The organism is Photorhabdus akhurstii (genome assembly GCF_018448925.1).
In the GTDB taxonomy this organism is placed as follows: domain Bacteria; phylum Pseudomonadota; class Gammaproteobacteria; order Enterobacterales; family Enterobacteriaceae; genus Photorhabdus; species Photorhabdus akhurstii.
Window position 1 is genome coordinate 1 of record NZ_RCWE01000005.1, and the last position, 115,343, is coordinate 115,343.

The window sequence follows — 115,343 nt, forward strand, 5'->3', positions numbered from 1 at the left end:
ATTTAAAGATGTGCAGATAGCCCCGGGCCTTGCTGCCGCGAGCGGTAAGCGGGTCTTCTTCCTTAATGTATATCCAGCCGGGACGCAGAAGGCGGGCGGCATAGCCTTTGGTTTGTTGGAGTGATGAGGAGAACATCAGGGTGTGGATGTCCGGGGGCGCTTCTGGTTTTTCCAATTCTTTGCCGAAAAAGTTCACATAAGCATAGCGAACCGGGTAGATCGGTTTAATGTCGCAGTCACAGGGCTGAATATAGCTGTCTACCTCAAGATTTTGCGGGAACAGTTCGTAAGCTTTTTCTATTAATTTGTCAAATTGTTCCTGAAAGTCAGTGGTCATAACATTTCCTTGGTTGTCAGTTTGTTGCATTGTGCAAGAAGTGAATTTGCCCGTATTGCCTGTGTTTCTGTTTGTGAGCAGGCTGATTCCCAAAGCTGTTGCCAGTGAATTTCATCGTTTGGCATTAAACATTTGGCGGCAACGTAATAGAGTATGGCTCGCTGTTGCGTCAGCCCTTGTAAATAGGCCAGATTAGTCTGCTGCAAAACAAAAGCAGGCAGGGTGTTTTTATTCACCTGACAGCGTTCAGCTAGGTTTTCCTGAATAAAATCAATTGTCTTAAGTACGTAGCGTTGTTGCGCTTGTTGATCAAACAGTTCGCACAAGCGGCGATTGAGTGTGACAGGCGTGGGTTTTGCCTGCCGGACGTTTTCGGTGATGGTGATAATGTGGCGGGTATCGGGTTTATCACCATAGAACCACATTGCGTTGATCCCTTGCATAAAATGGGCTAATGGCCCGTCGGACAGGGTATTAAGCAGTGTTGTCAGTGTGTTGGGATGATAGAAACGGAAAAATGCCCACGTCTGAGTCAGCTCATTTTTTAAATAGGTGAACTTACGCAGATGATTCAGCAGCGTTTCAAAAGGTTGTTCGCTGTGGATAAACAAGCTCAACTCTGCCCGGTTATCGGCATTCATAATGTATCGCTGTAGCTCTGGCTGATTGCTACTGTCTTTATGCAGTTCAACCAGATAAGGGGCGCTATCTTCCAGTGAAACTTGAGTTTCTCCCTGAAATAATCCTTGCCAGCGTAAGGAGGAAGCGAGCAGATCAGGAATGATAAATCGTCCTGCCTGTTGGTATATTGCCGCATCAATGACCGCGTAGAGATGTTCATTATCTCCATAAACAGGTATATCAGTGGCTTGTGTCAAGATTAGATCACCACGAGCGGCAGGCAGTGGAGAGTCAACATTTTCCTGTTCTACCAATATTACGGGGTGTTGATCGCTTATCTGTTGGATATGGCGTATTAACCGTAATTCGGGCAGCGTGCTTTCCATCAAATAGGTTTGTAAGGCAATAATGTCTTGGTATTGACCGTTTGCTATTCCGAAACCGATAACGTAATTGCACAGCTTTGTTAGTGCCTCGTATTCAGTCGGCGCATAGATTAATGCTTTGGCTGAATATTGTCCGGCAGGATGTTTTTCATTACCTATCGCTTGGTAGGTGCAATTGGCAACCCAGTAATAGGCTGAATCAAACAAAGATGGCGTTTTCACTCTGATGTTTCCTTCTGTGCATCGGCTTTTCCTTTGCAATCCTGAGCGATGGGCTGTCCTTCATTGGCTGCACCGGTCAATGTTGGCACGGTGCCTGCGCTTCCTCCTTGCACTACCACCGGGCCTTTCAGAAAGATGTTGCCGTTTAGTGTGATGCCTTGAGCATCCAGAGTGATGCTTCCTGCCTTACCTCTGAGGATCAATGTATCGCTGGCTTGCAGGGTATGTATTTTGGTGTGTGAGTGAATGCCTTTAATGACATTTAATTGGTAATTGCCTTTGATATCACTCTGTTTGTTTTCACCAATTTGTTGGAAATGGGAGGCGTAGATCTCTTCCTTCCAGCTATTGTTGATCCGGGTAATTTTGTCTTTCTCAATGGTTTCGAACTGATTTTTATCCACCTGAATATGTTGTTCATTCATGACACGGATAAATTCATCATGGCCGATTTTATGCCGACGATCATTCATGACCGTGTGGCTTTCGTCGTGCTCTATTTTTTGTGTCTTATCGTGGTTAATTTGGATCAGTTGGTCACGTTGAGCGTGGATATAAATCTCTTCCCGTCCTTTTTCATCCTCAAAACGTAATTCGTTAAAGCCGTTACCTTTATGTGTTTTGGTTCTGAACGTGGTGCGCGTCTTTTCCGCGGGTAAATTCAGCGGCGGGCGGTTAAGGCCGTTGTAAGTGCATCCGGTAATAATAGGCCGGTCAATATCGCCGTTGAGATAGGAGATAATCACTTCCTGACCGACTCGCGGTGTTGCCAGAAAACCAAATCCGTTGCCATTCCAGCCTTGTGCAACCCGCACCCAGCAAGAAGCCTGGTCGTCAGGCGCATCATAACGGTTCCAGTGAAAGTGAACGCGGACCGCGCCATCTTTATTGACGTAAATTTCTTCAGTCCCAGGCCCGACAACGGTTGCAACTTCGTCGCCATCGGCCAATGGCTTATAGCGGTATGGCGGACGCCAATCGTTGCGGCCTGGAATGAACCGGGTGTGTGAATTCAGGGTAGTGCCGGTTCCGTTATCGCCTAAAACGGCGGGGACATGCCCGGTATGTTGGGAAGAGACGACTTGCCAGCGATCATTCATGGCGTCAATCGGGTGGTTGGTTAGTGTAAAAATTCTGCCCGGCATTAATCGAATACAATTACTGTCCGCTTGCCCTGATTTGCTGTCAACCCGTAAAGCTTCCAGCCGGTATTGGGTAAACGGCATGCCCTCTTTGTCTTTCTGAAAACGGCCGTAGCTTTCAAAAATATGAAATGGCGTGCCGTTCTCCGCTTCAAAATCCGTGGCGTTATGCTGTAAAGCGTAATTGGGGTTGTGATAATTTCTGTCTTTTTGGTCGGTAGATTCCGGGCGCATGTAGGAGCCAAGAGACCATTTGTAGATAACATTTTCTTCTACTGCGTTGGCAATGTCCGGGTTGTAAATCAGCGTATCCGGCGCTCTCATGTTCAGGTAGCTATCACTCAGATAGAGCCCGTCATCGGCGAACCAGAAGAAAATTCCCTCCTCAGCCGCCAGGCGGGTAAAGAAATCATAGGATGATTCCCTTTTCATGGTGACGTATTCCCGTATTGAATGCGGGTTATTCAAATGGATATTGGCCCGGAGTTTCTTCTGTTTCAGTATGCTTTGTAAAATATCGGGGACACTGAGCTGGTGATAGATACGGCTGTCCTGATCGAGTGTCAGCAGCCACATTTCTGGTCTGACTGTCAGGTGATACTGAGTTTGATGTCGGTTTGTGGCGCCAACAACCGCGCTTGCAACCAATCCTTTCACTTCACGTTGCAGAATATCGTCACGGGTGACAGTGAACCGCACGGTTTGGAGCAGGAGGGTGTCCGTGTCTATATTTGAACGGCTTGCCGCTAATGTGAGAGACAGGGTAAATAACGATGAAAGCGCTTCATCTAATGTAAAATTCACTACCGCAAAAGTCATGGGCGGCAGATTGCCGATGGTGCAGGAAAAGCGGAGTCCGGTTTTCATAATGTTTCCTTCAATTACATGATCTTCTGATGCCCAGGTATATTGTAAAATTCCCAGTATTCATTGGTGTCGTTATTGATAACGGTTAATCTGTGAAAGCTGGTTTCAACAAAACAGAGGGAGAAAGCGGTGTGTAGTGTTTTGGCAAAAGCATACATTTCTCCTTCATGCTCATAATTTTCTGGTGTCATGCGCAGTGTGATGGCTTGGCCTCTCACAGGAATGCCCTTGTCAAAATGGTAGTATGGCTCAAGGTAGATAGCGCTGAGACCATCGGCCATGCGCTGAATATGCCGGCTACGCGGGGCGTCCAGATGCGCGAAGGTATCAAGTTGTTTGACCAGAGATCTGACTGATTCAATGTGACTGAGAAAAAATGGCCCAATCGACAACAAAGATAGTATCGGCCAGTGCTGATGACTGTTTACGACGGCAGGAAGATCTTTTGACGCCGACACGATATTCCTGGCCTGAATATGGCTGGGTATCTGCTCGCTGGGTATACAGATTTGCCCGATATTCAATGTTCGTGCTTGCGTATGATATCTGTGATATTGGCAGTAAAATTCGCGATAGTGGTGTTTTGTTACGGGTTTTGCCTGATGATCATAAAACGTGAGGTTAATTTGATTGCCGCCAAATGGCGATTCTTCCCGTATATGGTTAAAAAGTAATATGTTGTCACCGGGTTCGGCAAAATGGCAGGCGGCCAGTTGCTCGCTATTGATAAGAGGAACGCTGTGAGCAGATCCTTCAGATGTTCCATCAGGATCGGATTGGAGTTTAATGTTATCAATACTAAAGATTTCATTCGCTGCTAATACATAACGCGATTTGCCCTTTTCAAATGTTATCGGTTTTGTTCTTGCCGGAGCCAGGTTAATAACGGGTACGCAATGGGGAATAAATGCGGGTGTAATGTCCTCGATGGGAATGTTACAGTCAAATTCTAGAATAATGGTAAATTGCTTATCTTCTCCCAAAGGGAGCTCAGCGATTTCTTCCGATAAATCAAATGACATAAAGTCATTAACATGTGGCAGATAGAGGTATTCGTATAACACCTGCAACGGCCAGAAATAGTCATGTGGTCTCGGCAGGACCAAATTTTCTTTCAGGCGTGGAGCGATCTCAATAGCCAGCCACATCTCCGTCTCTTTTAGGGATGTTTTCAGATAAGTGTTGTTCAGCGATTGATCTACGTATTTGGTCAGTAAAGACGCCAGTTTTTGATCTTCTCCGAGAAAAAGCGTGACTTGCCCTGTCTTCCAGTGGGTAGTTGGGCCATGATATTGAAAGGTCAGTGATATCAGGCTCTTGTCTCCTCTGTGTGTCAGCGTTTTATGGACCAAAGTGATGGGCTCAATATTGATATCTTGAGTGGTTCTGAATGTAATGGATTGATTCTGCTGTATGGCGGAAATTTCACTGCCTTTGGCAATGCTTGTGGTTTCAGTCATGCTGCCCGGTTGAATATCTAGCTGGACAATGCTGGTTGAAGGGATCGGATGTAAAGGTATCGGCCATACTTTTCGTAGAAGCGGGTTGACGACTTCCGGGAAACCATCATCAATTTTTTGTTGAAGACCGGCAGTGATAAGCGCAAAACCTTCCAGTACGCGGAGAATATCTGGGTCGCCGGATTCGGAGGTAAATGGATCAAGGTGTGGATGCTCTTGCGCTGCGTTACTCAGATCATGCTTTATTTGTGAAAGTGCTTCCCTATAGAAATCTTCAAAATTTTTCATATCTACCTTTGTGTTCTTTGTAATCAAATATTAATGTAAATTTATATTTTGATCTTATGGATATCAAGGTTGATAATTTAATTATGTGTAATTTTTTGTTTAAAACAGTTAATAACGTAAATTTTATAGGTGTTCAACTAACATGATCATGTAATTTATTTCAATGATTTTTGTTTATATAAATTTTTCTTAATCACGTTGTGGCGCCATGATAGCCAGATGTTGGAATTTGAAATTAATATTTAATCATTAGTTAATGGAGGGAAAGATGTCACGTTCTATTATTTTGGTCGGTGATTCGACTTCGCATGGCGGCAAGGTGTTAGCCGGTGATGGAAGCTTTGGTGTGTTAGGGAAGAAAGCGGCTCGGGTCGGGGATGCGGTATCCTGTCCAAAATGTGGCGGCAATCAAACCATTGTGGAAGGGACGCCTAAAATAGTCAGCTCTAATGGGCAAATGTACGCACTGGAGGGAATGAAAACCTCTTGTGGCGCGACATTAATAGCTTCGCAAAGCCTGTTTCAAGCATAGGATGGCGGTGAGTTGATTCATAAAGGCATTCATTTTATTTTTGCCACTGATCGTCATCATGTAGACGTTGTGCAAATCCGAGGTGTTCTTGGTATTGATGCCTATATGATCACTTCCAATGGCGCACGGGTACGCAATGCTGTGGGTGAACTGGTTTTCAGTCACAATGTTGATCCTGAAATTGTGCATGATTTGTGCCTGATGGAGTTTGATAACGCTGATATTCTGACGAATTATTATTGCCATGATCACTGGTATATGAATCGTGAAAGAATAACTGCTGACGTTAGGAATAAAACCACGCCCGATAAGCTGATTGTTCTCGTCCAGGCCGTAGACTTTGAGACACAGAATATTGGTTTTTTCCATCCACAATAGGAAACCCGCCTTTGCACTTAGGGCGGTTTATTTAATCACCTTTAGCAGCGATAGACACGTCTTGATAAACCCAATCATCAATGGCGGTAGTAACTTTACCACCATGATCGGTTAGGTCGTTTTAATCGGATGACTGCTTTGCTTGCTATATTTATATCTCTGTTATCGGAGGTAATATTTGTAGATCTCGCAAGCAGATTTCAATATCATTGGCTTTATTAATATGCTTCTGGTTGTCTATGTCAAAGATATCTTTTGTAGTGATAATCAATGAGCCTTTTTTGTCATTTTTATCAGAAACAGGCATTATCTCTTCTGCCATTGGAGCTAAAGTTGGGTCTATTTCTATTGGCAAATAGAGCATCCAACCAGCACTTAAACGATCTGGGAAAACGTGTTTTCTTTTTATTCTATATGTATTGTTTTCTATCATAATATAAGGTGCACTATGAGTAGAAATCAAAAAATTAATAAAGCTGATTAATCGTGATAGCCGAAATTCATTTTCTTCAATAGATATATGAAAATCTATCTGGGTTTGCCCTAACCGATCTCGACGATAATTCATATAACAAATTGAACATGAATGGTCATCATCTTCGCCATCCCAAATCCCTTTAATAATTATAGGATTTTCTTCTGTATAATCTTCTTCAAACTCTTTTATTGCTTCTTTTGTTGCTCCTTGCTGATCAAAAGCAATATGTTGTAAAGATTCTTGACGAGTATCTCCTGGTAAATACCAAGTTTTATGGCGTCCAAAAAATATATCTATTTGTTGTGTAATTTTATATAAATCGGTAAGAACTATTGTTGGAGTTAATGGTTCTTTCCAGTCTGTATATAATTTCATATTTAATGATAACGTAGACATTTATTTTTACCCTTGCTTAAATGTTAGTTAGGTCGTTTAATCGGATCACAGCTCTGTCTGTCATACTTATATCTCTGATATTAATGGTAGTATTTGTAAATCCCGCAAGCAGATTTCAATATCATTGGCTTTATTAATATGCTCCTGGTTTTCAATATCAAAGATATCTTTTGTAGTGATAATTAATGAGCCTTTTTTGTCATTTTTATCAGAAATAGATATTATTTCTTCTGCCATTGGGACTAAAGTCGGATCTATTTCAATTGGTAAGTAGAGCATCCAACCGGCATAAACCCTATCTGGAAAAACTTGTTTTTGTTTTAGAGAATATCCTCTGGAATCCATCATGATTATTGGAGAGTAATGGTTGCTAACTAAAGAAGCTACGAAATCAATCCACTTAGAATGATTAAATTTTTCTTTTTCAAAAATAAGATCAATGCTTACATCAGTTTTTCCTAGCCTATTACTATAGTCACGGCTTGAATACATGATTCTATTTTTTAACTTTATATCACCTGGAACATCAAATAATGTTTTTATGATAGATTTAAAACTCTCATCATAACTTTCTTTGAATTGATTTTTGGCATATTCAGTAATGCCACTTTCATTAAAAACATTATTTTCTTTTATTTCGTTTAGATCATATCCAGGTAGATGCCATCTACTTGAACTATTAGATACCTTATTTATTTGTTGTATGATGCAGTATGTGTCATCCAATGCTAATTCCGGTGTTATCTTTTCTTTTAAATCATAAAACATTTCTATTCTAGCGTGTATTATGTTCATCTTTTTAATCCTAATTTTAAAATAAATATCTACATTTAGGGTGTATTAAATGTTTTAATGTTAATAAATTTAGCAAAAGCCTTGGCTAAATATCCGTTAGCAGCAATAGGCACGCCTTGATACACGTAATTATCAATGGCGGTAATGACTTGACCACCATGATCGGTTATGTCGTTTAATCGGATAACAGCTCTGTCTGTCATACTTATATCTATGATATTAATGGTAATATTTGTAAATCCCGCAAGCAGATTTCAATATCATTGGCTTTATTAATATGCTTCTGGTTTTCTATGTCAAAGATATCTTTTGTTGTGATAATCAATGAGCTTTTTTGTCATTTTTATCAGAAATAGATATTATTTCTTCCGCCATTGGTACTAAAGTCGGATCTATTTCAATTGGTAAATAGAGCATCCAACCGGCATAAACCCTATCTGGAAAAACTTGTTTTTGTTTTAACGAGTAACCTCTTATATCTACTAAAACAAATGGAGATTTACAATTAGATATTAAATTTTTAATGAATACTATGAATTTCTCAAAACTAACATCTTCTTTCTTAAGACTAATGTTAATTGATATATTGGTTTTCCCGAACCGGATAGGATTATTATAAATTTCATCTTCGCTTGTATATAAAATACTATTATTGTCTTCATCATTTCCATCTGATAAAGATTTAACAATAAGTTTATACTTTTCATCAAAAGTTGCTTCAAAATGTTTTAATGCGTACTCAGTAGGTCCATTTTCATCAAATGCTCGGTACAACAATCTCTCTTCTAAAGAATTCTCAGGTAAATGCCAACCACTTTGCTTATTTGATAATTTATTTACTTGTTGCACCACCGGATATAAATCATTCAATGCCACTTTAGGTGTTATGCTCTCGTTTAGATCGTGAAATAGTTCTATTCTTGGGTATATTGTTGTCATATTTTTACCTTTTTACGCAAAATTAATATAATTAAACAACTATCAAATCACAGTGTTAAATACTTTAATGTTATTAAATTTAGTAAATGCTCTAAAGAAATACGCATAAATTAGGTCGTTTAATCGGATTACGGCTCTGTTTGTCATATTTATAACTCTGTCATCAATGGTAGTATTTGTAAATCCCGTAAACATATTTCAATATCATTGGCTTTATTGATATGCTCCTGGTTTTCAATATCAAAGATATTTTTTGTCGTAATAATCAATGAGCCTTTTTTGTTATTTTTATCAGAAATAGATATTATTTCTTCTGCCATTGGAATTAAAATCGGGTCTATTTCTATTGGTAAGTAGAGCATCCAACCTGCACTTATTCGGTCTGGGAATACTTGCTTTTTTTTCAATCTATATCCTCGTGTTTCAGTCATAACGATTGGAGAATTACGAGTAGATGCTAAAGCTTTAACAAACTCTATAATAGTTTGAATATTTAATTTTTCTTTCACTAAGTTAAGTTCAATAGATATATTGGTTTTTCCTAGTCTATTATTGTAAATTACATCACTGCTTTGATAAAAAATTCTATTTTCACTTTCAATGTCACCAGGGATATCAAATAAAGTAGCTATAAGATATTTTGCATCTTTATCATAATTTTCTGTAAGCTGGCTTATAGCATATTCAGTAAAACCAGTATCAGTAAATACATTATTCTCCTCTATTTCCTCTAAACTATATCCTGGTAAATGCCAATAACTTGGGTTACTACTAATATTATTTATTTTCTGCATTATCTGATATACATCCCTTAACGCTAATTCAGGTGTTATTGGTTCATTAAGGTCATGAAACAATTTTATTCTTGGATGTATTAAACTCATAATCATTAATCCTGTTTGAAATTTTCAACAATAGTTATAGGCTTTTGCTCAACTTATTGGCATATGAAATGTTTTAATGTTAGTAAAAGAAACAAACATTTCAGAAAAATATTCATAAGATATAGGCTGCAAAAAATGCCAATGAGACTTTGGAATATTATTCAATCCTATGCATACCCTATTTTGTCTTTCTGCTTGCCAAATCATTGTAACGTTGCCAATTGCCGGACATTTCTCACATTCGGTACGGGACGAAGTAATTGTTTGTGTATCCGCTTTTACCTTGTCTTGTTCACCTTCTTTATCTTTGGTGCTTTCCATCACACCAACGGTGGTTAATCCTGTTGCACAAGCAGCCAGTGTCCATTCCGCAGCAGCTAAAAGAGCAGGAGCCGCTGGCGCAAGAAGTGGTAATGGCATATTAATTTCTCCTTTTCAATAAATTATCCATGACACGTAAATAATCACGGTATTTTTCTCGGCTCTCTGTTTTACCGGATTAATGTATTAGCCCGGTAAAACGGAGAAGACAAGCGTAGCGCGTCAGTGTTGCCTTAAATAGGCCAAAATGATTGTCGTCTCATTAAGCGAGAAAATCTTTCTGACTGGCAATCAGTTTTGCGCCACAGGCTGTTTGCATACCTTCCAATGCAATAGGTTTTCCCTGATGCTTTAAGTCATTGCTACCTTCTACAATAGGGAAAACCCCTTTGCACTTAGGGCAGTTTACTAAATCACCTTTAGCAGCAACAGGCACGCCTTGATACACGTAATTATCAATGGCGGTAATGACTTTACCACCATGATCGGTTATGTCGTTTAAACGGATCACAGCTTTGTCTGTCATACTTATATCTCTGATATTAATGGTAGTATTTGTAAATCCCGTAAACATATTTCAATATCATTGGCTTTATTGATATGTTCTTGGTTTTCGATGTCAAAAATATCTTTTGTCGTAATAATCAATGAGCCTTTTTTGTGATTTTTATCAGAAATAGATATTATTTCTTCTGCCATTGGAACTAAAGTCGGATCTATTTCAATTGGTAAGTAGAGCATCCAACCGGCATAAACCCTATCTGGAAAAACTTGTTTTTGTTTTAACGAGTAACCTCTTGTATCGACTAAAATAAATGGAGAGTTTCGAATCGATATTGAATTTTTTAAAAGCTCAATAATATCTTGAAAATTAAATTTATCTTTATCTAAATTGATGCTTATAGATATATTAGTTTTACCTAATCTAACAGGATTAACATGGATTTTATCTTCACCCATATATAGAATACTGTTGTTGTTCTCATCTACTCCATCAGATAATGATTTCACAATAAATCCAGAGTTTTCATCATAAGTTTCTTTAAAATCTTCTATAGCATATTTAGTAGGTCCATTTTCATCAAATGCATTATTTTTTAATCTCTCTTCTTGAGTATAACCAGGCAAATACCAACCACTTTTTCTAGTTGTTAACTTATTTATCTTGCATGTAATTTGATATAAATCAAGTAATGCATTTTCAGGAGTTAAAGCCTCATTTGAGTCATGAAATAATTTTATTCTTGAAAAAATCATTGACATTTTTAATTCTCCTTTTGTGAGAATGATTAAAGTTTAGTGTTAAATACCGTAATGTTAGGAAACATAGAAAATGCCGTAAGAAAGTATTCATAAGATATTGGCTCTAGAAAGTGCCAATGGGATTTTGGAATATTATCTAATGTCTCGCACACTAAATTCTGCCTCCTAGCCTGATTAATCATACTGTCATATCCAGACATTTTTCCCTTTAACTTTATATTCTTATAAAAGTCATTAGGTTCTCCGTCTTTGAAAAATTGATCATATTTAGCTTTAGCTTCAAGAAATAAGCATTGTGCAGGTTTCCAGCCATCAAAATTTGTATCCATGCATAACCAAGTTTCAATTAGGTTTAATTCAGGGTTGTATATCGTCCCGGCAATTTTTGTTTGGTAGGCAATGGTTATTTCTGAATACGATGTGGTTTTTTCCCAAACCATTGTAACGTTGCCAATTGCCGGACATTTCTCACATTCGGTACGGGACGAAGCAATTGTTTGTGTATCCGCTTTTGCTTTGTCTTGTTTACCTTCTTTATCTTTGGTGCTTTCCATCACACCAACGGCGGCTAATCCCGCTGCACAAGCAGCCAATGTCCATTCAGCCGCAGCTAAAAGAGCGGGAGCCGCTGGCGCAAGAAGTGGTAATGGCATATCAATTTCTCCTTTTTAATAAATTATCCATAACCCGTAAATAATCACGGTATTGTTGTTCCGGGCTATCTCCGGCGTTCAACATATTTTGGATTGTTGGCGAGCCGTGAAAATCACGGTTAAACGCAACGAAATATAAGTAAGAGCGGATCAATGCTTCATCCTTGAACCTCATCTCAACTAAATCCAGATAAGCTTTCTTTAATCGTTCGTGTAGGCTGTGTTCGCTTTCATTTTCGACTAATCCACTGTGCTCAGCCAGAATACGTTGTCGGATCTGGGTCACATAAGCCTCATCTTCCGCATCAATAAATTTAGCGACCTGTTCCTTGCTGAGTTTTATCATCGTTAGGCCCCTTTTACGAAATGATCATTATTATCAAAAGAATACACCCACTCATGAATACCGTCAGTGAATGCTGACAATTGCTCTGGGCTGAAAATATCCCGGATTTGATGCAAAATGCGGGGATCGTAAAAACGCAACAATGCCGTTTCCCCCGTTTCCAGCTCAACATTCAGGTAGTTTTCAAGGTGACGGGTTAGTTTGTCCAAAGATAGCGTGGTGTGTAGCCAGGACACCGAAGGTGCAACCTTTTCCAGCGCAGATAACTTTTCTTCCCATGATTTCGCATAAGCCATATCAAACAACCACGGCCCCGCGAATGCAATTTTGGCATCCGGGTATTGCCGGAACAGGGGATTATTCATGCCGGCGATATACTTAATCTCTTCAGCAAAATGACGTTCATACTGTAGGCCGCTGACTAAGGCATACCATTTCATTTCGGGATGTCTTTCTCTGTATTCACTCCATTTTTTCTGTAATTCTGGTGTCATGACTGCCCCCTGATAACCATTGCCGTGCCATTCAATTCTGCTTTCATCAGACAGGTCAGACAGATTTCTTTCAATGGTGTCGTCAGGGCTTTTTCTGCCTGCACGACACTGGTTTGTTTCAGTTTATCCAGCATATCCGGTAGCTTGCCACCCCAGCCTGAGCCGCTGCCGGGTGATCCACTGCCGAAGTTAATGCCCGCACTGCTGGTAATACCGCCTGCATCGATTTTAAGGAAGTGCCCGGCGGCCTGTAGGGTCAGTTCACTACCGGCATCAATCACGACTTTAGCGCCGGAATTTAGGTGAATTTCATTGCCGCTTTGAGTTAACAGGGCATCATCTGCCTTGATATGGAGTTTTTGCCCCGTAGATAGGGAAATGTCATTTCCCGTCTGTACGCGGTACTCATTATCAATGCGTAAATGGGCATCATGTTTAATATGATGTGTCCGGTTATGCCCAATATTGTGGGTTTCATCATTCAGAATCAGCGTATTCATATCCCGTTGAGCATGAATAAATACTTCTTCACTGCCGTTTTCATCCTCAAAACGTAATTCGTTAAAGCCATTACCTTTATGTGTTTTGGTTCTGAACGTGGTGCGCGTCTTTTCCGCGGGTAAATTCAGCGGCGGGCGGTTAAGACCGTTGTAAGTGCATCCGGTAATAATAGGCCGGTCAATATCGCCGTTGAGATAGGAGATAATCACTTCCTGACCGACTCGCGGTGTTGCCAGAAAACCAAATCCGTTGCCATTCCAGCCTTGTGCAACCCGTACCCAGCAAGAAGCCTGATCATCAGGCGCGTCATAACGGTTCCAGTGAAAGTGAACGCGAACCGCGCCATCTTTGTTGACGTAAATTTCTTCAGTGCCTGGCCCGACAACCGTTGCAACTTCGTCGCCGTCGGCCAATGGTTTATAGCGGTATGGCGGACGCCAATCGTTGCGGCCTGGAATGAACCGGGTGTGTGAATTCAGGGTAGTGCCGGTTCCGTTATCGCCTAAAACGGCGGGGACATGCCCGGTATGTTGGGAAGAGGTGACTTGCCAGCGATCATTCATGGCGTCAATCGGGTGGTTGGTTAGTGTAAAAATTCTGCCCGGCATTAATCGAATACAATTACTGTCCGCTTGCCCTGATTTGCTGTCAACCCGCAAAGCTTCCAGCCGGTATTGGGTAAACGGCATGCCCTCTTTATCTTTCTGAAAACGGCCGTAACTTTCAAAAATATGAAATGGCGTGCCGTTCTCCGCTTCAAAATCCGTGGCGTTATGCTGTAAAGCGTAATTGGGGTTGTGATAATTTCTGTCTTTTTGGTCGGTAGATTCCGGGCGCATGTAGGAGCCAAGAGACCATTTGTAGATAACATTTTCTTCTACTGCGCTGGTGACGTCCGGGTTATAAATCAATGTATCCGGCGCTCTCATGTTCAGGTAGCTATCACTCAGATAGAGCCCGTCATCGGCGAACCAGAAGAAAATTCCCTCCTCAGCCGCCAGGCGGGTAAAGAAATCATAGGATGATTCCCTTTTCATGGTGACGTATTCCCGTGTTGAGTGTGGGTTATTCAAATGCATATTGGCCCGGAGTTTCTTCTGTTTCAGTATGCTTTGTAAAATATCGGGGACACTGAGCTGGTGATAGATACGGCTGTCCTGATCGAGTGTCAGCAGCCACATTTCTGGCCTGACTGTCAGATGATACTGAGTTTGATGTCGGTTTGTGGCGCCAACAACCGCACTTGCAACCAATCCTTTCACTTCACGTTGCAGAATATCGTCACGGGTGACAGTGAACCGCACGGTTTGGAGCAGGAGGGTGTCCGTGTCTATATTTGAACGGCTTGCCGCTAATGTGAGAGACAGGGTAAATAACGATGAAAGCGCTTCATCTAATGTAAAATTCACTACCGCAAAAGTCATGGGCGGCAGATTGCCGATGGTGCAGGAAAAGCGGAGTCCGGTTTTCATAATGTTTCCTTCAATTACATGATCTTCTGATGCCCAGGCATATTGTAAAATTCCCAGTATTCATTGGTGTCGTTATTGATAACGGTTAATCTGTGAAAGCTGGTTTCAACAAAACAGAGGGAGAAAGCGGTGTGTAGTGTTTTGGCAAAAGCATACATTTCTCCTTCATGCTCATAATTTTCTGGTGTCATGCGCAGTGTGATGGCTTGGCCTCTCACAGGAATGCCCTTGTCAAAATGGTAGTATGGCTCAAGGTAGATAGCGCTGAGACCATCGGCCATGCGCTGAATATGCCGGCTACGCGGGGCGTCCAGATGCGCGAAGGTATCAAGTTGTTTGACCAGAGATCTGACTGATTCAATGTGACTGAGAAAAAATGGCCCAATCGACAACAAAGATAGTATCGGCCAGTGCTGATGACTGTTTACGACGGCAGGAAGATCTTTTGACGCCGACACGATATTCCTGGCCTGAATATGGCTGGGTATCTGCTCGCTGGGTATACAGATTTGCCCGATGCCCAATGTCCGTGCTTGCGTATGATATCTGTGATATTGGCAGTAAAATTCGCGATAGTGGTGTTTTGTTACGGGTTTTGCCTGATGATCATAAAACGTGAGATTAATTTGATTGCCGCCAAATGGAGATTCTTCCCGTATATGGTTAAAAAGTAATATGTTGTCACCGGGTTCGGCAAAATGGCAGGCGGCCAGTTGCTCGCTATTGATAAGAGGAACGCTGTGAGCAGATCCTTCAGATGTTCCATCAGGATCGGATTGGAGTTTAATGTTATCAATACTAAAGATTTCATTCGCTGCTAATACATAACGCGATTTGCCCTTTTCAAATGTTATCGGTTTTGTTCTTGCCGGAGCCAGGTTAATAACGGGTACGCAATGGGGAATAAATGCGGGTGTAATGTCCTCGATGGGAATGTTACAGTCAAATTCTAGAATAATGGTAAATTGCTTATCTTCTCCCAAAGGGAGCTCAGCGATTTCTTCCGATAAATCAAATGACATAAAGTCATTAACATGTGGCAGATAGAGGTATTCGTATAACACCTGCAACGGCCAGAAATAGTCATGTGGTCTCGGCAGGACCAAATTTTCTTTCAGGCGTGGAGCGATCTCAATAGCCAGCCACATCTCCGTCTCTTTTAGGGATGTTTTCAGATAAGTGTTGTTCAGCGATTGATCCACGTATTTGGTCAGTAAAGACGCCAGTTTTTGATCTTCTCCGAGAAAAAGCGTGACTTGCCCTGTCTTCCAGCGGGTAGTTGGGCCATGATATTGAAAGGTCAGCGATATCAGGCTCTTGTCTCCGCTGTGTGTCAGCGTTTTATGGACCAAAGTGATGGGCTCAATATTGATATCTTGAGTGGTTCTGAATGTAATGGATTGATTCTGCTGTATGGCGGAAATTTCACTGCCTTTGGCAATGCTTGTGGTTTCAGTCATGCTGCCCGGTTGAATATCTAGCTGGACAATGCTGGTTGAAGGGATCGGATGTAAAGGTATCGGCCATACTTTTCGTAGAAGCGGGTTAATGACTTCCGGGAAACCGTCATCAATTTTCTGCTTAATACCGGCAGTAATAAGCGCAAAACCTTCCAGTAATCGGAGAACATCCGGGTCGCCAGATTCGGAGGTAAATGGAGCAAGGTGTGGATGCTCTTGCGCTGCGTTGCTCAGATCATGCTTTATTTGTGAAAGTGCTTCCCGATAGAAATCTTCAAAATTTTTCATATCTACCTTTGTCTTTTTTCCGATCAAATATTAATGTAAATTTATATTTTGAGCTGATGGATATCAAGGTTGATAATTTAATTATGTGTAATTTTTTGTTTCAAACAGTTAATGATGTAAATTTTTTAGGTGTTCAACTAACATAATTATGTAATTTATTTCAATGAGTTTTATTTAGATAAGTTTTTTTTAATCAAGTGATGGCGTCATGATAGCCAGATGTTGGAAGCTGAAATTAATATTTAATCATTAGTTAATGGAGGGAAATATGTCACGTCCTATTATTTTGGTCGGTGATTCGACTTCGCATGGCGGCAAGGTGTTAGCCGGTGATGAAGGCTTTGGTGTGTTAGGGAAGAAAGCGGCTCGGGTTGGGGATGCGGTATCCTGTCCAAAATGTGGCGGCAATCAAACCATTGTGGAAGGGACGCCGAAAATAATCAGCTCTAATGGGCAAATGTACGCACTGGAGGGAATGAAAACCTCTTGTGGCGCGACATTAATTGCCTCGCAAAGCCTGTTTCAAGCATAGGATGGCGATCTGCCTGAAATAGGGTGAGTTGATTCAAGTACGGGTGCTCAGTGCTTCATTGTTTTACAAACTACCCGGTTGACGTGGTGGATTACGGCCTGACATATTGGTCGTCGCACTGCGAATATCCCGACCAATGACATCAATACTCGCCTGAAATGGCGGGAATGGCAGAGTAATGCCGTGTTCGCGGAATCCTTGCAAAATAAGCTGGTGGACTTCATGGCGGACAGGCATTCGATGCCCCATTTCAGCAGCATAAATACGTAATTCAAATATCTGAATACCATGTTGAAGATCAACCAGATAGGCTTCAGGCGCCGGGTTATCAAGGATCAGAGTGCTGCGTTTAGCTGCGGTTAACAGGATTTGGGTGACCTCTTCACAGCTAGCTTCTGTCGGCGCAGGAATTGTCAGCACGACACGGGTGATGGTGTCAGATAATGACCAGTTAATAAATTGCTCGGTAATAAAGGCTTTGTTAGGAACAATGATCTCTTTTCTATCCCAGTCAGAGAGGGTTGTTGCCCGTGTATTGATCTTGGTGATGCTGCCGGTCAGATTGCGGATAGTCACGGTATCACCGATACGGATCGGTTTTTCGAACAATATCATCAGGCCGGAAACAATATTGGCGAAGATCTCCTGTAAGCCAAAACCTAGCCCAACCCCTAGCGCCGCAACAAGCCATTGCAATTTTGACCATTCGATACCAATCAGAGAGAAACCTACCAGACCACCAATCAGAGTAATGGTGTATTTGGTGAGTGTGGTGATGGCAAAACCGGTACCTGGCGTAAGTTCCAAATGCTGTAGTAAGGCCAACTCAAGCAGTGCGGGCAGGTTACGCACCAGTTGAGTGGTGATAATAATCACCAAGATAGCAATCAAGACAGAACCTACGGTGATAGGTTGAACAGTTTCTACATTGTTTATTGTGGTGGTGACATCCCACAGTCGAATATTTTCTAGAAACGAGAAGGCGGAATGAAGTTCTGACCAGAGCCAAATGAGTGAAACCAAGGCAAGCAGAGTTAGAATTGAACGAACTAATCCCAATGACTGAGCGCTGATGGCATCCAGATCAATAATAGGTTCCTCAACTTCAATAGCACCTTCGATACTGCTTGTTGAACCCGTTGAGTCGTCCTCTCCTTTAGCTCGTTGAGCCAGAATTTCCGCCCGCCGTTGTTTTGCCCGGTCAAAGGCGATCCGGCGTCGCTGAATCAGCATCCAACGACGGATAATATGGTAAATAACTAGCAGGAAGAACCAGATAGCAACGGAAGTCTCTAAACGCCCCAGCAATGCTTGTGATGTGCTGAAATATCCCAGTATGGAAGCTAGCGCTGCGACTATCGGCGCAGAGAGTAAAATCCACCAGAGAGCGGTATTGATAACATTTTCGCCGTAGCCATTTTTATCCAGATAGAGTGGGACTTTTGCCCGTTTCAGGCTGTTCGTGATCAGGCTTAAGGAGATACACAGGATCAGGAAGCAGAGCCTGCCGAGTGTAGAAGCAAATTCTCGATCACTGTAGTGTTCAAAAGTTATCAATGCCATGACCAATGGCACAATGGCAAAGATAGATAGCTGGTAGAATCGTAACGCCCGTTTAACGCGTTCTTCCGGCCAACGGAAGTGGGCAATGAATAATCCATTTGGATGGGCGAAAGTGGCACTCAGCATGAAGATCCATAGAACGGGAGTTGTCGCACTGACGCCATAACCGATAGCGGTCGCCATAGGATATTGCCAGGCGCTTTGCAGCCCATAGCCAATGGCAGACCAGAGCATCGGCAAAGGTAACGCGACAACAACCGACCAGAATACGGTACGTAAAGTGAGGGAAAAGTGATCATGGGTGACTTTGCCGATACGGTTACTCGCGCGTTCAAGGAATGCGTAATAATGGCGGAGAGAGCCGATGCTGAATATAACCAGGAAGAGCGTGCCGAATAAGTACAGCAGCGTATCCTGAGTGGTCAGCATGACTATCAGGGCGCCGCTTAACTGAGAAAAAGTGTCCAGCGATAATAGACGGGTTAGATCCTGCACAACATTGATTGGGTAATTGAGCGAAACAGGATTAACATCCGCGACCCAGAATAGATAACGGTGTGTGGCCTCTTTAACTTCTGTTAGCGCATCATTTAGCTGACTGGTAGCGACTTTCAGTTTGGTCAATTCAAGGATTTCACTGTCATAGCCAGATAATAATGAATTGAGTAATTCTTTGCGGGTGCGGGTAAGAGAATCATAAATCCGCTCTTGTTCAGCAGTTAACGCAACGTTGCTTTTCTGTACGGGTTTTGTCTCTTTTTGTAACTGATCGAGCATGTCTTCGTATTTCAGACGATCAACCCTGAATTTGACAATATTCCGATCAAGTTGCTGTGGCTTAGACATGTCAGGCAAACGGGCAAGCTGGGTTTGGAGCGCTTCTCCGAGCGTTGTAGAGCCACCGAGCCATTGTGCTTGTTCACGAATGGTATTCAATGCTTGCCGGACTTGAATAATATCACTGGCGGCTTGTCGCTGTTTTGAGCCAATGATATTCATTCGCTGTGCTTGCTGATTTAATTCCTGAGATAAATTCCGGTTCAGTTGTAATTCATCAAGCAGAAATTTTGGTAGTTGGTCACTTTGTTCCGCCAGCATCTCGGTATGTTCTAAGGCTAATTCTGCTTTTTGCTGGCGTTGTGCATTAAGTTGGCTGCGGAGTTGTTGCAGTTCAAGATCAAGTCGATGATAGCGCTTTTTGAACAGTTCAACCCGCATACGGGAAATTTCCTGTCGATTATTCGCAGAAAGTTGAGCTATTTCGAGTTCATTGACTGTCGCTTTGTGGGCATTGACTTCGGCTTGAGCTAAGGCAAATTGAGCCTCTGCTAATGGGGTGGAGGGTGTTCCTAATGATTGCAGGCGAGAAGATGCTTCAGTTAGCAAGCGTCGCGCTTCTGATTGTTGTTGCGGTAATAGTACTAGAGAGTCACTGATTTCCCGTCCTTTGTCCTGCTCTTGCTGTAATTGCCCCCCTTGTTCTAGCAACCGACTGCTGACTTGAATGATCTGTTGCTCAATGCTTGCAATGGGTTGGTTAGCGGGAATTGGACGAGGCGTATCACTTTCAGAGAGTAATTTTTGACGAAGTTCTTTCGTGATTTTAGGAAAATCATCAATGGCGGTCTGATATTTCTGCGTTCTGTCATTAGCAGATTTAGCATCAGCAATCCAATTGAGAGCGCTTTGCAGCGCCTGAGCAACTTCTGCATCCTGCGGGTTTTTGCTGGATTCGATTTGTTTCAGTTCTTGTTTGAGCTGGTTTTCATCAAGTGGAATCGCAGCAAGAACCGGACTAATAATGATCAGGCTAAGCAATAAGCTGATAATCAGGCGCACGATAAAGGGCTCTCCTTGGAAAGGGATTAGCTTATGTTGTCAGTAGGTTCGTCAGGTATGATCGCTTGGGCTAACAGTTCGCCCATGCGGGTTGTGGAGCCACTGCTCAAATGCCCGGCTAGCTGTACCTGATTTGATGCAAACAGGTTAATGACGGTAGAACCCAATTTGAAACGCCCCATTTCTTCCCCTTTCTTGAAAGAAATTGCGCCAGTTGCACCGGCTTCGGGGTAAGTCCAGCGCTTGATAATGCCTTCCCGTGGTGGTGTAACCGTACCACACCAAGCCATTTCAATACTGCCGACGATAGTTGCACCAACCAGAATCTGTATCATGGGCCCAAATTGAGTATCAAACAGACAGATGACTCTTTCATTACGAGCGAACAGATTTGGTACGTTGGCGGCAGTCAATGGATTGACAGAGAATAGATCGCCTGGGACATAGATCATCTCTTTCAGTAATCCATCGCAAGGCATATGTACACGGTGATAATCTTTAGGTGATAAGTAAGTCGTTACAAACTGCCCATCACGGAATATCTCTGCTAATTGATGATTACCGGCGAGTAGAGCTTCAAGTGTGTAGTGGTGTCCTTTAGCTTGAAGGAGCTGGTATGTTCGGATATTGCCTAACTGGCTGATAGTACCGTCAGCAGGTAGCGCTAATTGGTGTTCATTGCTGACAATTGGGCGAATATCATCTTTTAATGGGCGGATAAAGAACTCATTGAATGTCGTATATGCTGAAAACTCAGGCGCTTTCGCTTCATTCATATCCACTTTATAAACACGGGCAAACGCTTTGATTGCCAGTTGAGTCAGCCAGCCAGCTTTTTTGTTAGCAAACCAGCCTGCCAGGTGAGTTATTCCCTGTTTAGGCAGTAAATAATGCAACCTGATTTTAATGTTATCCAGCACGTCAACCTCTTGGATTCTATTGGCAAAATTAGACAAAAGGGGGTATTGTACCTGTCCTTTCATTTGATGTCAGTTAGCTATCGTTATCTGTAAAAGTTTTGCGTGGTTTAATTTGATCCATACTGTCGAGAATACGGTGATAATTCTCAAAGCGTTCTTGAGTTATTTCGTTATCTTCCACTGCCTTCCGTAACGCACACTCTGGATCGTCCCGATGTTTACAATCACGGAATTTACAACCGCCCAGATAATCACGGAATTCGATAAAACCCAGAGTTACCTGCTCCGGTGTTAAATGCCACAGGCCAAACTCTCGAACTCCGGGAGAATCAATAACATCACCGCCATGTGGAAAATGATAAAGACGGGAGGTTGTTGTGGTGTGCTGACCTAAACCAGAAACATCTGAAACCTGATTGACCATAATCTCTGCTTCATCTTCTGGCAGGAGTGTATTGAGTAAACTTGATTTACCTACGCCAGACTGACCGGCAAAAATGCTGATTCGACCTGCAAGCATCTTCGTTAATTCTTCCATACCTTCGCCAGTATGGCTTGAGAGTTTCAATACTCTGTAACCAATGTTGTGGTATGTGGACATGATTTCGTTGACCCATTCACGGCTTTCTTCGTCCAACAGATCAATTTTATTCAATACAATCAATGGCTCAATGCCCAGCGTTTCACAGGCGACAAGGTAGCGATCGATAATATTGAGTGACAGTTCAGGAAGAATGGCTGACACAATCACTATTTGGTCAATATTGGCGGCGATAGGTTTAATACCATCATAATAGTCAGGCCGCGTAAGTACGGAAGTCCGTTCGTGAACGGCTTCAACAATACCATTTACTTTAACATCTGCTTGTGTTTGCAGCGAAGGACGCCATACGACTTGATCGCCAGTGACCAATGAGCGGATAGTTCTGCGAATATTACAACGTTGTATAGAACCGTCTTCTGCCTCGACATCAGCATGTTGGCCAAAACGGCTGATAACCAGCCCTTCTTGAGGTTCACCTAACTGACTATCATCCATTTCAGGTTTATTATCCTGTTTTTTCAATCTTCGCTGATGATTCGCCTGTACCCGCCGTTGCTGGCCTTTGGATAGTTTATGTTTAGCCACCGAACCTCACTTGTTCCACACTTATCGCTGTTATTGCTTAAAAGCGCTATGATACACCATTAATAAGAACTATCTCTCCAATCTAGGATATAACATGTCAAAAAGTGAGCACAATCTTATCTGGATAGATCTGGAAATGACGGGCTTAGATCCAGAGCGGGATCGCATTATTGAAATTGCGACAATTGTCACTGATGCAAATTTGAATATCCTGGCGGAAGGGCCAGTCATTGCGGTTCATCAGTCTGATGAACAACTTGCTCTGATGGATAAATGGAATGTGCGCACCCATACGGGCAGTGGGCTGGTTGAACGTGTTAAGGCAAGTAAAATTGATGATCGTGAGGCAGAGAAAGCGACGATTGAATTTTTGGAAAAATGGGTTCCGGCAGGTGCTTCCCCCATTTGTGGTAATAGCGTTAGTCAGGATCGGCGTTTCTTGTTCCGCTATATGCCAGAATTGGAGGCTTATTTTCATTACCGCTACTTGGATGTCAGCACACTTAAAGAATTAGCCCGTCGCTGGAAGCCGGAAATCCTTGCTGGATTTAAGAAGCAGAATACTCATCAGGCGCTGGATGATATCCGTGAATCAGTTGCTGAGTTAGCCTATTATCGGGAACATTTTATTCAACTGTGAGTCAGAAAGTTTTATTTTCTGTTGGTATGATAATGCAAGTTTGGTGTGATGATTAATTAACCTGCTTTGGCGTTTAAATCGTCATTTGACCGGAAAGTTTGTTTTTTTGTGTTGAAGGGCTTGCGGGCGCAACGATTTTTCGTATAATGCGCTCCCCATACCGATGAAGAATTTCATAAGGTATGGATAGCGTACTAAAAGATATGCGGGAATAGCTCAGTTGGTAGAGCACGACCTTGCCAAGGTCGGGGTCGCGAGTTCGAGTCTCGTTTCCCGCTCCAAATTTTGGTTTGGAATCAGTATGTTGTTTCTGGTTATTATTAGCCAGCCAGTGACGCGGGAATAGCTCAGTTGGTAGAGCACAACCTTGCCAAGGTTGGGGTCGCGAGTTCGAGTCTCGTTTCCCGCTCCAAGTTTAGATTCACAATTGATTTCTTGGGATTGATATATTATTTCAGGTGATCACCAGTCAGTAATGCGGGAATAGCTCAGTTGGTAGAGCACGACCTTGCCAAGGTCGGGGTCGCGAGTTCGAGTCTCGTTTCCCGCTCCAAGTCTTTCTTATCATGCAGATACACTTAGCAACCGGTGCGTAAGCAGGGTTTGCATATCCCGCCGACCATCAGCAATCACAAAAATTACCACCTGTTTACCTGTGATCTGGTAAATAACCCGGTAAGGTTTAAAAAATGTTTGGCGGAAGTCGCGGATCCCTAACTCCTGCAACTCCTTGGGATAATTGCCTTTTTCAGGAAAGTTAGCCAGACTGTCTGCTGTTTTCAGCAACTGATCCAATACATAATCAGCTTTCTCTGAACTGTCATTTTCGACAATGTAATCGTAAATGTCCTCTAAATCTGCTTCGGCATTTTTAGTCAGCATGACATGATATGGCATTAGGCGAACTTCCCCTTATTTTTTAAGCGTTGAACCACCTCCTTTACTGGTGTGACTTCACCTGCTTTAACTTGTTGTTGTCCTAGAGCTAAAATCTTTAACAACGCTATAGTTTCCTGAGTCTGCTCATAAGAGGCAATATCTTGAATCACCGCTTTTGCTTCGCCATTTTGTGTAATAATCATCGGTGAACGGGACTCAGTGAGTGTCGTCATCACCGTAGCTGCATTGGCTTTTAGGTAGCTAATGGGTTTGATCTGTTCTGAATAACGCATAGAATTCCTCACATTAAAAAGGACTAAATAGAGACTATAAAAAGTCAATTGCTTGATTATAAAATCACCTTTCCAATTAAGCAAATGCTGATTTTAGAGTAGCTGTTATTCCTTTCTTGGGGAACAGCACTTCCGAGGATGCTATATTAACGCTCTGGCAATGGTGGATTACCTCATCGAACACGATGATAAAAATCCGCTGATTGACTTTCTGTCCGCTAAAATTGCTGACTATGAAAACAGCAATGAGCGCTTTGCCGCATTTAATAAAGCTGTAGATAATATGCCTGCCGGTATTGCGGCGCTGCGCGTGTTGATGGATCGACATGGTAAGATCGACGCTTTTGTTTGTACCAAAGCGTCGATAGGATGAAACTTCTGGCTTATTTCCTGCAATTCTTTGCTTTTACTATATGATTGATCCCAAATTTAGATTCGTGTGGAATAAGTTTTTTACCGGTTGATCTCTTATTGCAGATCAGGATACCTCCGATGATGAGAGCGCCGCCGATGAACATTGGGAATGTTAATCTCTCATCTAATAGGACTGCGCCGAGCAATACCGCGGTCAAAGGGTTAAGCGCAATGAATACACCGGAGCGAGTGGAACCAATTCTTTGGATTCCGTTGTAATACCAGATGTAGGCCACCGCTGAACCTACTGCGCCAAGATAAAGTAAGCTGGAGAGATCAGTCATGGATAATGCATGTATTGCGGATAAACTCATTTGACCTGTGAAAATGGCTGTTACAGTTAGCATGATAGCGCCTGCCAGGATGGAGTATGTAACGGTGTGTAGCGGGCCGATTTGGTTCACAATGTTCTTGCAGAAGACGCTATAAGCAACCCAGCTTAAAACACAACCAAAGATCAAAGTGTCACCCAACCAGTTATCTTCTTCTCCAATTGTCAGTTGTGGCGTTTTGCTAAAAATTACGATCATTGCTCCGAGCAGACAAAGAATAATTCCCAGTATTTTCAGTGACGATTGTCTTTCCTTATAAAAGAAATATGAAAAAATCGCCATTACTGCTGGATTCAGTGCCACGATAAGTGAAGCTCTGGAGGCGGTTGTGTGATGCAGACCATAAAAGAAAAAAAGGTTGTAGGCGTATATTCCGCAGAGGCCCAGTCCAATGATTTTCAATAGTTGGGATAGATTAATCTTGACGAACATTTTTCCTGATAAAACGAGGAAGATAATGAGCGTTATGCCCGCAAGAATAAATCTGAGGCTTGCTGATAACAAGGGAGGTGTCTCGACAGAAATGTATCGACCTGCAACAAATGTTCCGCCCCAGATAATAGCCACAAGAGACAGCTTGATATAGGTTGAGTAGTTGTTGACCGACTGCGTTGATGCGTGGTTGCTTTTCATGTTTGTCAATGTCGCAATTTATAGGGTGGAGGATGCTTTCAAGGCGGCGTATTCCATAGTCTGGTCCAATATTTCACGTTGAGCGCGGCTACCTCCCAATAATGGCCATTTTTCATAGCTGAGACGAAGTTTATTTAGACACTCCTCATAGTGCCTAGATGTAAATAATAAGATCGCTTTAAGGACGTCTATCCCTGTGGAATGTGTGTCTGGTTCGATGCCAAATCCATCGCTTTCCGCGATCAGCTTCTCAATAAGAAAAGACTGATTTGTTGCAGAAAAAGCGAGTGCTGCATGTATTTTGTGGAAGTAAGAGGTGGATGAGCTGATGCTGCCTGTCCAAAGAACAGCAAGACGTTCCCATATTGGTTGGAAGTTAGTGTCGGCAGATTTGAGCCTAAGTTGCCACAAGAATTCTACGGCGTCCAAATCTTGTTTAGCAAATGGATTGTCTTTTAGCGCATATAATTCATCAAAAGCTTGCAATGCCAGCGTGATTTCATCGGATCGTTCATACGCAATGGCGAGATGCCAGTATACATGCATTCCCATTCCGGCGTTGGTGATCCAATGTTCTTTGCAGTTGGTCAGGAAGTGACAAAGTTCTTTCCAGCGACCTAGCTCATGCAAGGCATGTGCGACAGCATGAATGCCATAGATATTGTCCGGCATTAATTTAACAGATTTAAAACCAACCTCTAAGGCATCATCAAAACATTGAGCTTCACAAAGGACGAATGATTTTATGGAAAGATAATACGGATAGAGGTAGTGAGTGCTAACAATGTGTTCGTCACAATAAAGCAGAAGAGACCTCAGGTTGGTTGTTTTGCCAGTGCAGAAATCAAGCATGTGAATAAAGAAGAGCGCGACAATATCCGATGGGTATGCTCGAATATGTTGGGTCAGAAGCAATCTCGCGTTATCGTAATCAAATTTCACCCATGCGCTGAATGCCTTATGGATAAGGCAAAGCTCAGGGAGAGAAAGGTCGTGTTCGTTCATTTGAGTTAATGTGATTTTGAATTTATAAAGTTCTTTCATCTCGCAAGAGGTGATTGCATCAAATCCCATCAGGAGTTTTTTGTAGGTTCGCTGAGTGTCATTCATTGGAATAAATTCGTCTGAAAATCCACGGAGGGATAAGAACGTGCTATTTATTTCCGGCCATATGGAAGATGAACCATCAGAAGGCCATTGGTAACTCATAAAATCCCCTTTTTTAATTAATTATGGTTTGGAAACTCTGTTGAGCGTTCAGCGAGCATGCCTCGCCTACTGTTTTATATCCGCATTGCATATACTTATTCAGATGTATGATCATGCGGAAATGAGTGATTACTCAAGGGGGAGATAATGACTTTAACTCAGCTCGAAATTTTTGCTGTTGTTGCTGAACGGAAGGGCTTTACCTTGGCTGCGGCCCAACTCAAGATCTCTCAGTCTGGGGTTTCCCATGCCATCAGACTCCTTGAACAGGAGCTTGGCGTAGAGCTGCTACATCGGCATCAAGGAGTTGTCGAACTGACAGATATAGGAGAAAGTCTGCTACAAAAAGCCCAGGCCATTCTTGGTCTGGCTGAGACCATGCGGCAAGAGGCCGCGGATGCTCGGGGGATGAAACGAGGTACGTTGCGAATCGGGTCGTTTGGACCGACTTCATCCTTATGGCTGTTGCCAAAGGTACTGGCCGATTATCGCAGGCTTTACCCCGGCATTGAGGTCCATATTGATGAGGGACCAGACAGGCAGGTTGTGCAGTGGCTTATGGATAGACGAGTGGATGTGGGATTTGTGACCTTGCCGGAAGATCAATTCGACACTTACCCGATTCTTGAAGATCAGATGGTGGCTTTGTTGCCGATAGATCACCCTTTGGTATTGCAGGATTCGGTAACGTTGAAAGATCTGTGTGTTGGACCATTCGCGTTGACAGAAGCGGGATCGGCTGAACTGGTTTCCAGGCTTTTTTTATCGGCAAGATTGCAACCTAATATTCGTTATCGGACGTCTCAATTGTTAAGTACTTTGGCTGCGGTTGAACGTGGGGATGCGGTGACGATTGTTGCCGAGTCATCTCTGCCGCTGGCTCGTGATGTTCGCTATGTCAAGAAAGCGCTGAATCCAAAAGTGAAACGACATGTCGGGTTGGCTGTGTTTGATGAACGTCAATCATCACCGGCCACTAAAGCATTTATCGCATTGGCGACTAAAAAATTTCGTATGGTGAGTTCGGCTGTCTCCTTGGCTTCCAGAGAACTCGTTAGTGAATGAGCTCAACTTTATAGCACGCTACCTCCTTCCGCTAGCATATATTGCTCTTGAAACGCGAAAGAATTGTCTAAAGTAACTTTCCTATCAATGACCCGAAGCCATGAGGCTTCAGGTCGGGTTGCTTAATACTGATAATCAACTTTGATCATATTGTAATGGGACGGGTAAACGGGGTAAGTACCTCCGTTGAGAATCCCGCTAATTCTAAAGGAACCTTTGGCATCATGGCCGCTAAAGGCATTTGTGGTGCTATTGAGGGCACCGGAGACATCCAGGCATTGCGATGGAGTGGATGAATATCGTGGGGTGTAACAAACGTTGAAAGTCTGAGTTGTCGCACCATTGCTATATAAACCGATATTCCAAGATACTGTCGTGATAGTTGCCCTTGTCGGTACCGAAGAGGGCGTGGTAAAGAAATTTGAGTTGGTGTAGCCAGCAGCATAAACATTTGGAGCACGGCTCGTTTGTGACCACATGCTGGTAGCGGCAAAGGAGATCTGAGCCGTGGTTAACGCTAGAAAACCTACTGCAATTTTGGTAAATCTTTTCATTCTTCAATCCTCATTGCTAGTGAGTTATCTGACTGTTATCTGCATGCAACCGTTGCGCGACATCCAATATGATTGGCGCACATGAAAATTGCTTGCTTATTGATTCCTATGGTTGTTCAAATCTTCCTTGATCACGTAAAAAGAATCTCACTGGAATAACAGTGGATCAAGCGAAGGCTTTGGTTGAATGTCTGAATCTGTGCGCTGGTTGCACCGATATTGTGTGATGTTTATGCCTAAAGGGGTATTGTTTGGTTGTATATTCTTTGTCTTTTTTGACATCGGTAGCCAGCCTTATGTCCTGATGGTACTCAGTTCATCGTGTGGTATTTATAGGGGTAAAGAAAGTACTATTCTTTAATTGCAAAATATTTTTTTAACTTCTGCTTGCCAAACGTTTTTGGGTAGTACATAATGCACTCCTTTCGTCAGTGAGGTATGGGAAAAATATCTGTTGAATCAATGAATTAGCTGATATTCAAAGAATTTATCTCCCGCTCCAAGTTTCTTCCTCAGTAGTTGTGCTCACTTATTTTAGATTTGATTTTTGGGTTATATCTTCATAGTACAGATTTCTATTTTTTATCCACAGCTCGGAAGCTGGTTTCTCAGTAAATAAGTATGATGCTTTAAAATTATCACACAGACTTATCCACAGGCTGTTGCGTCTGAATTTTTCTGATTTTGAATGTTATAAAATGAGTATTCCTTTTGTAACTCGTTGATAGTTTTTCGGAATGATCCTTTGTTAAGAAATGTCATATTGATCACTTGCGCTTTTTTTGAGCATTGATCAGCAAGGGGTTTTTATTTTATTCACAGGAAAATTATCTGAATCTTTTTATGCGTTATAGAGATGGCTAATAATTAAGCATCTCTGGGCAAGCCCTTGGTTATCGCTCTAATAAGTCGTTTCTGTTGTGGTGTTTGTACATTAATAGTATTCGTTTTACGGCGAATGATTTGCTGTTTAATAGCCCAATGAATATGTTCATCTAGCATGGTGTTTAATCCAAGTTTTTGTTGCAGAGCCAGAACGATATCGTATTGATAGGGGGCGTTTCCTAAAGCAACAGTAATATTGCGTAGCCAGCGTAAATAACCAATGCGGCGAATTGCAGAACCTTCCGTTATCCGTAAGAATTTCTCTTCACTCCAATTGAATAAATCCAATAGCTTTGGTGTATGTAATATTGCACGAGGGCTGAAATCATCTTCATCTGTCAATTGGGAAAAGCGGTTCCAAGGACAAATAATCTGGCAGTCATCACAACCGTAAATACGATTTCCCATCAGTGGACGAAATTCCTCAGGAATAATACCCTCTAATTCAATTGTGAGGTAGGAAATACAACGGCGGGCATCAATAGTATAAGGGGCGATAATTGCACCGGTTGGGCAGGTTGTCATGCAGGCGATACAGCGTCCACATTGCTCTTTTTGTGGAAGATCTATCGGCAGGGGAAGATTAATCAGCAACTCACCGAGGAAAAACCATGAACCAGCTTCTCTATTAAGAATAAGTGAGTGTTTACCGACCCAGCCTAATCCGGCTTTGGCGGCGAGTGGGCGTTCCATTATGGGTGCTGAATCAACAAAAGGTCGAAAATTAAGGACTCCCTGATATTCGAAGTCATGGCAGTAGTTTTGGATTTGTTCCCCTAGTTTCTTAAGACGTTGGCGCAGTAGTTTGTGATAATCTCTTCCTAGAGCATAACGGCTGATATAACCGAGTTCAGCGTCGTTTAGCGTACTGGCAAAAGAAGCTTTAGCAGGGAGGTAATTCATTCTTACACTAATAACTCTCAGTGTTCCTGGTAAAAGTTCATTCGGGCGAGCACGCATCATGCCGTGGCGTTTCATCCATGCCATCTCTCCGTGATATTGTTTATCTAGCCATTCCTGAAGTTTTGTCTCTTCTACCGATAAATCAGTATCACAAATGCCAACTTGTTGGAAACCAAGAGAAAGACCCCATTGTTTGATATTGGCGGCTAAAAGATTAAGATCGAGAGGCGTTGTCATGATGGAAATCGGTTTATACTGCAAGACGTCGCAGTGTAGCATAATTTGTTTCAAGCCAAAAATAGTGGGTTTGATAATGAAACTGAGCAGAAGATGTTAAATGTTGATAATAGAGGTGTGTTAGGGTTATCGTTTTGGCTGATGAATTAATAAAACAACAGATATTATTCGATGAAAGAACTTGTTTTATCACTTAAAGATGAAGATGCGACAGTTTCTCTTGGAAGCGCGGTTGCTGCTGCCTGTAATAGTGGTAGTGTAATTTATTTATATGGTGATTTGGGGGCTGGTAAGACTACGTTTAGCCGCGGTTTTTTACACTCCTTAGGTCATAAAGGGCATGTAAAAAGCCCAACTTATACTTTGGTTGAGCCTTATGCTTTAATACCGAGGCCGGTTTACCATTTCGATCTTTACCGATTGGCAGATCCGGAAGAGCTGGAATTTATGGGAATACGTGATTATTTCCATCAAGATGCCATTTGTCTGGTGGAATGGCCTCAGCAAGGAGAAGGCGTATTACCGGACGCAGATATTGAATTACATTTGAGTTACCAGCCAGAAGGGCGACAGGCACATTTTATTGCTTTGTCTAAATATGGCGAGAGCCTGTTAGATAATTTGAAATATTTATAAGAGATCACCTGACCATGACGCGTCCTTTAGTCGCAAAAATGATAAAGAAATGGCAAGTCAGTTTTATGGTAATGGGCTGGCTGTTTATTATGATAAACAGTTTAGTGGTAACAACCGCAACAGCGGCGACTTTATCCAATATTCACGTCAGTAACAGCATAAATGAATCTAAAGTGACGATGGTTTTTTCAGGTGGTCGCCCTAATTACAGTGTTTTTCCATTGCATTCGCCAGAGCGTTTAGTGGTAGATATCCATCAATCAGAAAAAATTGTTGGTTTACCCATGAATCTACCGGGGCAGGATTTAGTGAGGAAAATCCGTTCCAGCCAGGCACCTGATCGACAAAAGAAACGCATTGTATTTGAACTAAATAATAAAGTTAAAGTCAATTCTATAGTACAGCGGTCGGGTAGTGAATATCGGGTGATTTTTACCCTGCGGGCTTCTGGGGTATCGACGGGTAAGTCTGTTTTTAGAGAGAGTTCACAAGCAGCTACGAGTAAACCATCACTTACTAACAACAAATTGCAGACGACAAAACAGGCTGCTTTGCAGGCAACTTCTAAGGGCAGTCAGCGAGTCGTTATCGCTATTGATGCAGGACATGGTGGTCAAGACCCTGGTGCGATTGGGCAACGTGGATTGAAAGAGAAGAATGTGACTATCAGTGTGGCGCACAAACTTGAAGCATTGTTACGCAATGATCCTATGTTTAAACCCGTTCTGACCCGTAACGGAGACTATTTTATTTCTGTTGCTGGTCGTTCTGAGGTTGCGCGTAAACATAGCGCGAATATGTTGGTTTCTATTCATGCAGATGCTGCCCCTAATCGTAGTGCGCGTGGTGCTTCTGTCTGGGTGTTGTCAAACAAGCGTGCAAACAGTGAATTGGGTAATTGGCTTGAGCAGCATGAGAAACAGTCTGAGTTACTGGGTGGCGCAGGAGATGCATTGGCAAATGGTACCGATCCCTACCTAAGCCAGGCGGTGCTGGATCTGCAATTCGGTCACTCCCAACGGGTGGGTTATAACGTTGCAGTACAGGTTTTAAGTGAGTTGCGTAAAGTCGGCTTATTACATAAACGTTCACCAGAACATGCTAGCTTAGGAGTGTTACGTTCACCGGATATTCCTTCAATTTTAGTGGAAACGGGATTTATCAGTAACTCAGCAGAAGAAACACTGCTTGGTTCCAATGATTTTCAGGATAAGCTGGCAAGTGCTATCCATCGAGGATTGCGCAACTATTTTCTAGCGAATCCATTACAAGCGGCACCTAAAACAGCCAAGAAGTAAAGGTTAAGTATGGCGATCAAGATCCTACCTCCTCAATTAGCAAACCAAATAGCGGCTGGCGAAGTCGTAGAACGCCCTGCATCAGTTGTAAAAGAGTTGGTGGAGAATAGCCTTGATGCTGGCGCTAGTCGTATTGATATTGAAATTGAGCGTGGTGGAGTAAAACTGATTCGTGTCCGTGATAATGGCTGTGGTATTAACCATCAGGATCTTGCGCTAGCGTTGGCTCGTCATGCTACCAGTAAGATCGCCACACTAGATGATTTGGAAGCCATTATCAGTATGGGATTCCGTGGGGAGGCGTTGGCGAGTATCAGCTCAGTTTCGCGTCTGACATTGACTTCCCGTACGGAAGAGCAGCATGAAGCTTGGCAAGCCTACGCGGAAGGGCGGGATATGACGGTGACAGTGAAGCCGGCGGCACATCCGGTAGGCAGTACTGTCGAAGTGCTGGATCTGTTTTATAACACCCCTGCACGGCGCAAATTTCTGCGAACAGAAAAGACAGAATTTGGTCATATTGATGAAGTTGTCAGACGTATTGCACTGGCGCGCTTGGATGTATTGATCAATTTACATCATAACGGTAAGTTGGTGCGCCAATACCGGCCAGCGAAAGATGAATCACAGTATGAACGACGGTTGGCTTCCATTTGTGGCACCGCTTTTATGCAACGGGCTCTTTCTCTTTCCTGGCAGCATGACGATTTATCGATCAAAGGATGGGTTGTTGACCCGATGAATGCTGAGGCGAGTGGAGATATTCAATATTGTTATGTAAACGGGCGTATGATGCGCGATCGCTTAATTAATCATGCTATCCGTCAAGCTTATCAAGATTTGCTCCGAGGAGAACAACAGCCTGCTTATGTTTTATATTTGGAGGTTGATCCGCATCAGGTGGATGTGAATGTGCATCCTGCGAAGCATGAAGTTCGCTTCCACCAAGCCCGTTTGGTACATGATTTTATCTATCAGGGTGTAACCGCCGTATTAAAACAGCGTGGAAGCGGCGCTGAATTGGATATAGCTTGCTGTGAGCCTGCGCCGGCATGGGAGCCGGAAAACCGTCCGTCAGCAGGGGAAAATCATTTTTCCCGGCAAAACAATGCTACACCTGCGGCAGCATCGTCACCAAAAGAGGTTTTGTCAAGTAAAGGGAGTGCTGGGAGTTCTCGCGGTGGTGAGAATCGCCAATATCATGGAGATCATTATCAGAAACGTCAGGGTGAGGTGTATCAGAAGCTGATCCAGTCTGTCCCTGAACCTGAAGACAAAAGAGAGCTGTTTCCGGCAAGAATCGCTCCGGTTATGGCAGAAAAGGTTACTTCGGCTCCTGTTCAGGTTAAAAATAGCAGCCATAGTTTTGGTAAGGTATTGAGTATATATTCATCGTACTATGCTTTGATTGAATCTCCATTGGGAATTGGGTTGTTATCTTTGCCGGTAGCCGAACGCTGGTTAAGGCGAGCACAGTTAACACCAACAGAGCAAGGGCTGAAATCGCAGCCACTATTGATACCGCTGAAACTCGCTCTTAGTAAAGAGGAAGCTGATGCTTTAAATCGTTATAGTGATTTATTAGGTTCTTTTGGTATTGATGCCTCTATATCTCATGGAAAAGCGACACTACGTGCGGTATCGTTACCATTACGTCAACAAAATCTGCCTAAATTAATTCCTGAGTTGCTAGGTTATTTAGCACAACAGCCATCAGCATCGACAGAACAGGTTGTAACTTGGCTTGCTTGTCATATCGGCAGTGAATATGAAACGTGGAATGTTGCGCAGGCGGTACAGTTATTAGCTGATGTTGAGCGTCTTTGCCCACAACTGGTAAAATCTCCACCAGATGGGTTATTACAATTAATTGATTTACAAGCAGTGGTGGCATCTCTTACTCATGAGTGATCAGAAGACTCAACATCTACCAACGGCAATTTTTGTTATGGGTCCGACGGCCTCAGGCAAAACAGCTTTATCTATCGCTTTACGCCAGCATCTTCCGGTGGAATTGATCAGCGTTGATTCTGCGCTGATTTATCGTGGAATGGATATTGGCGCCGCCAAACCAACAACCGAAGAGCAAGCGTTGGCGCCTCATCGTTTAATCAATATTCTGGACCCTTCTCAATCTTATTCGGCTGCTGATTTCCGTCGCGATGCATTGAAGGAAATGGCAGAAATTACCGCCTCTGGCCGTATTCCTCTGTTGGTTGGAGGAACGATGCTCTATTTCAAGGCGTTACTTGAAGGTTTATCGCCTTTGCCTTCTGCTGATCCAGTCATTCGGGCGCAAATAGAGCAACAGGCGGCAGAACAGGGATGGGATGCATTGCATCAGCAATTACAGAAGATTGATCCGGTGGCGGCGTTAAGAATTCATCCTAATGATCCACAGAGGCTTTCTCGGGCACTGGAAGTTTTTCTTATTTCGGGTAAGACTCTCACTGAATTGACTAAATTGTCAGGAGAATCGTTGCCTTATCATGTTCATCAATTTGCTATTGCACCGGTGAAACGTGAGGTCCTTCATCAACGCATTGAAGCGCGTTTTTATCAAATGCTTGAATCAGGGTTTGAAGAGGAAGTTAAAGCACTTTATGCTCGTCATGATTTGCATGTGGATTTACCTTCTATTCGTTGTGTTGGTTATCGTCAGATGTGGTCTTATCTTTCCGGCGAAATTGATTACGATGAAATGATTTATCGCGGTATTTGTGCGACGCGCCAGTTGGCAAAGCGTCAGATAACTTGGCTCAGAGGTTGGAAGTCGGTTCATTGGTTGGATAGTTCTCAACCAGAGCAAGCTTTAAGCACAGTTATGCAGGTTGTTAGTGCATAGGTTTATTGATTGTGTACAATTGATGAGTACCAAAGCGCAATTTTTGAGTAGTTCATTTTTTCGAACCTTTAGGTTCTTAGTTAAAAACAACAAAATAAGGAAAATATAGAATGGCTAAGGGGCAATCTTTGCAAGATCCGTTCCTGAACGCATTGCGGCGTGAAAGGGTCCCGGTTTCTATTTATTTGGTCAACGGCATCAAATTGCAGGGTCAGATTGAATCTTTTGACCAGTTTGTCATTTTACTGAAAAATACGGTTAGCCAGATGGTTTATAAACATGCCATCTCTACTGTTGTACCTTCCCGCCCAGTTTCTCATCACAGTAGCAATACGAGTGTAGGGGCGAGCGTAGGTAATTATCATTCTGGTGGCGTTTCTGCTCCGGCAGCACAACAGGAAAGTGATGGCACTGAATAAGCTTGAGAGCGGTAATAGAATGAAGAAAAACATAGGTAGGGGGTTTTACCTATGTTTTTTCCTGTAGTTTTTTACTCAGCCTGAGAGGTCGCACCTTTGTTTGAACGTTATGAAGGCGGCGAACAAGCCGTTGTGGTGCATGTTTTTTTCTCGCAGGATAAAGACACAGATAATCTCAGTGAGTTTGAATCACTGGTAACTTCTGCTGGTGTAGTTCCTGTGCAAATTGTCACGGGGAGCAGGAAAGCCCCTCATCCAAAATATTTTGTTGGAGAAGGTAAGGCGGAAGAGATTGCTGAGGCGGTGCAGGCTAGTGGTGCTGATGTTGTGTTGTTTAATCATGCACTCAGTCCTGCGCAGGAACGCAATCTTGAGCGGCTCTGTCAGTGTCGAGTTATCGACCGCACTGGCGTGATTCTGGATATTTTTGCCCAACGGGCGCGGACTCACGAAGGGAAGTTACAGGTAGAGTTGGCGCAGTTACGTCATCTTTCTACCCGTCTTGTCCGGGGATGGACTCACCTTGAACGTCAAAAAGGTGGGATTGGTCTGAGAGGGCCGGGGGAAACGCAGCTTGAGACGGACCGGCGTTTATTACGGGATAAAATCCGTCAGATCCTGAGTCGTCTGAGCCGGGTTGAGAAACAGCGTGAACAGGGGCGTCAAGCGCGAAATAAAGCGGATATACCGACGGTTTCATTGGTGGGATATACCAACGCCGGTAAATCGAGCTTGTTTAACCGCATGACGGCTGCTGAGGTTTATGCGGCTGATCAATTGTTCGCTACGTTGGACCCAACGTTGCGACGGATTGAAGTTGATGATGTTGGTACGGTGGTGCTGGCTGATACGGTTGGCTTTATTCGTCATTTGCCTCATGATCTGGTAGCGGCATTTAAAGCGACATTGCAAGAAACCCGGCAAGCAACATTGTTATTGCATATTGTTGATGCTGCGGATAGCCGCATCGACGAAAATATTGCCGCTGTTGACAGCGTACTGGAAGAAATTGAAGCGCACCAAATTCCGGTACTGTTGGTGATGAATAAGATTGATATGCTGGAAAGCTTCACACCGCGTATTGATCGCAACGAAGATAACTTACCGGTTAGAGTTTGGTTGTCTGCGCAAACCGGTGAAGGTATCCCGTTATTGTTACAAGCGTTAACGGAGCGTCTTTCGGGTGAAATTGCACACTACGAATTGCGTTTGCCGCCGGAAGCTGGTCGTTTACGCAGCCGCTTCTATCAACTGCAAGCAATAGAGAAAGAGTGGATAGAAGAGGACGGTAAAGTTGGTATCGAAGTGAGAATGCCGATTGTTGACTGGCGCCGTCTATGCAAACAAGAACAGGATTTGTTTGATTATGTTGTCTGATGTGCCTGTCAGGTGAATATCAGAAAACTTATGTGATTGAGAGTCGCTTGTTTATAAGAGGCTCTTGGCCTGAAAAACCAATCATAAAAGAATGGAGCTAAAACATGGCGTGGAATCAGCCCGGGAACAACGGACAAGACCGCGACCCGTGGGGGAGCAGCAATAATAGCGGCAATTCCGGCGGGAACAAAAGTGGTCGAAACCGTGGGGCATCTGATCTCGACGATCTGTTCCGTAAGCTGAGCAGTAAACTCGGGGGCTTTGGTGGGAACAAGGGCGGTAATGGTTCTGACCAAGGGGCAAAATTTGGCGGGCGTATTGTTAGCCTTGTCGCTGTTGCTGTCGTCGTGATCTGGGCCGCTAGCGGTTTTTATACGATTAAAGAAACAGAACGTGGTGTTGTTACCCGTTTGGGTAAGTTTAACCATATTGTGCAGCCAGGTCTAAACTGGAAACCCACATTCATTGATCAAGTTGTTCCAGTTAACGTGGAATCTGTGCGTGAATTGGCAACTGCCGGCGTGATGCTGACATCAGATGAAAGCGTTGTTCGCGTGGAGATGAACGTGCAGTATCGTGTGACTGATCCTGCCGCTTATCTTTACAGCGTGACAAGTCCTGATAATAGTTTGCGTCAGGCGACGGATAGCGCGGTACGTGGTGTTGTTGGTAAATATACGATGGATAAAATTTTGACGGCAAACCGTATGATTGTCCGTGATGACACTCAGCGTGAGTTGGAAAAGACGATTCTTCCGTATCGAATGGGAATAACCTTATTGGATGTTAACTTCCAGGCTGCTCGTCCGCCGGAAGAAGTTAAGGCCGCCTTTGACGATGTTATTGCCGCCCGTGAAAATGAACAGCAATCTATTCGTGAAGCGGAGGCTTATTCGAACGAGGTCTTGCCACGCGCGAAAGGTGATGCGCAACGTATCATTGAAGAGGCGAAAGCGTATAAGGCTCGCGTAGTTTTGGAAGCGCAAGGGGAAGTGGCAAGCTTTGCCAAAATGTTGCCTAGGTATAAAGAGGCGCCTGAAATTACCCGTGAACGTCTGTACATTGAAACGATGGAAAAAGTGTTGAGCCGTACTCGCAAAGTTATTGTTAATGATAACAACAATAATTTGTTGGTATTGCCATTGGAGCAAATGTTACGTGGCGATGCTTCTGGTGTTAAAAAAGAGGGAACAGTGCAATCAGATAATACGGTAGCTTCTGATCTGCGGGTTACCCGTCCAACTCTGCCTACAAATTCAGGCCGGGGCGCGAATTATAACCGAACAGATAATCTGCGTAATGACATTATCAGGGTAGGGAGATAATAATCATGCGTAAATCATTAGTCTTTGTTATTGTCGCAGTATTAGTTGCTCTCTATGTCTCTCTATTTATTGTGCAGGAAGGGCAGCGTGGCATTGTACTACGTTTTGGCAAGGTTCTGCGTGATGCTGGAAATAAACCGATTGTTTATGAGCCGGGGTTACATTTCAAAATACCTTTTGTTGAAGCGGTGAAAACTCTGGATGCTCGTATTCAGACTATGGATATTCAGGCAGACCGTTTCTTGACCAGTGAAAATAAGGACTTGATCGTTGATTCTTACCTGAAATGGCGGATTAACGATTTCAGTCGTTATTACCTGGCAACCGGTAATGGTGATATTTCTCAAGCAGAAGTATTGTTAAAGCGTAAATTCAGTGACCGTCTGCGTTCTGAAATTGGCCGTAAGGATGTGCGTGGGATCGTGACGGATTCCCGAGGTCAATTGACCACAGATGTTCGTGATGCGCTTAATAAAGGCACAACGGATAAGGAAACAGTGAGTGCAACTGAAGCGGATGACGCTATTGCATCGGCGGCGGCTCGTGTAGAGAGGGAAACGGCAGATAAACAACCTGCTATCAATCCAAATAGCATGGCGGCATTGGGTATTGAAGTTGTTGATGTGCGTATCAAACAGATCAATTTACCATTGGAAGTTTCAGAAGCGATTTACCAGCGTATGCGTGCTGAGCGTGAAGCGGTAGCTCGTCGTCATCGTTCTCAAGGTCTGGAAGAAGCAGAAAAACTGCGTGCAGCAGCAGATAAGCAAGTCATTGAAATACGGGCAGAAGCGGAGCGTGAAGCGCTTACATTGCGTGGTTCTGGTGACGCAGAAGCCGCTAAACTGTTTGCTGATACATTCAGTCAAGCGCCAGATTTCTATGCCTTTATCCGTAGCTTACGTGCTTACGAGAAAAGCTTTAGCGAAGACGGGAAAGATGTTCTGGTATTAAGCCCAGAAGCTGATTTCTTCCGCTATATGAAAGCACCTGAAAAGCGTGCAGTTCAGCACTAATAGAGGCTGAATCTATAGGCCCGCATCCGGCGGGCCTTATCATGTCTGGTGTCTAACAAAAATAACGGATGTGATAAAAATTACTGAAAGGTGTGGGATGAGATGTTAGAATCCATTTTTAAGCAACCGAGTGAATTTTGAAATGGGTAAGAACGTTGTCGTATTGGGCACCCAATGGGGTGACGAGGGCAAGGGCAAGATCGTCGACTTGCTGACTGAACGAGCTAAGTATGTTGTTCGTTATCAAGGGGGCCATAATGCTGGTCATACACTGGTTATCAACGGTGAAAAAACCGTTCTCCACTTAATCCCATCAGGGATCTTGCGTGAAAATGTTATCAGTATCATTGCAAACGGCGTCGTATTAGCGCCTGATGCGCTGATGAAAGAGATGAACGCGTTAGAATCCCGTGGTATTCCTGTTCGCGAGCGTCTGCTCATTTCAGAAGCTTGTCCACTTATTCTGCCATACCATGTTGCATTGGATAATGCCCGCGAGAAAGCGCGTGGTGCAAAAGCAATTGGTACAACCGGTCGTGGCATTGGTCCTGCGTATGAAGACAAAGTTGCTCGTCGTGGTCTGCGGGTTGGTGATTTATTTGATAAGGAAGCGTTCGCAGTTAAGCTGAAAGAAATTATCGAATATCACAATTTCCAATTGGTTAACTACTACAAAGAACCGGCGGTTGATTACCAGAAAACTCTGGATGAAATCATGGCGGTTGCCGATATTCTGACGGGTATGGTCGTCGATGTTTCTGATTTGTTGTATAAAGCAACTCAGAAAGGTGAATTGGTTATGTTCGAAGGTGCACAGGGCACGTTGTTGGATATTGACCACGGTACCTACCCATATGTGACCTCTTCCAACACGACTGCGGGTGGCGTTGCAACAGGTTCTGGTTTAGGTCCATGTTATGTTGATTATGTTTTGGGGATCATCAAAGCATACTCTACTCGTGTCGGCGCGGGTCCATTCCCAACTGAACTATTTGATGAAACTGGCAGTTACTTGCGCGAAAAAGGCCAAGAGTTTGGTGCGACTACGGGGCGGAGCCGCCGTACTGGTTGGCTGGATATCATTGCCATCCGTCGTGCAGTACAGATCAACTCACTGTCAGGTTTCTGTATGACCAAATTAGACGTACTGGATGGTTTGAAAGAAGTAAAAATCTGTGTTGGTTACCGTATGCCTGATGGCAGTGTGATTGAAACGACACCTATGGCTGCGGATGACTGGGAAGGTATTGAGCCTGTTTATGAGACCATGCCTGGCTGGAGTGAAAGCACTTTCGGCGTGAAAGAGCATAGCAAATTGCCTCAGGCAGCATTGAACTATATCAAACGTGTAGAAGAGTTGACCGGCGTTCCGGTTGATATTATTTCTACGGGTCCGGATCGTTCAGAAACTATCATTCTGCGTGATCCGTTTGATGCCTGATGGTACCTATGATCGGGTAAAGCCGGGCTTTTCAGCCCGGTTTTTTGCTATTTATTGTGGCCTTTTTTGCTTAATGATTAGGGGATTAACATGATTTTGGCCGATTCATGGCATATAACTTGAACAAATGCTTATTTTTTCAGTTTGTTCTCGGATATATTAATTTATATCTTATTATCCAGAGGTTGATGTGCAGTTAACGAGTTTTACAGATTATGGCTTGCGTGCACTAATTTATATGGCTTCTTTACCGCAAAGCCGGATGACCAGTATTTCTGAAGTCACTGATATTTATGGTGTTTCTCGTAACCACATGGTAAAAATTATTAACCAATTGAGCCACTTAGGATTTGTGGCTGCGGTTCGTGGTAAAAACGGCGGTATCCGTTTAGGTAAGCCTGCGAAGGATATCAGAATTGGCGATGTTGTTCGCGCTCTTGAACCATTATCATTGGTTAACTGTGGTCAGGAATCTTGCCATATCACGTCTGCGTGTCGTCTGAAGGTAGTCTTAAATCAGGCAATAGAAAGGTTTTTAGAAGAGCTGGATAAGCATACTTTAGCTGATATGATTGAAGATAATATTCCCCTTTATAAGCTGCTTCTGACCGAATGAAGAAATGGCGCAAACAGCCTGCTGATGACAACGGAGGAACAGCCATGTCACAAGATCCTTTTTTGGGACGCGAAGCAGAAAAATACGAATCACCCATTCCAAGCCGCGAGTACATCTTAGACATTATTGCTAAACATACTGTACCGGTAAGTCGCCAGGAACTGGCGCAAGAACTGAATCTGATTAACGATGAAGATATTGAAGCGTTACGTCGTCGTTTACGAGCTATGGAACGGGATGGTCAACTGGTTTTCACTCGTCGCCAATGCTATGCCTTGCCGGAAAGATTAGATTTATTGAAAGGTACGGTTATTGGGCATAGAGATGGTTATGGTTTTCTGCGAGTAGAAGGCCGCAAAGATGATTTTTATCTCTCTGCTGAGCAATTAAAAATGGCTATTCATGGTGATGTTGTGCTGGCGCAACCATTGCCTCAGAATCGCAAAGGGCGTAATGAAGCGCGTATCGTTCGTGTATTGGAGCCTAAGACCAGCCAGATTGTCGGCCGCTATTTTCTTGACTCTGGTATGGGATTTGTCGTGCCGGATGATAGTCGTTTGAGCTTTGATATCCTGATCCCGAAGGATGAAAGCGGTGGTGCTCGCATGGGAAATGTGGTGGTGGTCGAGTTGATTACACGCCCGGCGCGCCGCACAAAAGCTGTCGGTAAAATAGTTGAAGTGTTGGGTGAAAAGATGGGAACGAATATGGCAGTAGAAATTGCCCTGCGTACTCATGAAATTCCCCACAATTGGCCGCCACAGGTGGAAAACCAGATTGCTTCTTTGGATGAACAGGTACCAGAATCGGCGAAAAAAGGCCGTGTTGATCTGCGTGCTTTGCCGTTGGTGACAATCGATGGTGAAGATGCCCGTGATTTTGATGATGCCGTTTATTGTGAAAGGAAGCGAAGTGGTGGTTGGCGTTTATGGGTTGCTATTGCTGATGTCAGTTATTATGTGCGCCCGCAAACCGCATTAGATACCGAAGCGCGTAACCGGAGTAACTCGGTTTACTTCCCGTCTCAGGTTGTCCCCATGTTGCCGGAGGTGCTTTCTAATGGCCTCTGTTCTCTGAACCCGCAGGTTGATCGCCTTTGTATGGTGTGTGAGATGACGGTTTCAGCGCAGGGGCGATTATCATCTTATAAATTTTACGAAGCCGTCATGAATTCTCACGCCCGTCTGACATATACCAAAGTATGGCGTATGTTGCAGGGCGATGAAGAGCTGCGTGAGCACTACAGGCCACTGGTTCAGCATATTGAGCATTTACATGAGTTGTATCAGGCATTGGAAAATGCCCGAGAGCAACGTGGCGCAATCTCGTTTGAGTCAGAAGAGGCGAAATTTATCTTTAATGCTGAACGTCGTATCGAGCGAATTGAACCAATTGTTCGCAATGATGCTCATAAGCTGATTGAAGAGTGCATGATTCTGGCGAATATTGCTGCGGCGCGTTTCGTGGAAAAAAATGGCGAGCCAGTGCTTTACCGTATTCATGATCGGCCAAAAGAAGAGAGCATTGTTAACTTACGCTCGGTTTTCGGCGAATTAGGATTGACGTTGCCTGGTGGCATGCAACCAACACCAAAGGATTATGCGCAACTGATGCATCAAGTGGCTGAACGCCCGGATCATGAGCTATTGCAAACCTTATTACTGCGTTCAATGAAACAGGCAATTTATGATCCGGAAAACCGGGGTCACTTCGGTCTGTCATTAAATTCTTATGCGCATTTTACCTCACCTATCCGCCGTTACCCGGATCTGGTATTGCATCGGGCGATTAAATATCTGCTGGCGAAACAGCAAGGCATTGTTGAGCAAGGTGGAACACTGACCGGGGGGTGGCACAGCGATGTGGAACAGATGCTGCAACTGGGTCAACACTGCTCTATGACAGAGCGCCGCGCAGATGAAGCGACGAGAGACGTTGCCGATTGGCTTAAGTGTGATTTTATGCAAGATCAGGTGGGCAATACTTTTACTGGGATTATTACCAGTGTGACAGGTTTTGGTTTCTTTGTTCGCTTGAATGATCTGTTTATTGACGGCTTGGTGCATGTTTCCACATTGAGTAATGATTATTATCATTTCGATAATGTTGGCCAGCGTTTAGTGGGTGAATACTCGGGTAAAACTTTCCGGTTAGGGGATGAAGTTGAAATTCGTGTGGAAGCGGTTCATATGGATGAACGTAATATTGACTTTAAGCTGCTTTCTACCGCCCGAAAAGCCCGGAATGTAGGCAAAACAGCACGCGATAAAGCGAAAAAAGTAGAACTTGGTCGCGAAAGCAGTAATAAAAAAGGGCGTGGTTACCGTAAAGAGACCCACTTTGAGCCTGATGGCAGCGCTGTTCGTAAAAAGCGATCGGCGGATAAGCCTAAAGGGGAAAAGAAAAAGGGTAAGACGCTTTCTGCCAAGACTCAGAAAATTGCCGCTAAATTCAAAGCTAAACGGGCTAAGAAAAGCGCAGATAAATAATCAAAGGGCTATCCTGTTGCGGGATAGCCTAAATATTTTAATCTCCCACTGAATAGATGGAGCTTATCGCATAGGCTCACAGTATTTCGTCAGTGCTGTATGACAGTGAAAATAAGAAGATTATGAGTGAAATTATCTACGGTATTCATGCCGTTAAAGCCTTACTGGAGCGCGATCCTCAGCGTTTTATCGAAGTTTATGTCCTGAAAGGACGAGAAGATCGCCGCCTGACACCATTGATTCATGCGCTGGAAAGCATCGGGATGACTATCCAACTGGCAAATCGTCAGTGGCTGGATAATCAAACGGAAAGTGCGGTGCATCAGGGAATTATTGCTAAAGTGAAGCCGGGGCGTCAGTATCAAGAAAACGACCTGCCAGATTTACTGGCAAAAGTAGAAACCCCTTTCTTGTTGGTACTTGATGGTGTGACAGATCCCCATAATCTGGGGGCTTGTTTGCGTAGTGCTGATGCAGCAGGCGTACATGCTGTTATTGTGCCTCGTGACCGCTCCGCTCAGCTTAATGCCACGGCAAAGAAAGTGGCATGTGGTGCTGCGGAGAACGTACCACTTATTCGTGTCACCAACCTTGCCCGTACTTTGCGTTTATTGCAGGAGAACAATATTTGGGTGGTAGGTACAGCGGGAGAAGCTGATCATACATTGTATCAGAGCAAACTAACGGGTCCTATGGCATTGGTGATGGGGGCGGAGGGGGAAGGTATGCGTCGCCTGACTCGCGAACACTGTGATGAATTGATTAGCATCCCAATGGCGGGTTCTGTCTCATCGTTGAATGTGTCCGTTGCCACGGGAGTTTGCCTGTTTGAAGCGGTGCGTCAGCGCGGCTCGTTGTAACTCACTTATCTGACATTATGAAACAAAAGTATTTTTGCATTGTTCATTCCTTGAGTTTTTGATGTAGGGTAGGTATAGTTACGCGTCAATTTTTCAGCCGCACTTAAACAAGTTCCTTGCCTCCACGGGCCGCGGTTGACCCTGACAGGAGGCTGAATAATCCGTAAGGAGCAATTCTAATGCGTCATTACGAAATCGTTTTTATGGTCCATCCTGACCAAAGCGAACAGGTTCCGGGCATGATCGAGCGTTACAGTGCGACTATCGCTAACGCGCAAGGTCAGATTCACCGTCTGGAAGACTGGGGCCGCCGTCAACTGGCTTACCCAATTAACAAACTGCACAAAGCTCACTACGTTCTGATGAACGTTGAAGCGCCGCAGGAAGTGATTGATGAGCTGGAAACTAACTTCCGCTTCAACGATGCCGTTATCCGCAGCATGATTATGCGCGTTAAGCACGCGGTAACTGAAGCATCTCCAATGGTTAAAGCCAAAGATGAACGTCGCAGCCGTGACTACTCTCTGGAAGACGCCAATATGGATGCTGAAGAAGCTGGGGATTCTGAAGAGTAATAACTGTGACAACGAATCGTTTGGTGCTTTCTGGCACAGTGTGCAAAGTCCCCATTCGAAAAGTCAGTCCTGCCGGCATTCCTCATTGCCAGTTTGTGCTTGAGCACCGTTCACAGCAACAGGAAGCCGGTCTGAGCAGGCAAGCATGGTGCAGAATGCCCGTTATTGCCAGCGGACAATTGTTACAAGTTTTAACTCACAGTATAACGGTCGGCAGTCGATTAACCGTTTCAGGATTCATTAGTTGCCATCAAGGTCGCAATGGTCTTAACAAACTGGTTCTTCATGCCGAGCAGATTGAATTGATAGATTCTGGAGACTAGCCAAATGGCACGTTATTTCCGTCGTCGCAAGTTCTGCCGTTTCACCGCGGAAGGCGTTCAAGAGATTGATTATAAAGACATCGCTACGCTGAAAAACTACATCACCGAAAGCGGTAAAATTGTACCAAGCCGTATCACTGGCACCCGTGCAAAATACCAGCGTCAGCTCGCTCGTGCTATCAAGCGCGCGCGCTACCTGTCTTTGTTGCCTTACACTGATCGTCATCAGTAATCGGCACAGTCCATTAACGACTCTGAGAGGATAAGGTAATGCAAATTATTCTGCTTGATAAAGTAGCAAACCTGGGTAGCCTGGGTGATCAAGTTAACGTTAAACCGGGTTATGCCCGTAACTACTTAGTACCACAGGGCAAAGCTGTTCCTGCAACTAAGAAAAACATCGAATTCTTCGAAGCACGCCGCGCTGAACTGGAAGCTAAACTGGCTGACGTTCTGGCAGCAGCACAGGCTCGCGCTGAGAAAATCAATGCACTGGGTTCCGTTACCATCGCTTCTAAAGCGGGTGATGAAGGTAAACTGTTCGGTTCTGTCGGTACTCGTGATATCGCTGATGCAGTTACTGCCGCAGGCGTTGAAGTCTCTAAGAGCGAAGTGCGTCTGCCTAATGGCGTTCTGCGTACTACTGGTGAACACGAAGTTAATTTCCAGGTACACAGCGATGTATTCGCTAAATTGAACGTTAACATTGTTGCTGAAGCTTAATCCCTGATTAACTGATGCTAACAAGTAAAAAACGCTGGCAATGCCGGCGTTTTTTATTGCCTCGACTGACTATTCTCTCGCTAGTCCATAAGATTTTTGTCGATAATTCCCAGTAATTGGGTATTAATCTGATTTATTTTACATTTATTTCCCTTATTTTGTCGTTTATAGAATCATAGTTTCTCTTGCTTATTCTTCTATAATATTGTCTTTTTTCTGTTTTTATCATTGTTGATTTTGCATTTTTTATAGCAAAAATATTATTCATTATCAGATTATTATCTATAAATAATCCAATTCGTATTTCTTATTATCAGATAATATCGTTATTGTTAATTCTGTTGTGATATGAGAATTTTTTATTGCATATTTTGATATATATACGTATAAATCTGGTTAATTACATGTATGATTATTTCATAATAATTAGAAATATATTCTTATATAGTCACGGTTATTTGTCATTATAATAATTTATTTCATATGAGTTTATATAAGAATATTTAATGATGATAATATATATCCTTATTATTGAACGATAATATCAAAAATTTATATGAGATTTTATTGATATAACTGTCAGAGTTGACAGTAGACTTTTAAGTGTAATTTTATAATTATCATTTTTGTTAATTAACCCTTGTGTGAGAACACAAATGAATACGCTTGTTGTTAATAGGCATGAAGTTATTCTCCATAGTTATTTATAAAGTGAATGGTTTCATTAATAAATTAATAGATACACTAGATATTGAATTGATTTACTTATTTATTAATAAAAATACCTTATCATCATTATATGTTCTTCATATTAACCCGGACATAAGGGATAAAACTGGTATGAAACTAGGTAAAAACATATTACAAACTATAGGTAATACTCCAGTAGTTATGTTGAATGGTAGATACACTAAAGGTATTAATGTCTTTCTCAAAATGGAGAATATTAACCCCAGTGGGAGTATTAAAGATCGCATTGCGGCTGCAATGTTGGAAAGGGCAGAGGCTCAGGGAGAATTAAGACCAGGCATGGTGGTTATTGAACCATCATCGGGCAATACGGCAATTGGTTTGGCAATGGCGTGTGCTGTTAAAGGTTATCGATTTATTGCTGTCTTGGACCGTATGGTACCGGCAGCGAAGCGCGATAAAATAAAAGCATTTGGTGCGGAAATCATTTTCCTGCCAGAATTTGAAGCGGGAACGGATACTGTCAAATATCGTATTGATTTAACTAGAGAGATTATAAAAGCCTATCCGAATGCGTTTAGCCCCATGCAATTTGAAAATCAGGTTAATCCTGATGAACATTATCATTCCACGGGGCGTGAGTTGTATGAAACTTTTGGCAATAATTTGACTGCTTGTTTTGCGACGGCAGGCAGTTGTGGAACACTTACCGGGATTTCCCGTTATTTGAAAGAGAAAAATCCACAGGTGCGAATTTATGGTGTTGAACCGGTTGGATCAGTTATTTTCGGTGGTGAACAAGGGAAATATCTAGTACAGGGCGCGGGACTGACGTTTATACCTTCTATTCTGGAGCGTAACAACATCGATATTACCTTGAAGGTTGCAGATATTGATGCATTTCGGATAGCAAGAAAATTAGCTAGAAATGAAGGTATTTTAATTGGTGGAACGGGAGGTTGTGCGGTAAGCGCAGCATTAAATCACTTGGATGATTTTAAACCTGGAGATAATATTGTTGTCATTATTCCTGATAGTGGAGAACGTTATATCGACACAATTTATAATGATACTTGGTTATTTGAAAATAATTTCTCAGAATTAGTTGAGGAAAGTAAAGTAGAACCTCAGCTAGAAGAAATTATTACAAACATGGGGTGCGTATTAAATGAGTTCTGATCGTGTTTTGGTGATTTACTATAATCGCCTCTATAATCCTCTTATCATAAGAAGTCTTAAATCTAAGTATAAAGAGGTGATTGCTCTTTATATTGATGAAGGACAGGTAAGAGACATTGAAGATATTGAACTGGAATGCATGGTTGCGGGCGCTGATAAATTTATCTATAAAGATTATCGGGCGCAATATGCTGAACACTTCCTGACAAAAGCGATAAAAGCGAATGCTATTTATCAAAATGGTTATTTTCTCAGTGCTGCACTTTCCCGGCCTGCGATTGCGGAGGCGGCAGTTGAAGTAGCCAATGAGCTCAATATTGATTATATTGCTCATCAATTCAGAGGTAATGATCAAGTCAGAATGGATATGAATATAGAAATTCTGAATAAAATACCTATTGCTTCGTTGAGAGATTTTAAATACGACGAAAGTGTCGTAAATAGTTATGCTATGAATTATGGTATTCCTCAAGAATTTGGTTGTAATAACCCTTATTCTACCAGTGAAAATATATGGGGATTCAGTGTCGAATGTGGACCATTGGCAGAGCCAGAAATGTTAATTCCTGAAGATGTCAAAGAGAAATTATTTGAGGATGCACTATCAGCCACTGAGCCAATATTTTTGTCATTAGGTTTTGAGAATGGCATACCGATATCGATCGACGGCGAGAAAAAATCATTATATGAAATTATTGAAATATTAAATAAAATTGGTAAAAAACAGTCAATTGGCATTTTTGATATTGTTGAAGATGGCATTGTCGGTTTGAAAACACGCGCAATTTATCAATCACCTGCTGCACATATCTTAATTACCGCTCATCGTGATTTGGAATGTTACTGTAGTAATCGTAACGAGAATTGGTTCAAAGAGATAATCGATAAAAAATGGGTTGAATTAGTTTATTCTGGGCTTTGGTATGATCCTTTATTAACTCATTTAAACCATTTTATTGATAGCATGAATCAACATGTCAATGGTGAGATTAAGCTTGAATTAGGCTATAAATATGCCAACGTTTGTTCCCGCACTTCAAAGACAACTATCTATGATGATAATTTAGCAATATATAATTGTGGGCATTTATATAGTCAAAACGATGCAGAGGGATTCGCAAAAATATTTAATATCCATACTAAGCAAAGTGCTAAATCTAAGATGAGGCAAATATTATGATTAAAGAATTATTAATGTGTAAACCGGATTTCTACGATATTGAATACGTTATTAATGATTGGATGGACCCTAATAATAGAGTCAATAAAAAACTAGCACAGCAACAATGGGATTTTCTTTATGAACGGTTAACTGAACGTGGCATCACTATTCGCACTATTGATCCTGTTAATGGTTTGCCTGATATGACTTTCTCAGGTGATTGCGGTATGGTGCATAATAATAAATTCCTTGCTAGTAATTTCCGGCACGCTGAACGCCAAGGGGAAAGCCAGTATTATATCGATTACCTGGAAAATCTAGGTTATGAGATACATCGTGTTGATGAAGGTATCTATTTTGAAGGGCTTGGAGATGTTATCTATTGGGAAAATGATATCATATTTGGTTATGGCCCTCGCTCAGATAAAGAAGCAATAAATAAGATTCAGAAAGTCTATCCAGAACTTAAAGTTAAAGGTGAACTGCATATTCAGGATAAAACTTTCTTTCATGTAGCTCTGGCATTCTCATTTATTGACAAAGATACAGTTGTTTACTATCCAGAAGCATTTACTAAAGAGAGCCAAAATTATATTATTGAAACATTTGAGCGCCGGATCTCAATATCAGAACATGACGCTAAAGAATTATTTGTCTGTAATAATATCCCAATAGGTAAAGATATTCTCATGCATGATTGTTCTATAGAGGTTGAGCATCAATTAAATAATTATGGTTACAATGTGGTTAAATGTGATATGAGTGAATTCTTAAAGAGTGGTGGTAGTCTTCGCTGCTTAGTATTAAAAATTAAATAATTATATGGGAGGATAATTAGCTATGTATATTTTAGGTATAAATTCAGTTTACCATGAGTCAGCAGTTTGCTTATTAAAAGATGGAGAAACTATCTTTGCCATTGAAGAAGAGCGTTTAAATAGAAGAAAACACGGAAAACCAGCAAATATTGATAATCCCGATGAATTGCCATTGGCTTCTATTGAAGTTGCATTAGACTTTGCGGGTATTAGCTTGGAAGATGTGAGTCATATTGGGTTTTCTATCGATCCGATAGAACGAAGAAAATCAATCTTTATTGATGAAGCCACCCATGAAGGAAGTTGGGGAAGTGTCTCGGGTGAATCTATTTTCTATCGTAAAACTACTTCAGTACCAGAAATTTTACAATCAATGGGATTCCGTGGTCAATTTCATTGGGTTCCGCATCACACAGCACATGCGGCATCTGCTTATTTTGTTTCGCCATTTGATAAAGCGTTAACCTTATCGCTTGATGGTGTTGGAGAGGATAATACCGCAGGGGTATATCTGGGCAATGGTAATAGTTTGGAAAAAATTAAAACCATTGAATACCCTCATTCAATTGGTTTTATGTGGGAGAAACTGGCAGAATTCCTGGGTTTCTCTGTATACGATGCCTGCAAGGTAATGGGAATGTCTGCTTATGGTAAGCCTGAAGGTTTTATGCCGGCGTTCCAGCAATTCGTCAAAATTTATGAGAAAGGTGAGTTTACGATCGATAACTCCATTCTCAATTTCCGCAGCCAAGATTTTTCTCACTTAGAATCCCTGTTTGGTATTGCGAAGAGAGTGCCAGGTGGTGAAGTTGCGCAGGAATATTATGATATCGCCGCTTCTCTCCAGCAAATAACTGATGAAATCGTGCTAAATATGGCTCGTCATTATTTGCAGGAAACAGCAACGAATAAGCTCTGTCTTGCGGGTGGTGTGGCGTTAAACTGCATTACGAATAAGCGACTATATGAAGAGTTGGATATCGAAGATATCTTTGTTCAGCCTGCCGCACATGACGGCGGGACGGCTACTGGTGCCGCACTATTTATCTGGCATCAGATTCTTGGAAATAATCAACGCTATCCTCTGACTCATACCTATTGGGGTCTGGGATATAGTGAAGATGATTACCAACGTAGCTTGAAAGCGCATGGTTTGGACTGGACATATGAAGAGAATATTCATGAAGTCGTCGCAGACTTGCTGGCCGAAAATAATGTCGTTGGTTGGTTCCAGGGGAGGATGGAATTTGGGCCGCGGGCATTAGGTAATCGTAGTTTATTGGCCGATCCGAGAAATAAAGATATTCGGGATTTAATGAATCGTAAAGTTAAACATCGTGAAATGTTTAGACCATTTGCGCCTAGTGTATTGCGTCAACATGTTGCTGATTGGTTCCATGTTCGGAAAGAATTACCGGAAGCTGCAAAATATATGTTGTTAGCGATGGATGCTAAAGTGGATCAGGCATCGAAAATTCCGGCAGTGGTTCACGAAGATGGTACTGCTAGAGTTCAGGTGGTAGATAGTGCATCAAATCCAGATTATGCCCTGTTGATTGAGGCATTTTATCGGAAAACCGGTGTTCCTTTGTTGCTGAACACCTCTTATAACGATAGTGAGCCGATCGTTTGTTCTCCTGATGATGCCATTAAAACTTTCATGAAAACAAATATTGATTATTTAGTTTTGGGGAATTATTTGATTAAATCTGTTCATTAATTATTGCAAGTAAAAATCTATCCCAGTAGGCATAATTGATGGAATCAGTTTCAGTCTTGCTCAGAGCCGAATTGATAAATAAAATGGCCTATTGGGATAGATAATAAGGTTGAGGTAATATTAATGATACATAGGATCATACTGGCTCGCTTTTTTTCTGTTTTTTCAGAAGCATTTGTTATGTTCGCTGTGCCTGTATTAGTATATACCTCAACTAATAGTGCTTCACTTTCATCTTTTGCTTTTGGGCTTGAGCGGCTATTCAGGGTGATTTCACTCCCTATTTCTGGTTGGATGGGCGACAGGATGCATACGTTGGTTATGTTATTCCTGAGTGATATTCTTCGATCATTAGTTTGCTTATTTCTTTTTATTCTTTCATTTATATATTCTGATAATAGCATCGTATATATCATTATTCCTCTCTCATGTGTTTTATCCTTTTTTAGTGGGGCGGGATATGTCAACCTTGAAGGTTTTGTCTCTAAAAACATAAGTGCAATAGAATTACCTTCTGTTAACTCTCGTTTACAGTTTGTTGAACAGTTTACCTATATTGCAGCCCCGGCGGTTGTCGGTTTGTTGGTTTATAAATTTAGTGTTTATGCGGTATTTGCATTTGCATTTTTTCCTTTTCTGATTAGTAGCTTGATATGGTTTCAGCTACAAAGGAAAAACCAGATTGAAGAACACGCTAATAGAGAAGGTTATAATCTGCCGGCCATTTTTAAATTCTTGATGGGAAACCCATCCTTGTTACGCGTCATTGGCCTGACATTTCTGATGAATGTGATGCAAGGTGCTATTCTGTCAACGGCAGTTTATGTTATCACCAGCGTTTTTTCACAGCCAGAGGGGAGTTATGCTCAACTTTTGGCTTATGCGGGGTTGGTGAATTGTTGTGTATTTTTTATTGCGCCAAAATTATGCCGAGTTTTTGATGTGCGTATCGTTGGTGTAACGGCTTTTCTGATTGCTTTATGTGGTTTGACACTATTTGCTACCGGGCCGTTATTTGTGGTTTACACATTAGGTTTCTTACTGGTCATTGGTGCGGAAGGTTGTTTTAATCTTTTTTCTCGCTCTTATCGAGCAAGTCTTATTCCGAAGCAGAGCTTTTCTCAGTATCTTGGTGTGGTGCTGGTTTTGAATCAGTTAGCGACACCTTTAACTAGTTTCATTTGTGCTAACTTACTGAACTATTTTTCCTACAATAGTATTTATCTGATATTCTCTGCATTTGTTTTATTGATGTTTGTTATTATTAATCCTTATCGTTCACTTAAATTTAATCTGCATAATAGTCAATAATGGATGAAATATGTGTTCAAAAAAATATTTGTTAGTGCTTGATTATCTTCCGGCAAGGCTGAGTGAAATCGTTAATATTCGCGATTATATTCGATTTCATTACTCCCTTGAGTTGGTGATTATTAGCGATATGTTGTCCGGTGAGGAGAAAGATATTACATCATTTGTCTATCATATTCCTGTACGAACAGAAAATTATGTTGATAGTGTGATGGCAATTCTTGGTGAACTTAATATGACATGTGCGGCTATTCTCCCCTTTATGGATGCGGTATCTGGGTATGCTGCTGTTATCGCGAAAAAATTAAATGTTTATGGTGATGATCCCGAATTAAGTTTTGCGGGTATTGAAAAATATCAATTCCGCCAACAAGAAACTCGGATATTACCACTGCTTGCGGCACAACATATTAAGACACCTCGATATACTTTCATTAATGAGATTAAAGAATTAGAAGAATTTTATGACTCTGTTCCGTATGGTGTGATTATTAAGCCTAATTGTGGTCGAGCAAATATAGGAGTGGTTGCGGTTAAAGATAGAAGTAAAATCCCAACGGCTTTTGTTCAATCTGTTGAGCAATCAGGCGGTAATCAAGTTCTTGCAGAAGAGCTTATTATTTTCGATACAGAATATTCTTATGATGGTATTGGCTGTATGGCGTTTTTAACGCAAAAAGTTTCTCAGAAAGGGGAATATCCTGTTGAAATAGGGCAAATAGTACCGGCGCAATGTGATGGCGGAAATACGATTGCATTACATAAAGCAGGGCAGGCAATGAATCTGATCTCAGGGCAAACTCTTGGTGCATTCCATAATGAGATTAAGCAGGAGAGTAAAACGGGAGAAACTTTTCTGGTTGAAACTAATCGTAGACCTGCGGGTATGCGTATTTGGGATATGGCTAACCGGGTATATGGTATAAATTTACAGGAAATTTGGGTTGACCATTTAGTCAAAGGATTTAGTGATCGGATGATATTGCCTGAAGCGAAGGGGAGAGCATTTTTGATTAATTTGCTGGCAGGTAAAGATGGAAAGATTAATGATAAATTCGATAAAACAGAAATTAATGAAGTATTACTAGCATCTATTGATAATATTCTAAGTAAATTATATTACGAAATTATTGCAATAAAAATTAATTTAGAGAAGAATTCATTAGTTTACGAAACACCAAAAAGCAATAATGATTTCTGTGGTTACGTTTGTGTGCATATTAATGATGAGCACGTCAAATGTGAATCCCTGATGAATGAAATTAATGATGCATGGAGGGATATATTGTCTAATTATATTTTGTAATTTCGTATGGGTAGAGCCTTATTTCGGCTCTAATTGTTATATAATTAGATTATATGCTATTGCTTTAGCAACTGCCGCGACTTTATTGGGAACCACTAATTTCTCCATGATATTGTTAATGTGGAAATTAACTGTTCTTGTCGAAATATCCAGTATATCGGCTATTTCAGCAGAAGTTTTTCCTTCACAAGTCCATCTTATGACTTCAACCTCTCTGGTAGAGAGAGTTGGAACAATGATCTTATCCTTTTTGTTTTTTAGATTATTGAATGTTTTTATGCATTCATTCGCCAATATGCCTAACATTCCTGCTTTATTAAGTATTTCATTGTGGGAAATGGTGCCTTCTTTTCTGGCAACTGAAAAAATTGACCTTTCTCCATGATAACCTTTAATTTTGATTGAAAGACTATTTTTAACTTCATTTTTATTTGGATTTGATTTTTCAATCATAAAATCAGCGTTTTCTGATATTTTATCATTACAAATTGACGGAATAGAGAAAGTGTAATCGCCATTCATTAACTGGTCGCTGTCGTGATTATTATCTTGATTATAATTATTTGCATTTTCTATATTTAAGTTGGTTATTAGGACATATTTTTTAGTCGTGAATGGGTATTTTTCTTCCTGATAAATTGAGTAGAATTCAAAACCCAGATAATTTATCGCGTTTAACAGCTTCTTTTCTAATTCTGGCATGGTTTTGGATTTTTTAATTTCAGATGAAATCTCATTAAATAATGTATTCATAAGATTTTCCTCGTCGTATAATATTTGCAATAAAATTAATTTTATATAAAAAATATTTCATTCATATAATCAATTATAAGTAAAAATATATAAAAATTGAATTTTTATATTGTAACCTTTAAGGAATGAATATGCTACTTAGAATTATATCGATTATTAGCTCTTATATATTTTGTCGACATGTATTTTTCTAGTGATATCTTCGGTTTACCCTGCTGCATAGCGCTGTTATGCTTACGAACCTAATTTAATTTGATCACAGGTATTTTCATGGCAAAACTTTCTTTTGATTCTATCGAGGCACAAGCAAGTTATGGAGTTGGCTTGCAAGTTGGTCAGCAATTACTGGAGTCTGGCCTGCAAGGTCTGGAACCTGAAGCGCTGTTAGCAGGGTTGTGTGATGCGCTGGAAAATCGTTCTCCAGCGGTGCCGGTTGATATACTACATCGTGCCTTACGTGAAATGCATGAACGTGCGGATGGTGTGCGTCGTGAACGTCAGCAAGTTATGGCAGAAGAGGGTCAGAAGTTTTTGGCAGAAAACGCTCAGCGTGATGGTATAAGCATCACTGAATCCGGTTTACAGTTTTCTGTTCTAAAACAGGGGGATGGTGCAATTCCTGCTCGTACTGATAGCGTGCGTGTTCATTATACCGGACGTCTGATTGATGGCGCCGTGTTTGACAGCTCAGTACAGCGTGGCGAACCTGCTGAATTTCCGGTGAATGGTGTGATTGCTGGATGGATTGAAGCATTGACGTTGATGCCTGTCGGTTCTAAATGGGAGCTTTATATCCCTTATAATTTGGCTTATGGTGAGCGAGGCGCTGGTGCATCGATTCCTCCATATAGCACTCTGATTTTCGAGGTGGAATTATTGGATATTCTGTAAGTTTTATCCAGAAGTAGGATTAAAAATAGCCGGTATATTCGCCTCAGACTACTGATAAACCCATTTAATAAAGTGGGTGGTGTTTTCAGACTATCGAAAATTTCAGCTAGTATGTTGCCGATTAACTGGCTTTTTCTCAATGTCCCAGTTGTTTCTTTGAATAGGGTTTTTGGCCTGATCAGTTTTTGTTTTCACCTCAAAAATGAATAAGAATGTTGTCGGTAACACTATTTTTGTCCTGATATCCCATACTATTGTCACCATTATTTGGGTTCTTTCTAGATCTTAATTGTGATCATAGTACTGTTTCGCATTGGCAAGGTTAGATTCCACTTTTTCCTTTCTCTTGTTAACACTTGTTTACTTTTACTTTTGACTGAATTTCAGCATTTTAAAGTATTTTTTATTTCTAATAACTTTAATAACAAATAAATAATGTTTTGCTTGTTTTTATTATAAAGATAATGTTGATTTATTAAATATATTGAAGAATAGTGTAATTAATTCATTGCATCAACGATTATGAAAAGGTCTGGCGAATTAATAAGCCAGGAGTTTTATCTTGATATAAAGGAAATTGAAATGAGTGCAATTGAAATGTCGCCATTAATACCCTATTTTTCTCGTCGTATTAATTCTGAAAGTCTATACCGAATTTCCCCGAAAAGAATGGCACAGGCTATTGATGTTAGTATTGATCTCGGAGAAGAAGAACGTAATCCGACAAAGGGGATACCTGGTTATTTTGCTTATGGTTGGCGTAGCGCTGCCAACCGAATAATTCACGCTAATACACTCGGAGTAGAATATATTTCTCTGAGATTTATCTCGTCGGCAAATAGAAATAATAATATTGAAGCGGGCTTAATATTATTTGAAGAAACACTGCAAAATATATTGGCTTTGATTGGTTCCGTGCCAGTAAAGATGATTGTCGATCCTTTTGGTCTGGCGTTAACAGAGGATGGGCAATGGGGTGTGCGGGATAATAACGGTAATTTTGATAAGGAACAGACTCATAATTTGCTGGAAAAAGTGGGTTTTATCCTTTCGCGTAATCATGTTCATGGAGTGGTTACGTTGGGACGTTTACCAGAGGAAGTGATGTTGACGAAAAAAGGGATCAGTAAGGCGGGGGATTATACGAAAATTTATTCGTTCTCCCAAAATAGTGAGACCAGCACTGCCTATGTTTATTTGGATGCTGTAGGCCATAATACCGGTCAGAAAATCATGCCAGGTAATGTCAAAGAGATGGATCTGTGGGCACTCCTCGATATTTGGCATGGCGCCGATGTCTCGGTGATTAAACCGATGGAAAGTTTCCATCTGATGAGCTCGTTACGTTACCTGATTGAGAATGAAACTGCCCGCGAACAATTTTTGAATTCTCCTGATGTTAAGGATATGGCCCAGAAAAACGCCTTTGTTGCCAAAAGCTTGGCGGAAATGAATGCATCTCCTCTTGAGCTGTCGTTGAAGTGTTCCCGAATCAAAATGGCTGGTTATACGGTTTCTGGCACAACTTACATGCTAGCACTATTGGCGCATGAAAAGGGTCCTGAAATGGCAAGGGCACGTATGGAGGAAATGTGGATAACGGCGCTTGGTGTGATGGATGAACAGTGTGAATGTCTTATTGATCGCAATGTGGTCAAATATCTTGAAGGTTCAATTCTTGCTTAGGTAAATTGACACGATATTGTCATATGTTTCAGATGATAGTGATCCCTGAATTATTGTTGTCTGAAACATTAATTATGTATGGAAAAGCGTGGCTATTATTCACCCTCTTACATTATAGGACTATATGAATTCTTCTAATCAAGATACGAAATACAGAGCTATATTTATCGCCATCATGATCGTCACCTTTATGATTGGTTTTGATACAACTGGCTTAGGGGTTGCTATCCCGGTGATCGCGACTGAACTTGGTTTTGGTGTTAAAGAAGGAGCATGGCTCAGCATTTCTTATACAGCAGGCTTTGCTGCTTTCCTATTACCCGCCGGAATAATCACTGATCGTCTGGGAGCCATGAGAACACTGATTTCCGCCTTGTTGGTGTTCGTTGTTGCTTCTTATATGTCCGTTAGTTGTGTTTCTCTTGGCAGTTTTATCTTTGTTCGTTTAATTCAAGGCATTGCCGCCGCTTTTTTGAATACAGCGGCGATGGCGTTGTTGAATCTTCTATTTCCCGTGGGAAGTAGTAACCGTTCACAGGTTTTCAAAACCTGGTCAATGATACTTGGGCTGAGTTTTTCTTTGGGGCCGCCTTTAGGGGGCTTGATAATCAGGATGCTGGATTGGTCATGGATATTGTTACTTAATTTGCCCTTAGGAGGGCTGGTTGTATTCTTGATGTTGAAAAGAAAAGGCCGCACTTTGTCTGCCGGTGGGGCGTTAAGCCGTGTTTCTCTGTTTAGTACCTTACCAGTGACGGCGATTCTGTTGTTGGTCACCATGTATCAATATATCGATCAAGTGCTTCCGGGTCAGAATGGCACTATCATCAAGGCAACGCTGCTTATTCTGGGGGGAATAAGCGTTTGGCTGTGTCACCATTTTTCTGTGCGTAGTTTCACACGTTTACCTGAGCTTAAAAATGGTGCCTTTGTTATCTCATTGGTTCTGCCGATTATTTTTTCTATCGCCTATTGGAGCTTATTTGTGGTGTTACCGCAATATTTCGCGGTGAAATTGGGCTTTGATGCATTGTATCTGGCTATGACAATGCTATTGCTTTCTTTGCCGTTAACCTTGGTACCTTTATTGAGGATTGCCGAGCGTTTCAATCTTCAAGCTACCGAGGGATTCCTGATGTTAACGGTTGGATTGGTGCTGTTGGCTGGTATCTTTAGTCCGGTTGTTGATGGGAATGTTTGGTTGTTGGCGGTTGGATTGTTGTTGTTAGGTACGGGAGCGGCAGTACTTAACCCATTGATGGCAAGGCTGGTGATGGACAATGTTGCTCCTGAGAATTCAGGATTGGCGGCAGCGCTTACCAGCACGTTGCGTCAAGTCGGGTTTGCCGCAGGAGTCGCTTTTTTTTCATTGTTGACGCAACACAGCGAGGAGTCTGTCATCCATATCTCGGAAGCTATGGCGTTACTGATAGCCGCCATGTTGTCTTTAGTGGCGCTTGCGGTGTGCCAGGGTTTACAACGAAGTCGCGGATATTAACACAAGGTTTTTAATGCTTAACTTAAATGAATGAATTGTTGGTGGTACAACGGGTTAGATGACGGCATCATATTGGGCAAAAGTGCTTGGTGAGAACATGAAGATAATAGCGATTGCATCAGATTGTCAGTAACTTGAGCAGGTATATCCAGTTGTTTTTATTTTAAGAGGGGTAATAAAATTCTTACCGTTCCAATAAAAGATCAATTGGTAATATAGTCTAAAATGATAACAGATGACTAACCGCAGAGGTGTATGATGCTAGAACAAATCTGCCAACTGGCTCAGGAAGCTGGTGCGGCTATTATGACAATTTATCAGGATGAACATCCTCTGAAAGTTGATCATAAGCAAGATGATTCACCGGTTACTATGGCTGATATTGTAGCTCATAAAATCATTAAAGCCGGATTATCCCGTATCGCTCCGGAAATTCCACTGTTGTCGGAAGAAGAGCTTCCCTCTTGGGAAGAGAGGCGTGATTGGAAGCGCTATTGGTTAGTTGATCCTCTGGATGGTACTAAAGAATTTATTAATCGTAACGGTGAATTTACGGTTAATATCGCTTTGATTGACGAGGGCGTTCCTGTGATGGGGGTCATATATGCTCCTGTGCAGGATACGCTTTATTCCGGGCAAGGGAGGCAGGCATGGAAAAAAGCCGGTGGTGGTCAATGCTTGCCGATTAAAATTCGTGATGCTAATCCACCAATGGTAGTCGTTAGCCGTTCTCATATGGATACAGAATTAGAAGATTATCTCAATCAGTTAGGTGAACATCAGACGGTTTCTGTGGGGTCTTCACTGAAGTTCTGTTTGGTGGCTGAAGGAAAAGCGCAACTTTATCCTCGTTTTGGACCTACTCATATCTGGGATACTGCGGCGGGTCATGCTATAGCCATTGCTGCTGGTGCTCACGTGACGAATTGGAAAGGTCAGACTCTAGATTATACGCCTCGTGAATCATTCCTAAATCCGGGATTTAGAGTAACGATTTTTTAATCGTGGTTGTTTTCTAGCAGATTTGTTTTTCAGTAGATTTGTTTTTTAGCAGAATAGTGGTGATAAGGGCAAACGAAAACATACCTGCAAGTCGTTATCACCACGGATGTTTTTACTGTAGTTCTTTACGAACTAATTCAATGACTTGTTTGATTTCGCTACTGTTTAGCTTACCTTCTTTAGCAAACTTCGCTGCGCCATTTTTGTCCAGGACAATAATGGCAGAACTTTTCGCTTCCAACTGCCAAGCTTTTTTGACCACACCGTTGCTGTCAGCGATAAACTGAGACCACGGAAACTCTTTTTTGCTATCTTCAATACTACTGCGGACAAATGGCCCAGTACCGAATATGGCATCACTGACATTGATGATGGTGGTTGTTTGGTATTTTTCTTTTGAAAAATCAGCGCGTTTTATCTCTTCTATCAGTGGAGCATTCATCTCTTTAGCGGCACTACGACCTGCAATATGTTGTATGACTCTCACTTTACCAATCAGTTTTCCACTATCCCAATTTTGGTAGCTAAACTTGTTATTATTGAGTAGCAACTCACCTTTATCAGAGACATTGATCGAAGGAACCTGCTGTTCCAGGGTGATGTTGTGAGCGAATGCTAAAGCAGGAGAACAAAGTAGCGCAGCATATAGCATAAAGTTCTTTATCATAATTTTTCCTTTGTAGGTTATGTGACAATACATGGATCTCTAGCATAGCGGGTATTAACTGATTTATCTCTTTAAAGAAGATCAAATTTTTAACATTAAGTAAGAGATAAAGTTACATAGTTATGTATATCTAAATATCTGTCATTTTATGTAAATTCGGTGCATAAAACTAAAAATGGAGGGAACAAAATCGGATAAATTCAGTCTATTATTCTACATAACGGTATCGTGTATGGAGTTGGTTCACCAAACGTAACCGTAAGAAGCACTTAGGAGGAAAAAAGCAGAGATGAAAATTTTTCACCGATATAACCCACTGAAAATTGCTCTCTACGTTAAAACTTTATTCCGTGGACGTTTATACATTAAAGATATGGGGGCTTTTGAATTCGACTGTGGCAAAATTTTACCACCGAAGGTGAGAGATAAGCGCCATTTTAGTGTAATGAGCGAAGTCAATCAGCAAGTGCTACGTTTGCAGGCCGAAATAGGATAGATAACGAAAAAGAGTCGGGTTGCATATTCATACTGATGTAATCAGAGCGCCACAAAATAACAATGAGTGGCGCTTAACGAGAATACTAAACGGCCTTAGTTCAAGAGTAGGCCGTTTTTATTTATCATCACTGATAAGTAGGTTTTGTGTTGGCGTCGCGGTGGGAATATCCGTGATTTTTGTGACTAGTAGCTGATCGATTTTGTAGTTATCAATATCGACAACTTCAAACTTGTAACCAGCAAATTTGACTGAATCGGTACACTTTGGAATTTTACGCAGCCGGAACATCATGAAACCGGCAATGGTTTCATAGTTACTTGAATCAGGGAAGTCATCAATATCCAGTACCCGCTGTACATCATCGATAGGTGTTCCCCCTTCTACTAACCATGAATTTTCGTCACGGATGATAATCTGCTCTTCCTGCCCTTGGCCGACTAAATCACCCATCAGGGTAGTCATAACATCATTAAGGGTAATCACACCCATTACCAGCGCATATTCATTCAGGATAATAGCGAAATCTTCACCCGCCGCTTTAAAACTTTCTAAAGCATCGGAAAGCGTTAAAGTATCTGGAATGATCAGCGCGTTGCGGATCTGGACACCCTTGTTGAAGCTTAGGCTTTGACCACTCAAGACACGGTTGAGTAGGTCTTTGGAATCCACATAACCGATAACGTGGTCAATATCTCCATCACATATCAGGTATTTGGAGTGTGGCTGGCTGGAAACCTGCTGTTTGATACTTTCTTCACTTTCATTCTTGTCGAAGTAGATGATACTTTCCCTTGAGGTCATGGCCGAGGGCACTGTACGGGATTCGAGTTCGAACACGTTTTCAATCAGTTCATGCTCTTGTTTACGCAGCACACCAGCAACGGCGCCTGCTTCCACAACCGCAAAAATATCATCAGATGTGATGTCTTCATTACGCGTTGTCGGAATTTTAAAAATCTTAAAGATAAGATCAGACAGGCCATTAAATAGCCAAACTAGCGGACGGAAAACTGTCAGACAGAAACGCATTGGGTTTACGATTTTCACTGCGACAGCTTCAGGTTTGATCATGCCGATACGTTTTGGTGTCAAGTCTGCGAGCAAAATGAATATACTGGTCACAATGGTAAATGAGCAGATAAAGCCCAACTGTTCCGCCCATTCAGGACGCATAAATTTCATGAAAAAAGCTTTCAGTGAAGGGGAGAATGCGGATTCACCGACAACACCTGCCAAAATTGCCACTGCATTTAGGCCGATTTGCACCACGGTAAAAAACATTCCCGGTGTTTCTTGTAATTTGAGGACATGGGCTGCGTTGACATTACCCTCATCGACCATCAGTTTTAGTTTGATTCGTCTGGAGGCAGCAAGAGAGATCTCAGATAACGAAAAAAAGGCGCTTATCGCGCACAATAGAAACACTATTAAGAGACTATTTAGCATATGGGGTCCGTGTTTTACCTCCGGTGGTAGGGTAGGCTGTCATTTAGAAGAGCACCGGAGGAAACAATAAAAATCATATAAAATAAAAAGTGATAACAAGAACTTATAAAACTATTAATTAGATTGCCAATTATAACATTAATAAAATACAACGACTAGTTTTTGTTCATTTGGGGCAGGCAAACACCAATACCGCCTAGTCCACAATACCCCTCAGGATTTTTAAATAGATATTGTTGATGATAGTCTTCAGCGAAATAGAATGGCCCCGCTTCTGTGATCTCCGTTGTAATAGGGCGGTTATCCCCTTTCTGTTGCATTGCTTGTTGGAAACGTTCAAGGCTGGCTAATGCCATTTCATGTTGCTGAGGTGACATGGTATAAATCGTGGAGCGATACTGAGTACCAATATCCCCGCCTTGGCGCATTCCTTGAGCGGGATCGTGGTTTTCCCAGAAAAGTCTTAATAAGTTTTCGTAGCTGTTTTTTGCTGGATCGTAAACAATTCTAACAACCTCAGCATGTCCGGTCAGGCCGCTACAAACTTCTTCGTAAGTTGGATTCGCTGTTGTACCGCCGCTATAACCTGCGGAGGTGGTGTAAATATCAGGTTGTTGCCAAAATAGGCGTTCTACGCCCCAGAAGCATCCCATACCAAAATAGGCAACTTCCATATTTTCTGGGACAGGTTCTATCGCATGATCGGTAACAGCATGGTTAGGTGAAACCTTAAGTGGCTCGGTTCTGCCTGGTAATGCGCTTTGAGGATCAATAGATAGGCTTTTATTAGCTGTTGGCACAATTCACTCCCGTAATTATTAAGTTTTCAGACATTAATAGATTGTATATATTATAAACTTTACTCAAGATAAATTTATTATAGTCAAATTATTCCGATCAGGTTAGGAGTTCGCGTGTCAAGATACCCCGTTTTATGCTTTCTTTGCGTGTCTATCGCCTCTCCCATTGTTTATAGCGCTAATCTTCGTCTGAAAATAGAGGGACTAACAGGCAGTTTAGCGAAAAATGCCCGAATTCATCTCTCCACTATCAGCACAGATGAAGTTGCGCCAGATGGCCGTTTCCGATCTCGTGTAGATAAAGCGATTCGTGAAGGCTTGCGCCCGCTTGGTTATTATGAACCTATTATCGAGTTTACCTATCAGGAAAATAAACCGCCTGCTCGCTCGGTATTAACGGCAAAAGTTACCGCAGGTGAACCTGTGCGAATCGCCGGTGTTAATGTTGTTTTGGAAGGTGGGGCAAAGACAGATGGAGATTATGCCAAACTGGTAAAAAGCAAAAGCCCAAAGAAAGGAACGGTTCTTAATCATGATGAATATGAAAGCCTTAAAGGTTCTCTGACTGGGCTTGCTATTAGGAAAGGTTATTTTGACGCTGTTATGAAAAAGAGCCAATTGGGTGTTTCCAAAGCGCGGCATGAGGCATTCTGGGACTTTGTTTTTAATAGCGGTGAGCGTTATCACTTTGGTCAGATACGTTATCGTGGTTCACAGATCCGCGAAGATTATCTGAATCATCTAGTTCCGTTCAAAGAAGGGGATTTTTATACCTCTGAACAATTGGCCGAATTGAATCGGCGGTTAGCAGAAACTGGCTGGTTTAACTCAGCGGTAGTGACACCGGATTTTAATACCGCGAGAAAAAATGGTGACGGAATGCTTCCTCTTGAAGCAATATTAACTCCACGTTCCAAAAACTATGTTGAACTGGGTGGGGGCTATGGATCTGATATAGGGCCACGGGTAAAGGCGAAATGGACAAAACCCTGGCTTAATTCCCGTGGACACAGCCTTAGCTCCAGCATCAACCTTTCTGCGCCTGAACAGGTTGTTGATGCCACCTATAAAATGCCGCTGAAAGTAAACCCGTTAGAGCAATATTACGCATTGCAGACGGGTTATAAGCGTAAAGATCTTAACGATACCGTATCTGATACTGCGACAGTAAATCTTTCCCGTAATTGGGATCTTTCAACAGGTTGGCAGTATGGGATCAATATGCGTTGGAGTCTCAGCCATTTTACTCAGGCTAATGTCACCAATACGGCAATGTTATTGTACCCAGGAGCAAATGTTAGCCGTATTCGCCAACGTGGAGGGACGATGCCTTATTGGGGCGATAGCCAGCGCTATTCTATTGATATCTCCGATACCTACTGGGGTTCTGATGTCGATTTCTTGGTGTTACAGGCGCAAAACGTTTGGATCAGAACTTATTGGGATAATCACCGTTTTGTTGCTCGGGGTAATTTGGGTTGGATAGAAACCAATGCGTTCGAAAAAGTTCCCCCTGACTTACGCTTTTTCGCTGGTGGTGATCATAGTGTCCGTGGTTACAGATATCAGAAAATTTCCCCTAAAGACGATAAAGGCAAATTGACCGGTGCATCCGCACTGGTTGTGGGTTCTCTTGAGTACCAATATAACGTAACGGGTAATTGGTGGAGTGCTGTTTTTGTTGATACCGGTGAGGCCATTAATGACATTAGAAAAAGCAATTTTAAAACCGGCGTAGGTGTTGGTGTGCGTTGGGCTTCTCCAGTCGGGCCCATTAAATTTGACCTTGCCAGACCAATAGGGGATTCAGAATCCCGTAATATCCAGTTTTACATCGGGTTAGGATCTGAATTATGAGATGGATTAAAAAGGTCAGTATTGCTTTTCTGCTGATGGTGGCTTTGTTGGTTATTGCTGTTGCCGGGTTGGTAGGAACGCAATCTGGCCTGCATTTTATGATTAACAGTGCTGCCCGTTGGGTTCCGGGGCTAGATATAGCCAGCGTCAGTGGTGGTTGGCGTGATTTGACTCTGAAAGGCGTTAAGTATCAAATGCCCGGTGTGAATGTCAGTGTCAATCAACTCCACCTTTCATTGCGTCTTTCTTGTCTGAAAAATAGTCAGTTATGTGTTAATGCATTGACGACGGAGGGTGTAAAAGTGGCGATTAATACTAGCCAATTGTCCCCTGCGGGAGAACCATCATCAAAGTCAGAGCCTTTGACTGAACTGAGGACGCCGTATCCAGTCTCACTTGATTTGCTATCTGTTAAAAATGTCACTGTCACCGTAAATGATACGGTATTTGCCCTTGATGAATTTAGGACCGCAGCTCAGTGGCAGCAAAAAGCATTAACGCTTAAGCCAACGAAAATTAATGGATTGCTGGTGGGACTGCCAAAAACTCCCCCTGAACGGCTGAAAACGGTGGAAGCAGAGGAGAAAGCGAAACGAGGGAGTGAACCGGAAAAATCGTTGGCGGAAATCCTGAAAAAATTGTTCTCCCAGCCGCTATTGGCAACGTTGCCAGAAGTGCCTATTCCACTGGATATGACTGTTGAAGGGATCAGTGGTAAGCAATTACGGCTGACGGGTGATACCAATATCACAATCAATGAGTTTTTACTGCAACTCAGCAATCAGGGACAGCAGATTCAGCTCAATAAATTGAATGTTAAAATGCCGGAAGGCTCTCTTGCCGTTAATGGTTCCGCGATTCTGGCGCAGCAGTGGCCGATAAAACTGTTAATAAAAGGTGAATTAAGTCGACAAGAGATCCAAGGGCAGAAGGTTAATGTAAAACTTAATGGCGCTTTACTGGAGCAGCTCAGTCTGGGGCTGAATTTGTCTGGTCCTGTCAGTGCTAAACTTGATGCTCAAGCGGAACTGGCGAAGACAGGTTTACCAGTGCGGATGACGTTTGAAAGCCAGCAACTGAGTTGGCCTTTAACGGGGACGCCTGAATATCAGCTTGATGGCATAAAAATGCGCCTGAATGGTAAGGCCAGTGGCTATGATTTGTCATTGCGTTCCGGTATTAAGGGAAATGAAATTCCACCGGCATTACTCGTGTTGGATGCTAAAGGCAATGAAGAGCAGTTTAAGTTGACTCGTCTACGCCTATCTGCTTTGCAGGGAAAGGCTGAATTGGCAGGTGTGGCGGATTGGAGCAAAGCTATAAGTTGGAATACGGTGCTGATACTCTCCGGGATCAATACCGCTAAACAGTGGCCGGAATGGCCTGCCAAAATAGAGGGAAAAATAGTGACCCGTGGTAGTTTACACGGTGGTAGTTGGCAGCTCCAGATCCCAGAAATTATGTTGGACGGTAACGTAAAACAGAACTTAGTAAAAGTCAGAGGTAAGATTTCTGGTAACGCGGCTGGTCAGTGGAATATTCCTCAATTTGAGCTGGCTTTAGGGCGCAATAAAATGAATTTTCAGGGCCAGTTGTCCAAACAGTGGAAACTGGATGGCGATATCAATGCACCGAAGCTGGATGGCATATTACCGGGGCTTGGCGGTGTCGTGAATGGGACGCTGAAACTGCGCGGTAATATACAAGCGCCTCAGCTTTTGGCTGATCTCAATGCCAATGGATTGAAGTGGCAGGATTTGCGCATTGATCGTGTGAGTGTAAAGGGGAATGTACGTTCTGATGAACAGATCCACGGGGATCTTGCTGTTAAAGTCAGTCAGTTAAAACAGGCGGATTTGATTGTCCGTAATTTGACGTTGGATGTAAAGGGCAATGAGAAACAGCACAACTTGCAATTGAAGGTCGACGGTGAGCCGATTGCCGGTCAACTTTCGCTTAATGGTAGTTTTGATCGTAAACAACAGCGATGGAAAGGCAGCATCGACAATACCCGTTTTGACACCCCGGTTGGAGAATGGAGTTTAACTAAAGCAATAACTCTCGATTATCTTAATCAGCAACAGAAAGTCACTGTGGGCACGCATTGTTGGCTGAATCCACATGCGCGGCTCTGCGTACCTAAACTCATTGAAGCAGGCGCCAGCGGTAGCGCATCCCTTATTCTTGAACGCTTTGATCTTGCTATGATTCAGTCATTACTGGGGCCTGAAACACATTTGAAAGGGGTATTTAGTGGCAATGCTGACGTTAAATGGAGTGCGGACGGAGGATTACCTCAGGCCAATGTTAATTTGCGTGGTGATGGGGTGCAGGTTAAGCAGATGGTTGATGGTACTGCGTTACCGGTAGATTTCCAGACGCTGACACTTAATGCAGGCTTGAAGAATGGCACGGCAAAGCTGAATTGGTTGTTTAAGATTATGGGAAATGGTCAGTTTAACGGTGACGTTCAGATTGCTGATCTTGCAGGGAGCCGTAAGCTGTCGGGTAATGTCGATGTTCAGGATATTTCATTGGCGTTAATCAAGCCGATTCTAGGGAACGGTGATAAGGCGGAAGGTCATTTGAATGCTAACCTGCGTCTGGGTGGTAATATCAAAAATCCATTATTATTTGGTCGGTTGAACTTGGGTGCATTGCAAGTTTCAGGTCACTGGATACCATTTGATATTACTCAAGGGCAAATCGGTGTGAATTTTGATGGAGTACGCTCTGTTCTTGAGGGGGTTATCAAAACCCCGAAAGGACAACTTAACCTGAATGGTGATGCAGACTGGCGCAATGTGGATGCATGGCATGCGAGAGTGGCGGCTAATGGTGACAAGTTAAGAGTGATTTTTCCACCAATGTTGAAAATTGATGTTAGCCCTGCTCTGGTGTTTGAGGCTTCTCCTCAGTTGCTGAAATTGGATGGTAGCGTTGGTATTCCTTGGGCGCGTATTACTGTGAAGGAGCTACCAGAAGCGACAGTTGAAGCTTCACCGGATGAAATTATATTGAATGAGAATCTTCAGCCATTACAAGAGAAAAAAGCGTCGATCCCAATTCAAAGTAATTTGACGATTCATATAGGAGACGATGTTCGTCTCAGTGCTTTCGGCCTTAAAGCGCAACTTAAAGGTGATTTGAAGGTTGTTCAAGATAAACAGGGACTGGGTTTGAATGGTCAAGTTGATATTCTTGATGGTCGTTTCCATACTTATGGGCAGGATCTGATTGTTCGTAAAGGGCTGATTATGTTCTCCGGTCCACCTGATCAGCCATTGCTGAATATTGAAGCTATTCGTAATCCAGATTCTACCGATGGACAGGTTATTGCAGGGGTAAGGGTGACCGGTTTGGCGGATCAGCCAAAAGTAGAAATTTTCTCAGAGCCTGTTAGATCACAATTGGAAGCACTTTCTTATCTGTTGCGTGGTGAAGGGTTAGAGAATAGTAACTCGGACAACTCACAGATGACGGCAATATTAATAGGTTTGGGGGTTGCACAGAGTGGTCAGTTGGTAGGTAAGATCGGTGAAATATTTGGTGTTTCTGACTTAGCACTGGATACTCAGGGGGTTGGTGATAAATCACAGGTAGTTGTTAGCGGAAAGATTACAAAAGATCTGCAAGTTAAGTATGGTGTTGGTATATTTGATTCACTGGCAACATTAACCTTACGTTATAGGTTAATGCCTAGATTGTATCTGGAAGCGGTGTCTGGTATTGATCAGACATTGGATTTGCTCTATCAGTTTGAGTTTTAAAAATGCGAATTATTGTTTATGGCAGCTTACGGCGCAAACAGGGCAATCATCACTGGATGACTGATGCTCAATGGTTAGGTGATCATCGGCTGGAAGGCTATGAGCTATATGACCTTGGGCATTATCCTGCGGTTGTCCGTGGTGATGGAAGTATTGAATGTGAGGTATATCGAATCAATTCTACTATCCTGACAGAATTAGACGATTTAAAAGATAATTCGCGGGAGTATCTAAGGGAATTGATTCAGACACCGTATGGCAATGCATGGATATATCTTTATCAGTTTCCAATAACTGGTTTACGGCGGATAAAAAGCGGTGACTGGTTGAAGCGTCATGCGGAAGAGTAAATAAAAAGCCTTTTTTTGTAATAAAAAGGGAGTATGGTATTAAAAAACCTCTGTTGGTGATGTTCCCCAGAGGTTTTTTAATTATTCAAACAGGAAAAAACTATTTCTTAGCGGCACGTTCGAAAGAGGAGATAATTTCTGCTTTAGCAGCTTCGGCATTATCCCAACCATCCACTTTAACCCACTTACCTTTTTCCAGATCTTTATAGCGCTCAAAGAAGTGAGTGATCTGAGCGCGCAGTAGTTCTGGTAGATCGTTCACATCTTTAATGTGATCATACTCTTTGGTTAGTTTGCTATGTGGAACTGCAACCAGTTTCGCGTCTTCACCTGATTCATCAGTCATTTTCAGAACGCCAACCGGACGGCAACGAATCACAGAGCCTGGTTGTAGTGGGTATGGCGTCGGAACCAGAACATCAACCGGGTCACCATCCAGAGATAAAGTGTTGTTGATGTAACCATAGTTGCATGGATAGAACATCGCGGTAGACATGAAACGGTCTACAAACAGTGCACCGGATTCTTTATCAATTTCATATTTAATCGGATCGGCATTTGCAGGGATCTCAATAATGACATAGATATCTTCAGGCAGTTCTTTTCCTGCCGGTACTAAGTTCAGGCTCATGAAAGTTTCCTTTATTTCAAACCAGAATAGAGTGGGGAGTATTATAGCCAAAACATTTTTTAAAGTACTCTCCATTTTTCTGACAAGTAGTTTGTTGGTAAATGTTGTCTCTAAGTTTGATGATGGCCCCGTGGTGCAGTCACTATAAAACCTAGAACAGAAGGTCGTTTAACACTGCTACTGGCGAGAGCATAATAAGCAGTGACATGCTCATTACCACACATGACAAAGGTGCAGTTAGCTTCTGTATAGGGCATTTTTTGTATTTACATATTGATATATAAGTTGTGGATTATATTATGTTGTCATAAGTCATGACTTATGAGGTTGTTGTGTGGACTATAATTTTAACTGGTCGATTTGAAGATTGGTTTGATGAACAAGATATCAGTACCCAGAAAAAAATATTGGCAGACCTTAGTGTGTTAGAAGTGTTTGGTCCTCAACTAGGCCGTCCTGTTGTTGACTCTTTGTATGGTTCAAAATTTAACAATATGAAAGAGTTAAGAATTCAGTGTAAGGGGAGGCCAATAAGAGCATTTTTTGCCTTTGACCCATTAAGACGAGCTATTGTTCTATGTGCTGGTGATAAGACAGGGAACGAAAAGCATTTTTACAAAGAAATGATCTCGGTGGCTGATGCTGAGTATGAAGCTCACTTAGCGAGTTTGGAGGGTAAAAATGAAAACTCTTAAAGATAAGATACGAGAATTTTCTGTTGAAGATCGAGCAGATATAAAACAGATGGCTGATGAAATGATTTTAGAAACTGGTTTGCAACTGATGAGAGAAGAGCTGAATATCTCTCAGAAAAAACTGGCGGATAGTTTAGGTGTTAGTCAGCCTGCAATTACGCAAATAGAACAACGGGGTAACGATATAAAACTGGCTACGTTAAAGCGTTATGTTGAAGCTATGGGAGGCAAACTTAGCCTAACCGTAGAACTCCCAACTGGAGATGGGCGAATTTTTCATATCTGACAGAAGTGGTGACTACTCCTTTAGCTTGTGCACGATTTTGTGTAGTCGCCATTTTATTGAAGGTGATCTGTTAGGTGCTCACCAATCAGTAATAAAATAACTAGTTAAAATCAAAAAAGCGACGAAAAATCCCGCCGCTTATCCGTCATTAGCCGATGAAATTACTCATCTGGGAACTCAGCCATAAAACTCTCTGCTTTCTCCACCATTGATTTACTACCCACAAAGAAAGGGACGCGCTGATGCAGTTTGGATGGGATGATATCTAGAATGCGATTAACTCCATCACTCGCTTTACCGCCGGCTTGTTCAGCCAGGAATGCCATTGGATTACATTCATACAGCAGGCGTAATTTTCCTGATGGATGACTGGCGGTGCTTGGGTAAATGTAGATACCGCCTTTCAGTAAATTTCGGTGGAAATCAGCAACCAGCGAACCAATATAACGGGTGGTATAAGGGCGCTGAGTTGCTTCATCTTGTTCCTGGCAATATTTGATGTATTTCTTTACCCCCATAGGGAATTTGATGTAATTCCCTTCGTTGATGGAATACATATTGCCATTGGATGGGAACTGAACTTTCTCATGGGAAAGACAAAATACTCCCAAGGAAGGATCGTAAGTAAAGGCGTGTACCCCACAGCCGGTGGTGTAAACCAGCATAGTTGAAGAACCGTAAACAACATATCCGGCGGCGACTTGACGATGGCCTGGTTGCAGGAAATCTTTTTCAGTCACTGGCTGGCCGATGGGGGTAATACGGCGGTAGATAGAGAAGATAGTACCGACGGAAACGTTTACATCAATATTTGAAGAACCATCTAATGGGTCCATCAAAACAACATATTTTGCGTTTTCAGCGCGGTCTCCTTCAAAAATAACGATATCATCTTCTTCCTCTGAAGCGATCCCCGCAACTTCACCGCGTGCTTTCAGTGCTGCTTTGAGTTTTTCATTAGCATACAGGTCCAGTTTCATCTGCACCTCGCCTTGGATATTGGACACACCGCTGGTGCCTAAAATATCCACTAAACCGGCTTTGTTGATATCACGGTGAATGATTTTTGCTCCGAGCTTAATAGCGGAGAGCAATGCAGTGAGTTCACCCGTAGCGTGAGAAAAATCGTGCTGCTTTTCGACGATGAATTCGCCTAATGTTTTCATGACGAAAGTCCTGAATGTGATTTGATAGTGGTTTTAGAGTGACTGTTGCACTCTTACGCGGGCAGTTTAGCCAAAGAAAGGGATGATTCATAGGCTATTCCATTTCTTATCTTGCTATTGATGGTTAGAATAGTGGCTAACTTCATGCTATGGAATAGGAAATCAATGCGTATTCATATTCTTGGTATCTGCGGCACTTTTATGGGTGGACTGGCGATTTTGGCACGTTCTCTTGGCCATGAAGTGACTGGTTCTGATGCCAATGTTTATCCACCAATGAGTACCTTACTGGAAAAACATGGGATTAATCTGATTCAGGGATATGACCCGGCACAGTTGGATTCTGCGCCAGATATGGTCATCATCGGTAATATTATGAGCCGTGGGAATCTTTGTGTAGAAGCGGTGCTGGAGCGTGGGCTCCCTTATACTTCTGGCCCACAATGGCTGCATGATTATGTTTTGCCTGAACGTTGGGTGCTGGCGGTTGCAGGGACGCATGGCAAGACAACAACTGCGGGTATGTTAGCCTGGATTTTGGAAGCTTGTGGTTATAAACCAGGTTTCTTAATTGGTGGTGTTCCGGGGAATTTTGAAACATCAGCTCAGATCGGGGAAAGCCCGTTTTTCGTAATAGAAGCTGATGAATATGACAGTGCTTTTTTTGATAAACGATCTAAGTTTGTTCATTACAGCCCACGTACGCTGATCATGAACAATCTGGAATTCGATCATGGTGATATTTTTGGCGATCTGGCAGCTATTCAGAGACAGTTCCATCATCTTGTTAGGATCGTTCCGGGTAGTGGCAAGATCCTTATCCCGGATAACGATATTAACCTGAAACAGGTTTTGTCTATGGGCTGTTGGAGTGAATTGGAGCTAGTGGGTGAAACCGGTAACTGGCAGGCAAAAAAGATCAGCACAGACAGCCGTAATTATCAGGTGTTTTATGATGGTAAAGTTGTTGGAGAAGTGAACTGGTCTCTGGTGGGTGAACATAATATGCGCAACGGGCTGATTGCAATTGCCGCTGCACATCATGTTGGTGTCCAGCCAGCAGATGCCTGTTGTGCTCTAAGTGAATTTATTAATGCACGTCGTCGCCTTGAGCTGCGTGGTGAGGAGAATGGCATCACTGTTTATGATGATTTTGCACATCACCCGACAGCAATACTGGCAACTTTAGAAGCTCTGCGTAGTAAGGTTGGTGGAACTGCGCGTATTATTACTGTGTTGGAACCGCGTTCAAATACCATGAGAATGGGTATCAGTAAGAATGAGATCGCGCCAGCACTAGGACGTGCTGACGAAGTGTTTTTATTTCAGCCAGCTAATATTAAATGGCATGTATCAGAAATTGCAGATCGCTGTGTTCAGCCCGCTTACTGGAGTGCCGATATCGATTCACTGGTAAATATGATTGTTGATAAGGCACAACAGGGTGATCATATTCTGGTTATGAGTAATGGTGGGTTTGGTGGTATTCATGAAAAATTGCTATTTGCACTGAATAAAAAAGCTTATCGATCCTGAAAGTAACTGTGGGAAAATGAATCGCGCCATTGTTGGCGCGTTCATTTAAAGTTCTTGTTCGAATAACCCGAGAATTGCTTCACGCAACTGTTCTGCCGTAAAACCTCTAGCCGGTGTGGTAAAAATGGTGTCATCGCCAGCGATACTGCCAAGTATACCTTCTGCTTTACCAAGAGAATCTAGCAGACGCGCAATAAGCTGTGCAGCACCGGGACTTGTGCGAATGACAACAATTGAATGGTTGTGATCAACGTCCAATACCAAGTTTTTTAGTGGGCTGGTGGCTGTTGGGACGCCAAGTTCAGCAGGCAGACAGTAGACCATCTCCATTTTGGCATTCCGGGTGCGAACAGCGCCAAATTTAGTGAGCATTCTGGAAACTTTGGATTGATTAATGTTCTCAAAACCTTCTTCCAGTAAAGCGGTGACAATTTCACCTTGAGAGCTAAATTTTTCTTCTTTCAATAACGCCTTGAAAGCTTTTACTAAATCTTCCTGTTTAGAGGGAGTACGCATATTTCACCATATTCAGTCAGCTATGAAGCTTGATATTATGCATATAAATGCATTTTTATGCAATAATAATGATTTTATAGCCAGTTTGAACCGAGCAAAATTGGCCTTATGTTATATAGAAATTCATAAAACATGAATATGAAAATTTGCTTTTTTTAGTTGGTTATTCAGGTAAATATATTGTTAATCAAATGATATTGTTTGGCGTTGTTGTTGGGTGTAAGGTATTTAGCCGATTATTTCGTAAAATCATAGGGAAATTCTCAAAATAGTGTCCGTTATCTCATTAACAGATAAGCATTTTGCCTAGAATACGGCGACTTTTGCGTCCCACTATTAGAGCGTAAGTCCACAATTTGGCTGTTAATAGATTGTTTTCAAAAACGTAGTAATCTATGGTTCTTAACCAGATGAATTCACAGCATTTTAAAGTATAAACGATTTAAGGAGTATCAGGATGAAAGTTGCAGTTCTCGGTGCAGCCGGTGGTATTGGTCAGGCTCTTGCTCTTCTACTAAAAACCCAGCTTCCTTCAGGTTCAGAACTCTCTTTATATGATATCGCTCCAGTGACACCTGGGGTGGCTGTTGATCTGAGCCACATTCCAACGGAAGTAAAAATTAAAGGCTTTGCCGGTGAAGATGCCACTCCTGCGTTAGAGGGAGCAGATGTTGTATTGATTTCTGCGGGTGTTGCCCGTAAACCTGGCATGGATCGTTCAGATCTGTTTAATGTTAACGCGGGTATCGTTCGTAACCTGGTAGAACAAGTGGCTAAAACTTGTCCGAAAGCACTGATTGGGATTATTACTAACCCAGTCAACACAACTGTAGCTATTGCAGCCGAAGTGCTGAAAAAAGCGGGTGTATATGACAAAAACCGGCTGTTTGGCATCACAACTCTAGATGTTATTCGTTCTAATACTTTTGTTGCTGAATTGAAAGATAAAAAACCACAGGAAATCGAAGTGCCCGTCATCGGTGGTCATTCTGGTGTGACAATCTTACCTCTGTTGTCGCAGATCCCAGGTGTGAGCTTTACTGATGAAGAGTTGGTTGCCTTAACTAAACGTATTCAGAATGCCGGCACTGAAGTGGTTGAAGCTAAAGCGGGTGGAGGATCTGCAACTCTGTCTATGGGGCAAGCTGCGGCTCGTTTGGGGCTCTCTTTGGTCCGCGGCTTACAAGGCGAAAGTGATGTTGTAGAGTGTGCTTATGTTGAAGGTGATGGCGAATATGCTCGCTTCTTCGCTCAGCCGGTTCGTTTGGGTAAAAATGGCGTAGAAGAGCGTTTGGACATTGGTCAGTTGAGTGATTTTGAGCAGAAAGCGCTGGAAGGCATGCTAGATGTATTGAGAAAAGATATAGAATTAGGCGAAAAATTTATTAATAACTAATTTATATATTTTATAAGTAAAAAATATATATCTATGAAATAGTAAAACCGCTGGTATAGCGAATTACCGGCGGTTTTTATTCAACGAATATAATTCGTTAGCTAATTATTTGTTTGTTCGCGTACTTTCCTTTCTAATAATTCTCCAGTATTTGGATCAAAATAACGACTTGGCCAAATTTCTGAAGGGTGTATTTCCAGATAATTCGCAATTATCCATTCCCCCTTTGGCCACGGCCGAGATAGCGCATTGGCTAGGGTCGACGAGCTAAGCCCCGCTCTGCGTGATACTTCAGCTAAGGTTGTTCCCCGCTTGCGTAAAGCTGCAATTATATCGGCAGGATGCCAATCAGATTTCCTTGAAATCATTTTTAATCCTTTTTTTATTAAATTTGATGCCATTAGTGGTATAAATAACAGGTACGCATGAGAGTAATAACGAACTTAAACCTGTTATTGAGAAATAAAATAGCATTATTTTTCTAAAAATATTTCCAAATTTTTTCTTAAAAACTTCTTTTTTGAACTTGGTTACAAAAATAGAGAAACGTGATGAAAAAAGAGTGGTATTCGGCCAAGGAGTTAATCGGTGTAGGTGAGTTACCTGGATCACCACAAGGAGTTAATGCCAGAGCAAAACGCGAGGAGTGGTTACGTCAGAAAAGACGAGGTAAACAGGGTAAAGCGGTAGAGTATCACTACTCCTGTTTCCCGGAAACGACCATTGCAGCACTGGAGCTTCATGAATCATCTTCTGAGTATCAGGTGCAGAAGCAAGATCCTTTATCGATTTGGGTTGGTGCTTTCCATCAGTTATCAGAATCTGAGAAACAGGCTGTGACAGCCATGATCTTACGGGATGGTATCAGAAGTTTTTTAGAAAAACTTTCTGTTATTTGACCTATTTTTGGAAATTAAAAATGCCAACTAACTTGGATTCTTCTTCATTATCCCGGTGCAAAGTGAGAAGAAAAGTATGAAAAAAGAATGGTACTCAGCTAAAGAGCTGGTTGGTATTGCCGGACTTCCTTCTTCGCCTCAGGGAATAAATCTGATGGCAAGGCGGGAAGGATGGGAATATAGACGTAAACGGGGTGTTCAGGGCAAGGCTCTTGAATATCATATAAATAGCTTGCCTGAGGATGTACTTAATGTGCTATCTGTAGGGGAAAGCACTGTTGATTATGCAAACAAACGGCAAGACCCATTCTTAATTTGGATTGAGGCTTACTATCAACTAACTAAAGTTGAGCGGGAAAAAATTGTGAAATTTATCCTTCGAGAGGGGCTGGCAAAACTTATTGGTTATATTGATGTGGGTGCTGAAGACGCAGAGAAAAACCTGGAGTCAGATTAACCCCAGGTTTTGTTCTATCGATTAAGAAAGGCGTTGTACGGCAATATGGGCTAACCCCACGAGTGCTTGCTTGTATGGGGAGTTTTCCAGCGCCTGCAAAGCAGCTATTGCTTTATCTGCTTCTTCCTCTGCTCGTTTACGGGTATATTCCAATGAGCCGCACTGTTCCATGGTTACCAGTACGGTTTCGAGTAAATGGCGGCCATTACCTTTTTCAATTGCTTCACGAATGAGTGCTGATTGTTCTGGAGTACCATGATTCATGGCGTGTAGTAAAGGTAATGTTGGTTTACCTTCATTAAGGTCATCACCGGTGTTTTTGCCTAATGTATCGCTATCGGCATCATAATCTAGTAAGTCGTCTATTAACTGGAATGCAGTGCCTAAATAACGTCCGTAATTTTGTAAAGCGGTTTCTTGCTCTGGGGTGGCGTTAGAAAGAATTGCAGAAGCATGTGCGGCGACTTCAAATAATCGGGCTGTTTTACTGTAAATCACCCGCATATAATCATCTTCAGAAATATTTGGATCATTGCAGTTCATCAACTGTAAAACTTCACCTTCAGCGATAACATTGGTTGCTTCTGACATCAATTTAAGAACTCGCATAGAGTTAAGAGCGGTCATCATTTGGAAAGAGCGAGTGTATATAAAGTCACCAACCAGTACGCTTGCTGCATTACCAAACATGGCATTGGCGGTCGCTTTGCCACGTCGCATGTCTGATTCATCCACAACATCATCATGTAACAAAGTTGCTGTGTGGATAAATTCAATTAATGCGGCAACAGTAATATGCTTATCACCCTGATAACCCAATGCTTTGCTAGCCAGGATGGCAATGATTGGGCGGAGGCGTTTTCCACCGCCACTGATTATGTAGTAGCCCAACTGATTGATAAGAGTAACGTCAGAATTCAACTGACTAAGAATGGTTTCATTTACCGCTGCCATATCATCAGCGGTTAGCTTGATAATAGATTCTAAATTCATATTTTTTCGGCTATGGGTTTTAATGCAGGGCTGTGTTCATATTAACATTAAAATAGTTATTGCTGTGTCTTGATTGTACTCGAAAAACAGTCTAAATAAATGACAATTCAGCAACTATGTTTTTTTATCATCTGCTCTAATTCTGCACTTGTCTTCTTAGGCTTTTTTGCGTAGAATTCGCGCCCTATTATGAATATTTATAGCGCGCTCTGGAATGATATTTAAGGGGGCGTGCGGAAAGCGGAGTTTATATGTACGCGGTTTTCCAAAGTGGTGGTAAACAACACCGAGTCAGCGAAGGTCAAACTATTCGCCTGGAAAAGCTGGACATCGCAACGGGTGAAACTGTTGAGTTTGACCAGGTTCTGATGGTCGCTAATGGTGATGACATTAAAATCGGCGCTCCTGTCGTTGAAGGCGTTAAAATCAAAGCTGAAGTCGTTGCCCACGGTCGTGGCGAGAAAATTAAAATCGTTAAATTTCGTCGTCGTAAACACAGCCGTAAGCAGCAAGGCCACCGTCAGTGGTTCACCGATGTTAAAATCACTGGCATCGCTTAAGATTTAGGAGAGCAGATTAATGGCACACAAAAAGGCTGGCGGCTCAACTCGTAATGGCCGCGATTCTGAAAGTAAACGTCTGGGTGTAAAACGTTTTGGTGGCGAGTCTGTATTAGCAGGCAGCATCATTGTTCGTCAACGTGGCACTAAATTCCACGCTGGCAGTAACGTTGGTTGTGGTCGCGATCACACCCTGTTCGCATTAGCTGACGGGAAAGTTAAATTCGAAGTTAAAGGCCCGAAAAACCGCAAATTTATCAGCATCGAAGCTGAATAAGTTTTTCGAGTTATAAACCGAATCAGAAGCCCTGCATGTGTTGCGGGGCTTTTTATATTCTAAAGTACGCCATCTCTGGGTAACACGGCCGTCCAGCACTGTAATGGCTATCATACGGAGAAAAAATATGAAATTTGTAGATGAAGCCAGAATACTGGTTGTTGCGGGGGATGGTGGCAATGGTTGTGTCAGCTTCCGTCGTGAAAAATATATTCCGAAAGGTGGGCCAGACGGTGGGGATGGTGGAGATGGTGGAGATGTCTATCTGCTAGCAGATGAAAATCTCAATACACTGATTGACTATCGTTTTGAAAAATCCTTTCGAGCGGAGCGTGGACAAAATGGTCAAAGCCGTGATTGTACTGGCAAGCGTGGTCAGGATATCACGATTAAAGTCCCTGTTGGGACGCGTGTCCGTGATGCGGTAACCGGTGAGGTTCTTGGCGATATGATTCGTCATGAACAGCGTTTAATGGTTGCGAAAGGTGGATTCCACGGGCTTGGCAATACCCGCTTTAAATCTTCTGTTAACCGGGCTCCTCGTCAAAAAACAATGGGAACTTCAGGCGAAACCCGCGAATTGATGTTGGAACTGATGCTGTTGGCAGATGTTGGTATGCTGGGGATGCCAAATGCGGGAAAATCCACGTTTATCCGAGCTGTTTCTGCTGCTAAACCAAAAGTTGCAGATTATCCATTTACTACTCTGGTACCAAGCTTGGGTGTAGTAAGGATGGATAACGAACAAAGTTTCGTTGTGGCTGATATTCCAGGACTCATTGAAGGTGCTTCCGATGGCGCTGGTTTGGGTATTCGTTTCTTGAAACATTTGGAACGTTGCCGGGTACTGCTGCATTTAATTGATATTTGTCCTATTGATGAATCAGATCCTGTTGAAAATGCTCGAATTATTGTCAACGAGCTACAGCAATACAGTGAAAAATTGGCAGAAAAACCACGTTGGTTGGTATTTAATAAAGTTGATCTGCTGGATTCAGAGGAAGCTAAACAGCGAGCCCAAGCTATTGCTGATGAATTGGGGTGGGAAGGCGACTTTTATATGATCTCAGCGATAAATCACCTAGGGGTTAAAGCGCTTTGCTGGGATATTATGGAGTTTATGAAAACTCAGCCTCGTAATATGAGTACAGCAAACGGTGAATCTCAGCCTGAGAAAGTTGAATTTATGTGGGATGACTATCATAAGAAGCAATTGGAACAGGTTTCGGAAGTAGACGATGACTGGGATGACGATTGGGATGAAGATGACGACGAAGGCGTTGAGGTTATTTATAAACGCTGATTCTTTTACTTTCTCATCATAATTAAGGGCGCCATATTTGTGGCGCCAATTTTATCAGTTGCTTTGGTATAAATCTTTATACAGTCTGCTTTCGAATCGAATCAAAGGAGCCCGACGGTTGCGATGTTCTTTTGGCGGTACGGCGTAAGCAGAAATAAATTGCACGAAAGCAACTTGTTGACCGCTAGCAGTGGTTATAAAGCCAGCCAAGTTATAAACTCCTTGCAGGGCACCGGTTTTAGCCGAAACTTTTCCGTTTACCCCTGCTTCATCCAGTCCTCCCCGGTATCTTAATGTGCCGTCATGACCCGCCAATGGCAGCATGGAAATAAAATCTAATTCTTGATCATGTTGAGCAATAAACTGTAATACTTCCATCATGGTTGCTGGAGTAATCAGATTATGGCGGGATAATCCTGAGCCATCTACCATCACCGTATTTCCTAGGTCGATGTCTGCTTTTTGTTTTAATACTTGCCGTACCGCATCAGAGCCTGAACGCCAGGTTCCTGGTATATCAAAGTGTTCTCGGCCTATTGTCCTAAATACGGTATCAGCAATCATATTGTCAGATTTTTTTAGCATGACTTTCAGCAGATCATGTAATGGTGCCGATTGATTTTTAGCCAGAACTTTTCCCGGTTCAGTTGGTAAACTTTGGCGTTTGAGATTACCTGTGATTTCAATTCCTGCAACTTGCAATTCATTTTTGAGAATTGCCCCTGCATAGCTGGCGCCATTTTGAATCGCGAAAGCCAGTGGCAACGGTTCACTGCGTTGAGTCAGGCATCCGGTAAGAGTAAAACGGTTCAGTTCTCCGGGAACGACGTCCAGTTCGCAGTATTGGCTTTCAGAAGAGCCTTTTGCCAATGTCTTAACTTCACTGAACATATTTACGGGATAAAAAGATGCTATGCGGATAAATGCGGTATCACCGGGGCGTTCAGCACTATATAGCGAAACTGAAAAACAGTTTCGATCTACAATTGCGGCAGCAGGGGGAGCACTGAAACATTGGGTCATGTCATTCCATACCCAACCGGGAGCTTTATCATGGCTGGCAAAAGCGGAAACATCTATCAGAAGGTTGCCGTCAATTTTTTCCACGCCAGATTGTTTCAAAACGGTGACCATATTGCGAAGTTGTTGACGGGTCAGTGTTGGATCTCCGACAAAACGAGCGATCAAATTCCCTCTCAGGACGCCGTTTGAAATTTTTCCGTGGCTTTCCAGCGTGGTGATAAAGCGATAATCTTTACCCAGTTGTAACAATGCTGCAAGAGCTGTGACAACTTTCAGCGTACTCGCTGGTAGAGCCATTTGCTGCCCGTGATAATCAATTAACGGGGTATTGGCACCAACTTTTTGAGCGATTAACGCCAGATTAGTACCATCAGGCAGATATTGCGTATATTCCTCAACGGGTGTGGCGTTTGCGTTGGGTGTAATTAAGTACAGAGTGGTAACGCAAACTAATCTGCTGGCAATTTTAAAGAAGGACATAAATTTCGCATATGGATGTAGACGTACCACAATACTAAGGCGCAAAGTGGGGAAAAGTAAACGATGACCCATCACCAAGTCTACGTTAGAATGATATATTAATATGTAAAATATGATTGTGAACTCCGGGTAGCCCTGTGGTTTGCACTATTGTTTATTGTCTGTAAGCCCGCCCGACAAGGTGTGCTCATTGTGCTGTTATCTGAAAACATCAGGATGATGCTTGTTTTTTGCTCAGGAAAGATTTAGAGGATTAATAAATGAAACAGATTCCAATGACGGTACGTGGCGCGGATAAGTTGCGCGAAGAGTTAGATTATCTAAAGAACGTACGCCGTCCAAAAATTATTTCAGACATTGCTGAAGCACGTGAACATGGTGATCTGAAAGAAAACGCTGAATATCATGCTGCTCGTGAACAACAAGGTTTCTGCGAAGGCCGTATTCAGGAAATCGAAGCTAAGCTTTCTAATGCACAGGTGATTGATGTCACGAAAATGCCCAAGACTGGACGTGTTATTTTTGGGACTACAGTTACGGTTTTGAATGTTAATACTGATGAAGAGCAGACTTACCGGATTGTGGGTGACGATGAAGCAGATATTAAAGAAAATTTAATCTCAGTGAATTCACCAATTGCCCGAGGTTTGATAGGTAAAGAAGTTGATGACGTTGTTATTATCAAAACACCGGGTGGTGAAGTTGAATATGAAATCCTGAAAGTTGAATATATTTAACTTCAGGATTGGCCTGTTGCTATTGATTTACGTTAGGTAAAGTTGCACAAGGATCGTGGTGAAAGTAAAAAAGGCCGGATATGGCCTTTTTTATCATAGTATATGCACGGAATTTTATATAAATGAGGTTTGATTATTTAGGTAAAATAATTTTGCGTTCTTCCGATTGGCGGTAAAGAACTAGGATTTTACCGATAATTTGCACATTATATGCACCGGTCTCGCGGACAATTGCATCGGCGATCAAATTTTTGGTTTCACGATCTTCGCCTGCGATTTTGACTTTGATAAGCTCATGGTGTGACAGTGTTTGCTCAATTTCGGCCAACACACCTTCGGTCAGGCCGTTATTACCAATCATGACGACAGGTTTTAGCGGGTGAGCGAGACTTCTCAGGTGTTGTACTTGTTTTTTGTTAAGGGTCATTGTTTTTTTGCTTAGTTAGGATTGAAAACGGGACATTCTACCGCCATCTCATCTCTATCACCATAAATAGTGTGTTGTGGTTTTGGTGTATGGAGCAATAGATATCTGGCTCTTTATTCGTAGTATAGTTGGAAAGGACAATGGCCAATAAAAAACGTTCGGCAAGCTCTAGTCGCTGGTTACAAGAACACTTTAGTGATAAATATGTTCTGCAAGCACAGAAAAAAGGGCTTCGTTCTCGCGCTTGGTTTAAACTTGATGAAATTCAACAAAGTGACAAAGTTTTTAAGCCTGGCATGACCGTTGTCGATTTAGGCGCAGCTCCTGGTGGATGGTCTCAGTACGCAGTGAGTCAAATTAATGATAATGGGCGAGTGATTGCCTGTGATCTTTTACCGATGGATCCCATTGTTGGCGTTGATTTCCTTCAGGGTGATTTTCGTGATGAACTTGTATTGAAAGCATTGCTTGAGCGAGTTGGTGATAACAAAGTCCAGGTCGTCATGTCGGATATGGCGCCCAATATGAGCGGAACACCTGCGGTCGATATTCCTCGATCCATGTATCTGGTTGAATTGGCGTTAGATATGTGTCGTGATGTGCTGGCCCCCGGGGGGAGTTTTATTGTCAAAGTGTTTCAGGGAGAAGGCTTTGATGAATACCTGAGGGAAATTCGCTCCCTATTTACGAACGTGAAAATTCGTAAGCCGGACGCTTCGCGGGCACGATCGCGTGAAGTATACATTGTAGCGACAGGGCGGAAACTATAGTACCCTGAATGCTATTTGTTAACACAGTTGTAATATGAGGTTAATCCCTTGAGTGACATGGCGAAAAACCTGATTCTCTGGTTAGTTATCGCAGTTGTGCTGATGTCGTTATTCCAGAGTTTTGGTCCCAGCGATTCCAATAGTCGTAGGGTGGATTATTCTACCTTCATCAATGAATTAGCCCAGGATCAGGTGCGCGAAGTTCGTATCACAGGTCGTGAAATTAATGTTAGTAGGAAAGATAACAGCAGATACACCACTTACCTACCAGTACAGGATGAAAAACTGTTAGATACGTTACTGAATAAAAACGTAAAAGTGGTTGGTGAACCTCCAGAGGAGCCAAGTCTGCTAACTTCTATTTTCATTTCCTGGTTCCCGATGTTATTGCTTATTGGGGTCTGGATTTTCTTCATGCGTCAGATGCAGGGCGGCGGCGGTAAAGGGGCAATGTCTTTCGGTAAAAGCAAGGCCCGTATGCTGACAGAAGATCAGATTAAAACCACTTTTGCTGATGTTGCTGGTTGTGACGAAGCGAAAGAAGAAGTTGGTGAACTGGTGGAATATTTGCGAGAGCCAGGCCGCTTCCAGAAGTTGGGTGGAAAAATCCCGAAAGGTATTCTAATGGTTGGGCCTCCGGGTACGGGTAAGACTTTGCTGGCAAAAGCGATTGCGGGTGAAGCGAAGGTGCCATTCTTTACTATCTCCGGTTCTGACTTCGTTGAAATGTTTGTTGGTGTTGGTGCATCCCGTGTTCGTGATATGTTCGAGCAGGCGAAGAAAGCAGCACCTTGTATCATCTTTATTGATGAGATTGATGCGGTGGGCCGTCAGCGTGGTGCTGGTTTGGGTGGCGGTCACGATGAACGTGAGCAGACTCTGAACCAGATGCTGGTTGAGATGGATGGTTTTGAAGGCAACGAAGGTATTATCGTTATTGCCGCGACTAACCGCCCCGACGTACTTGATCCTGCCTTGTTGCGTCCTGGCCGTTTTGACCGTCAGGTTGTTGTTGGTTTGCCAGACGTACGTGGCCGTGAGCAGATTCTGAAAGTTCATATGCGCCGGGTTCCTCTGGATACTGATGTTGATGCCTCTGTCATTGCTCGCGGTACTCCGGGATTCTCTGGCGCTGATTTGGCTAACCTGGTGAACGAAGCTGCTTTGTTTGCGGCTCGTGGCAACAGGCGCGTAGTTTCTATGGTTGAATTCGAAAAAGCGAAAGACAAAATCATGATGGGCGCAGAACGCCGCTCTATGGTGATGACGGAAGAGCAAAAAGAATCAACTGCTTATCATGAAGCAGGCCATGCCATTATTGGTCGCCTGGTTCCTGAGCATGATCCTGTTCATAAAGTTACCATTATTCCACGTGGTCGCGCCTTGGGTGTGACTTTTTTCCTACCGGAAGGCGATCAGATCAGCGCTAGTCGTCAGAAGTTGGAAAGCCAGATTTCAACCTTATATGGTGGTCGTCTGGCGGAAGAGATTATTTACGGTCCAGACAGCGTTTCTACTGGCGCATCTAACGATATCAAAGTGGCGACATCAATTGCTCGTAACATGGTAACGCAGTGGGGTTTCTCAGAAAAACTCGGCCCATTACTCTATGCAGAGGAAGAAGGAGAAGTGTTCCTTGGCCGTTCAGTTGCTAAAGCTAAGCACATGTCTGATGAAACGGCTCGTCTTATCGATCAGGAAGTAAAGGCAATTATCGATCATAACTATCAACGTGCTCGTCAGATTCTGATGGACAACCTTGATATTCTACATTCGATGAAAGATGCATTGATGAAGTACGAAACTATTGATGCCCCCCAGATTGATGACTTAATGAATCGTACGAATGTGCGTCCACCAGCTGGATGGGAAAGCGATAATGGCAGCAATAATAACAGTCGCCCAACAGGTAATACACCTCCTCCGCAGGCTACAAAACCAACTGGTGATATCAATACATTGGCGCAAGGTGGTGAACAAGTAGGGCAGTCAGGAAATAAAGATCAGTAATTGTTCCATTGTTTCGTAGTCTGATTGATATATTTATGAAACCCCAGGTAAGTCCTGGGGTTTTGACATTGAAGGTAGCCCAAATATGAAACTCAGAGCCAGAGATAATGTTCTCAACCTTTCTCGCCCACAAATAATGGGTATTTTGAATGTGACGCCAGATTCATTTTCTGATGGTGGTGCTCATAATACTCTGGATATGGCTTTACGACATGCTGAAAAGATGATTAATGAAGGAGCTGCGATCATTGATATCGGTGGGGAGTCTACCCGTCCGGGAGCTGATGAAGTCAGTGAACAGGAAGAAGTAGAGCGTGTTGTTCCGGTTGTTGAGGCTTTAGCTCAACGATTTAATATTTGGATTTCTGTTGATACCTCGAAAGCATTGGTGATGAGTGAGTCAGCAAAGGCTGGCGCCCATTTGATTAATGATATTCGTGCATTGCAAGAGCCTGGTGCTTTGGAAAGCGTGGCTAAATCTGGTTTACCCGTTTGTTTGATGCATATGAAGGGCCAGCCACGGACAATGCAGGATGCGCCACATTATGAAAATTTGTTAAGTGAAGTGAAACAATTTTTTACTGAACAAATTGAACGTTGTGTGATGGCAGGGATAGCAAAAGATAAACTTGTTCTTGATCCAGGCTTCGGTTTTGGTAAGAACTTGACGCATAATTATCAGTTACTGGCACATTTAAACCAATTTCATCAATTTGGTTTACCTGTGCTAGCAGGAATGTCACGTAAATCTATGATAGGTCAGTTGCTTCATGTACCGCCACAAGAAAGGGTTGTCGGTAGTGTGGCTTGCGCTGTTATCGCTGCTATGCAAGGAGCGCAAATTATCCGGGTGCATGATGTCAAAGAAACCGTGCAGGCAATGCAAATTGTCGAAGCAACACTTTCAGCAAAGGAAGAAAAGAAATTATGAGTAACCGCAAATACTTTGGTACTGATGGTATCCGTGGCAAAGTGGGCAATAGCCCAATTACGCCAGATTTTGTGTTAAAGCTTGGTTGGGCTGCGGGTAAGGTACTGGCTCGTCACGGTTCTCGTAAGATCATTATCGGTAAGGATACCCGTATTTCTGGCTATATGCTGGAATCTTCTTTAGAAGCGGGTTTAGCTGCGGCTGGTTTGTCGGCTTCGTTCACTGGTCCCATGCCAACACCTGCTGTTGCTTATTTGACTCGTACCTTCCGTGCTGAAGCTGGAATTGTCATCTCTGCTTCTCATAATCCTTATTATGATAACGGTATTAAATTCTTCTCTATTGACGGTACGAAACTGCCGGATGATGTGGAAGAGGCAATTGAAGCTGAAATGGAAAAGCCGCTGACTTGCGTGGAGTCCGCAGAGTTGGGACGTGCAAATCGTATTGTAGATGCTGCGGGTCGTTATATTGAATTCTGCAAAGGTACATTTCCAAGTGAGCAAAGTCTTAATGGATTGAGAATTGTACTTGATTGCGCTAACGGTGCGACTTACCACATTGCCCCAAATGTACTCAGAGAACTGGGGGCTGATGTTGTGACGATTGGCTGTGAGCCGAACGGTATCAATATTAATGAAAAATGTGGTGCTACTGATGTTCGTTTATTGCAGCAACGCGTTGTAGAAGAGAAGGCTAATGTTGGTCTGGCATTCGATGGCGATGGCGATCGCGTTATTATGGTTGATCATTTGGGACAGAAAGTTGATGGCGACCAGATCCTTTATATCATTGCCCGTGAAGCATTGAGACAAGGGCAACTGCGTGGTGGCGTTGTTGGTACGCTGATGAGTAATATGGGATTGGAGTTGGCATTGAAGCAGCTTGGCATCCCGTTCCTGCGTGCTAAAGTGGGTGACCGTTATGTGCTGGAAAAATTGCAGCAAGAAGGCTGGCGTTTAGGTGCTGAAAATTCTGGTCATGTTATCTTGTTGGATAAAACAACTACGGGTGACGGCATTGTTGCTGGCCTTCAGGTTCTGAGCGCTATGGTACGTAACCATATGAGTTTGCACGATCTGTGTAGTGGCATGAAACTTTTGCCTCAGGTACTGGTAAATGTTCGTTTCTCCGGTTCACACGATCCATTTAAATCGGAAAATGTAATTAATATTACTAAATCTGTTGAAGCTGAATTAAATGGCCGTGGACGGGTATTGTTACGTAAATCTGGTACTGAGCCATTGATTCGTGTCATGGTAGAGGGTGAAGATAATGTACAAGTCACGGCCTTGGCTCATCGTATTGCTGATGCAGTGAAACACGCGGATTAATTTGTTGCTTTTTTCCTCAAGTGATTCTGATTATTGAAATTAACCTTGCGTATCAGATGTGGTTTGGTTAGTATTCAGACCCACTCGGTCAGGCGATTAGCCTGTTTGAGTGGGTGATGCAGTATAAGGTAGCCACATAGATTGTGGTAAACCCCACGAGGACATAGGTACGACATATGTATGACGCTCTTTTAGTTGTTTTCTTGCTGGTTGCTATCGGGCTAGTTGGCTTGGTTATGCTACAGCAAGGTAAAGGTGCTGATATGGGTGCTTCCTTTGGGGCGGGTGCCTCTGCGACGCTGTTTGGTTCATCGGGTTCTGGTAACTTTATGACCCGTATGACTGCGATTTTCGCTACTCTGTTTTTCATTATTAGTTTAGTGCTTGGTAATCTGGCCAGTAATCAGACCGGTACGAGCAGTAAGTGGGAAAACATTGGCGAGCCTGCTAAAGTCGAGAAATCAACGGAGATTCCGGCGGCGCCAGCAGCACCAAATAGTGACATTCCGCAGTAATCATCACAAGAAAGAATTAAAATGGGGCTGTTTAATCAGCGATGGCCTCATGTAGTGCCGAGGTGGTGAAATTGGTAGACACGCTACCTTGAGGTGGTAGTGCCCACACTAGGGCTTACGGGTTCAAGTCCCGTCCTCGGTACCATTATTCGGATAGCTTGCGTTTTCGCAGTTATCGGCGTAATATTTGCCACGTTTTCGAACGCGGGATGGAGCAGCATGGTAGCTCGTCGGGCTCATAACCCGAAGGTCGTCGGTTCAAATCCGGCTCCCGCAACCACTTCTTAAATTAAGATGCACCTTTTTGAACGAAATAATTCAGCAATATTTGAAATATTGATTCTGATTTAAAAGGGCATGAAGTGAGTGGTTGAAGCCACTGGCAGCAAATAGGGTCCAGTTGCATAAAGCCCCGAATTTCGGGGTTTTTTGTTATTTGACAACAGAACTACTGGGCTAATTAGCCCTTTTTTTATGTCTTGGGGGTGGGCTTGTCCACATTAGAGCAAAAATTAACAGCGATGATTTCAGCACCAGTTGAAGCTTTAGGCTTTGAGTTAGTCGGCTTAGAGTTTATTCGTGCACGTGTTTCTACACTGCGGATTTATATTGATAGTGAGAATGGCATCACTGTTGATGATTGTGCTGATGTTAGCCACCAGGTCAGTGCGGTATTGGATGTCGAAGATCCTATCTCAGTGCTTTATAACCTGGAAATTTCTTCACCTGGCTTAGAGCGTCCATTGTTCACGGTTGAACATTACCAGCGTTTTATTGGTGAGGAAGTCAGTCTGGTCTTACGTATAGCAATGCAAAACCGTCGGAAATGGCTGGGCATTATCAAAACTGTCGACGGCGAAATGATCACGGTTACGGTGGATGGAAAAGATGAAGTGTTCGCACTGAGCAACATCCAGAAAGCGAACCTGGTACCCCACTTTTAAAGTTCGGATGAGGCAACTAGGATGAATAAAGAAATTCTGGCTGTTGTGGAAGCGGTTTCCAACGAAAAATCCCTTCCACGCGAAAAGATCTTCGAGGCGCTGGAAACAGCATTGGCCACAGCCACCAAGAAAAAATATGAACAAGATATTGATGTTCGTGTCAGCATTGACCGTAAATCTGGCGATTTTGACACCTTCCGTCGTTGGTTAGTTGTTGAAGAAGTGACTCAGCCGACTCGTGAAATTACGTTGGAAGCGGCTAGGTTTGAAGAGCCTGAAATTGATTTGGGTAGCTATACCGAAGATCAAATTGAATCAGTGACTTTTGATCGTATTACAACGCAGACCGCTAAACAGGTTATTGTACAAAAAGTACGTGAGGCTGAACGCGCTATGGTTGTTGACCAGTTCCGCGAACAGCAAGGTGAGATCATCACCAGTGTGGTTAAGAAAGTCAATCGTGAGAATATCACCCTTGATTTGGGCAATAATGCTGAAGCAGTTATTCTTCGCGAAGATATGTTACCAAGGGAAAATTTCCGCCCAGGTGACCGTGTGCGTGGCGTACTGTATGATGTTCGCCCTGAAGCACGAGGTGCGCAACTGTTTGTCAGCCGTTCCCGTCCGGAAATGCTGGTTGAATTGTTCCGTATTGAAGTTCCGGAAATTGGCGAGGAGCTAATTGAAATTAAAGCTGCTGCCCGTGATCCGGGATCTCGCGCCAAGATTGCAGTAAAAACGAATGACAAGCGTATTGATCCTGTTGGTGCTTGCGTTGGAATGCGTGGTGCGCGAGTACAGGCTGTTTCCAGCGAACTGGGCGGCGAACGAATCGATATCGTACTGTGGGATGATAATCCTGCTCAGTTTGTCATTAATGCTATGGCTCCGGCTGATGTTGCATCCATTGTTGTTGACGAAGATAAGTGCACGATGGATGTTGCCGTTGAAAGCAACAACTTAGCGCAGGCTATCGGCCGTAATGGTCAAAATGTGCGCCTCGCTGCGCAATTGTTGAAAAAGCACCGTGGTGATGACAAATGGGAATTAAATGTCATGACTGCTGAAGAGCTACAAGCAAAACATCAGGCAGAAGCTCATGCTTCTATTGATACATTCACTAAGCATCTCGATATTGATGAAGAATTCGCTACTGTTCTAGTCGAAGAAGGGTTCTCAACTCTGGAAGAATTGGCTTATGTACCAATTAAGGAACTCCTGGAAATTGAGGGCCTTGATGAAGAAACTATCGAAGTCCTGCGTGAACGTGCGAAAGCTGCTTTAACTACTCTGGAACTGGCTCAGAAAGAGAGTCTCAGTGATAAACAACCAACCGAAGAGTTGTTAAATCTGACTGGTATGAACCGTACTCTGGCATTTGACCTGGCTGCCCGTGGCATCTGTACGCTGGAAGATCTTGCCGAGCAGGGTATCGACGACCTATCTGATATTGAAGGTTTGAATGATGAGAAGACAGGCGAGCTCATCATGGCTGCCAGAAATATCTGTTGGTTTGGCGATGATGCGTAATAAACCGTAGCAGGAAGGAACAGCATGACAGATGTAACCGTAAAATCACTGGCAGAAGAGATCCAGACTTCGGTTGATCGCTTAGTACAGCAATTTGCTGATGCAGGGATTAAAAAAACCGAAACTGATTTTGTCTCCCAGAAAGAAAAAGAAGCTTTACTGGCACATTTGAACCGCGAACAAGGCGGTTCGGCTGGTAAACCCGATAAATTAACATTGCAGCGTAAGACGCGTAGTACGCTGAATGTTTCAGGCACCGATGGTAAAAGCAAACCGGTAGCCGTTGAGGTCCGCAAAAAGCGTACATATGTGAACCGTGATGCAATTGAACAGGCTAAAGCGGAAGAACAGGCGAAGCGCGAAGCGGAAGAGCAAGCACGGCGCGAAGCAGAAGAAAAAGCGCAACGCGAAGCCGAAGCAGCAGCGAAGAAACTCGCTGAAGAGCAGGCTAAACGTGAGGCAGAAGAAAAAGCCAAACGTGAAGCAGCTGAAAAAGCTAAGCGTCAGGCAGCGGAAAATGAAAAAGTGACCAATCAACATACCGAACATAAACAAAAACCAGTCCAGAGTGAAAAAGCACGTCGTGAAGCAGAAGCTGCTGATCTTAAGCGCAAAGCAGAAGAAGAGATGCGTCGTAAGGTAGAGGAAGAAGCTAGACGCGTTGCTGAGGAAGCTCGCCGTATGGCTGAAGAGAATCAGGATAAGTGGTCAAGTGATTCAGATTCTATTGATAACGACGATTATCATGTCACTACCTCCCGTCATGCCCGCGCGGCAGAAGACGAAAACGATGCTAAAGTTGAAGGTGATCGCCGTGCTCGTGGTCGTAGCGGTAAGGCTACTCGCCAGAAGAAAAATAATAAGCATTCTGAATCTAAAGCAGATCGTGAAGAAGCCCGCGCAGTTGGTCGTACAAAAGGCAAGCAACGTAAAACCAGCACATTGCAACAAAGTTTTAATAAGCCTGTAGCGGCTGTTAACCGTGATGTTGTGATCGGTGAAACCATTACTGTTGCTGAGTTGGCTAATAAAATGGCTGTTAAAGGTTCTCAGGTCATCAAAGCCATGATGAAAATGGGCGCAATGGCAACCATCAACCAAGTGATCGATCAGGAAACAGCGCAGCTAGTTGCTGAAGAGATGGGTCATAAAGTTATCCTGCGTCGTGAGAATGAGTTGGAAGAAGCGCTGATGAGCGACCGCGATACAGGTGAAGCGGTTGCTGAACCTCGTGCGCCGGTTGTGACGATCATGGGGCACGTTGACCACGGTAAAACTTCTTTGCTGGATTACATTCGTTCTACGAAAGTTGCTTCTGGTGAAGCGGGTGGTATTACCCAGCATATCGGTGCTTACCATGTTGAAACTGAAAGTGGCATGATTACTTTCTTGGATACCCCAGGGCATGCTGCATTTACTTCAATGCGTGCACGTGGTGCAAAAGCTACCGACATCGTGGTCTTGGTTGTTGCTGCCGATGATGGTGTGATGCCTCAGACTATCGAAGCTATTCAGCATGCAAAAGCAGCGAATGTGCCTGTGGTTGTTGCGGTTAACAAGATCGACAAACCAGAAGCTGATCCGGATCGTGTAAAGAATGAGCTTTCTCAGCACGGTGTTCAGCCTGAAGAGTGGGGCGGTGAAACTCAGTTTATCAATGTATCTGCTAAAGCTGGTATTGGTATCGATGAATTGCTGGATGCAATCTTACTTCAAGCTGAAGTTCTTGAACTAAAAGCAGTCCATTCTGGTATGGCAAGCGGCGTTGTGATCGAATCATTCTTGGACAAAGGCCGTGGTCCGGTCGCAACAGTACTGGTTCAGGAAGGTACTTTGAACAAAGGTGATATCGTACTTTGTGGCTTTGAATATGGGCGAGTTCGTGCAATGCGTGACGAGCTAGGTCGTGAAGTGTTCTCCGCAGGCCCATCTATTCCAGTGGAAATCCTTGGCCTGTCCAACGTACCTGCGGCTGGTGATGAAGCAACTGTTGTACGTGACGAGAAGAAAGCTCGTGAGGTTGCTCTGTACCGTCAGGGTAAATTCCGTGAGGTCAAACTGGCTCGCCAGCAGAAATCTAAACTGGAAAACATGTTCGCTAACATGGAAGAAGGTGAAGTTTCTGAATTGAATATCGTTCTGAAATCTGACGTTCAGGGATCATGTGAAGCGATCCGCGAGGCATTGGAACAATTGTCTACCAATGAAGTGAAAGTGAAAATCATCGGCTCTGGCGTAGGTGGTATTACTGAGACTGATGCAACACTGGCTGCTGCTTCTAATGCAATTATTCTGGGCTTCAATGTTCGTGCCGATGCTTCCGCACGCCGGGTTGTTGAAAATGAAAGCTTGGATCTGCGTTATTACTCTGTTATTTATAGCCTGATTGATGAAGTTAAGCAGGCAATGAGTGGTATGCTGGCGCCTGAATATAAACAGCAGATTATGGGGCTAGCAGAAGTTCGTGATGTGTTTAAGTCACCGAAATTTGGTGCGATCGCAGGTTGTATGGTGACCGAAGGTACGATTAAACGTAATAATCCAATTCGCGTGTTGCGTGATAACGTAGTGATTTACGAAGGTGAATTGGAATCCCTTCGCCGCTTTAAAGATGACGTTAACGAAGTCCGTAATGGTATGGAATGTGGTATCGGTGTTAAGAACTACAACGATGTTCGTGTTGGTGACATGATCGAAGTATTTGAAGTTATTGAAGTTAAACGATCTATCGCTTAATTCCTACCACTGGTTAATTTCATTATTGGGGGGCTTTTGCCCCCCAAATGTCAGGAGATATAACAATGGCAAGAGAATTTAGTCGTACTCAGCGTGTTGCACAGGAAATGCAAAAAGAGATTGCCATCATTTTACAGCGAGAAGTGAAAGATCCCCGAATCGGTATGGCGACTGTTTCTGGTGTTGAAGTTTCCCGTGATTTGGCTTATGCCAAAGTATTCGTCACCTTTCTGAATGTGTTGACTGAAGAACATGATTCCGAAGTGGTAAAGAATGGTATTAAGGCGTTGAATGAAGCTTCTGGTTTTATTCGTTCTCTGCTAGGTAAAGCAATGCGTTTGCGTGTCGTACCAGAACTGACTTTCTCCTACGATAATTCCCTGGTAGAGGGGATGAGAATGTCCAATCTGGTTACTAATGTTGTGAAGAATGACGAACAGCGCCGGGCTTCTGCGGATCACAAAGAGGAGAAGTAATGGGGCGTCGTCGTCGCGGTCGTGATATACATGGTGTGTTGTTACTGGATAAGCCGCAGGATATTTCTTCTAATGATGCGTTACAAAAAGTAAAACGTATTTTCAACGCCAGCAAAGCGGGTCACACTGGCGCGTTGGATCCACTGGCAACGGGTATGCTACCGGTTTGCCTTGGTGAAGCCACAAAGTTTTCCCAGTTCTTACTTGATTCTGACAAGCGTTATCGAGTGATAGCTCGTCTTGGTCAGCGAACTGACACATCTGATTCACACGGGCAAATCATCAGTGAAAGGGCAATCCTGCTAAATCAGGCTCAACTTGATGCAGCTTTGGATAAATTCCGTGGGGATACCATGCAAATTCCTTCCATGTATTCTGCACTGAAACATCAGGGAAAACCGTTGTATGAGTATGCTCGTCAGGGTATTGAAGTAGAGCGCGAAGCACGACCAATTACAGTCTATGAATTACAGTTTATCCGTTGGGAAGATGATGAACTGGAATTGGAAATACACTGTTCGAAAGGAACTTATATTCGCACTATTATTGATGACTTAGGTGAATTATTAGGCTGTGGTGCTCATGTTATTTATTTAAGGCGTTTACAGGTAGCGAATTATCCAAATGATCGCATGGTAACACTTGAGCAATTATATGAATTGCAAAAGCAGGCTAAAGATCAGGAAATACCTGTGGGTGAATTAATTGATTCATTACTATTACCAATGGATAGTGCAATTGTTCATTTCCCAGAGGTTAATTTGATTCCAGTAGTTGCGGCTTATTTTAAACAAGGTCAGGCGGTACGCAGTGCCAAATCGCCGACTTTGGTTGAAAGTATGGTACGTGTAACTGAAGGTGATGAACGGAAATTCATTGGCATTGCTGTTATCAATGACGATGGGCTTGTTGCTCCCCGCCGTTTAGTTGTTGAAAGCCGGGATTAGGGTATTTGGGGCTATCTTGCGCTTAACTTATTTGCAGCGTAGAATGGCGCAGTTATATGTTGGGTAGCTGAATTAGAGATCGGCACCTGTAATTTTAGTTTATATGTTTTTGGAGTTGTAATATGTCTCTAAGTACTGAAGCAAAAGCGCAAATTATTGCTGAATTTGGTCGTGATACGAATGACAGTGGTTCTAGTGAAGTACAGATTGCTTTGTTAACTGCACAAATTAACCACTTGCAAGGCCACTTTTCAGAGCACAAAAAAGATCACCACAGCCGTCGTGGTCTGCTGCGCATGGTTTCTCAGCGTCGTAAACTGTTGGACTATCTGAAGCGTAAAAATGTAACAAGTTACACTGCGCTGATTGGGCGTCTTGGCCTGCGTCGCTAATCAAGCAAGTTTCAGTGGAAAGGGGCCATATATGGCCCCTTTTCTTCTGAGAAGCCATCATTAGGTAACAGCACGAAAAATGTTGGTGATGGTTTTTATTAAGGCTTTTCAGTTACAGAGGTTCGCGCGGCTAATGAGAGTGCTTAAGGGAGTAAGACCTGTCGTTAGTCGCGAGGATGTGGCATGAAGAGATTATTCATTGTTGTCTGCTGAATATAAAAGACAATGTTAACGAAAGGATATTATTTTGCTTAATCCGATTGTTCGTAAATTTCAATATGGTCAACATACCGTTACTATCGAAACAGGTATGATGGCTCGCCAGGCTACTGCTGCTGTCATGGTCAATATGGATGACACGGCTGTATTTGTTACCGTTGTTGGTCAGAAAAAAGTAAAAGAAGGTCAGGATTTCTTTCCACTTACTGTTAACTATCAGGAGCGTACTTATGCTGCTGGTCGTATTCCAGGCAGTTTCTTTCGTCGTGAAGGTCGCCCTGGTGAAGGCGAAACATTAGTCGCTCGTTTAATTGATCGTCCTTTGCGTCCTCTGTTCCCGGAAGGTTTCCTGAACGAGGTACAGATTGTAGCGACAGTTGTTTCTGTTAACCCGCAAGTTAACCCAGATATTGTTGCAATGATCGGTGCTTCTGCTGTGCTGGCACTATCTGGTATTCCGTTCAATGGTCCAATTGGCGCGGCTCGCGTTGGCTATATTAATGATCAGTATGTGCTTAACCCAACCAGTGATGAGCTGAAAAACAGCCGTTTGGATCTGGTGGTTTCAGGTACTGCTGGTGCTGTTTTGATGGTTGAATCTGAAGCCGACATTCTAACTGAAGAGCAAATGTTAGGTGCGGTAGTATTCGGCCATGATCAACAACAGGTGGTTATTGAAAACATCAATGCATTAGCTGCGGAAGCAGGTAAAGAAAAATGGGATTGGGTGCCGGAACCTGTTAATCAAGCGTTGCATGACCGTGTAGCTGAATTGGCAGAAAGCCGTTTGGGTGATGCTTACCGTATCACTGAGAAGCAGGAGCGTTATGCTCAGGTTGATGCTATCAAAGAGGAAGTGACGGCTGTGCTGTTGGAACAGGATGAAGCTCTAGAGGAAGCCGAAATCCATGAGATTCTGGGTAGCTTAGAGAAAAAAGTTGTCCGTAGTCGTGTTTTGTGTGGCGAGCCACGTATTGATGGCCGTGAAAAAGATATGGTTCGTGCATTGGACGTACGTACTGGAGTTCTGCCTCGTACGCATGGCTCTGCATTGTTTACCCGTGGTGAAACTCAGGCTTTAGTTACTGCAACTTTGGGTACAGAACGTGATGCACAGATCATTGACGAGTTGATGGGAGAACGCACAGATCGTTTCCTATTGCACTACAACTTCCCACCATATTCTGTTGGTGAAACAGGTATGATGGGTTCGCCAAAACGTCGTGAAATTGGTCATGGTCGTCTGGCTAAACGTGGTGTGGCGGCAGTCATGCCAAAAGCTCATGAATTCCCATATACCGTTCGTGTAGTTTCTGAAATCACGGAATCAAACGGCTCATCTTCAATGGCGTCTGTTTGTGGCGCATCTCTTGCGTTGATGGATGCAGGTGTGCCGATTAAAGCTGCTGTTGCTGGTATTGCAATGGGATTAGTGAAAGAAGACGATAATTTTGTTGTTCTGTCTGACATCTTGGGTGATGAAGATCATTTGGGAGACATGGACTTTAAAGTTGCGGGTAGCTGTGAAGGTATCAGCGCACTGCAAATGGACATCAAAATTGAAGGCATTACCCGTGAAATTATGCAAATTGCTCTGAATCAGGCAAAAGGTGCGCGTTTGCATATCCTGAGTGTAATGGAACAGGCAATTAACAGCCCGCGTAATGAAATTTCAGAATTTGCACCCCGCATTCACACTATTAAGATCAATCCTGATAAGATCAAAGATGTTATCGGTAAAGGTGGTTCAGTTATCCGTGCACTGACAGAAGAAACCGGTACTACCATTGAGATCGAAGATGATGGCACAGTGAAAATTGCTGCAACTGATGGTGAAAAAGCAAAACATGCCATCAGTCGTATTGAAGAAATCACCGCTGAGATCGAAGTTGCCCGCGTTTACACTGGTAAAGTAACTCGCATCGTTGATTTTGGCGCATTTGTTGCTATCGGTGGTGGTAAAGAAGGTCTGGTACATATTTCTCAGATTGCGGATAAGCGTGTTGAGAAAGTGGCTGACTATTTGCAGGTTGGTCAGGAAGTTTCAGTTAAAGTTCTGGAAATTGATCGTCAGGGTCGTGTTCGCCTGAGCATTAAAGAAGCGACAGCCGGGGTAATTGTCGAGGATACACCAGTAGTACCACAATCAGCAGAATAAATTTGATGTTATAAACCGGCGTCTTGTAAAAAAGCGCCGTTTATAGACTCAGGGCAGGAGGCCCAATAAATGCAATATGGGTGATAGGGCATTCTTAATTAATGTCTGACTTTCGGGAGTAGGAAATGAATCTTTTTCTGCGCTGGTGTTATGCTGTAGCAATACTTCTTTTGGCAGGATGCAGCAGCAAGGATTGGCGTAAAAACGAAGTTTTTGCTATTCCGTTACAACCTTCATTGCAACAAGAAGTCATTCTGGCTCGCATGGAACAGATTCTTGCGAGTCGGTCATTGACAGAAGATGAGTACGCACAGCTTTTATATGAGAGAGGTGTGCTGTATGATAGTCTCGGGCTGAGAGCTTTGGCACGGAATGATTTTTCTGTTGCCTTATCTATTCGGCCTAATATTCCAGAGATTTTTAATTATCTGGGAATTTACTTCACACAGGCTGGCAATTTTGATGCCGCCTATGAAGCGTTTGATTCTGTATTAGAGCTTGATCCAACTTACAATTACGCGCGTCTTAACCGTGGCATCGCGTTGTATTACGGTGGTCGGTATAAGTTAGCGCAGGATGATCTGCAGGCGTTTTATCAAGACGATCCAAATGATCCTTTCCGTTCGCTGTGGTTATACCTGGTGGAAAAAGAATTTTATCCTAAAGGGGCGATGTTGAACTTGTCGCAGCACTACGAAAAAGCGAACCGGGGGCAATGGGGCTGGAATATAGTTGAATTCTATTTAGGCAAAATTAGTGAATATACATTGATGAACCGCTTGAAAGAGAATGCAACGGATAACACTTCGCTCGCTGAGCATCTCAGTGAAACTGACTTCTATTTAGGTAAACATTACCTAAGTCTGGGGGACAAGGATAGCGCATCTGCGTTATTCAAGCTGACGGTAGCTAACAACGCACATAACTTTGTTGAGCACCGCTATGCATTGTTGGAATTGGCGCTGTTAGGCCAGGAACAAGATGACCTATCAGAATCGGACCAGCAATAGCTGACGAACATTTCGAGATCGATTAACAAAGTCCATCATCTTGACCGATGAGGGCTTATTTGTTCGTTTAATTAAATACTTTGAGCCAGTTCACATTTTAAATGAAAATGACCGAAATTTTTTTCGATGCGTTATGTAGACTGGCCGCCATAACTAACGAGGCACCATTACATGACCACTGAGACTGAAATCTCTTTTGCTGATCTGGGTTTATCAGCACCTATCCTTTCTGCACTGGAAGATCTTGGCTATGAAAAGCCATCTCCAATTCAGCAACAATGTATTCCCCATTTATTAAATGGTCGTGACGTACTAGGTATGGCGCAGACGGGGAGTGGTAAAACTGCGGCATTCAGTCTGCCTTTACTGCATAACATCAATGCTGAGTTGAAAGCTCCACAGATCCTTGTGTTGGCGCCGACCCGTGAACTGGCGGTACAGGTAGCCGAAGCGTGCGCAGATTTTTCCAAACATATGCGTAACGTGAATGTTGTTGCGCTGTATGGTGGGCAACGTTATGACGTTCAGTTACGCGCTTTGCGTCAAGGGCCACAAATTGTTGTGGGTACACCTGGGCGTCTTTTGGATCATCTGAAACGTGGTACGTTAGATCTATCTAACCTGAGCGGCTTAGTTTTGGATGAAGCAGACGAAATGCTGCGTATGGGCTTTATCGAAGATGTTGAAAACATCATGAGCCAGATCCCCGCAGAGCATCAGACTGCGCTGTTCTCTGCAACTATGCCAGAAGCTATCCGTCGCATTACTCGTCGTTTTATGAACGATCCGCAAGAAGTGCGTATCCAAGCGAGTGTAACGACTCGTCCTGACATCAGCCAGAGCTATTGGTCTGTTTACGGTATGCGTAAAAATGAAGCTTTGGTGCGTTTCCTTGAAGCAGAGGATTTTGATGCCGCGATTATTTTTGTGCGCACCAAAAACGCAACGCTGGAAGTGGCAGAAGCACTGGAGCGTAATGGCTACAACAGTGCGGCGCTAAACGGTGATATGAACCAGGCACTGCGTGAGCAGACATTGGAACGTCTGAAAGATGGCCGTTTGGATATTTTGATTGCAACTGATGTTGCAGCGCGTGGTCTGGATGTTGAGCGCATCAGTCTGGTTGTTAACTATGACATTCCAATGGATGCCGAATCTTATGTTCACCGTATTGGCCGTACTGGTCGTGCAGGGCGTGCTGGTCGAGCGTTGTTGTTTGTAGAAAACCGTGAACGTCGCTTGTTACGTAACGTTGAACGTACAATGAAGCTGACTATCCCGGAAGTTGAACTGCCAAATGCTGAATTGTTGAGCCAGCGTCGTCTGGAAAAATTTGCCGCTAATGTACAACAGCAATTGGAAAGCAGTGATCTGGATCAGTACCGTACTCTGTTGTCTAAATTGCAACCTGCGGAAGATCTGGATATAGAAACGCTGGCCGCGGCATTATTAAAAATGGCGCAAGGTGAGCGTCCATTGATTCTGCCTCCAGATCCGGTGCGTCGTCCTCGCCGTGAATTCAATGAACGTGATGATCGTCGTCGTAATGGCTTTGATGATCGTGGCGAACGAGGTGATCGTCCTCGTCGTGAACGCCGTGATGTCGGTGAAATGGAGTTGTATCGTATTGAAGTGGGCCGTGATGATGGTGTTGAAGTTCGTCATATCGTTGGTGCGATTGCTAACGAAGGTGATATCAGCAGCCGTTATATTGGCAATATCAAATTGTTTGCAACGCATTCCACAATTGAATTGCCAAAAGGTATGCCAGGTGATTTATTGTCCCACTTTACCCGTACCCGCATTCTGAACAAGCCAATGAATATGCAGTTACTGGGTGATGCACAGCCATTTGAACGTCGTGAACGTCGCGGTGGTGGGCGTAACGGTAACGGTAATGGTAGTGGCCCTCGCCGTGATCGTGAGAGTTTTAATGGTGGCGGTCGTCGTTTCAATGGTGAACGCCGCGGTGGAGAAGGTCGTGGTGAAGGTCAAAGCCGTAGCAATTTCCGTGGTCGTGGTGATGATCATGGTTCATCTGCTCCACGCCGTCGTCATAACAATAGTAACGCACAGTAATCATCTGAACTGATATACCCTATGGATTTCAAGATGCATCGCGACGGCAAGGGAGCGAATCCCCGGGAGCATAGGTAACTATGTGACCGGGGTGAGTGAGTGCAGCCAACAAAGAGGCAACTTGAAAGATAACGGGTATTTTAAATAATAAAGCGGCTCTTTCTACAGGAGCCGTTTTTGTTATCAGTTAATTTATTTAATGTTTTTTATAATAAAAAAGCTGCTCTTTATACAAAGGGCAGCTTTTGATATGAGAAAGAGATCAGTGAGTCAGTACCTCAACTGAATTACCTGCACTGCGGGCGCGCCACAGTTTCAGCCATTGCATAATGGAAGAAACCGTAATCACAACGCCGAGGATAACCATCACAATGGAGATCGTTCCATTGAAGATGTTGAAACCTTTTGCTGTGGAGTTGAAGTAAACATTCTTCACCATCCAGTAAGCAGCGTAGTTCACAGTAACATACAGGTAAACCAGTGGTATCAGGCAAGTCAGTATATACCAGCGTTTTTCAGACAGACGCAGGATAATTGTCGCACCAATCATCAGGCCGATGGAGGCCATCAGTTGATTGGATACCCCGAATAGCGCCCAGACTGAATTGATATCGCCGGAATTCAGCAGATAACCCCACAGTAAACAAGCAATGATACTGCAACCAATGGAACCTGGTAACCAGTTAATACGTTTCAGGGGCGCCCAAATATCGCCCAGGAAATCTTGCAGCAGGTAACGGGCAACACGTGTACCGGAATCAACCGCTGTCAGGATAAATACGGCTTCGAACATGACGACGAACTGGAAGAAGTAGGATGTTAGCTGGTTGAACCAAGGGACGCGGGTGAAGATATCCGCCATACCAACCGCCAATGTGACGGCTCCACCGGTACGGCCATACAGATCCAGACCAATTTCCTGACTCAGTTGTGGTAGATGGATAACATCCATACCCAGTGTAGCAAAGACCTCTGGGGAGGAGTTAATCGCGAAATAGTCAGCAGGATAGAGAGAAGTGGCAGCGATCAACGCCATGACGCCAACGACACATTCTGCCAGCATGGCGCCGAAGCCAACTGGCAGAATATCACTCCACTTATCGATCTGTTTTGGTGTTGTGCCAGAGCCGATAAATGCATGAAAACCAGAAATAGCGCCACACGCAATGGTGATGGAGATAAACGGCCACACCGGACCTGCCAGTACAGGGCCATTGCCATGAATAAATTCAGTGACTGCCGGGAATTGGATCTCCGGGTTAATAAAGATGACTCCCACAACTAATGCGCCGAACACACCGATTTTCATAAAACTGGAAAGATAACCACGGGGAGTCAGTAGCATCCATACTGGCAGAGCGGTTGCAAAAAATGCATAGATTGGCAGTGCCAAGCTAACAGTCGATGTACGTAGACTCAGCCATTCACCGAAGGCGGATGATTGAATGTAAGGGCCGACAATCACACAAGCCATGATGGTGATAATACCTACCCAAGTTGCTCCGCGCATGTTACCAGTGAAGCGCTCCCACAGACCGACGCCGATTGCGACCGGAATGGTCATAAATACTGCAAATGTTCCCCAAGGGTTACGCTCTAGCGCATGAACGACCACTAGGGATAGACCTGCCATAGTAATCGTAATGATGAACAGCATTGCAAGGCCGGTGCACCAACCAGCAATTGGGCCAAGTTCTGTTTTAGCAACTTCTGACAGAGATTTACCGCTATGTTTCATTGAAGCGAATAAAACAACCGTATCATGCACGGCACCGCCGATAACACAGCCGATTAACAGCCATAACATACTTGGCAGATAACCGTATTGGGCTGCTAACACAGGGCCAACCAGCGGTCCTGCGGCTGCGATTGCTGCGAAGTGGCTACCAAAATTGACCCATTTTTTCGTGGGTACATAATCTTTACCGTCTTCCAGTAGATGGGAAGGTGTAACCTCGCTGTCATCTGCTTTCAGTACCTTCTTAACGAAGAATACGCCGTATAAGCGGTAGCAGATAACCAGAATACACAACGTTGCAATGACAAACGTGAGAGCGTGTTGCATTTCTCTTCTCCTGAGAGTTATAAATTTTTACTCGTATCTTGTCACAGGTAAAGGAAGCTATAAGGGAGCGTCTGAGTGAGTGGTTATATGGCGGGTTAAGTGGTCAGATTCAGCAGGTGAGCGGTGAGTAAGAACTGACTAACCTGCTGAAAATGTGATAAATGTCACGATTACTTCAATCCTAGAGCCTCTTTCAATGGCTTCAAATAACGGCGGCTGACGGGAATAGTTTTACCATTGCGTAGAATCAGTTCGGCCTGTCCGTGATCACCAAATAAGATTTCGCGCAGATGGGTCATATTGACCAAATATTGACGATGATTTCTCATCAATGGTGTGCGGGTTTCCAATGTGCGAAGTGTCAGTTCAGTAAATCCTTCCTGTCCGTTGGTACACATAACATACACTCCGCTTGGACGGGAGGTGACATAAAGGATTTCATCCAGTTGCACAAGCCAGATTCGGCTGTGGCCGGTGCATGGGATATATTTCAGCGGCTTTTCTACTTTAAGGATGGAAATATCCTGTTTCTGATGCCCTTGCCGTAATCGTTGTAGGGTTTTAGTTAGACGGCTTTTTTCCAGAGGTTTTAATAAATAGTCAAATGCGTGCTCCTCAAACGCTTGTATTGCATATTCATCAAACGCGGTCAGAAAAACAATATAGGGACGATGTTCTGGATCGAGCATACCAACCATTTCTAATCCGGTAATACGTGGCATTTGGATATCCAAAAATACAACATCGGGTTTTAGATGATATATGGCACTAATGGCTTCAACAGCATTGGCGCATTCGCCAATAATTTGAATATCGTGTTCTTCTTCTAGCAAACAACGTAGATTTTCTCGTGCAAGCGGTTCGTCATCAACAATTAATATATTCATATTCACACAGTTTTATTAGCCTCTTTAATGAGTGGCAAGTGTAAAATTACGCGAGTAAATTTTTCTGGTTGGCAATCTATTTGCACACCATAATTTTCACCATAGCGAAGTCGTAGCCGTTTATCTACCAGACTCATTCCTAGTCCATCCCCCATAGAAGCTGATTTATAAAGACCGGCATTATCTTCCACTTCCAGTATCAACAATTGATTTTGTTGATGAGCACGAATAGTAACCTTACCAGTTTCTAATAACTGTGATGTGCCGTGTTTGATCGCATTTTCTACTATTGGCTGGAGAGAAAAAGCGGGTAATTTAGCGTGAAGCAGAGATTCCGGCAGTTCAATGCTTATTTGTAGATGCTCACGGAAACGCGCCTTCTCAATTTGTAAGTAAGCATTCACATGCTCTATTTCATCAGACAGCGTGACAATCTCTTCTGACCGTTTCAAGTTTTTACGGAAAAAGGTTGAGAGATATTGTACTAATTGACCCGCTTGATAACTGTCTCGTCGGATCACGGCTTGCAAGGTATTTAAGGCATTAAATAAAAAGTGAGGATTCACTTGCGCATGAAGCAGCTTAATTTCGGATTGAAGCAGTGATTGTTTGTTACGTTCATATTGTCCTGCGAGGATTTGGGCGGATAACAAACTGGCAATGCCTTCCCCTAGAGGGCGGTTGATTGAGCTGAACAGACGGTTTTTGGCTTCATAAAGTTTGATTGCGCCGATAACTTGCTGATTTTCTCCCTGTAGCGGGATGACCAGAGTTGAACCGAGCTTGCAGGTTGGATTGATTGAACAACGGTAAGGTATTTCATTGCCATCGGCATAAACCACTTCATTATTTTCAATTGCTCGACGGGATTGATCTGAAGCAATAGGTGTTCCAGGGAGGTGATGATCTGAACCGATACCAATAAACGCCAAGAGTTTTTCTCTATCTGTAATAGCCACTGCGCCTATTTCCAGTTGTTGATAAATAACTTTTGCTACCTTCATACTGTTATTTTCATTAAATCCTTTTCGTAGAATACCCTCTGTATAGACAGCGATTTTCAGGGCTTGAGCAGAAAATGCACTAGTGTATTTTTCAAATATCGCGCGTCGGTCAAGTAGGATACGTATAAACATTGCTGAGCCGATACTATTGGTGATGATCATGGGGATGGCGATATTTTTGACCAACGCTAATGCTTCACTGTATGGACGAGCGAGCAGTAGTAAAATGCCCATCTGTATTATTTCAGCACAAAACGTGACGACAGCGGCTGTCCAGGGATTAATCAGTCGGTTTATCTGACCACGTTTCGTCAGATAGCTGTGAATAATGCCACCGATTAAACCTTCAATAATGGTCGATATCATGCAACTGAAAGCGGTTATCCCACCAAGGGAGTAGCGGTGCAGTCCACCGGTTAATCCCACCAGTGCGCCGACACTTGGCCCACCTAGAAGGCCGCCAAGGACCGCTCCAATAGCACGAGTATTGGCAATGGAATCACCTACATGCAGACCAAAATAGGTTCCCATAATACAGAAAATGGAAAAAGCGACATAACACAGCAGCTTATGAGGTAAACGCACAGTGACTTGTAACAGCGGAATAAATAGTGGTGTTTTACTTAGTAGCCAGGCGATCACCAAATAAACACACATCTGTTGTAGTAATAACAACACAAGATTAAATTCGTACATAAATTTTCCGAGAGGATTTATGGATGTTATTAGTTTACAGAAACAGCTAATAATATTATTAAAAGTTTAGTTTAAGTAGGTTAATATTTGACAACAATCATAAACCACTACACTATTATAAAGCGTCTTCCTTTCTGTCAGTGATTATACGCACGAATATATAAGAAATTTTCCGTAGAACAATGCGAAGCTATGACGTTAGTTTCGAGTCGGGTAATTTTGGATGTGTAAGACATCATGAAAAAAAGAACACTTTTTACGATTTTACTGGTGATTTTGCTCACAGCAATGGCTGTGTTGTTTCATTCTCATAACCAATATTTATTGTTGCAAGGTGAAGTTGATGCGCCGGAAGTGATTGTGGCGTCTAAAGCTAAGGGACGAGTGATCAAACGTCACATTGAACGGGGAGATGATGTTAAAGCAGGCCAGTTGCTGATTACACTTGAAAGCCCTGAATTACTGGCCCAGGTTGCTTCATTAGAAGCTGCTCGTGATCAAGCCAAAGCGCAGTTGGAACAATCTCTTCATGGAACCCGTGAAGAAAGTATTCGGAATTTGGAAGCGGGTTTGGCACAAGCTCAGGCCGAATATGATAATGCGGTACGTGAATATGAGCGCATTCAGAATGTCGCATCTAAAGGTTATGTTTCACGAAACGATCTAGATAATGCTCACAGAAGTAGGGATGTTGCTTATCAGAAAATGCAGAGTGCAAAAGCGGCATTGGATGAAGGCAGGCATGGTGACAGGATTGAATTGCGCCAGAAATACGCAGCAGCTTTACGTCAGGCTGAACAGCAACTGATTGAGTTGCGAACCCAGAGTGATGATTTGCAAGTCAAAGCGCCTGTCGCGGGGGAAGTGGGGCCGATTCCGGCAGAAGTTGGTGAATTATTTAGTGCTAATAGTCCTTTAGTGACATTGATCCGCGTACCAGAAGCTTATTTTATTTATAACCTGCGGGAAGACATTCTGGCAAAGGTACACAAAGGGGATAAAGTCAAACTTCGTATTCCTGCGCTAGGTGATAAAGAGGTTGAAGCCGAAGTTCGTTATATCTCTCCGATGGGTGATTACGCGACTAAACGTGCCACTCGCGCCACTGGTGATTTCGATTTAAGAACCTTTGAAGTGCGCTTGTATTCCTTACAGCCTATTGAAGGTTTACGTCCTGGTATGAGTGCCTTGTGGCGTTGGGATAAGTAGGTGACTGATGCGAAGCAAGGTTGTATGGCGTGGTTTCGAACGCGCTTTTAGCCAAGAAATCCGGGCTGTGATTCGTAGCCCAGTTTTTCACTGGCTAAGCTGGTTATTTCCGTTGATGTTATTTGTGCTGATCAGCGCTAATTTCTCAGAAGGGACGTTGCTCAATCTGCCAGTATCGGTGGTTGATAATGATCAGAGTCCGCTGTCACGTCATCTAATACGTAACCTGGATGCGGCTTCTCATGCGCAGATTAAATCTTATGATGGCGGATTACAGGAATCTCTTGAGAGGCTTGGCAGTGCTAAGGATTACTCTTTACTTTATATCCCGCACGATTTTGAAGCTAATGCGCTCAGAGGATACCAGCCAACCGTGCGTATGTATTACAACGCGTTGTTTTATGGCGCTGGAAGTTATTCTATTCAAGATCTCAGTGGTTTAATGGCAGAGATTAATGCGAAGTACCGTTCCATATTGGCGACAGAAATGGGCCATCAATTACCGCCATTAGCCAATGTTACGCTCGTTTATGACAGCCTTTTTAATGCCAGTGGTAGTTACATCTATTATCAGCAGTTTGCGGCTACAATCCATTTGTTACAGCTTTTTGTTGTAACCTGCACGATTTATAGCATGGCACGCAGCAAGACACTGATGACAATGAAACCATTTACTTTCGCTCTATTGGGAAAATTGGCACCTTATACCCTGTTTTTTACTCTGTTGTTGATTGTTGAATTGGCCGCTCTGATTGGTGTATTTGATGCAAAAGTGAATGGTAATCCGATATATATGGTAATAGTGGGTTTCTTCTATGTCATTGCCGCTCAAAGTATTGGCCTGTTGCTGTTTACTTTCACTAATAGCACATTGACGGCTTACAGTTTAATTGGAGTGCTAGTCAGTATTGCGACGACTTTTTCAGGTATGTCGGTGCCAGAATTATCAATGATATTGCCGGCACGAATAATTGCCAATATTGAGCCTTTGACGCATGCGCTAAATGCGATGTTTGATATTTTTCTGCGAGAGGTTTCTTTGCTGGGTATTTTATCTGTTTGTGCTTTATTACTTATTTATCCGGTTGTTTGCTTTCTGTTAGTACGAAACCGGTTATTTAAACGACTTGGTTTGCCACAGGGTGATGAATAATGCAGATGTATTGGCAAACTTTTCGCCGGGTATTAATGGGAATGTTGGAAAAGCCCATGTGGATGTTGATGCTGGTTTCCTTGTGTATGATGAGTTTGGTATATGTCCGGCCAACAGTATGGGATCTTCCGGTTGCCGTGATCGACCAGGATCACAGCTCTGCTAGTCGCTCTTTGATACGCCAGCTTAATTCTACGGCTAAAATTGCTGTCCACAGCTATGATAATTTAGCTGATGCTCGTCATGATCTACTGCTACGTGAAATTTTTGCGATTATTATTATTCCGGCGGATCTGGAGAAAAATATTCTTAATGGAAAAAATATCACTTTTCCGATTTATGGCGATGCAACAAGTCGCCTTGCCAATGGACAAATTCAGCAAGAGTTAACCTCAGCCCACCGGCAATTGCTAAACGAATATAACAGTAAATTATTATTGAAATATGGTTTTAGCCCTGAACAGACAGAATTATTACTGATGCCGATTCGTAGTGAAACTGTTGGGCTATTTAATCCTGGTGTTAGTTTTGCCGCAATTGTTTTTCCCGGTTTGTTGGTAATGTTATTACAACACTCGTTATTGATATCTTGTGTGCGGGTTAGTATTACGATACGTGGTACACCGAAAGGTAAACCGCCATTGCCTGTCTATTTGGGAGCGTTGTCGGCGTTATTACCGATTTGGCTTTTTCTCTCCATCATCTTTTTTGTGCTTTGGCCGTGGGTGTTGGGATACCGACAGGAGGCGTCTATTCTTTTGCTATTAATGCTGACGTTCTTGTTTATGTTGGCGGTACTCGGATTAGGTAAATTAGTAACAGAATGTATGCGCAGTGTAGAAATGATCTATTTAACGATCGCCTTGCTTACCACGCCTGTGTTCTATATTTCCGGCACAGTCTGGCCGATACAGGCAATGCCTGATTGGGTGAGAATAATCTCTTCTGCTTTACCATCGACTTGGGCAACGAAAGCGATTGCCGGTGTTAACCAAATGGGATTGCCAGTACAGAATGTACTGGGAGATATTGTCATGATGCTGGTTCTTGGTGGGGTTTATACTCTGTTAGGAATTTTGATAAGTATGGTGCGTAATGGTGAATTAAGGAAAATAACCTATTATTTGCGTAAGGTGTTTAAGTGATGATTTATGTTTCCTAATTCGTGATTTATTCTAGTGCGATAGCAAAATGACCAGATAGAGTGGTGCATATATGTTCTATTTTTATACTCATTATAATTTTTTATCTATGTAATTCAGTTGGGTAGATAAAGTTATGGTAATCACATTAATAATTAGTACTTATCATTAAATATCTCTCTATGTATTGTTTTTTTAGAATCATATAACAGAACCAATGATAGTTTCGGTGTGCTGTCAGGAACGGTCAATTTCACCGATATGAGATGGAAAAACGATTGGAGGATATGACATATGGCTAAAGTAACTCCTATCTCACATTCAGAAGTGAGAAAGCGTCTTCTTAATACACCGGAAGCTATACAAGCTTATGTTGAGGCTACAGAAGAATATGAGCTGCTGGAACAACTCACTGAGTGGAGGGAAAAGGCGGGTCTAAAGAAAATAGATATAGCTAAACGGATGGGAATTAATCCGTCTGCGGTTACCCGTATTGAGAAGAATGTAACGAAAGCTAGTTGGCACACACTTAAACGTTATGCTGCTGCATGTGGTGTTGAGTTATCTTTAACTGCGAAGTAATACTACAGAATGTGTGTTCCGTTGGTGGTGATACTTAAGATCTGCTTGTTCTAAGAGGCTTCCGTTAAAGGAAGCCATTTTCCTGCAATATTTCTATCTGATTTCTTCGCTTAAAATCTCGTTTTTTTCAGCGAAAGCAAAAACAATATATTTTTAACGACAAAGGCGCTGATTAAAAAACAGAAGAAAACAGAAAATGCATCGACATAAGTAAGATTAAGATAAATAAAATAGGCTATTGTGACGCCAATAGCAGAATCAAGTTGATCGAATAAAATAAACAATCGCTTATTTTGTTCCGGGTGTTTTCCCGGAGGTGCGCCGAGTCTCCTTTTTAGCCAAGAGTTCGGTAATTCGAAAAGAACATAGCCGAAACCCGCCAGAAAACCGGCAAATAAGCAGGAGGAAGTAGTCTGGGGAATAATAGTGTCCTGTGTTCCGGTGCCGGGAACTAACCACAATAGCGAAAATAGCGCGGTAATAATGGGTACAACAATAAAACCGCGCCAGGTCTTGTTGCGACCAAAATAACGTTGATGTATTGGAATAGCCCAGCGGGCAAAATAGTTTTTCGTCACAATTACCATGTGTAAACAACCACCAAGGATGACGGGGATCATTAAAATCCATCCATGATAAAAACTATTGAACATAAAGACTCCAGAAATGAAGACCGGTAAATAAAACAAATCCTGCAAGTGTTGTACTGATGATAGTATTGAGACTCTTGAATTTATAAAACGGGCGATCCCATAACATAGCGATACTGAATGTAAGGAGCGCTAATGTCAGTAAGAGATGGCTTAACCACGGCTCGACGACTAAGCTTACCAAAGCGTAACCACTGATAATAAATAAGCTCCAGAATACGGGCATACCGAGATAGGAGAGCTGGTTTTCATTCTTAATATTCCCGACTTCATTAAATACAGATAATCGCAGGCAACCACTAATGATCATTAAGATAATAAACAGGGAATACCAAGATTGATAACCGGAAAGGTAGAGAATAATAGCTGGAGAGATCAAGTAAATAAGTTGATCCATAAATCCATCAAGATAACGACCAAATGGGCGCGTAATATTTAAGTTTCTGGCTAAAATACCATCGAGCGCGTCGCCAAGCATGGCAAGATATAAAAACGCAATAGCTAAGTAATACCAATGTTGTAATGCGGCTGCCACGGCAAGAGCGCTAAATACCGCCCCACCAATAGTAATATAGTCTGCTCTATTTAATTGGATAATAAAATGATTATTGTTCATAACTTTTCCTTATTTTTCCTTGTGTGGAACGGAGGACAATTGGCCTTTTCTGAGCATATTTGTCAGAGCAATGCGGTTTATTTTGCTGTTATGACGAATATCGACCGGAATAGAATTAACATAATAAATACGGGTAACTAGTGTGAGCGCCAACTCGTCTAAAATAGCGGGTAAATTTGCCGGTAGTGTGGCGCTTTCCAGTATCAAAGCGGCTCCGCCTAAAGGATGTAGTACAAACGCGTTTTGAGTGACCTCTGGTAGTTCATTGATCCTTTTTTCCAGTATGTAGGGATGAACGATACGGCCATCATCTAGCACCACTTTGTCTTTTACCCGTCCAAGGAGCCAGAGCTGTCCTGTGGTGTCCAGATAGCCAACGTCGCCGGTACAGTGCCAAATACCTCCCTGTTTACGTGGGAGCTTGTTTTCTTTCGTTGCTTGAGGATTATCAATATAGTCTTTGAGCACATGAGGCCCGGCAACCAAGATTTCACCGATATTACCGGCGGCCAGTGGGATAATTTGTTGGGGGTTGGCAGTTATTTCCCGAATACATATTTCTGCTTGTGTCACCGGTTTTCCGACCAAATAACCATCATGAGTTGCCCAGTGGTTTAATTGAGTCGTCATTTCGACGGTACTGATCGGTTCAACCTCGGTGGAACCATAGACTACTAAATGCCGAGCATGTGGGAAGACGGTCAGGCAGTTTTCAAGCAGAGCCTTGTTGGCAGGTGCGCCACCTACAATGATTGTTCGCACGTTGGGGAATGACAACCCTTTGCTCTTAGCATAACCGGTCACTCTGCTCATATAGGCGGGAGCGCCGCTGAGGCATGTAATACCTTTGTCTTGTACTTGCTTGACGATCTTCTGTGGATCGACGGTTGCGGGATGGGCAAAGTCAAAATCAGGCAGAATACTGCTGTTGCCGCAGCATAATGAGTGCAGCACCATAACGGGGAAACTGTGTAGGTCAATCTCACTCTTTCCCTCAGTAAAAAGCGCTGTTATGGCATAAAGTTGTGCTAGCAGGCTGTCATGAGTGCGGTTTGCGCCTTTGGGTATGCCGGTGGAGCCTGAGGTAAAGGTAATTAACCCGGTTGTATCCGGCGGTAAATCTCGGCAGATAAAGCTATCTAAAGATAAATGTTGACTGGGTGTTTCTAGGGCTTTCATGCCCCAGATACGTTGGCCGATGACAAAACGTCGTAGTCGCCACAGTTCAGGGATCAAAAACCAGAATTTTCCTAACGTAGGTTGAGTGATCACCGCCGATAATTTACTGCGGCGCAGTATCTCCCTCAGTTGCTTTTTGGAAAGCCCGCGTTCAAGCATAACTGGAACTAGCCCTAAACCCAGAATAGCAATAAGCAATGGATACAGGACTAAGCCTGGTTGAATAATCACCAACAAGCGATCGCCAGCGACGAACCCGGCTTGGGTTAATAGACGCTGGAAATGGGAGGCATGAGAAAAAAACGCTTGAAAGCTTAAGCCGCTACTGTGCTCCAATGAATGTGGCACTTGCAGGGCTAAATGCTCAGGGTGTTTTTGGGCTGCATTGACAATTGGTTGACAAATATTTGTCATGCGATCCTCCTGTAATAAAGCGCATATTGATGCTTGGTGGCAGCCGGTGTATTAAAAAGCCGTCCTGCGGTCTTGAGAGATGTATTATCTTCACGCATCAAAGCGCCTCCCAGACGAGGGTGAATACGCCTGGCGCTCTGTTCAAATGAGTAATACAGCGTGTTGTACAGCCGACTGCCCCGGTATTGCGGTGCAACTGCCACGGTTTTCAACAACCCGATAGCGGGCTGACCTTTTTGTAGAACAGACAGACTCAGAATTAACCCGGCAATTTCGCCGTTGGTGGTTTTAGCCAGAAATGAGGCAGGATAACGGCAAAAAGGTTTAATAAACTCCTCACCACAGTGCTGTTGAAAGGCGGACCAAGATGGCGTGGTATAAGCGAAATTTTCGCCAAATACTGAGTCGATAAAAGAATAAAGTTTAACCTGTTCTTGCATCCATAATTCCGGTGTTAACGGCAATAATGTTGCTTGAATATCAGGAAGTTTTTGCGCGCGTTGATGAGCTTGCTGAAAGTTGCCTGCTATTGCCTGAGTATCGTCGAATAGTGAGATATAGCGATAACGGATATCAAACCCTAACTCTTTTAACAAAAGAGGATAGTAAGGAGGGTTATAAGGCTCATGCTCAAAGGGAGGGACCTCAAAATGATCAAGTCGAACGCGGTAATCGCCGAAAGTTGAGAAATTAATGGGTCCGTAGAGATTACGCGCACCATTTTCCTTGGCCCATTGTTCCAGGGCGCTAAACAGCATGGTGTTGCTTGCTATGTCATTATCCGTTTCCCAAAAGCCGAAAAATGCGGCAGATCGGCCATCAACACTATGAGGTACTAAAAAGCCGACAAGACGGGTTTTCCCAGGAATGCAGCCAATCCAAGCTTTACTGTGATTAAACCAGGAATTCTTCGGGCTGAACTGTTGTTGCACTTTTTCCCGGTCTTCGCCAGGCCAAAGCGGCCAATCGCGATAAATCATTGGCGGAAGGTCAAGAAAACCTTCAGGCAGTGGATTGGCCGGAGACCATTCTCCCATGAAGATATTAGACATGTTCACTCCTTGATGCCTGTTCTTCTGTTGTGGTGTCGTGCAAGCGGACAACACTTCCAGTTGCGCCATCCATGCGTACTCGATCGCCATCTTGCAAAATTTGTGTGACGGCAGGAATGCCAACAATTGCGGGGATACCCAGTTCACGGGCGACAACGGCGGAATGTGAGAGAGTCGAACCGCGTTCGATTAATAACCCACCGGCGGTAGGGAATAATGGCGCCCAACCGGGATCGGTACGCACAGTACACAGGATCTGACCTGCCAGCGACATTTCATCTTGTGGGTTTTTAATTAATCGGATAGTTGTTTCAACCTGCCCTGGGTAACAACCTATACCTTGTAGCACATTGCTATCAGTTGGGGCCTGTTTTTCCCGATAGGGATAGCTGTAATCTTGCTGTTGATACAGCGAGCCTCTAATGAAAAGGTGATGAGCGGGTTCATCTTCGGTTTCGTAGCTGGCATATTCTTGCTTGCGTATAGCAACTAAAGGCTTAAGTTGGGTTTGTATTGCTGTTCCTTCGTAGCCGCTGTAGATCTCCTCTAACGTGAGATAAAAAATATCGCGGGGTTCAGCGAGGATACCTTCTAGTGCATAGGCTTGACCAAGTTGTATGAAAATATCCCGGTATAGCCCAAACATTCGGGTCCGGGTGAAGCGCATATTTTCCCGGTGGCGTATCGCCTGGCGCAATTTCTGCAAATTGTTTTTGAAGGCGTTCATGCGTCTGGAGCCAAGTCGCTCGTGTATTTGCTGAAATGCCGTATTTTCGGCCTGAGTGCACAATTTTCTTTCCCGGCTGGATAACGTCTCTGGGGTGAGAGTATCGATAGCAAGGTAGTTTTTTAGTATCAGAAATAGAAAGCTGGGATCTTGTTTTAACGTGATGGTTTCCAGCTTCAATTCCCCCATCGTGCGATCGCCATATTTTTTAATATAATCGATGCACTGCTGGTGGAATGGTTCATCGAGGTGGCGTACTTGGGTCAGCAGGGTACGAGCATCACCGTGGGTCAAGAGATTGCACAACTCAGGGTGCTGGCGTGCATATTGGCACATTTTTAATAGCACTTTGGTTGGTTGGGTGCTTTCAATATCTTCATCCCCAGAGAGGAGATCACCTAATAATGCAGATGAATTCTCAATACCGGCAGCAATTAGCTCCCGATTTACCCGTCCATTAAACATCATTACATAGAAGTCGTTCAGGATCGGCGTCGTCCAGCGTCGTAGCAGATGTTCATCCAGATATTTCAGTTTCTCGATTAGTTGGCCGCTGTTACAAGTATGCGGTTCTGCTTGTTTTATGGCGGCGTCATGCCATTTGAACTGTTCTAAAAATAGTTCTACCCGTTGATC

109 protein-coding genes, 5 tRNA genes and 2 pseudogenes (1 of these 116 running past the window's edge) are annotated in these 115,343 nt (G+C 43.0%); 71 read left to right on the forward strand and 45 right to left on the reverse strand.

What is annotated here, in order from left to right; all coding sequences use genetic code 11:
• From EAE93_RS08295 to EAE93_RS08310, 4 genes are all read right to left on the reverse strand, one after another.
• Positions 1-337, reverse strand: a 337-nt coding sequence (locus EAE93_RS08295) for a toxin VasX (RefSeq protein WP_332008593.1), incomplete at its 3' end; no start/stop codon positions are given.
• On the reverse strand, positions 334-1,566 hold the full coding sequence (locus tag EAE93_RS08300) for a DUF4123 domain-containing protein (RefSeq protein ID WP_214039494.1): 1,233 nt from the start codon (positions 1,564-1,566) through the stop codon (positions 334-336). The genes EAE93_RS08295 and EAE93_RS08300, both read right to left, overlap by 4 nt.
• Positions 1,563-3,575, reverse strand: a complete 2,013-nt coding sequence (tssI, locus tag EAE93_RS08305; protein ID WP_214039495.1) for a type VI secretion system tip protein TssI/VgrG — start codon at positions 3,573-3,575, stop codon at positions 1,563-1,565. The genes EAE93_RS08300 and tssI overlap by 4 nt, the downstream gene beginning before the upstream one ends.
• A 14-nt stretch (positions 3,576-3,589) precedes the next feature.
• Entirely contained in the window at positions 3,590-5,323 is a 1,734-nt protein-coding gene (locus tag EAE93_RS08310) for a type VI secretion system baseplate subunit TssF (protein ID WP_250150950.1), read from the reverse strand.
• 268 nt (positions 5,324-5,591) lie between these two features.
• Here EAE93_RS08310 and EAE93_RS08315 point away from each other — a divergent pair, with 268 nt between their 5' ends.
• Both EAE93_RS08315 and EAE93_RS08320 read left to right on the forward strand, forming a co-directional pair.
• The gene (locus EAE93_RS08315) at positions 5,592-5,855 is read left to right on the forward strand and encodes a PAAR domain-containing protein (RefSeq protein WP_214039497.1); all 264 of its coding nucleotides are present in this window, start codon (positions 5,592-5,594) and stop codon (positions 5,853-5,855) included.
• A 12-nt stretch (positions 5,856-5,867) separates the two neighbouring features.
• Positions 5,868-6,233: pseudogene (locus EAE93_RS08320) on the forward strand (HAD hydrolase family protein); the annotation flags it as partial.
• A gap of 151 nt (positions 6,234-6,384) precedes the next feature.
• Here EAE93_RS08320 and EAE93_RS08325 read toward each other — a convergent pair.
• From EAE93_RS08325 to EAE93_RS08385, 13 genes are all read right to left on the reverse strand, one after another.
• Positions 6,385-7,107, reverse strand: a complete 723-nt coding sequence (locus tag EAE93_RS08325; protein ID WP_214039498.1) for an immunity 52 family protein — start codon at positions 7,105-7,107, stop codon at positions 6,385-6,387.
• 66 nt (positions 7,108-7,173) lie between these two features.
• The gene (locus EAE93_RS08330) at positions 7,174-7,902 is read right to left on the reverse strand and encodes an immunity 52 family protein (protein ID WP_214039499.1); all 729 of its coding nucleotides are present in this window, start codon (positions 7,900-7,902) and stop codon (positions 7,174-7,176) included.
• Positions 7,903-7,937: 35 nt separating this feature from the next.
• The gene (locus EAE93_RS08335; protein WP_250150951.1) at positions 7,938-8,105 is read right to left on the reverse strand and encodes a PAAR domain-containing protein; all 168 of its coding nucleotides are present in this window, start codon (positions 8,103-8,105) and stop codon (positions 7,938-7,940) included.
• 118 nt (positions 8,106-8,223) lie between these two features.
• Entirely contained in the window at positions 8,224-8,841 is a 618-nt protein-coding gene (locus EAE93_RS08340) for an Imm52 family immunity protein (protein WP_269468830.1), read from the reverse strand.
• 149 nt (positions 8,842-8,990) lie between these two features.
• A complete protein-coding gene (locus EAE93_RS08345; RefSeq protein ID WP_214039500.1) occupies positions 8,991-9,725 on the reverse strand; it encodes an immunity 52 family protein in 735 nt (244 codons plus the stop codon).
• A gap of 48 nt (positions 9,726-9,773) precedes the next feature.
• On the reverse strand, positions 9,774-10,145 hold the full coding sequence (locus tag EAE93_RS08350) for a Tox-REase-5 domain-containing protein (protein WP_214039501.1): 372 nt from the start codon (positions 10,143-10,145) through the stop codon (positions 9,774-9,776).
• A 163-nt stretch (positions 10,146-10,308) separates the two neighbouring features.
• A complete protein-coding gene (locus EAE93_RS08355) occupies positions 10,309-10,572 on the reverse strand; it encodes a PAAR domain-containing protein (protein ID WP_214039502.1) in 264 nt (87 codons plus the stop codon).
• Positions 10,573-10,574: 2 nt separating this feature from the next.
• The gene (locus EAE93_RS08360) at positions 10,575-11,309 is read right to left on the reverse strand and encodes an immunity 52 family protein (protein ID WP_214039503.1); all 735 of its coding nucleotides are present in this window, start codon (positions 11,307-11,309) and stop codon (positions 10,575-10,577) included.
• A 26-nt stretch (positions 11,310-11,335) separates the two neighbouring features.
• Positions 11,336-11,962 carry a restriction endonuclease fold toxin 5 domain-containing protein gene (locus tag EAE93_RS08365; RefSeq protein WP_214039504.1) on the reverse strand — a complete coding sequence of 209 codons (627 nt, stop codon included), beginning with the start codon at positions 11,960-11,962 and terminating at the stop codon, positions 11,336-11,338.
• A 1-nt stretch (position 11,963) separates the two neighbouring features.
• The gene (locus EAE93_RS08370) at positions 11,964-12,308 is read right to left on the reverse strand and encodes a hypothetical protein (protein ID WP_214039505.1); all 345 of its coding nucleotides are present in this window, start codon (positions 12,306-12,308) and stop codon (positions 11,964-11,966) included.
• A gap of 2 nt (positions 12,309-12,310) precedes the next feature.
• Positions 12,311-12,802, reverse strand: coding sequence for a DUF4123 domain-containing protein (locus EAE93_RS08375; protein WP_040151723.1), 492 nt, complete (start codon positions 12,800-12,802; stop codon positions 12,311-12,313).
• A complete protein-coding gene (locus EAE93_RS08380) occupies positions 12,799-14,775 on the reverse strand; it encodes a type VI secretion system Vgr family protein (RefSeq protein WP_214039506.1) in 1,977 nt (658 codons plus the stop codon). Before EAE93_RS08380 ends, EAE93_RS08375 begins: the two co-directional genes overlap by 4 nt.
• Positions 14,776-14,789: 14 nt before the next feature.
• Positions 14,790-16,523 (reverse strand): type VI secretion system baseplate subunit TssF, encoded by a 1,734-nt coding sequence (locus EAE93_RS08385; protein ID WP_235319414.1) that lies wholly within the window; start codon positions 16,521-16,523, stop codon positions 14,790-14,792.
• Between the two features lie 268 nt (positions 16,524-16,791).
• Between EAE93_RS08385 and EAE93_RS08390 the strand changes: the two genes are divergently transcribed.
• Positions 16,792-17,055 carry a PAAR domain-containing protein gene (locus tag EAE93_RS08390; protein WP_036810036.1) on the forward strand — a complete coding sequence of 88 codons (264 nt, stop codon included), beginning with the start codon at positions 16,792-16,794 and terminating at the stop codon, positions 17,053-17,055.
• Between the two features lie 63 nt (positions 17,056-17,118).
• On the opposite strand, the gene mscM is transcribed toward EAE93_RS08390, so the two are convergent.
• From mscM to rsgA, 3 genes are all read right to left on the reverse strand, one after another.
• Positions 17,119-20,457 (reverse strand): miniconductance mechanosensitive channel MscM, encoded by a 3,339-nt coding sequence (mscM, locus tag EAE93_RS08395; RefSeq protein WP_036810039.1) that lies wholly within the window; start codon positions 20,455-20,457, stop codon positions 17,119-17,121.
• Between the two features lie 26 nt (positions 20,458-20,483).
• Positions 20,484-21,377 (reverse strand): archaetidylserine decarboxylase, encoded by an 894-nt coding sequence (gene asd, locus EAE93_RS08400; protein ID WP_036810042.1) that lies wholly within the window; start codon positions 21,375-21,377, stop codon positions 20,484-20,486.
• A 73-nt stretch (positions 21,378-21,450) separates the two neighbouring features.
• Positions 21,451-22,506 (reverse strand): small ribosomal subunit biogenesis GTPase RsgA, encoded by a 1,056-nt coding sequence (gene rsgA, locus EAE93_RS08405; protein WP_214039507.1) that lies wholly within the window; start codon positions 22,504-22,506, stop codon positions 21,451-21,453.
• Positions 22,507-22,600: 94 nt separating this feature from the next.
• Here rsgA and orn point away from each other — a divergent pair, with 94 nt between their 5' ends.
• The 4 genes from orn (at position 22,601) to EAE93_RS08425 (ending at position 23,699) form a co-directional block, all read left to right on the forward strand.
• Positions 22,601-23,146, forward strand: a complete 546-nt coding sequence (orn, locus tag EAE93_RS08410; protein WP_040151115.1) for an oligoribonuclease — start codon at positions 22,601-22,603, stop codon at positions 23,144-23,146.
• Between the two features lie 205 nt (positions 23,147-23,351).
• Positions 23,352-23,427, forward strand: a tRNA-Gly gene (locus tag EAE93_RS08415).
• A gap of 55 nt (positions 23,428-23,482) precedes the next feature.
• Positions 23,483-23,558, forward strand: a tRNA-Gly gene (locus EAE93_RS08420).
• 65 nt (positions 23,559-23,623) lie between these two features.
• Positions 23,624-23,699: transfer RNA gene (locus tag EAE93_RS08425), tRNA-Gly, on the forward strand.
• 11 nt (positions 23,700-23,710) lie between these two features.
• On the opposite strand, the gene EAE93_RS08430 is transcribed toward EAE93_RS08425, so the two are convergent.
• Both EAE93_RS08430 and EAE93_RS08435 read right to left on the reverse strand, forming a co-directional pair.
• A complete protein-coding gene (locus tag EAE93_RS08430) occupies positions 23,711-24,043 on the reverse strand; it encodes a type II toxin-antitoxin system RelE/ParE family toxin (RefSeq protein ID WP_036810050.1) in 333 nt (110 codons plus the stop codon).
• Positions 24,043-24,318, reverse strand: coding sequence for a type II toxin-antitoxin system Phd/YefM family antitoxin (locus EAE93_RS08435; protein WP_214039508.1), 276 nt, complete (start codon positions 24,316-24,318; stop codon positions 24,043-24,045). Before EAE93_RS08435 ends, EAE93_RS08430 begins: the two co-directional genes overlap by 1 nt.
• A gap of 107 nt (positions 24,319-24,425) precedes the next feature.
• Between EAE93_RS08435 and EAE93_RS08440 the strand changes: the two are divergent.
• Positions 24,426-24,646, forward strand: a pseudogene (locus EAE93_RS08440) (transcriptional regulator); the annotation flags it as partial.
• 55 nt (positions 24,647-24,701) lie between these two features.
• Here EAE93_RS08440 and EAE93_RS08445 read toward each other — a convergent pair.
• Both EAE93_RS08445 and EAE93_RS08450 read right to left on the reverse strand, forming a co-directional pair.
• Positions 24,702-25,697 (reverse strand): DMT family transporter, encoded by a 996-nt coding sequence (locus EAE93_RS08445; protein WP_036810056.1) that lies wholly within the window; start codon positions 25,695-25,697, stop codon positions 24,702-24,704.
• A gap of 18 nt (positions 25,698-25,715) precedes the next feature.
• Positions 25,716-26,906, reverse strand: coding sequence for a tetratricopeptide repeat protein (locus EAE93_RS08450; protein WP_036810059.1), 1,191 nt, complete (start codon positions 26,904-26,906; stop codon positions 25,716-25,718).
• Between the two features lie 147 nt (positions 26,907-27,053).
• On the opposite strand from EAE93_RS08450, the gene EAE93_RS08455 reads away from it, so the two are divergent.
• A complete protein-coding gene (locus tag EAE93_RS08455; RefSeq protein WP_036776621.1) occupies positions 27,054-27,971 on the forward strand; it encodes a LysR family transcriptional regulator in 918 nt (305 codons plus the stop codon).
• Between the two features lie 122 nt (positions 27,972-28,093).
• Here the strand turns inward: EAE93_RS08455 and EAE93_RS08460 are convergent, their stop codons facing one another.
• Positions 28,094-28,525, reverse strand: coding sequence for a flagellar protein FlhE (locus EAE93_RS08460; RefSeq protein WP_036776617.1), 432 nt, complete (start codon positions 28,523-28,525; stop codon positions 28,094-28,096).
• Positions 28,526-28,712: 187 nt separating this feature from the next.
• Here EAE93_RS08460 and EAE93_RS08465 point away from each other — a divergent pair, with 187 nt between their 5' ends.
• Entirely contained in the window at positions 28,713-28,886 is a 174-nt protein-coding gene (locus EAE93_RS08465) for a hypothetical protein (protein ID WP_160169988.1), read from the forward strand.
• A gap of 506 nt (positions 28,887-29,392) precedes the next feature.
• Here the strand turns inward: EAE93_RS08465 and queG are convergent.
• The gene (queG, locus tag EAE93_RS08470) at positions 29,393-30,550 is read right to left on the reverse strand and encodes a tRNA epoxyqueuosine(34) reductase QueG (RefSeq protein WP_040151236.1); all 1,158 of its coding nucleotides are present in this window, start codon (positions 30,548-30,550) and stop codon (positions 29,393-29,395) included.
• 171 nt (positions 30,551-30,721) lie between these two features.
• On the opposite strand from queG, the gene tsaE reads away from it, so the two are divergent.
• From tsaE to EAE93_RS08580, 22 genes are all read left to right on the forward strand, one after another.
• Positions 30,722-31,186, forward strand: coding sequence for a tRNA (adenosine(37)-N6)-threonylcarbamoyltransferase complex ATPase subunit type 1 TsaE (tsaE, locus tag EAE93_RS08475; protein ID WP_036776614.1), 465 nt, complete (start codon positions 30,722-30,724; stop codon positions 31,184-31,186).
• 14 nt (positions 31,187-31,200) lie between these two features.
• Positions 31,201-32,484, forward strand: coding sequence for an N-acetylmuramoyl-L-alanine amidase AmiB (amiB, locus tag EAE93_RS08480; RefSeq protein WP_036810062.1), 1,284 nt, complete (start codon positions 31,201-31,203; stop codon positions 32,482-32,484).
• Between the two features lie 9 nt (positions 32,485-32,493).
• Positions 32,494-34,395 (forward strand): DNA mismatch repair endonuclease MutL, encoded by a 1,902-nt coding sequence (gene mutL, locus EAE93_RS08485; RefSeq protein WP_214039509.1) that lies wholly within the window; start codon positions 32,494-32,496, stop codon positions 34,393-34,395.
• On the forward strand, positions 34,388-35,329 hold the full coding sequence (gene miaA / locus EAE93_RS08490) for a tRNA (adenosine(37)-N6)-dimethylallyltransferase MiaA (protein WP_214039510.1): 942 nt from the start codon (positions 34,388-34,390) through the stop codon (positions 35,327-35,329). The genes mutL and miaA overlap by 8 nt, the downstream gene beginning before the upstream one ends.
• A 110-nt stretch (positions 35,330-35,439) precedes the next feature.
• Positions 35,440-35,748 (forward strand): RNA chaperone Hfq, encoded by a 309-nt coding sequence (gene hfq / locus EAE93_RS08495; RefSeq protein ID WP_011148654.1) that lies wholly within the window; start codon positions 35,440-35,442, stop codon positions 35,746-35,748.
• A 96-nt stretch (positions 35,749-35,844) separates the two neighbouring features.
• Positions 35,845-37,125, forward strand: a complete 1,281-nt coding sequence (gene hflX, locus EAE93_RS08500; RefSeq protein ID WP_040151128.1) for a ribosome rescue GTPase HflX — start codon at positions 35,845-35,847, stop codon at positions 37,123-37,125.
• A gap of 104 nt (positions 37,126-37,229) precedes the next feature.
• The gene (hflK, locus tag EAE93_RS08505) at positions 37,230-38,450 is read left to right on the forward strand and encodes an FtsH protease activity modulator HflK (protein WP_105397894.1); all 1,221 of its coding nucleotides are present in this window, start codon (positions 37,230-37,232) and stop codon (positions 38,448-38,450) included.
• Between the two features lie 5 nt (positions 38,451-38,455).
• Positions 38,456-39,466, forward strand: coding sequence for a protease modulator HflC (gene hflC / locus EAE93_RS08510; RefSeq protein ID WP_214039511.1), 1,011 nt, complete (start codon positions 38,456-38,458; stop codon positions 39,464-39,466).
• A gap of 142 nt (positions 39,467-39,608) precedes the next feature.
• A complete protein-coding gene (locus tag EAE93_RS08515; RefSeq protein ID WP_036810080.1) occupies positions 39,609-40,907 on the forward strand; it encodes an adenylosuccinate synthase in 1,299 nt (432 codons plus the stop codon).
• Positions 40,908-41,097: 190 nt separating this feature from the next.
• The gene (nsrR, locus tag EAE93_RS08520) at positions 41,098-41,523 is read left to right on the forward strand and encodes a nitric oxide-sensing transcriptional repressor NsrR (protein ID WP_036810084.1); all 426 of its coding nucleotides are present in this window, start codon (positions 41,098-41,100) and stop codon (positions 41,521-41,523) included.
• A gap of 44 nt (positions 41,524-41,567) precedes the next feature.
• Positions 41,568-44,012 (forward strand): ribonuclease R, encoded by a 2,445-nt coding sequence (gene rnr / locus EAE93_RS08525; protein ID WP_036810086.1) that lies wholly within the window; start codon positions 41,568-41,570, stop codon positions 44,010-44,012.
• A 122-nt stretch (positions 44,013-44,134) separates the two neighbouring features.
• Positions 44,135-44,872, forward strand: coding sequence for a 23S rRNA (guanosine(2251)-2'-O)-methyltransferase RlmB (gene rlmB / locus EAE93_RS08530; RefSeq protein WP_036810356.1), 738 nt, complete (start codon positions 44,135-44,137; stop codon positions 44,870-44,872).
• A 179-nt stretch (positions 44,873-45,051) separates the two neighbouring features.
• On the forward strand, positions 45,052-45,447 hold the full coding sequence (rpsF, locus tag EAE93_RS08535) for a 30S ribosomal protein S6 (protein WP_036776597.1): 396 nt from the start codon (positions 45,052-45,054) through the stop codon (positions 45,445-45,447).
• Between the two features lie 5 nt (positions 45,448-45,452).
• Positions 45,453-45,770: a primosomal replication protein N gene (gene priB / locus EAE93_RS08540; protein WP_011148645.1), complete on the forward strand. Its 318-nt coding sequence runs from the start codon at positions 45,453-45,455 to the stop codon at positions 45,768-45,770.
• Between the two features lie 4 nt (positions 45,771-45,774).
• Positions 45,775-46,002: a 30S ribosomal protein S18 gene (gene rpsR, locus EAE93_RS08545; RefSeq protein ID WP_000135199.1), complete on the forward strand. Its 228-nt coding sequence runs from the start codon at positions 45,775-45,777 to the stop codon at positions 46,000-46,002.
• 38 nt (positions 46,003-46,040) lie between these two features.
• Complete coding sequence (rplI, locus tag EAE93_RS08550; protein WP_036810089.1) at positions 46,041-46,493, forward strand: 50S ribosomal protein L9; 453 nt, start codon at positions 46,041-46,043, stop codon at positions 46,491-46,493.
• Positions 46,494-47,174: 681 nt separating this feature from the next.
• Positions 47,175-48,362 (forward strand): PLP-dependent cysteine synthase family protein, encoded by a 1,188-nt coding sequence (locus tag EAE93_RS08555; protein ID WP_235319415.1) that lies wholly within the window; start codon positions 47,175-47,177, stop codon positions 48,360-48,362.
• Positions 48,352-49,542, forward strand: coding sequence for an argininosuccinate synthase (argG, locus tag EAE93_RS08560; RefSeq protein ID WP_036776593.1), 1,191 nt, complete (start codon positions 48,352-48,354; stop codon positions 49,540-49,542). The genes EAE93_RS08555 and argG overlap by 11 nt, the downstream gene beginning before the upstream one ends.
• Entirely contained in the window at positions 49,539-50,342 is an 804-nt protein-coding gene (locus EAE93_RS08565) for a dimethylarginine dimethylaminohydrolase family protein (RefSeq protein ID WP_110085874.1), read from the forward strand. The genes argG and EAE93_RS08565 overlap by 4 nt, the downstream gene beginning before the upstream one ends.
• A 22-nt stretch (positions 50,343-50,364) precedes the next feature.
• Positions 50,365-52,062: a carbamoyltransferase family protein gene (locus tag EAE93_RS08570; RefSeq protein WP_036776588.1), complete on the forward strand. Its 1,698-nt coding sequence runs from the start codon at positions 50,365-50,367 to the stop codon at positions 52,060-52,062.
• A gap of 123 nt (positions 52,063-52,185) precedes the next feature.
• Complete coding sequence (locus EAE93_RS08575; RefSeq protein ID WP_044467102.1) at positions 52,186-53,373, forward strand: MFS transporter; 1,188 nt, start codon at positions 52,186-52,188, stop codon at positions 53,371-53,373.
• Positions 53,374-53,383: 10 nt separating this feature from the next.
• Positions 53,384-54,679, forward strand: coding sequence for an ATP-grasp domain-containing protein (locus EAE93_RS08580; protein ID WP_110085873.1), 1,296 nt, complete (start codon positions 53,384-53,386; stop codon positions 54,677-54,679).
• A 36-nt stretch (positions 54,680-54,715) separates the two neighbouring features.
• Here the strand turns inward: EAE93_RS08580 and EAE93_RS08585 are convergent, their stop codons facing one another.
• A complete protein-coding gene (locus EAE93_RS08585; protein ID WP_036776580.1) occupies positions 54,716-55,432 on the reverse strand; it encodes a helix-turn-helix domain-containing protein in 717 nt (238 codons plus the stop codon).
• Positions 55,433-55,702: 270 nt separating this feature from the next.
• Between EAE93_RS08585 and EAE93_RS08590 the strand changes: the two genes are divergently transcribed.
• The 4 genes from EAE93_RS08590 to cysQ all read left to right on the forward strand — a co-directional run bounded on the left by EAE93_RS08590 (position 55,703) and on the right by cysQ (position 60,509).
• A complete protein-coding gene (locus tag EAE93_RS08590; protein ID WP_214039512.1) occupies positions 55,703-56,323 on the forward strand; it encodes a peptidylprolyl isomerase in 621 nt (206 codons plus the stop codon).
• A 582-nt stretch (positions 56,324-56,905) separates the two neighbouring features.
• Positions 56,906-58,009, forward strand: a complete 1,104-nt coding sequence (locus EAE93_RS08595; protein WP_214039513.1) for a hypothetical protein — start codon at positions 56,906-56,908, stop codon at positions 58,007-58,009.
• A gap of 124 nt (positions 58,010-58,133) precedes the next feature.
• Positions 58,134-59,507, forward strand: coding sequence for an MFS transporter (locus EAE93_RS08600; RefSeq protein ID WP_036810100.1), 1,374 nt, complete (start codon positions 58,134-58,136; stop codon positions 59,505-59,507).
• Between the two features lie 258 nt (positions 59,508-59,765).
• Positions 59,766-60,509 (forward strand): 3'(2'),5'-bisphosphate nucleotidase CysQ, encoded by a 744-nt coding sequence (gene cysQ, locus EAE93_RS08605; RefSeq protein WP_036776574.1) that lies wholly within the window; start codon positions 59,766-59,768, stop codon positions 60,507-60,509.
• A gap of 112 nt (positions 60,510-60,621) precedes the next feature.
• On the opposite strand, the gene EAE93_RS08610 is transcribed toward cysQ, so the two are convergent.
• Positions 60,622-61,176 carry a YtfJ family protein gene (locus EAE93_RS08610; RefSeq protein WP_036776573.1) on the reverse strand — a complete coding sequence of 185 codons (555 nt, stop codon included), beginning with the start codon at positions 61,174-61,176 and terminating at the stop codon, positions 60,622-60,624.
• A gap of 289 nt (positions 61,177-61,465) precedes the next feature.
• On the opposite strand from EAE93_RS08610, the gene EAE93_RS08615 reads away from it, so the two are divergent.
• Positions 61,466-61,672, forward strand: coding sequence for a DUF1107 domain-containing protein (locus EAE93_RS08615; protein ID WP_011148633.1), 207 nt, complete (start codon positions 61,466-61,468; stop codon positions 61,670-61,672).
• A gap of 117 nt (positions 61,673-61,789) precedes the next feature.
• Here EAE93_RS08615 and paeA read toward each other — a convergent pair whose 3' ends face one another.
• Complete coding sequence (paeA, locus tag EAE93_RS08620; protein WP_214039514.1) at positions 61,790-63,121, reverse strand: polyamine export protein PaeA; 1,332 nt, start codon at positions 63,119-63,121, stop codon at positions 61,790-61,792.
• A 155-nt stretch (positions 63,122-63,276) separates the two neighbouring features.
• Positions 63,277-63,924 carry a peptide-methionine (S)-S-oxide reductase MsrA gene (gene msrA / locus EAE93_RS08625; protein WP_332008658.1) on the reverse strand — a complete coding sequence of 216 codons (648 nt, stop codon included), beginning with the start codon at positions 63,922-63,924 and terminating at the stop codon, positions 63,277-63,279.
• 111 nt (positions 63,925-64,035) lie between these two features.
• On the opposite strand from msrA, the gene tamA reads away from it, so the two are divergent.
• The 3 genes from tamA to EAE93_RS08640 are packed head-to-tail and all read left to right on the forward strand — an operon-like array spanning position 64,036 to position 69,898.
• On the forward strand, positions 64,036-65,778 hold the full coding sequence (gene tamA / locus EAE93_RS08630; RefSeq protein ID WP_214039515.1) for an autotransporter assembly complex protein TamA: 1,743 nt from the start codon (positions 64,036-64,038) through the stop codon (positions 65,776-65,778).
• Positions 65,775-69,548 carry an autotransporter assembly complex protein TamB gene (gene tamB, locus EAE93_RS08635; RefSeq protein WP_214039516.1) on the forward strand — a complete coding sequence of 1,258 codons (3,774 nt, stop codon included), beginning with the start codon at positions 65,775-65,777 and terminating at the stop codon, positions 69,546-69,548. The genes tamA and tamB overlap by 4 nt, the downstream gene beginning before the upstream one ends.
• 2 nt (positions 69,549-69,550) lie before the next feature.
• The gene (locus tag EAE93_RS08640) at positions 69,551-69,898 is read left to right on the forward strand and encodes a gamma-glutamylcyclotransferase family protein (protein ID WP_036776564.1); all 348 of its coding nucleotides are present in this window, start codon (positions 69,551-69,553) and stop codon (positions 69,896-69,898) included.
• A gap of 100 nt (positions 69,899-69,998) precedes the next feature.
• Here EAE93_RS08640 and ppa read toward each other — a convergent pair whose 3' ends face one another.
• Entirely contained in the window at positions 69,999-70,529 is a 531-nt protein-coding gene (ppa, locus tag EAE93_RS08645; protein ID WP_036776561.1) for an inorganic diphosphatase, read from the reverse strand.
• A 314-nt stretch (positions 70,530-70,843) separates the two neighbouring features.
• Here ppa and EAE93_RS08650 point away from each other — a divergent pair, with 314 nt between their 5' ends.
• Together EAE93_RS08650 and EAE93_RS08655 are read left to right on the forward strand one after the other, a co-directional pair.
• Entirely contained in the window at positions 70,844-71,224 is a 381-nt protein-coding gene (locus EAE93_RS08650; protein WP_246544961.1) for a type II toxin-antitoxin system RelE/ParE family toxin, read from the forward strand.
• Positions 71,211-71,510 (forward strand): helix-turn-helix domain-containing protein, encoded by a 300-nt coding sequence (locus EAE93_RS08655; RefSeq protein WP_036810116.1) that lies wholly within the window; start codon positions 71,211-71,213, stop codon positions 71,508-71,510. Before EAE93_RS08650 ends, EAE93_RS08655 begins: the two co-directional genes overlap by 14 nt.
• A 161-nt stretch (positions 71,511-71,671) precedes the next feature.
• Here EAE93_RS08655 and fbp read toward each other — a convergent pair whose 3' ends face one another.
• Complete coding sequence (gene fbp / locus EAE93_RS08660; RefSeq protein WP_040151151.1) at positions 71,672-72,676, reverse strand: class 1 fructose-bisphosphatase; 1,005 nt, start codon at positions 72,674-72,676, stop codon at positions 71,672-71,674.
• A 165-nt stretch (positions 72,677-72,841) separates the two neighbouring features.
• Here fbp and mpl point away from each other — a divergent pair, with 165 nt between their 5' ends.
• Positions 72,842-74,212: a UDP-N-acetylmuramate:L-alanyl-gamma-D-glutamyl-meso-diaminopimelate ligase gene (gene mpl, locus EAE93_RS08665; protein ID WP_036810123.1), complete on the forward strand. Its 1,371-nt coding sequence runs from the start codon at positions 72,842-72,844 to the stop codon at positions 74,210-74,212.
• Positions 74,213-74,257: 45 nt separating this feature from the next.
• On the opposite strand, the gene argR is transcribed toward mpl, so the two are convergent.
• Complete coding sequence (argR, locus tag EAE93_RS08670; protein ID WP_036776550.1) at positions 74,258-74,728, reverse strand: transcriptional regulator ArgR; 471 nt, start codon at positions 74,726-74,728, stop codon at positions 74,258-74,260.
• Between the two features lie 457 nt (positions 74,729-75,185).
• On the opposite strand from argR, the gene mdh reads away from it, so the two are divergent.
• Positions 75,186-76,124 (forward strand): malate dehydrogenase, encoded by a 939-nt coding sequence (gene mdh / locus EAE93_RS08675; RefSeq protein ID WP_040151153.1) that lies wholly within the window; start codon positions 75,186-75,188, stop codon positions 76,122-76,124.
• A 101-nt stretch (positions 76,125-76,225) separates the two neighbouring features.
• Here the strand turns inward: mdh and EAE93_RS08680 are convergent, their stop codons facing one another.
• On the reverse strand, positions 76,226-76,492 hold the full coding sequence (locus EAE93_RS08680) for a helix-turn-helix domain-containing protein (RefSeq protein ID WP_011148622.1): 267 nt from the start codon (positions 76,490-76,492) through the stop codon (positions 76,226-76,228).
• A gap of 183 nt (positions 76,493-76,675) precedes the next feature.
• Between EAE93_RS08680 and EAE93_RS08685 the strand changes: the two genes are divergently transcribed.
• Both EAE93_RS08685 and EAE93_RS08690 read left to right on the forward strand, forming a co-directional pair.
• Positions 76,676-77,023, forward strand: coding sequence for a DNA-binding protein (locus tag EAE93_RS08685; RefSeq protein ID WP_036776546.1), 348 nt, complete (start codon positions 76,676-76,678; stop codon positions 77,021-77,023).
• 76 nt (positions 77,024-77,099) lie between these two features.
• A complete protein-coding gene (locus EAE93_RS08690) occupies positions 77,100-77,480 on the forward strand; it encodes a DNA-binding protein (protein ID WP_036776545.1) in 381 nt (126 codons plus the stop codon).
• Positions 77,481-77,501: 21 nt separating this feature from the next.
• Here the strand turns inward: EAE93_RS08690 and ispB are convergent, their stop codons facing one another.
• A complete protein-coding gene (ispB, locus tag EAE93_RS08695; RefSeq protein ID WP_214039517.1) occupies positions 77,502-78,473 on the reverse strand; it encodes an octaprenyl diphosphate synthase in 972 nt (323 codons plus the stop codon).
• Between the two features lie 251 nt (positions 78,474-78,724).
• On the opposite strand from ispB, the gene rplU reads away from it, so the two are divergent.
• The 3 genes from rplU (at position 78,725) to cgtA (ending at position 80,613) form a co-directional block, all read left to right on the forward strand.
• Positions 78,725-79,033: a 50S ribosomal protein L21 gene (gene rplU / locus EAE93_RS08700; RefSeq protein ID WP_011148618.1), complete on the forward strand. Its 309-nt coding sequence runs from the start codon at positions 78,725-78,727 to the stop codon at positions 79,031-79,033.
• Between the two features lie 19 nt (positions 79,034-79,052).
• The gene (gene rpmA, locus EAE93_RS08705; protein WP_015836118.1) at positions 79,053-79,310 is read left to right on the forward strand and encodes a 50S ribosomal protein L27; all 258 of its coding nucleotides are present in this window, start codon (positions 79,053-79,055) and stop codon (positions 79,308-79,310) included.
• A gap of 127 nt (positions 79,311-79,437) precedes the next feature.
• Entirely contained in the window at positions 79,438-80,613 is a 1,176-nt protein-coding gene (gene cgtA, locus EAE93_RS08710) for an Obg family GTPase CgtA (protein ID WP_036810128.1), read from the forward strand.
• A gap of 54 nt (positions 80,614-80,667) precedes the next feature.
• Here cgtA and dacB read toward each other — a convergent pair whose 3' ends face one another.
• Positions 80,668-82,116 (reverse strand): serine-type D-Ala-D-Ala carboxypeptidase, encoded by a 1,449-nt coding sequence (dacB, locus tag EAE93_RS08715; RefSeq protein ID WP_214039518.1) that lies wholly within the window; start codon positions 82,114-82,116, stop codon positions 80,668-80,670.
• A 260-nt stretch (positions 82,117-82,376) separates the two neighbouring features.
• On the opposite strand from dacB, the gene greA reads away from it, so the two are divergent.
• Complete coding sequence (greA, locus tag EAE93_RS08720) at positions 82,377-82,853, forward strand: transcription elongation factor GreA (RefSeq protein WP_036776530.1); 477 nt, start codon at positions 82,377-82,379, stop codon at positions 82,851-82,853.
• 133 nt (positions 82,854-82,986) lie between these two features.
• On the opposite strand, the gene yhbY is transcribed toward greA, so the two are convergent.
• Entirely contained in the window at positions 82,987-83,280 is a 294-nt protein-coding gene (yhbY, locus tag EAE93_RS08725; RefSeq protein ID WP_036776529.1) for a ribosome assembly RNA-binding protein YhbY, read from the reverse strand.
• Positions 83,281-83,420: 140 nt separating this feature from the next.
• Here yhbY and rlmE point away from each other — a divergent pair, with 140 nt between their 5' ends.
• The 17 genes from rlmE to EAE93_RS08810 all read left to right on the forward strand — a co-directional run bounded on the left by rlmE (position 83,421) and on the right by EAE93_RS08810 (position 101,331).
• The gene (gene rlmE, locus EAE93_RS08730) at positions 83,421-84,050 is read left to right on the forward strand and encodes a 23S rRNA (uridine(2552)-2'-O)-methyltransferase RlmE (protein ID WP_036776528.1); all 630 of its coding nucleotides are present in this window, start codon (positions 83,421-83,423) and stop codon (positions 84,048-84,050) included.
• Positions 84,051-84,098: 48 nt separating this feature from the next.
• The gene (ftsH, locus tag EAE93_RS08735) at positions 84,099-86,060 is read left to right on the forward strand and encodes an ATP-dependent zinc metalloprotease FtsH (RefSeq protein ID WP_036810131.1); all 1,962 of its coding nucleotides are present in this window, start codon (positions 84,099-84,101) and stop codon (positions 86,058-86,060) included.
• 85 nt (positions 86,061-86,145) lie between these two features.
• Positions 86,146-86,991, forward strand: a complete 846-nt coding sequence (folP, locus tag EAE93_RS08740; protein WP_214039519.1) for a dihydropteroate synthase — start codon at positions 86,146-86,148, stop codon at positions 86,989-86,991.
• The gene (glmM, locus tag EAE93_RS08745; RefSeq protein WP_214039520.1) at positions 86,988-88,325 is read left to right on the forward strand and encodes a phosphoglucosamine mutase; all 1,338 of its coding nucleotides are present in this window, start codon (positions 86,988-86,990) and stop codon (positions 88,323-88,325) included. Before folP ends, glmM begins: the two co-directional genes overlap by 4 nt.
• 176 nt (positions 88,326-88,501) lie before the next feature.
• On the forward strand, positions 88,502-88,840 hold the full coding sequence (gene secG, locus EAE93_RS08750) for a preprotein translocase subunit SecG (protein ID WP_036776521.1): 339 nt from the start codon (positions 88,502-88,504) through the stop codon (positions 88,838-88,840).
• Positions 88,841-88,896: 56 nt separating this feature from the next.
• Positions 88,897-88,985: transfer RNA gene (locus EAE93_RS08755), tRNA-Leu, on the forward strand.
• 58 nt (positions 88,986-89,043) lie between these two features.
• Positions 89,044-89,120 (forward strand) — tRNA-Met (locus EAE93_RS08760).
• Between the two features lie 211 nt (positions 89,121-89,331).
• Positions 89,332-89,784: a ribosome maturation factor RimP gene (gene rimP / locus EAE93_RS08765; RefSeq protein WP_036776519.1), complete on the forward strand. Its 453-nt coding sequence runs from the start codon at positions 89,332-89,334 to the stop codon at positions 89,782-89,784.
• A 21-nt stretch (positions 89,785-89,805) separates the two neighbouring features.
• Positions 89,806-91,314: a transcription termination factor NusA gene (gene nusA / locus EAE93_RS08770; RefSeq protein WP_011148606.1), complete on the forward strand. Its 1,509-nt coding sequence runs from the start codon at positions 89,806-89,808 to the stop codon at positions 91,312-91,314.
• A gap of 24 nt (positions 91,315-91,338) precedes the next feature.
• Positions 91,339-94,050 carry a translation initiation factor IF-2 gene (gene infB / locus EAE93_RS08775; protein WP_036810139.1) on the forward strand — a complete coding sequence of 904 codons (2,712 nt, stop codon included), beginning with the start codon at positions 91,339-91,341 and terminating at the stop codon, positions 94,048-94,050.
• Positions 94,051-94,115: 65 nt separating this feature from the next.
• The gene (gene rbfA, locus EAE93_RS08780) at positions 94,116-94,526 is read left to right on the forward strand and encodes a 30S ribosome-binding factor RbfA (protein ID WP_036776512.1); all 411 of its coding nucleotides are present in this window, start codon (positions 94,116-94,118) and stop codon (positions 94,524-94,526) included.
• Entirely contained in the window at positions 94,526-95,473 is a 948-nt protein-coding gene (gene truB / locus EAE93_RS08785; protein ID WP_036776510.1) for a tRNA pseudouridine(55) synthase TruB, read from the forward strand. Before rbfA ends, truB begins: the two co-directional genes overlap by 1 nt.
• Positions 95,474-95,595: 122 nt before the next feature.
• Positions 95,596-95,865 (forward strand): 30S ribosomal protein S15, encoded by a 270-nt coding sequence (gene rpsO / locus EAE93_RS08790; RefSeq protein ID WP_036776507.1) that lies wholly within the window; start codon positions 95,596-95,598, stop codon positions 95,863-95,865.
• A 247-nt stretch (positions 95,866-96,112) separates the two neighbouring features.
• Positions 96,113-98,242: a polyribonucleotide nucleotidyltransferase gene (gene pnp / locus EAE93_RS08795; protein ID WP_214039521.1), complete on the forward strand. Its 2,130-nt coding sequence runs from the start codon at positions 96,113-96,115 to the stop codon at positions 98,240-98,242.
• A gap of 125 nt (positions 98,243-98,367) precedes the next feature.
• Positions 98,368-99,252, forward strand: a complete 885-nt coding sequence (gene nlpI, locus EAE93_RS08800; RefSeq protein ID WP_036776503.1) for a lipoprotein NlpI — start codon at positions 98,368-98,370, stop codon at positions 99,250-99,252.
• 107 nt (positions 99,253-99,359) lie between these two features.
• Complete coding sequence (gene yrbN / locus EAE93_RS25525; RefSeq protein WP_350385507.1) at positions 99,360-99,434, forward strand: protein YrbN; 75 nt, start codon at positions 99,360-99,362, stop codon at positions 99,432-99,434.
• Entirely contained in the window at positions 99,424-101,331 is a 1,908-nt protein-coding gene (locus tag EAE93_RS08810) for a DEAD/DEAH family ATP-dependent RNA helicase (RefSeq protein ID WP_040151168.1), read from the forward strand. Before yrbN ends, EAE93_RS08810 begins: the two co-directional genes overlap by 11 nt.
• A gap of 262 nt (positions 101,332-101,593) precedes the next feature.
• Here the strand turns inward: EAE93_RS08810 and EAE93_RS08815 are convergent, their stop codons facing one another.
• From EAE93_RS08815 to EAE93_RS08825, 3 genes are all read right to left on the reverse strand, one after another.
• Positions 101,594-103,396, reverse strand: coding sequence for a carbon starvation CstA family protein (locus EAE93_RS08815; RefSeq protein WP_036810145.1), 1,803 nt, complete (start codon positions 103,394-103,396; stop codon positions 101,594-101,596).
• Positions 103,397-103,566: 170 nt separating this feature from the next.
• Complete coding sequence (gene btsR / locus EAE93_RS08820; protein WP_036810147.1) at positions 103,567-104,283, reverse strand: two-component system response regulator BtsR; 717 nt, start codon at positions 104,281-104,283, stop codon at positions 103,567-103,569.
• 2 nt (positions 104,284-104,285) lie between these two features.
• Entirely contained in the window at positions 104,286-105,983 is a 1,698-nt protein-coding gene (locus EAE93_RS08825) for a sensor histidine kinase (RefSeq protein ID WP_036810150.1), read from the reverse strand.
• A 237-nt stretch (positions 105,984-106,220) separates the two neighbouring features.
• On the opposite strand from EAE93_RS08825, the gene EAE93_RS08830 reads away from it, so the two are divergent.
• From EAE93_RS08830 to EAE93_RS08845, 4 genes are all read left to right on the forward strand, one after another.
• Entirely contained in the window at positions 106,221-107,192 is a 972-nt protein-coding gene (locus EAE93_RS08830) for an HlyD family secretion protein (RefSeq protein WP_036776487.1), read from the forward strand.
• A gap of 7 nt (positions 107,193-107,199) precedes the next feature.
• Positions 107,200-108,345, forward strand: a complete 1,146-nt coding sequence (locus EAE93_RS08835) for an ABC transporter permease (RefSeq protein WP_040151176.1) — start codon at positions 107,200-107,202, stop codon at positions 108,343-108,345.
• Positions 108,345-109,490 carry an ABC transporter permease gene (locus EAE93_RS08840; protein WP_040151178.1) on the forward strand — a complete coding sequence of 382 codons (1,146 nt, stop codon included), beginning with the start codon at positions 108,345-108,347 and terminating at the stop codon, positions 109,488-109,490. The genes EAE93_RS08835 and EAE93_RS08840 overlap by 1 nt, the downstream gene beginning before the upstream one ends.
• Before the next feature lie 291 nt (positions 109,491-109,781).
• The gene (locus EAE93_RS08845) at positions 109,782-110,069 is read left to right on the forward strand and encodes a helix-turn-helix domain-containing protein (protein WP_011148593.1); all 288 of its coding nucleotides are present in this window, start codon (positions 109,782-109,784) and stop codon (positions 110,067-110,069) included.
• Between the two features lie 110 nt (positions 110,070-110,179).
• Here the strand turns inward: EAE93_RS08845 and EAE93_RS08850 are convergent, their stop codons facing one another.
• The 5 genes in view from EAE93_RS08850 to EAE93_RS08870 are tightly spaced (at most 9 nt apart) and all read right to left on the reverse strand, a layout consistent with a single transcriptional unit that may run on beyond the window.
• Positions 110,180-110,722, reverse strand: a complete 543-nt coding sequence (locus EAE93_RS08850; RefSeq protein ID WP_036776481.1) for a CDP-archaeol synthase — start codon at positions 110,720-110,722, stop codon at positions 110,180-110,182.
• A complete protein-coding gene (locus EAE93_RS08855; protein WP_036776478.1) occupies positions 110,712-111,335 on the reverse strand; it encodes a CDP-alcohol phosphatidyltransferase family protein in 624 nt (207 codons plus the stop codon). Before EAE93_RS08855 ends, EAE93_RS08850 begins: the two co-directional genes overlap by 11 nt.
• Positions 111,336-111,344: 9 nt before the next feature.
• A complete protein-coding gene (locus EAE93_RS08860; protein ID WP_214039522.1) occupies positions 111,345-112,928 on the reverse strand; it encodes a fatty acid CoA ligase family protein in 1,584 nt (527 codons plus the stop codon).
• On the reverse strand, positions 112,925-113,980 hold the full coding sequence (locus EAE93_RS08865) for a hypothetical protein (protein WP_214039523.1): 1,056 nt from the start codon (positions 113,978-113,980) through the stop codon (positions 112,925-112,927). The genes EAE93_RS08860 and EAE93_RS08865 overlap by 4 nt, the downstream gene beginning before the upstream one ends.
• A protein-coding gene (locus tag EAE93_RS08870) for a phosphoenolpyruvate synthase (RefSeq protein ID WP_250150953.1) crosses the window boundary here: on the reverse strand, positions 113,973-115,343 show its 3' end. It continues 1,374 nt past the right edge of the window; 1,371 of the gene's 2,745 nt are visible here — the last part of the coding sequence; the start codon falls outside the window, past its right edge; its stop codon occupies positions 113,973-113,975. The genes EAE93_RS08865 and EAE93_RS08870 overlap by 8 nt, the downstream gene beginning before the upstream one ends.

What these genes read in the sequence shown, in the direction of transcription:
- tssI (WP_214039495.1), bottom strand. Translation starts at nt 3,575, where the DNA reads ATGAAAACCGGACTCCGCTTTTCCTGCACCATCGGCAATCTGCCGCCC.
- EAE93_RS08310 (WP_250150950.1), bottom strand. Translation starts at nt 5,323, where the DNA reads ATGAAAAATTTTGAAGATTTCTATAGGGAAGCACTTTCACAAATAAAG.
- EAE93_RS08315 (WP_214039497.1), top strand. Translation starts at nt 5,592, where the DNA reads ATGTCACGTTCTATTATTTTGGTCGGTGATTCGACTTCGCATGGCGGC.
- EAE93_RS08325 (WP_214039498.1), bottom strand. Translation starts at nt 7,107, where the DNA reads ATGTCTACGTTATCATTAAATATGAAATTATATACAGACTGGAAAGAA.
- EAE93_RS08330 (WP_214039499.1), bottom strand. Translation starts at nt 7,902, where the DNA reads ATGAACATAATACACGCTAGAATAGAAATGTTTTATGATTTAAAAGAA.
- EAE93_RS08335 (WP_250150951.1), bottom strand. Translation starts at nt 8,105, where the DNA reads ATGACAGACAGAGCTGTTATCCGATTAAACGACATAACCGATCATGGT.
- EAE93_RS08340 (WP_269468830.1), bottom strand. Translation starts at nt 8,841, where the DNA reads ATGACAACAATATACCCAAGAATAGAACTATTTCACGATCTAAACGAG.
- EAE93_RS08345 (WP_214039500.1), bottom strand. Translation starts at nt 9,725, where the DNA reads ATGAGTTTAATACATCCAAGAATAAAATTGTTTCATGACCTTAATGAA.
- EAE93_RS08350 (WP_214039501.1), bottom strand. Translation starts at nt 10,145, where the DNA reads ATGCCATTACCACTTCTTGCGCCAGCGGCTCCTGCTCTTTTAGCTGCT.
- EAE93_RS08355 (WP_214039502.1), bottom strand. Translation starts at nt 10,572, where the DNA reads ATGACAGACAAAGCTGTGATCCGTTTAAACGACATAACCGATCATGGT.
- EAE93_RS08360 (WP_214039503.1), bottom strand. Translation starts at nt 11,309, where the DNA reads ATGTCAATGATTTTTTCAAGAATAAAATTATTTCATGACTCAAATGAG.
- EAE93_RS08365 (WP_214039504.1), bottom strand. Translation starts at nt 11,962, where the DNA reads ATGCCATTACCACTTCTTGCGCCAGCGGCTCCCGCTCTTTTAGCTGCG.
- EAE93_RS08370 (WP_214039505.1), bottom strand. Translation starts at nt 12,308, where the DNA reads ATGATAAAACTCAGCAAGGAACAGGTCGCTAAATTTATTGATGCGGAA.
- EAE93_RS08375 (WP_040151723.1), bottom strand. Translation starts at nt 12,802, where the DNA reads ATGACACCAGAATTACAGAAAAAATGGAGTGAATACAGAGAAAGACAT.
- EAE93_RS08380 (WP_214039506.1), bottom strand. Translation starts at nt 14,775, where the DNA reads ATGAAAACCGGACTCCGCTTTTCCTGCACCATCGGCAATCTGCCGCCC.
- EAE93_RS08385 (WP_235319414.1), bottom strand. Translation starts at nt 16,523, where the DNA reads ATGAAAAATTTTGAAGATTTCTATCGGGAAGCACTTTCACAAATAAAG.
- EAE93_RS08390 (WP_036810036.1), top strand. Translation starts at nt 16,792, where the DNA reads ATGTCACGTCCTATTATTTTGGTCGGTGATTCGACTTCGCATGGCGGC.
- orn (WP_040151115.1), top strand. Translation starts at nt 22,601, where the DNA reads ATGTCAAAAAGTGAGCACAATCTTATCTGGATAGATCTGGAAATGACG.
- EAE93_RS08430 (WP_036810050.1), bottom strand. Translation starts at nt 24,043, where the DNA reads ATGCCATATCATGTCATGCTGACTAAAAATGCCGAAGCAGATTTAGAG.
- EAE93_RS08435 (WP_214039508.1), bottom strand. Translation starts at nt 24,318, where the DNA reads ATGCGTTATTCAGAACAGATCAAACCCATTAGCTACCTAAAAGCCAAT.
- EAE93_RS08445 (WP_036810056.1), bottom strand. Translation starts at nt 25,697, where the DNA reads ATGAAAAGCAACCACGCATCAACGCAGTCGGTCAACAACTACTCAACC.
- EAE93_RS08450 (WP_036810059.1), bottom strand. Translation starts at nt 26,906, where the DNA reads ATGAGTTACCAATGGCCTTCTGATGGTTCATCTTCCATATGGCCGGAA.
- EAE93_RS08455 (WP_036776621.1), top strand. Translation starts at nt 27,054, where the DNA reads ATGACTTTAACTCAGCTCGAAATTTTTGCTGTTGTTGCTGAACGGAAG.
- EAE93_RS08460 (WP_036776617.1), bottom strand. Translation starts at nt 28,525, where the DNA reads ATGAAAAGATTTACCAAAATTGCAGTAGGTTTTCTAGCGTTAACCACG.
- EAE93_RS08465 (WP_160169988.1), top strand. Translation starts at nt 28,713, where the DNA reads ATGTCTGAATCTGTGCGCTGGTTGCACCGATATTGTGTGATGTTTATG.
- queG (WP_040151236.1), bottom strand. Translation starts at nt 30,550, where the DNA reads ATGACAACGCCTCTCGATCTTAATCTTTTAGCCGCCAATATCAAACAA.
- tsaE (WP_036776614.1), top strand. Translation starts at nt 30,722, where the DNA reads ATGAAAGAACTTGTTTTATCACTTAAAGATGAAGATGCGACAGTTTCT.
- amiB (WP_036810062.1), top strand. Translation starts at nt 31,201, where the DNA reads ATGACGCGTCCTTTAGTCGCAAAAATGATAAAGAAATGGCAAGTCAGT.
- mutL (WP_214039509.1), top strand. Translation starts at nt 32,494, where the DNA reads ATGGCGATCAAGATCCTACCTCCTCAATTAGCAAACCAAATAGCGGCT.
- miaA (WP_214039510.1), top strand. Translation starts at nt 34,388, where the DNA reads ATGAGTGATCAGAAGACTCAACATCTACCAACGGCAATTTTTGTTATG.
- hfq (WP_011148654.1), top strand. Translation starts at nt 35,440, where the DNA reads ATGGCTAAGGGGCAATCTTTGCAAGATCCGTTCCTGAACGCATTGCGG.
- hflK (WP_105397894.1), top strand. Translation starts at nt 37,230, where the DNA reads ATGGCGTGGAATCAGCCCGGGAACAACGGACAAGACCGCGACCCGTGG.
- hflC (WP_214039511.1), top strand. Translation starts at nt 38,456, where the DNA reads ATGCGTAAATCATTAGTCTTTGTTATTGTCGCAGTATTAGTTGCTCTC.
- EAE93_RS08515 (WP_036810080.1), top strand. Translation starts at nt 39,609, where the DNA reads ATGGGTAAGAACGTTGTCGTATTGGGCACCCAATGGGGTGACGAGGGC.
- rnr (WP_036810086.1), top strand. Translation starts at nt 41,568, where the DNA reads ATGTCACAAGATCCTTTTTTGGGACGCGAAGCAGAAAAATACGAATCA.
- rlmB (WP_036810356.1), top strand. Translation starts at nt 44,135, where the DNA reads ATGAGTGAAATTATCTACGGTATTCATGCCGTTAAAGCCTTACTGGAG.
- rpsF (WP_036776597.1), top strand. Translation starts at nt 45,052, where the DNA reads ATGCGTCATTACGAAATCGTTTTTATGGTCCATCCTGACCAAAGCGAA.
- rpsR (WP_000135199.1), top strand. Translation starts at nt 45,775, where the DNA reads ATGGCACGTTATTTCCGTCGTCGCAAGTTCTGCCGTTTCACCGCGGAA.
- rplI (WP_036810089.1), top strand. Translation starts at nt 46,041, where the DNA reads ATGCAAATTATTCTGCTTGATAAAGTAGCAAACCTGGGTAGCCTGGGT.
- EAE93_RS08555 (WP_235319415.1), top strand. Translation starts at nt 47,175, where the DNA reads ATGAAGTTATTCTCCATAGTTATTTATAAAGTGAATGGTTTCATTAAT.
- argG (WP_036776593.1), top strand. Translation starts at nt 48,352, where the DNA reads ATGAGTTCTGATCGTGTTTTGGTGATTTACTATAATCGCCTCTATAAT.
- EAE93_RS08565 (WP_110085874.1), top strand. Translation starts at nt 49,539, where the DNA reads ATGATTAAAGAATTATTAATGTGTAAACCGGATTTCTACGATATTGAA.
- EAE93_RS08570 (WP_036776588.1), top strand. Translation starts at nt 50,365, where the DNA reads ATGTATATTTTAGGTATAAATTCAGTTTACCATGAGTCAGCAGTTTGC.
- EAE93_RS08575 (WP_044467102.1), top strand. Translation starts at nt 52,186, where the DNA reads ATGATACATAGGATCATACTGGCTCGCTTTTTTTCTGTTTTTTCAGAA.
- EAE93_RS08580 (WP_110085873.1), top strand. Translation starts at nt 53,384, where the DNA reads ATGTGTTCAAAAAAATATTTGTTAGTGCTTGATTATCTTCCGGCAAGG.
- EAE93_RS08585 (WP_036776580.1), bottom strand. Translation starts at nt 55,432, where the DNA reads ATGAATACATTATTTAATGAGATTTCATCTGAAATTAAAAAATCCAAA.
- EAE93_RS08590 (WP_214039512.1), top strand. Translation starts at nt 55,703, where the DNA reads ATGGCAAAACTTTCTTTTGATTCTATCGAGGCACAAGCAAGTTATGGA.
- EAE93_RS08595 (WP_214039513.1), top strand. Translation starts at nt 56,906, where the DNA reads ATGAGTGCAATTGAAATGTCGCCATTAATACCCTATTTTTCTCGTCGT.
- EAE93_RS08600 (WP_036810100.1), top strand. Translation starts at nt 58,134, where the DNA reads ATGAATTCTTCTAATCAAGATACGAAATACAGAGCTATATTTATCGCC.
- cysQ (WP_036776574.1), top strand. Translation starts at nt 59,766, where the DNA reads ATGCTAGAACAAATCTGCCAACTGGCTCAGGAAGCTGGTGCGGCTATT.
- EAE93_RS08610 (WP_036776573.1), bottom strand. Translation starts at nt 61,176, where the DNA reads ATGATAAAGAACTTTATGCTATATGCTGCGCTACTTTGTTCTCCTGCT.
- EAE93_RS08615 (WP_011148633.1), top strand. Translation starts at nt 61,466, where the DNA reads ATGAAAATTTTTCACCGATATAACCCACTGAAAATTGCTCTCTACGTT.
- paeA (WP_214039514.1), bottom strand. Translation starts at nt 63,121, where the DNA reads ATGCTAAATAGTCTCTTAATAGTGTTTCTATTGTGCGCGATAAGCGCC.
- tamB (WP_214039516.1), top strand. Translation starts at nt 65,775, where the DNA reads ATGAGATGGATTAAAAAGGTCAGTATTGCTTTTCTGCTGATGGTGGCT.
- EAE93_RS08640 (WP_036776564.1), top strand. Translation starts at nt 69,551, where the DNA reads ATGCGAATTATTGTTTATGGCAGCTTACGGCGCAAACAGGGCAATCAT.
- ppa (WP_036776561.1), bottom strand. Translation starts at nt 70,529, where the DNA reads ATGAGCCTGAACTTAGTACCGGCAGGAAAAGAACTGCCTGAAGATATC.
- EAE93_RS08650 (WP_246544961.1), top strand. Translation starts at nt 70,844, where the DNA reads ATGACTTATGAGGTTGTTGTGTGGACTATAATTTTAACTGGTCGATTT.
- EAE93_RS08655 (WP_036810116.1), top strand. Translation starts at nt 71,211, where the DNA reads ATGAAAACTCTTAAAGATAAGATACGAGAATTTTCTGTTGAAGATCGA.
- fbp (WP_040151151.1), bottom strand. Translation starts at nt 72,676, where the DNA reads ATGAAAACATTAGGCGAATTCATCGTCGAAAAGCAGCACGATTTTTCT.
- mpl (WP_036810123.1), top strand. Translation starts at nt 72,842, where the DNA reads ATGCGTATTCATATTCTTGGTATCTGCGGCACTTTTATGGGTGGACTG.
- argR (WP_036776550.1), bottom strand. Translation starts at nt 74,728, where the DNA reads ATGCGTACTCCCTCTAAACAGGAAGATTTAGTAAAAGCTTTCAAGGCG.
- mdh (WP_040151153.1), top strand. Translation starts at nt 75,186, where the DNA reads ATGAAAGTTGCAGTTCTCGGTGCAGCCGGTGGTATTGGTCAGGCTCTT.
- EAE93_RS08680 (WP_011148622.1), bottom strand. Translation starts at nt 76,492, where the DNA reads ATGATTTCAAGGAAATCTGATTGGCATCCTGCCGATATAATTGCAGCT.
- EAE93_RS08685 (WP_036776546.1), top strand. Translation starts at nt 76,676, where the DNA reads ATGAAAAAAGAGTGGTATTCGGCCAAGGAGTTAATCGGTGTAGGTGAG.
- EAE93_RS08690 (WP_036776545.1), top strand. Translation starts at nt 77,100, where the DNA reads ATGAAAAAAGAATGGTACTCAGCTAAAGAGCTGGTTGGTATTGCCGGA.
- ispB (WP_214039517.1), bottom strand. Translation starts at nt 78,473, where the DNA reads ATGAATTTAGAATCTATTATCAAGCTAACCGCTGATGATATGGCAGCG.
- rplU (WP_011148618.1), top strand. Translation starts at nt 78,725, where the DNA reads ATGTACGCGGTTTTCCAAAGTGGTGGTAAACAACACCGAGTCAGCGAA.
- rpmA (WP_015836118.1), top strand. Translation starts at nt 79,053, where the DNA reads ATGGCACACAAAAAGGCTGGCGGCTCAACTCGTAATGGCCGCGATTCT.
- cgtA (WP_036810128.1), top strand. Translation starts at nt 79,438, where the DNA reads ATGAAATTTGTAGATGAAGCCAGAATACTGGTTGTTGCGGGGGATGGT.
- dacB (WP_214039518.1), bottom strand. Translation starts at nt 82,116, where the DNA reads ATGTCCTTCTTTAAAATTGCCAGCAGATTAGTTTGCGTTACCACTCTG.
- greA (WP_036776530.1), top strand. Translation starts at nt 82,377, where the DNA reads ATGAAACAGATTCCAATGACGGTACGTGGCGCGGATAAGTTGCGCGAA.
- yhbY (WP_036776529.1), bottom strand. Translation starts at nt 83,280, where the DNA reads ATGACCCTTAACAAAAAACAAGTACAACACCTGAGAAGTCTCGCTCAC.
- rlmE (WP_036776528.1), top strand. Translation starts at nt 83,421, where the DNA reads ATGGCCAATAAAAAACGTTCGGCAAGCTCTAGTCGCTGGTTACAAGAA.
- folP (WP_214039519.1), top strand. Translation starts at nt 86,146, where the DNA reads ATGAAACTCAGAGCCAGAGATAATGTTCTCAACCTTTCTCGCCCACAA.
- glmM (WP_214039520.1), top strand. Translation starts at nt 86,988, where the DNA reads ATGAGTAACCGCAAATACTTTGGTACTGATGGTATCCGTGGCAAAGTG.
- secG (WP_036776521.1), top strand. Translation starts at nt 88,502, where the DNA reads ATGTATGACGCTCTTTTAGTTGTTTTCTTGCTGGTTGCTATCGGGCTA.
- nusA (WP_011148606.1), top strand. Translation starts at nt 89,806, where the DNA reads ATGAATAAAGAAATTCTGGCTGTTGTGGAAGCGGTTTCCAACGAAAAA.
- infB (WP_036810139.1), top strand. Translation starts at nt 91,339, where the DNA reads ATGACAGATGTAACCGTAAAATCACTGGCAGAAGAGATCCAGACTTCG.
- rbfA (WP_036776512.1), top strand. Translation starts at nt 94,116, where the DNA reads ATGGCAAGAGAATTTAGTCGTACTCAGCGTGTTGCACAGGAAATGCAA.
- truB (WP_036776510.1), top strand. Translation starts at nt 94,526, where the DNA reads ATGGGGCGTCGTCGTCGCGGTCGTGATATACATGGTGTGTTGTTACTG.
- rpsO (WP_036776507.1), top strand. Translation starts at nt 95,596, where the DNA reads ATGTCTCTAAGTACTGAAGCAAAAGCGCAAATTATTGCTGAATTTGGT.
- nlpI (WP_036776503.1), top strand. Translation starts at nt 98,368, where the DNA reads ATGAATCTTTTTCTGCGCTGGTGTTATGCTGTAGCAATACTTCTTTTG.
- EAE93_RS08810 (WP_040151168.1), top strand. Translation starts at nt 99,424, where the DNA reads ATGACCACTGAGACTGAAATCTCTTTTGCTGATCTGGGTTTATCAGCA.
- EAE93_RS08815 (WP_036810145.1), bottom strand. Translation starts at nt 103,396, where the DNA reads ATGCAACACGCTCTCACGTTTGTCATTGCAACGTTGTGTATTCTGGTT.
- btsR (WP_036810147.1), bottom strand. Translation starts at nt 104,283, where the DNA reads ATGAATATATTAATTGTTGATGACGAACCGCTTGCACGAGAAAATCTA.
- EAE93_RS08825 (WP_036810150.1), bottom strand. Translation starts at nt 105,983, where the DNA reads ATGTACGAATTTAATCTTGTGTTGTTATTACTACAACAGATGTGTGTT.
- EAE93_RS08830 (WP_036776487.1), top strand. Translation starts at nt 106,221, where the DNA reads ATGAAAAAAAGAACACTTTTTACGATTTTACTGGTGATTTTGCTCACA.
- EAE93_RS08835 (WP_040151176.1), top strand. Translation starts at nt 107,200, where the DNA reads ATGCGAAGCAAGGTTGTATGGCGTGGTTTCGAACGCGCTTTTAGCCAA.
- EAE93_RS08840 (WP_040151178.1), top strand. Translation starts at nt 108,345, where the DNA reads ATGCAGATGTATTGGCAAACTTTTCGCCGGGTATTAATGGGAATGTTG.
- EAE93_RS08845 (WP_011148593.1), top strand. Translation starts at nt 109,782, where the DNA reads ATGGCTAAAGTAACTCCTATCTCACATTCAGAAGTGAGAAAGCGTCTT.
- EAE93_RS08850 (WP_036776481.1), bottom strand. Translation starts at nt 110,722, where the DNA reads ATGTTCAATAGTTTTTATCATGGATGGATTTTAATGATCCCCGTCATC.
- EAE93_RS08855 (WP_036776478.1), bottom strand. Translation starts at nt 111,335, where the DNA reads ATGAACAATAATCATTTTATTATCCAATTAAATAGAGCAGACTATATT.
- EAE93_RS08860 (WP_214039522.1), bottom strand. Translation starts at nt 112,928, where the DNA reads ATGACAAATATTTGTCAACCAATTGTCAATGCAGCCCAAAAACACCCT.
- EAE93_RS08865 (WP_214039523.1), bottom strand. Translation starts at nt 113,980, where the DNA reads ATGTCTAATATCTTCATGGGAGAATGGTCTCCGGCCAATCCACTGCCT.